Consider the following 115,343-nt stretch of genomic DNA (forward strand, 5'->3'; position numbering starts at 1 on the left):
CTCAGCATATCTTTAAATATCCCTCTCATTTCTTCCCATACATGCCCTCAGATGAGGAAAAGAAAAAGATCAGAGAACACATCGAGGAACAAAAGACAAACTTCATCGATGAATTTGATATTTCTGAGGAAGTAAATTTTACGCTAACACTGCATAAAGAAGGACGCTTAGCCGATGAGGTTTATGATGAAGCTGTTAGAAATCAGGCAGATCTTATTGTTGTTGGAGCCAAATCCACCAAAAAGATCACCAGTATACTGCGGGATGATTTCACCGATAAGATGACCTATTACTCATTCGGGATCCCATTACTCATAGTTAAGAATAAGGAACGCCATCAGAAATTCCTTAAGTCGTTGTTTGATTAAAAGAACAGATATTGACCGGTTAGGTTGAAGCAGGTGGGGCAGATAATTAGACTGAAGTTTAATAATCGTCATTATCCTTAGAATATCGTATCTTCACACCGGAAAATTCAAACATATAATAATTACGTTCTATGCAGTTTCTACCTTTATTTTTGATGGGTCAGCCCGGTGATGAAAGCGCCGGTATCATAAACCTGGTCTTCCTTGGTGCTATTTTTCTGGTTTTCTATTTCTTCATCATCCGTCCGCAAAGTAAGCGTCAAAAAGAGATCAAACAGATGGTCGAGGAAATGAAAAAGGGAGACAAAATTGTTACCTCTTCCGGGATCATTGGTATTCTCGATAAGATCGAGGAAAATGAAGTGTTGGTTGACGTTGACAGCGGTACCAAGATCCGCATGCTCAAGTCAGCGATCACCGATGTAAACCCAAATAAGAAGGATAAGTAAAATAGCTCTCAGCTTTTTACACTCCCTTTTAACATCGCCTTCATCAAGAAATAGATTTTATTCAGCATGAGTCAGGAGTTTACATTCAATACCATCCCGGAAGCCATAGAAGACATCAAAAATGGCAAGATCGTCATAGTGGTGGATGATGAGGACCGGGAAAATGAAGGCGATTTTCTCATGGCCGCTGAAATGGTGACCAACGACGCTATCAACCTGATGGTCACCCATGGCCGCGGATTAGTTTGCGCCCCTATAACCAAAGATAAAGCGGATAAGCTGAAGCTGAAGCACATGGTTCAGGAAGGCGCTGATCCTGATGAGGCCAACTTCACCATCTCAATCGACCATAAACGACTTACCACTACAGGTATCTCGGCCGCAGACCGGGCGAATACCATACGGGAGCTGGCCAGCGATGATTCTAAACCCGTCGATTTCAGACGTCCCGGCCACGTATTTCCCCTGCTTGCAGTAGAAGGCGGCGTACTCCGTCGTGCAGGACATACCGAAGCTGCCATTGACCTGGCACGACTTGCAGGGTTGAAACCTGTAGGAATCATCTGCGAGATCATGAAGGAAGATGGGGAAATGGCACGCGTGCCTGAACTCATCCAGATGGCTGAAGAATTTGAGATGAAGATCATTACCATCAAGGATCTCATTGCTTACCGAAATGAAAATGAGACCCTGGTCCATGAGGTAATGGATGTGAACCTGCCGACTATGTATGGCGATTTCAGCCTTAGGGCATTTAAAGAAAAACTGACCGGCGATATCCACCTTGCCCTTACCAAGGGGACATGGAGTAAGGAAGAACCGGTATTGACCCGTGTTCACTCTTCTGACCTTATCGGCGATATTTTCGGTGCACGAAATAAGGACACCAGCGAGCAACTTCACCAGGCCATGCTTCAAGTGGAGCGAGAAGGTCAGGGCGTGGTACTTTACATGAACCGCAATCAACGTGGTTCGGTATTGGTCAATCAGCTTAAAACCCTGAAAGCCCTTCAGAAAGGAAAGCTTGAGAGTAACGAGGAAGATATCTCGCCAAGAGGGGATGCAAGAGATTATGGGGTGGGGGCTCAGATCCTGCGCTCACTCGGTATTCGCAAACTGCGTCTCATGACCAACAATCCGGTTAAGCGAATCGGTATTAAAAGTTTTGGGTTGGAGATCGTGGATCAGGTACCGATAAGTCCTAATTTTGACTTTTCAGCACAAAAGTATCCTATAGAGGGTGAAGAGAATAGTTAGATCCTGACCCTCACTTTAACCCTCGATATGGCGCTCCGCTCTGGGAGGTTACTCCTCCAATTTTCAAACAATCACCTAAAAATTCCTGCTGTTAGGGGTACCACAATCTTAAAGTTTTGAAGCAGAGCTTCAGGGTTGCATAAATATCAGATCCTGCTTCGGTTTTCACAGAATTTCCATTTAACCCTCGTTGCGGCGCTCCGCTCCGCAATGCCCCTGGGAGGCTCCGCCTCCATATTTGCGGCAATTGATTTACAAATCTTTTTTTTTAATAATGCTGGGGGAGTAAGGTAAATACTGCTGTATGAGGCAGAGCCTCGAGATAGCGTTCCGCAGCAGAGCTACGGAACGAGTATTAAAGAGATCACCTATCCCTTATTCACTTTTCCCCGGAAATATCCTGAGATAACTGACCACCTTCCAATCCAGTATCAGTCTCGGATTCAACTCCTGTAGCCTCACCATCCCCCTCGTTATTTATAAGAAATCGCTTGTTAAACAGGATCAGCAGTATGATGGAGCAGGAGATTGCAATATCAGCCACATTGAAGATATAGGGAAAAACCGTCCAGTCATTTATTTGTAGGGAAAAGTAAATAAAATCGACTACGTGGCCATCCAGTACACCGCCATAATCCATGATGAGTGCCATAAATAAGCGGTCTGCAATATTACCGAAGGCTCCACCGATGATCAACCCCATACACACAAGATATCCAATGCCGGCTTGTTCTATATTTTTCAGGATATAGATCAGGATCCCGGTTACGGCAAGTATAGCCACAACACTGACAACAGGAGTCGATAGAAAATCGATACCCAAAGCCATTCCCGGGTTCTTGGTAAAGTAGAACTGCAACCAGCCATCGATCAGAACTTTATTCTGTAGTTCCGGTGTGGTCCGGACCAGCCACTTTGTAAACTGGTCGATACCCAGCACAAAAATGGCCGGTACAATAAGAGCGGTTAATTTTTGTCGGTTCAAACCGGTTTTCTTATCTGCGTTTCAATTTGGCATCAATACTCAGTTGAGTATGAGGAACCGCTTCAAGTCGCCCTTTGGAGATCTTTTTGCCGGTCACCTTACACACACCGTAAGTCTTGTTATCGATCCTTTTTAAAGCATCATCCAGGTACTTGATGAATTTCTTGGTCCGATTAAAAAGCATATAGGTCTTTTCACGTTCCTGTGCATCTGTACCGGCATCAGCCATATGATAAGAATATGCTGATTCGTCAGAAGCATTTTCCATACTTTCGCGAAGCGTACGCTGCAAAGCATTTACTTCTTCTTCTGCATCTTCCATCTTCTTAATGATGATACCGCGAAAATATTCCAGCTCTTCATCACTGTATGGAGATACTCTTTCGTCTTTCTTTGATTCGTTTGTAGCCATAGCCGCGTGGTTATGAATTAATATTTCTTCTGATGGAGATGGTGCACTCTTCCTCTCCAATGTCCCAGGTTTTTGTGAAATCTGAGACGTCCAGTTCTTTAATTTGAAGTTCTTCAGCCAATGTTTCCTTCTTAATATAATCACTCATGGAAACAACAGCTTCTTTAATCGTATCAGATCCCGTAAATCCAATGGCAATTCGGTCAGTTACCTCAAAATTTGCCTCTTTACGCATGTTTTGCACACGATTTACAAACTCTCTGGCAATACCTTCCTGAATTAGTTCTTCACTCAGGGCTGTATCTACAGCCACGCTGAGGCCTTTTTCCGTTTCAACGGTCCATCCTTCAAGACCTGTTCGTACGATCTCAAGCCCCTCAGAGTCGATACGAATGGTCTCATCATCGATCTCAAGATCGATCCAGCCATTTTTCTCAAATTCTGTGATCTCCTCTGTGGTCAACTGATTAACTTTGGCTGCCACAGCTTTCATCTTCGGACCTAAGCGCTTACCCAATACCGGATAATTTGGCTTGGCTGATTTCTCTACAATTCCCGAGTCATCATCCACAAACTGAATGTCTTTAACATTCACTTCTTCAAGGATGATATCCCGAACAGATTCTATGGCCTGTCGTTCACTTTCATCTTTGATAGGTAGAATAATACGTCCAAGTGGCTGTCGTACATTCATCTCGATCTGATTACGAACGCGTAACACAATATAGGAAATCAGGCGGGCCATCTCCATCTTATGTTCAAGAGCTTTATTGATGGCAGTCTCTTCCACTGTTGGAAAAAATGCCAGGTGCACCGATTCCTCATCATGCCCGGTCACTTCATTCAATTTTTGATACAACCACTCACCAACAAATGGAGCAATAGGACTGATCAGTTTACTTAGATTCAGTAAACATTCGTATAGGGTCTGATACGCCGCAGTTTTATCTAATGTACTGCCTTCTTTCCAGAAACGGCGCCGGTTTCTGCGCACATACCAGTTACTCAGTTCTTCCACGAAATTCTCAAGCTCACGAGCCGCTTTGGTAGGCTCATAATCCTCAAGATATTCTTCAACCAATTTAACTGTTGTGTTAAGCCGTGAAATAACCCACTTATCGATCTCAGGGCGATCAGCTATAGGAATAGCCGTACCTGAAAAAGTAAATCCGTCAATATTCGCATACATCGCAAAGAACGAATAGGTATTAACTATGGTGTTGAAGAACTTACGCTGTACTTCCTTAAGTCCATCATGACTGAATTTGAGGTTTTCCCACGGAGAGGAATTACTCATCATGTACCAGCGTACGGTATCTGCTCCAAATTCCTGAATGACCTCAAACGGATCTACAGAATTACCTTTGGACTTACTCATTTTCTCACCGTTCTCATCCAGCACCAGTCCGTTTGAGACCACATTTTTGTATGCCTCCTCATTGAATAGCATAGTGCCCAATGCATGCAGAGTATAGAACCATCCACGGGTTTGATCCACGCCTTCTGCAATAAAATCTGCCGGGTAGTTCACCTGAAAATCATGGTCATTATCAAACGGGTAGTGCCACTGTGCGAATGGCATAGCACCGGAATCGAACCAAACATCCAAAAGATCCGGAATTCTTCTCATGGTTCCGCCATCAGGGGCTTCCCAGGTGATATCATCAATGTAAGGGCGGTGCAGATCGATCTCAGCATCTTCGCCCAACCCTGCTTTTTCTCTCAATTTGGCGATACTACCAATGCATTCAAAGTATTCAGGATCCTTATCACTTACCCAGATCGGGATCGGTGTTCCCCAATATCTTTGACGAGAAACAGCCCAGTCAACGTTATTTTCAAGCCAGGTTCCGAACCGTCCTGTACCTGTACTTTCCGGCTTCCAGTTGATCTTTTTATTCAACTCTACCATACGGTCCTTGACCTTAGTGGTCTCTATGAACCAGGATTCTACCGGGTACGACATCAACGGGGTTCCCTTTCTCCAATCAAATGGATAATTGTGAACCATAGTCTCATGCTTATACATCAAACCTTTATCCTTGATGGCACGGGCAATATCCTTATCTGCTTCCTTGAACCATTGGCCCTTAAATTCAGGAGCCAGGTCTGTGAACTTTCCGTCCCGGTCAATAGGGTTGAACATCGGGATATTATTTTTCTGGCAGGAATCATAATCATCAGCACCAAAAGCAGGGGCCGTATGTACGATACCGGTACCGTCTTCAGTAGTCACATAATCGGCAGGTATCACTTTCCAGGCCTCATGCTTCTCAAACTGCTGGGAAGCAAAATCGAAAACGGGTTGATAAGTTTTACCGATCAGAGCTGTTCCCTTGAACTCTTCCTGAATGATATAATCTTCACCCAATACTTCTTCAACGCAGTCTTTGGCCATAATAAACGTCTCATCATAATGACCAACTTTTACGTAATCCAGGCTAGGATTAACCGCTAATGCCATATTTGAAACGATGGTCCAAGGCGTAGTGGTCCATGCCAGATAGTAAGTATCATCGGCATCATCAGACTTAAATTTCACAAAAATGGAAGGGTCCTGAGTTTCCTTATACCCTAGGCTTACCTCATGTGAAGATAAAACGGTTCCACTGCCCGGTGAATACCACTGGATCTTGTAACCTTTATATACAAGGCCTTTTTTATAAAGCTTATTGAAGGCCCACCAAACGGACTCAATATAATTATTCTCAAAAGTTACATAAGGGTCATCCTGATCAACCCAATACCCCATTCTGGAGGTCAGGTCATCCCACAGATCTTTATACTTCAATACACTCTTACGACACTCAGCATTGTATTTATCAATACCATATTCCTCAACCTGAGCTCTTCCCTCAAGTCCCAATGCCTTTTCAACTTCGATCTCTACCGGAAGGCCATGAGTATCCCACCCGGCTTTCCGCTCAACACGAAACCCCTTGAGGGTTTTATACCGGCAGAACATGTCTTTGACAGTCCTTGCCATAACGTGGTGGATACCCGGTTTTCCGTTTGCTGTGGGTGGACCTTCATAGAAGGTAAAAGGTATACCATCCTCACGGGTCTTCACACTTTTGTTAAAGATCTTGTGTTCCTTCCACCAATTCAGAATCTCTACTTCTGATTTAGGGAAGCTTAATTGTTTAACTTCTTTGAATTTTTTTGCCATAAAAAACTTTATTCCGGCGAATCATTTTAAGCCTCAAATATACAAAATATGATTGAAAAGCTTGTAGTTACTTCTATGAAAAATATCCGGAACTCATCCAGTGGCAGATACCCTTATTAAATATGACTGCTAATTTTATAACCCTTAACTTTTGAGCAGTTTTCATTTACTAACCTATTTTGATAAATAATGAGACCAATTACTCAAGATAATCCATTTAAAATTGTATTCGTCTGCCTTGGCAATATCTGCAGGAGCCCTACTGCTGAAGGCATTTTTCTTCATAAAGTGAAAGAAAAAAGCCTTGAAAACTATTTTTATATCGATTCAGCCGGAACAGCAGCCTACCATGTTGGAGAATCCGCAAACAGTAAAAGTCAGGCTACCGCTAACAAACGAGGCATCCACCTGCCTTCTAAAGCACGTAAATTTGACTATGCCGACCTTGAAGAGTTTGATCTGATCCTTGCCATGGATTCTGAGAATTATCGAAACATCCTGGACCTGGATACTAAGGATAAGTATGGGTCTAAAGTAAAAATGATGCGTCATTTTGACCCTGAAGGCAATATGAAGGATGTCCCTGATCCTTATTATGGTGGTATGGATGGCTTTGAAAATGTTTTCAATGTCCTTGAACGAAGCACCGAATATCTTTTGAATGAATTAGCCGAACATATAGAAGACTGATCATGTTTCCCGATCCCATTGCCATAAAAATTCAAGAACATTTTAAAACAGGCATTTCTGAGGTCAAAGCTGTTCATGGAGGAGACATCAATCAGGGTGGTCGGATCACCTTAGAAAATGGATCCAACTATTTTATTAAATGGAATATGAATTCTGATCCTTCCATGTTTGATAAAGAAGCCAAAGGTCTCAAAATACTTTCTGAGGCAGGTACAGATATTGTCATTCCCAATGTTCACCATTATGGGAATAACTTTTTGATTTTGGACTGGATCCAGGAAGGAACTGAAAACCACCGATCTTCCTATGATTTTGGCAGACAATTGGCCCTTTTACACAAGAATACAAACGATCATTTTGGTCTCGATCATGATAACTTCATAGGCAAACTTCACCAATCCAATCACAAGCATTCCAATTGGGCTGACTTTTTCGCTATTGAACGGTTGGAACCTCAAATTCAACTGGCTGTTGAAAATGATAAAATAGAACGTTCCTTATTCAGGTCGGTCCAAAAACTTTACGGCAAGCTAGGTCAGATCTTTCCACGTGAAAAGCCCGCTCTCTTACATGGCGACCTCTGGAGTGGCAATTATATGTACGTAAGAGAGGGGAAAACATCTATATATGACCCTGCGGTTTATTATGGACACAGGGAAATGGATATTAGCATGACCCGGCTTTTTGGCGGTTTTTCAGAAGAGTTCTATAAGGGCTATGAAGACACATACCCTTTAGAACATGGATATGAAGAGAGAATAAAACTATGCAACCTTTACCCCATACTTGTCCACGCCAACCTGTTTGGGGGTAGTTACTCCCGGCAGGCTGAACAGATCATCCGACATTATGCCTGACTTACCTTACAAAAAAATAATTTCCCTGGTACCTAGCCTTACGGAGCTTTTGGTAGACCTGGGACTTGAAAAGCAACTTGTTGGGCGCACCCGTTTTTGCGTTCATCCTGCAGATGCTGTTAATGATATCGAGATCATCGGTGGCACCAAAAACCCCAATATTGAAAAGATAATCGATATTGGACCAGACCTGGTAATTGCAAATAAGGAAGAGAACAGAAAAGAAGATGTTCAAATACTCAAATCCATAGCCGAAGTATTAGTCACTGATATTGGATCGGTTGAAGACGCTTTGGTTGAGATCAGTAGAATTGGAAAGACAACAGGTCGGACTGAATCCGCTGAAAACATCATTTCAGAAATAACCACTGCCATTAGTGAACGGCCAGGTACCCAACCTTTAAAAACTGCTTATTTTATATGGAAAGACCCCTGGATGTCAGTCGGCCAGGATACGTATATCCATGACGTAATGAATAAGTATGGTATGATTAATGTGTTTAGTGACCAAAAAAGGTACCCCACTACCGATCTGAAAAAACTCTCATTGCTATCACCTGAACTTATCTTACTGAGTAGTGAACCCTATCCTTTTAAGGAAAAACATATCAAAGAGATCAAAGACCATTGCCCTGATTCTACTGTCAAACTGGTGAATGGTGAATGGTTCAGCTGGTATGGATCCAGAATGCTTCCAGCTTTTAAAGCCCTGAATGAATGGGTGACCGACTCCTGATCTTACGAAGATCCATTTCATTTTCAATTTATTAATTACTGATAAATAACCACTTAAAAGTTACCTCAAAAAAGATATTCTATACCTGCATTGCTTTTATTAAAAAACTCTAATATATTAAGATTAGAAAATTTTAATACTAAAGGCTTGTTATGGGACTGTTAAAAAAAGTCATGATTGTTGAGGACGACCCGCTTCTTTCTGTTGTAGAGCAGAAGATGGTAGAACGTCTTGGGTATGACGTTATCGGTAAGGCAGCCAGCGGTGAAGAAACCCTGGAAAAAATCCAGGAACTTAATCCTGAGATCTTACTTATAGATGTACAGTTAGCCGGTCAACTGAATGGAATTCAAACCGTCAAAATGATCCGGGAAAAATTTATGGACATTCCGGTGATATTTTTATCCGGCGATCGATCTCCATCGGTTCTCAAAAATGCCCAAAGCACAGATTATATTGACTTTCTTTTGAAACCGATCACGGTGCAGGAATTATCAATCCCATTGAACAAAGCCTCTGAATCAGCAAACGTGGCTCAAAACGCCGCTTAAAAAGAACTTTCTTTATTAAATACCCATAACTCCCACAAATCAGTTTGACCGCTGTTTTGTGATTATCCGGGCCCGCTGTTAACGCAGCGGGCTTTTTTTTATTCATTCATGAGTAACCAATATTCTTCCAACCTGTCTTCCCTTCAAGGTTCTCTCCACTTCTTCCTGCACCTTTTCAAGAGGTGTCGTTTTTATGAATCGGTTTGGCAGCTTCGACACATCTATCTTTGAAATAGAATCCCAGATCTTTAGTCTCATTGGCATTTTACAGATCGCGGAATCGATGCCAAGCAAACTTACACCGCGTAAAATGAATGGATAGATATTTGTATTCAATTCATGGCCAAGAATATTTCCACAACAGGCAATAGCCCCATCATGATTGGCCTGCCGGATCACAGCATCCAACATAGAGCCTCCAACTGTTTCAATGGCTCCATTCCATTTTCTACTTAACATCAAACTATTTCCAACATTCGTCACCTGATCTCTGTTTATGACTTCCTTTGCGCCCAATTCTTTCAAAAATGATTCCTCATCCATTTTTCCGGTCGCGGCCACAACATCATAACCCAGTTCAGATAAGAATAAAACAGCCAGTGAACCGACCCCTCCGGTTGCGCCGGTCACCAATACTTTTCCGCCATCAGGTTCAACCAATTCGCGTTGTAATCTTTTAACGCCATACATAGCTGTAAAACCGGCCGTACCATAGTACATAGCTGTCACTAACCTGAGTCCTTTTGGTAACGATACAACCCAGTCAGGTGGGACTGAGATATACTCACCAAAACCACCTGATGTATTGGAGCCAAGATCTCTCCCCGTAACTATTACCTTGTCACCTGTACTAAAAGATCCAGAGCTATCTTCCACCACAACTCCCGATGCATCAATACCCGGAATATGAGGGTAGGTTCTGGTTACTCCTTTATTTCCACTGGCAGAAAGCGCATCCTTGTAATTCAAAGAGGAATATTTCACCTTTATTAAGACCTCGTGCTTCGGCAGAAACGAAAATGGAACCTGCCTGACCTCTGATCTGAATTTTCCTTCTTCTGTTTCCTTTACATAAAATGCTTTGAATGTATCAGTACTCATTTCAGGATCTTCCTTATCCATTTTAGTTTTCCTTTGTAGGGTGCATATCTGAATGGCACATCAAGCCATGTAGGCTTGCGCATAATACTCTTTGTATGAGAAAAAGTGTCAAAACTGGATTTACCATGATAAACACCCATACCACTTTTGCCTACTCCACCAAAAGGAAGGTGCCGGTTACCCAAATGTGCAACCACATCATTCACGGCTCCGCCTCCAAAAGAACACTCCTTTAATACCAGCCTTTCTGTGGTTTTGTTTTCGGTAAATAAATAAAGAGCTAGTGGTTTTGGGTTGGAATTCACCTTATGAATGGCATCAGAGACACTCTCGAATTCTAAGACCGGCAATATGGGCCCGAAGATCTCTTCCTCCATTACCGTTGCCTTCCTGTTGAGATTTGTCAGAACAGTTGGCTCAAGGTAGCACTCTTCTTCGTCATACCTGCCGCCTGAATAAATATCACCATCTTCCAGGTATGATAGTAATCTCCGGAAATGGTCTTTATTTATGATGCGCGCATAATCCGGGCTGAGTTTGGGATTCACACCATAAAATTCAGAAATCGTTTTTTTAATTTCCTGCAACAGCTCAGCTTTTACACTGCTGTGAACGAGCACATAATCGGGAGCCACACAGGTTTGGCCTGCATTAATAAATTTTCCCCATACAATTCGTTTGGCCGCTGTTTTGACCCTGGCCGTTCCATCCACAATACAAGGACTCTTACCGCCAAGCTCCAGAGTTAACGGAGTAAGGTGTTTCGAAGCGGCTTCCATTACGATCTTACCGACCCGAGTACTGCCGGTAAAGAAAATATAATCGAAATCCTGGGCCAGCAGGTCCTGATTGACTTCAACTCCGCCTTCGACCACCGCAACAAACTCTTCCTTAAACCAGGCTTCCGTAATTTTCTTTAGAACGGATGAGGTATTTGGCGATAATTCCGACGGCTTGATAATAACTGTATTTCCGGCAGCTATTGCCCCTACCATAGGTAACAAAGCCAGCTGAATCGGGTAATTCCATGGTGCTATGATCAGCACAGTACCATAGGGTTCTGCCAAAGTATAGTTAAATGAGGGAAAGTTGATCAATGTACCCGGCACTCTTTTCGGCTTAACCCACTTTCGTAATTTCTTAATGGTATATGAGATCTCGTCATGAAGGATACCGATCTCAGTGGCATAAGCCTCCAGTTCCGGTTTCTTGAAATCCTGATATAAGGCAGACATGAGTTCTTCCTCATGTTCGGTCAGGATCTTCTTCAATGTTTCCAGCTGGTGGACCCGAAAAGAAAGAGACCTGGTTGCCCCGGACCTGAAATAGGTTTGTTGTTTCTCAAGTAGATCTTTTGCACTCATTTCGAATCAGTTCCTCTGCCTTTGAATGTATCCATAGATCGGTAAACACCGATCAATTTCCCGGCCACAAAGTTATAAACCTTAGCAGGCAATATTCCTTTTATAAAGGGAGTCAACTTTACCATGAAAGGCTCTCTGAGCCTGTCTTTATCGCTTTCAACCGCCCTTAAGATCTTATCTGTGATCTTATCGGGATCAAGTAGTGGCATTAACAAAGGAGCTGTTACCCCTTCAAACATTCCGGTATTGATATAACTTGGCATCACTGTTAACACTTTTACAGGATGACCGTTTTTCACCATCTCCAGATTCAATGACTCCGACCACCCCACAGCAGCCCATTTACTACCTGCATAAACTGTCATCCCAGGATTAGGAGTTAACCCGGCGGCAGACGCTATGTTGATAATATGGCCAAAACCATTTTCGATCATAGAGGGTAAAAAAGCTTTTGCCATATACATCAGTCCCAAACTATTTACGTCCATGGTTTTTTTGATGCTTTCCACGGAATGTTCCGTGAATTTTTTACCGGCCACGATACCGGCATTATTGAACAAGACATCCACCCGACCGTGTTCGTTCAGAGATTTTTCAGCACCTTTCAGAACACTTTCATGATCACTAACATCTATTAGCTCGGTAGATACGGCATATCCCTCAGAGGTAAGCTCATCTGATACCCGGGCAAGACCCTCCGCGTTTACATCCCAAATAATTAATTTTTCAGCACCTCGGCTAAGCACCTTTCGTCCCATCATCAACCCAATTCCACTGGCACCGCCGGTTATTAAAACTATTTTATTTTCAAAAGAGGACATATAAAAATCTTATATTTAAAATTGGAAAATAAACAATTTCTGAACGCGAATTTTTCGGAACAATACGGTGTTCAGGGTAACCAAAAATCAGATAATAAGTCTAGTAATTATACAAATGAAAAAATTATTAACACTATTCACCCTAGCTATTTTGGCAGTTTCCTGCCAACAGGCACCTAAGCAAGTTTCCCTGGAATGGGAAGAAGTGGCAAATTTGCCCCTTGAGATCTCTAACAACGCCGTTGCCTCTGCAACCGTTGACGGTATTCCATATATCTATACTTTTTCAGGACTGGAAAAAGGAAAAACATTCAATGACGTAAGTGATTTCGCTGCCCGATATAATGCAGAGGAAAATATCTGGGAGGAGATCCCCGGTGTTCCTGACAAAATTGGCAGGCTGGGAAGTACTGCTGAAACCGTAAATGGTAAAATCTACCTCTTTGGTGGTTATACTGTAGCTGAAGATGGTTCAGAAACCTCCACCTCAGAAGTTTTCGAATACGATCCAGTTGCAAATACCTATGAGCGGGTAGCCGATATGTTGCTTCCTGTTGAGGATGCTGTATCCCTTGTTTATCAGGACCGTTACATTTACCTGGTGAGCGGATGGAATTACACCAATAACGTGTCCAACGTCCAGGTATACGATACCGAAACCAACTCGTGGGAACATGCCACACCTTATCCGGGGCCTCCGGTATTCGGCCACGCAGGCGGTCTGATCGGTAATACTATGGTATTAGCTGATGGTGTTCAGTCTATTGTAGATGATGGTGAACAGATTTTTAAAATGTCACCCGGCAGTATCAAAGGGGAGATCGATAGTGACGACCACACCACCATCAACTGGACTCGCATTAAAACCCATCCGGGTGAAGCCCGTTACAGAATGGCATCCATGGGTGTAAAGTCCCCGGTTGAAATGATCGTTTTTGTAGGGGGAACAACCAATCCATACAACTATAATGGTATTGGTTATAATTTACGTCCTGCCAACCCGGCAAGTGAGGTATTTGCATACCGACTTGACACTCAGGAATGGGTTGTATTGGGAAATCAGCCAACACCTACCATGGACCACCGTAGTATGGGGAAAGCTAATAATGAATATTACATTGTTGGCGGTATGACTAAGGATCAGGCTGTAACAAATAAGGTTCAAAAGTTTTCTGTTCAGCTTTCACCGGCAAACTAAGCCAAATATATTTTAGACATAAAAGCGAAAGGCCAAACCGCCTTTCGCTTTTTTTATTTTGTACATTATCTTCAAACAGATAATTTAAAATTCAACAAAAAATCCTTTCAGATGAAGTCCATTCCAATCACTGCAATACTGATCTCTATATTGGCATTTGGGTGCTCAAGTACCCCTGAACAAAATGCTGCAAACTCCATAAACAGGGATTCATTGCTTCGGCATATCGAAACCCTATCCAGCGATGAATATTTAGGAAGGGCTACCGGAACTGCCGGTGAACAAATGACCGTGGACTATCTGGTAAATCAATTTAAAGAAATGGGCGCTACTCCCGGCGCTGATGACGGCAGTTATGTACAGGAATTCCCTCTTTTGGGGCAAAAGACTTCCAATGCTGAAATGTCGGTTTCGACAAATGGACGAACCCCATTTAATGTAGAATATTTTAATGAATTCATGGCCTGGCCTGCAAATCAGGCAGAACAGATCGAAGTTCAAAATGCTGAATTGGTCTACGTGGGTTATGGCATTCAGGCTCCTGAGGAAGATTGGGATGACTTTAAGGGAACAGACGTTGAAGGCAAGATCATTGTAGTGAAAAATAATGACCCCGAATATGATCCTGATCTTTTTGCGGGTAAAACAAGACTTTATTACGGCCGGTACGATTACAAGTACGAAAAGGCTAAAGAACTTGGAGCATTAGGAGCCATCATCATTCATACTGATGAAACAGCCGGATATGGATGGAACGTTGTTTCCAATGGTTGGAGCCGTGAGCGATTTTATCTGAAGGGAGAAGAAGATGCATCAGCCTCAGCAACCAAATTCAATGGCTGGATGACCTATCAAGCGTCTCAGCTGTTGTTTGAAGAAGCCGGATTAAACCTAAATGAATTAATGGAAGCTGCAGACAGTCCGGATTTTGAACCGGTTCCTTTGAGTGGAATTCGCATGAATGTAAGCATGGATGCTGACTATCGTGAGATCATGGGAAAGAACGTGATTGCAGAAATTAAGGGCAGTGATGAACAACTGAATGATGAATATCTGGTGTTGACCGCTCACCATGATCACTTGGGTATCACAACACCGATAGAGGCTGATTCCATTAATAATGGTGCGTCAGACAACGCTGCGGGAGTCAGCGCTTTAGTTGAAATGATGGAGTCTTATAAATCCATCCAAAGTGAGATCAAAAGAAGTGTTTTAGCTGTTGTGGTTGGCGCTGAGGAAGTTGGCCTTTTAGGCTCACAATACTGGGCTGAACATCCAACCGTAGAACCCGGCAAAGTTACCGCCAACATCAACCTGGACGGAATGAATGTATATGGCCAAACAAAGGATATCGTTGTTGTCGGGTACGGACGTTCCTCTCTTAGTGACCTGTTGGTCGAAGAAGCGCAAAAACAAGGACGAACTGTAAAACCTGATCAGCATCCGGAACGCGGCTATTTTTACCGATCTGATCATTTTAATATGGCTAAAGTAGGAATACCGGCCATTTTTCCTAACCCTGGAAGGGAGTTCGTAGGTAAACCTGATAATTACATTACTACCATTGACAGTGTTTCTGATGCCAACTATCATACTGTAAATGATGAGATCAATGAATATTGGGACCTTGCCGGAGCCGAGGTTGATACCCGATTATTTTTCCTGACCGGCTTCAGAGCCCTGAATGCCGAAAATATGCAAAGCTGGAAATCCGGTGATGAGTTCGAGGCAACCAGGTTGAGAATGCTCGAGCGAATAGAGTGATCAAATTAAAACAATAATTTTCTAAAGGATGCTGAAATAAATTCAGCATCCTTTTTTTATTTGGCCTTATCTATACCATACCCAACTCATTGAACTTCACTGCGGCAGAATGAGTTATACATACACAACGAATTAATCAAACACCATGAATATTGAAATTTGGTCGGATGTAGCTTGCCCTTTTTGTTATATCGGTAAAGCACATCTTGAAAAAGCTCTAAAGCAATTACCGGAAACTACAGTAAATATCACGTGGAAAAGCTTTGAGCTCGACCCAAATGCACCTGTTGAGCCTAAATCTGATATTTATGATACATTAGCCACCAAATACGGCAAAAACCGGGATTGGGCTATACAAATGAATAAGAATATGACCCAAATGGCTGAAAAAGCCGGACTTAATTTCAATATGGACGAAGTCAAACCCACTAATACCTTCAATGCTCACAGGATGATCCATTTTGCAGAAAGCAAAGGTCTTCAGCATGAGATGAAAGAACGCCTTTTGAAAGCGTATTTCACTGAAGGAAGAAATGTAGGCGACCTTACAACTTTGGCTGAATTGGCGAGTGATATCGGTTTAGATAAGAATGAGACAATGAAAATTCTAAATCAAAAACAGTTTACTGATGAGGTGGTTGAGGATGTTGAACGCGCACACAAGATCGGAGTTCAGGGGGTTCCCTTTTTTCTGATCAACAATAAATATGGCCTATCCGGTGCACAGCCTGTTGAAGTATTTGTTGAGGCACTGGATAAGATTCAGAAAGAATCCTGATCACATTTACCAATTTTAAAGCCCATGTTTTTGGCAATAAGGTCTTTTTGAAATAGATTTTCAATCTAACTTTAACAACCAACTGACACATTATGCGAAATTTAATTTTTGCGTTACTGATCACAGCTCTTTTTTCAGCATGTAGTTCTCAAGGCAATAATGAGAGTTACTTTGTTACTAAATTGGGGGATGATACCCTTGCTGTGGAACAATTTTTAGAAACTGATTCAGGAATGGCTGCTACAGTGATCCTTCGGAGCCCTGAAACCAGGTTTTCAAAATATACTCTTGAACTGGATGAAACGGGAGGGATCACCCAAATGCAACGAACTGACTACCCGCCAAGCGTTGGATTTTCAGGTGAAGGAGCTTTAACCCAGTCTATTGTGAGGCAAGGTGACAGCCTGAATGTACAGTTCTATGGTGAGGATGAAGCCCGAGCTTATATGGCACCTTATGAACCCGGTGTATTGCCATTTATTGACATGGTCCACTGGCCCTTTGAACTGGCATTCAATTCAGCCGTAGCAACCGGACAGGATACGGTAAATCAACCCTTGCTAAGCGGTAATAGGATCTCAAATTTCATTATTGCTGACATCGAGGGTGATTCAATGACCATAAGACATCCATTCAGAGGTGTTATGGGAGTTAATGTGACTCCGGAAGGAAACATCAAGCATCTTGATGCCGGGTTGACCACGCGTAAGTTAAAAGTCGATCGTGTTAATTCTGTTGATATGAATGCTCTTGCAGATCGCTATGCCCAAAACCCGATCGGTGAACTTTCAGGTGCTGTAAGTGCCGAATATATCATTGGTGATTCCAACTTCCGTGTTGATTATGGATCTCCTCAAAAACGAGGGCGTGAATTGTTCGGTGGTATTGTACCCTATGGTGAACGCTGGAGAACCGGAGCAAACAGAGCAACTCATTTTTATACTTCCAGTGATATTCAGATCGGTGACCTTGATATACCTTCAGGTGAATACACGATATTTACCATACCGGAAAAAGATGGTGGCACTATGATCATTAACAGTGAGACCGGTCAAAACGGTAATTCCTATGATGAAAACCAGGATTTTGGCAGGGTACCGATGCAGGTTGAACAAACCGATCAGATGACGGAAGCCTTCACGATCACTGTTGAAGAAACAGATGAAGGAGGAAGGTTGAACCTGATCTGGGGCAATACCGTCTACTATGTTGATTTCAGCATCAACTGATCTACACAACAAATTAAATTAGATACAATAAAGGCGCTTTTCAGCGCCTTTTTTATTTACGGTTCATGAATTTCTCAACCCTAGAGATGTGCTTTTCATCAACCCACAGATCAGAGAACGGCTTTATCTCTGCTTTTAATGATTCTTCCCTGTGTGCAGAAAGGCGTCTTGAGCCTTCTTTTAAAACCCGTATGAAATCTCTGTCGTTTTTGGTGAGTCTCTCTACCCATTCCAGGGTCTCTTTTTCAAGTGTTTCTCCACCTAAGATATTTTCGATCAAACCGTGAGCTAATACTGTTTCTGCATCAGTGACCACAGATTTTCCCAGCCACTCAAGTGCTTTTGCACGACCCACCTTTTCAACAAGCCTGGTAAGTCCGCCCCATCCGGGCACCAGATAAAATCGTCCCTGAGTGAATCCGAACCTTGCCTCAGGTACTGAAACCCGGAAATCAAAAGCCAGCATTAACTCTATGCCACCACCATAGGCGTCCCCATTTACACAGGCAATGGTCCAACACGGCAGTTGCTCTATCCTAAACAATAAATTCTGCATCCGTTCGGATTTTGCAACAGCTTCTTCTTTCGATTTGATTGTATGAAATTTTTTAAGATCTCCACCGGACACGAAGGAATCCGAGCCTTCCCCACTAAGAATAAAGACCCGGACCTGCTTATCTTCTTCCAATTGCCCGACCAAAACCTCAAGTTCGTGCATGACATCAAAGTCAATGGCATTACGGGCTTTTGGGCGGTCGATCTTTGCCCACATTATATGATCAGTGACTCTTTTTTGAGTCAGAACTTTTCTATTCAATGAATTATAGCTTGAATGGTTGTTTGGAATTGACCTCAAGCCAGTCCAGGTAATCTTCGTTTCCTTCGTCTTCAGTGATAGTAAGAGATATCACACAGGGGACATCGAAGCTGTGCATTTCTTTTATACGTCGTGTGACCTTTCTGACCCTGGAGTAATGTGTCTTAACGATAAGAATGCATTCAGCATCTTCCTGAATCTCGTCTTTCCATTTATAAATGGAATTCATCCCATCAATTATATTAACACAAGCAGCGAGATTTTCCTCAATGAGATTACGCCCAATTTTTCGGGCTTCCTTTTTGTCGGTAGTAGTAACGTAAAGCAGGCGTAGGTTTCTATACATAGTGGTTCAAAATTCAAACATTCATTTCCCAATTTCCACTTCTTTTTTATACTGATATAAGGCAATTTATTTACAATTTGTTTGAATTCAGAATATGAAAGCCTTATCTTTGCAAGCTCTGAATTTTGCGAGAGTGGCGGAATTGGTAGACGCGCTAGATTTAGGATCTAGTATCTTAACCGATGTGGGGGTTCGAGTCCCCCCTCTCGTACTTCCTTCCTAATTTTAATTGAAATCCTGTTCATTTACTGAATAAAATAAATAAAGCGGAGATCACGTGGATATTTCTGTAGAAGAGCTCACATCTGTCGATAAAGAAGTAACCCTGAAAGCAAAAAGAGATGACCTTCAGGAAGATTTCGACAAAGCCTATAAAAAGTATAAAGACCAAATTCAGCTACCTGGCTTTCGTCCGGGAAAAGTTCCAATGGGGATGATCAAAAAGCGTTTTGGCAAAGAGATCGAACAAGAAGAGATCAGTAACATTGTTCAGAAGATCTTTGAGAAAGAGGTCGTGCCTGAGTATGAGCCGATCGGTGAAACTGAAATGATAGACTTCTCATGGGAAAATGATGAACTTGAAGTGAAGTTCAAGATCGGTTCCAAGCCTGAGATCGAAATTAAAGATCTTTTAAAGATCAAAGTGAACCGGATGGTCCATGACGTGACCGATGATGAAGTTGAGGAAGAAATTGAGCGTACGCTTGAGCGGGAAGGAAACTGGGAAGATGTTGATGAGGCCGCCACTGATGATTCCAAACTGATCGTTGATGTTGAAACACTTGATGAAGAAGGGAATCCTGTTGAAGGGGATGTTGATGAAGGACAAGAGATCGACCTTCGTAAGGATGGAGCCGCTGAATTCAGAAAAGAACTTTCCGGTAAAAAACCCGGGGATGTTGTTGATATGGAGCTGGGAGAGGGAGATGAGAAAGACCGGTTCCGCGTAACCATCAAGAAAGTACAAAAACTGACCAAAGCAGAGCTTAATGATGAGCTTATCGACAGCCAGAGCAATGGTGAAGCTGAAGGTGAGGAGCAGTTCAAAAGCTATATCAAGAGTCGTATGCAGGAGTATTATGACCAGACTGCAGATGACCTCTTCAAGAATGATGTTGCCGATGCCCTTGTTGAAGCACATGAGTTCGAAGTTCCGGAAACATTTGTTGCTCAGATACAAGGTTCCTATGTTGACCAATTGAAACAACAGCAAGGTGGTCAGTTACCTGAAAACTTTGATGCAGAACAATATAAAGCCGGAATGAAAGATCGCGCCGTTCGCGAGGCCAAGTGGTCATTCATCAGTCAAAAACTGCAAGAAACATTTGAAGATATCGAAATAAAACCCGAAGATATCGACGAACATCTGGCAGTGGAAGCAGCGCGTTACGGAATGCCTGCCGACCAGCTGAAGCAATATTATGCACAGCAGCCACAGATGCTTGAACAACTGCGAAGCAGTATTCGGGAAAACAAAGTCTTCGACATCTTGCAAGACAAGGTGAAGATCAACGAAATGGGCAAAGACGAATATCGCGAACAGCAGGAAAAGAAAGACAAAAAGAATAAATAACCTATACATCGGATAACATGATTACCAATCAACCGCTTTTCGAAGACCCGAATTTAGACTCTGTTCAACCTATTCAAAACAACCTGGTACCTATGGTTGTTGAGACCACAAGTCGTGGTGAAAGGGCCTACGATATCTATTCCAGGCTTCTCAAGGACCGCATTGTGATCCTTGGTACTCCTGTAAATGACGCGGTTGCAAGCTCCATCATGGCTCAGCTTCTCTTTTTGGAAAGTGAAGATCCTGAAAAAGATATTCAGTTTTATATAAACAGTCCGGGTGGTGTGGTTTCTGCCGGCCTGGCAATTTATGACACCATGCAACACATCAAATGTGATGTGGCAACTACCTGCATGGGAATGGCCGCCAGTATGGGAGCTGTACTGCTTACGGCAGGCACTAAGGGCAAACGCAGTGTGCTGCCGCATGCCCGGGTAATGATCCACCAGCCATTAGGTGGTACTCAGGGTCAGGCAAGTGACATTGAGATCGAAGCAAGGGAGATCATTCGCGTTAAGAAAGAACTTAGCCAGATCCTAGCAGACCACAGTGGGCAAACTGTTGAACAGATCATGAAAGATTCTGACAGAAATAACTGGATGACCGCTCAGGAAGCTGTTGACTACGGATTAGTCGACAACCTGATCGCCAAATCCAGCAAAAATTCCAAATAACCGGCATTTTCATTAATTTAAGCTTGTTATGAGCGATAAAGAGAAAAACAGCGATATAGTACACTGTTCATTTTGCAGTCGCTCCAGTCTGGAAGTGAACAGTATGGTTGCCGGTCCCGGTGTTTATATTTGTGACCGTTGCGTGGAAGATGCATCAAGCATCATTGAAAGTGACTTAGCATCATTGGCACGGCGAAGGGAGAAGAGTTATAAGCCGATGCTTAAACCTGTCGAGATAAAGAATAAACTCGATGATTATGTGATCGGTCAGGAAATGGCCAAAAAAACCCTTTCCGTTGCCGTTTATAATCACTATAAGAGAATTTCCGGTGAAAACTCTGAGATCGATGATACTCAGATAGAAAAATCCAATATCATGTTATTGGGTCCAACCGGGAGTGGTAAGACGCTGCTTGCGAGAACACTCGCAAGGATCATTGATGTCCCGTTCACCATAGCTGATGCTACCGTTCTCACTGAAGCCGGATATGTTGGTGAAGATGTTGAAAGTATTCTGAGCAATCTCCTTCAGGCAGCTGACTACGATGTAGAACGTGCCAAACGTGGCATCGTATATATTGATGAGGTGGACAAAGTGGCACGTAAGAGTGACAACCCTTCTATTACCCGTGATGTAAGTGGAGAAGGTGTACAGCAGGCCTTATTGAAGATCTTAGAGGGAACTGTTGCTAACATTCCGCCAAAAGGTGGACGTAAGCATCCCGAACAAAGTTTTATTCAACTGGATACTGCAAATATTCTTTTCATTTGTGGGGGAGCCTTTTCAGGTCTTGAAAGCATTATCGCTAAACGACTCTCCACCAGTGTAATGGGTTTCCATACCAGTGAGCAGGTCAAATTCGACAAAGATGATCCGGAAATTTTTACTCATGTTGAGCCGGAAGACCTGCAGCATTATGGTCTGATACCTGAACTGATTGGCCGGCTTCCTGTTATTGCAGGCCTTCATGAGCTGTCTGACGATGCCATGCTGGATATACTTACCATGCCTAAGAATGCCTTGGTCAAACAATACACCAAGCTATTTAAAATGGAAGATGTGGAGCTAGATTTTGAAGACGAAGCCCTTAAAGCTATCGTCAAGCGCGCTAAAGCGCGTAAGACGGGAGCACGCGGACTTAGGTCTATCATGGAGGCATCCATGCTGGATATTATGTTCACCTTGCCTTCAATGAACAATATCTCTAAATGTGTGATCACAAAAGAGACTATTGAAAAGCAGGCACCTCCTGTTTACGAAAAACAAAAAGCATCCGCTTAAAACCTATTCCTGAACAGCCTTCCTTTCACTAATAAGGAAGGCTTTTTCTTTCATACCTTTCTATTTTTCAACAATAGGTGTATTCTTTACCTATGAAACTGTTCGTTCCTGCCAATAAAATTAAACTGATCCTGGTCTTTTTACTCATTACACTGGGAATCGGATCAGTTATTTATAACCAGTATTTGGTCACTAAGATCATTGAGCAGGAACGTGCCAGTGTTGAATTATGGACCAAAGCGATCGAATTCACCAGTAAGCCGGTCAATGAGCAGCCCGGAGCCATTCTACTGGATGCCATTTCAATATTGAGGCAGATCGATGAGGTACCTGATAGTGTTATTGCCCTATTGGAAGACGCAGAATCAGCTGAAAGCTCGACGGATTTTGTCCGTGAAGAGATCATTATACAAGATCGTTTTAAGATCCCATCGCTTGTACTTGATGAAAGTGATTTCATTATGGCTTACAACAATATTGATACAGCCAGGATCGAAAATGAAAAACTTCGGGATGAACTCATTCGTGAGTTCAAAAGCCTGAATGAACCGTTTCAATTTTCTATTGGTGATGAATTTCGTCAATTGGATCAGTTTGTCTATTATGGGGAAAGTCCTACCGTTCAGATGCTTCGATACTTTCCTTATATACAGATCCTGTTACTGGGTCTTTTACTGGGTATCGGATATACGACCTACAGAAGTATTACACGGTCAGAACAATCAAATTTATGGGTTGGTATGGCCAAGGAAGCTGCTCACCAACTGGGCACGCCGATTTCAAGTTTATATGGTTGGCTTCAGCTTTTAAAGGATGAATATCGATATGAGGAATCGGCCGTCAATATTGCCAACGAGATCGAAAAGGACGTACAGCGACTAAGGGGAGTAGCTGAACGCTTTGGTAAGATCGGATCTGAACCGGAGCTGCGAAGAATGGAAATAGAACCTATTCTGGACCAGGTAGCAGCTTATATGGAGCGCCGGCTTCCCCGATTGAGCAAATCCATTGAAGTAAGAAAAGACCTCAAGGCTAAAGCTCTGGTCAAGATCAATCCCGAGTTATTTCAGTGGGCCATTGAAAATCTTGTGAAAAATGCGATGGATTCACTTAAGGAAAAAGAAACGGGAGGATATATATCGATATCATCCAAGGTTCAGGAGGGAGAGGTAATTATTGATATTGAGGACTCAGGAAGCGGTATTGAAATTCAGAATGTTAAAAATATCTTTAAACCCGGCTTCAGTACTAAAAAGAGAGGCTGGGGACTTGGCTTAAGCCTTACCAAACGCATTATAGAAGAATATCACAAGGGTAGCGTATTTGTTTTACGTTCTGAACTTGATGAAGGAACTACCATGCGGGTGACCATGAAGGTAAAGAAGCCTAAAAAACACGATTAATGACTAATCTCCGGTATACCCGCGTTTTTTAGCATACTCCAACAACTCCGTTTTCAGCAGGTTTCTGCCACGATGAAGCCTTGAACGTATCGTACCGATCGGCACATCCAGCATATTTGCGATCTCTTCATATGTGTAGCCTTCCACATCACATAAAAGTACCACGGTTCTAAAATCTTCCGGCAGGCGGGTCAGGGCAGTTGACAGATCATCATCCATCATTTCCCTGAACATCAGACTTTCAAGATCGGATGTTTCAGTACGCTCAGCTCTGATGGACTCATAGTAGGACGAGACCTCATCATAATCTACCTGAGAGGGTTTTTTGGAGGTCTTACGGTAATTATTGATGAATGAATTCTTTAATATCCGGAACATCCATGCCTTTGCATTGGTCCCTTTCTCATAACTGCTGAAGAAACGATACGCTTTCACAATAGTATCCTGCACGAGATCTTCTGCGTCATTTGGATCCGTGGTGAGCCGAAGGGCAAAATTATATAAAGCATCCATATGAGGTATTATTTCCTCATCGAAGTCCTTCTGCTTCTGCTTTTCATCTCTTGTTAACTGAGACATTTAACCATCCCTAATTTTTTCGAAATATATCTCTGAACTGTAACGCTACGCTAATTAAATAATATTACTGTAACCGAATACTACCCATAGATTAGTTTAATATTAAATAGATTGTATTGATTAACCCGTTAGTGATTTCTTTTATGATAGGAATGCAATCACCATTATATCATAAATTGCATGTGTCCACGCAGCCACTCCGAATCCTCTCCAAACATAAATCCCATTTAGAATTAATCCAAATAAAAAGCGATATAAAAAGGACCCTAAAGTAAAAGCATCTCCCATTGACCCAATGTAATGTACCGCAGAGAATAAGAGTGCAGAAAGCACTACAGCAGCTGTTACGGCAGCCCATTTTTTACCAAATACTTTAGTGAAAATGAGTATAAAGACCGTAACCAGTATGACTCTAAAAAATAATTCCTCATATAAACCCGCCCCAAGAGATAATGCCAGTTTTTGGGTGGTAGAAAGCGTCGCTATTGGATCACTTGCCGCCATGTTCAAAACAAACGAAACCAGGGACTGACTGATAAATGCAACTACGACAGCATAAACAGTAGCCTCCAGCAGGAGCATCGGAAAGTATGCAAATTTCAGGGTTTTGAGCCTTTCTCTTTCCTTATATAGAATGAATAACCCTACGATCGCAATGATCAAAAGTGAAAAAGATATTGCACTGACCCCAAGTGAGGTGAATAAGGATTTAACCCATACATCCACACTTATCCGAACGATGGCATCACCGGTCGGCTGTGAGATCAGGATCAGAATTTCATAAAGAAAAAACAGTGGAAGGCTAACCAGAAAACTATAAAGCAGGTTATTGGTACCCTCAAAATATTGCTTGACCTTATTAGTCATTTATTTCAGTATATATTTTTACTATCGGCTGATTTACCTTAGTCAGCTGAAGTATTTCAAAAGCTTTTTCTGATAATTTTAAACCTGAACCGGTGATCCTATCATTTACTCTTACGTAGATACCGTTTTCTGTTTCACTGTTTTCCACAAAAATTATACTGCCAAGAGCAATGTTTGAGTGAGCTGCGGTCAATCCATTTGGATCATATAGCTCGCCATTAGTTGTGGTTTCCTGTTTGCTTGCAGCATTGTATCTGGTTACAGAAACCTCACCCAGATCTTGTAAGTCAGCTTTTTGAAGATAAGGATTGTCATAATTTCTTGAGGGCGGCAATAATACAGTGACCTTCTGCCCTGCAACCAGCCGATTTGGGTCTACATCCGGATTCAGCTTCTGGAATTCTTCTTCCGCCATTTTAAAACGCCGGTTTATGGCACTCACTGTTTCACCGCTCTTGATACTGTATTCTGAAAAGACACCCTGTGGAGTCGACTCTTCTGAGAATTCTGCTACAGATGGCGGTGCTTCATTTTTTTTCTTTACAGCCAAAGTTTGACCAACACGGATGTTGTCTCCCGTAATATTATTCAGATCCCTAAGCTGACTGATGGTCATATTGTGCTCCCGTGCAATTCCATAAAGTGTATCACCACTTTTTACTGTGTAATAGACGTTCTGTGAACCGGTTGGTTGACTGATCAGTGGTTCAGAATCCTGCTCCGCGCTGCCTTCAGTGTTTTCATCCCGGATGTAATAAACCAATTCCTGCCCAAGCTCTATATCATTTCCGGAAATATTATTCCACTGCTGCAGCTCAGCAATGGTCACATTAAGGGATTTGGAAATACCGTATAAGGTATCACCTGATTTAACCTTATAGATAGCTTTTTCCTGCGCCAATAAATTTCCTGTCATAATCACCACTAAAAACAGAGAAAGCAGGATGGAGCGCAATTTTAGATTTATTGATATCATCATAGCCTAATAATCCATTTCAATTTCGAGATCTAACTTAGCAGACTTCAGTTCCATTTTGGAATGTTCGTCATTTTGCTGATCTGCAATTTCTATTCCTTTTGAATACGTTTTCAAGGCTTTTTCATTTTGCTGAAGTTCAACATATAATTTACCTAAATGATAGTAAACACCCACATATTCAGGATCCTTGTCAACGATACTTTCGAATAACACTTTAGCTTTGTCGTTTTCACTTATCTTCAGCATTTCCAACGCCAGCGAAAATTTATAAAAGGAATCTTCCGGATGATCCCTTACAGCTTTAGCTAATGATTGTATTCGGGTACTCATTTTTTGTTCGCTTCAAAATTCTTTTTTATTTCAGCCATGGAATCACTGCCAAATTTTTCCAGTATGGCATTTGCCAGAACCGGTGCGATCACGCTTTCAGCCACTACAATGGCCCTGGGTAATGCGCATACATCAGACCGCTCGTATCGAGTTTCCATGGCTTCCCTGGTATGCATATCGACGGTTCCAAGAGGATTTAGCATGGTGGGAATAGGTTTCATCACACCTCTCAATATGATCGGCATACCGGTTGTCATACCTCCTTCGAGCCCGCCCATACGATTCGTTTTTCTTGAAAAACGGCCGGCACTTTCATCATAGGTGATCTCATCATGCACTTCGTGACCGGGACGAGAGCCTGACTCAAAACCCAAACCAAACTCCACCCCTTTCATTGCCTGAGTTCCAAGAATGGCCTGGGCCAGCTGGCCATCCAATTTTTTATCCCAATGAACATAACTGCCCAAACCGGCAGGCAATCCTGTTACTATGATCTCATAGATCCCACCAAGCGATGACCCTTCTTTCCTTCGTATCTTTATCTCTTCTCTCATTTGAGCAGACAGTTCCTCGTCCAGGCAGCGCACATCAGAATCATCAGCCGCTTTATAAATTGACTCCGCTCCATCTTTCATCATAGGATCAACTTTTGCTCGAATAGTTTCCCAGCTATCATATCCTACTGAGCCTATTCGCAATACATGCCCACCGATTTCAATACCTAAGGATTTTAAAAACTGCCTGGCTACCGAACAACAGGCCACCCTCATTGCTGTTTCCCTGGCGCTGGAACGTTCAATAACAGGCCTAATATCATCAAAACTGAACTTTTGAGCACCTACGAGATCTGCATGCCCGGGTCTTGGCAGGGTTATCTTTTCAATGCCCTCAGCCTCTGTCTCTTTATTCATTACTGTTGGCCAACCGGCATCATCTTTCTTAAATGCACGATTCGGCATGGTCATAGCAATAGGACCTCCCATGGTTTTTCCAAATCTCAGCCCGGAAGTAATAGTTGCAAAATCTTTCTCAAAGGCCATTCTTCCCCCACGCCCATAACCTTGCTGCCTGCGGACCAGATGCGTAGCGATCTCATCTTCTGTTATCTCTAAGCCTGCGGGAACACCCTCAATTATACCTGTGAGTTCAGGCCCATGTGATTCACCCGCTGTTAAATATCTTATCATTGGTTTCTACTTCTCAATTAGTTATTAAATTTCTTCTGCACGTTCCGAAAGAGAGCGCACATCCTGGCAGACTGTTTTTCTGAAAACATCGATCTTCTCAAGATCACCTAACACGATCAGTGAATCCCCTTCCCTTAAGATTGTTTTACCACCGGGGTTAAAATCTATGCTTCCACTCCCTGAGATGATCGCAATTATCAAAACTGAATATTTATTTCGCACATTTATGTCTACCAGCGATTTACCGACCACATCAGATTTATCACTGATCCTTACTTCCTCAAAGGTATGATCCTGATGGTCACCACTTGTCATTTTCTCGAGAAACTTATCTACATTGGGCCTTAGGATCACATTCGCCATACGGTCGGCCCCGATCTCATAAGGAGATATAACTTTATCGGCACCGGCCTTCAGTACTTTTTTACGGTTTTTATTCTCATTTGTACGGACTAAAATAAATATATCCGGCCTGATCTCTCTTGCAACCAGTGTTGTAAAAACATTGTCCTGATCACTGGAAAGCGAACAGATCAATGCTTTGGCATCTTTTATCCCGGCATTGATCAAAGACTCTTCATCTTGTGCATTGCCTTCAACATAATCAAACTGATCTCTTTTGATCCGGTCGATACTTGATTCTCTGTTCTCAACAATAACAACAGGAAGATCTGCCTTTCTCAGATCCTGTGCTATTCTATGTCCAATTCTACCATATCCACAGATAATGTAATGATCTTTCATCTTCTGGATCCTTTTTTTCATAACTCTTTCAAAAAATAACTCACTTTCAAAAATTAACTGCGTTGTCTGAGATGCGATATAGGATATAACACCAATTCCCAAAACAAAAACAATAACAGTTAGGATTCTGCCTTCAAGACTTAAATTTATTACTTCTTTGAATCCAATGGTTGTTATAGTGATAAAAGTCATGTAAAAACCATCAAAGAGGGAAATCTCCTCGATCAAGTGGTATCCGACAGATCCAAGTAAAAAAACCATTCCAAGAAAAACCGTTGCCAAAACGATTCTTATGGTAGCAGCATTTTCAACTGAATAGTTTTGAAGTTTTTTAAGTGAACTCATCACAATTTAGTTTTCAAACTAAGTCTGGTTAATCCTCCCAGGTCACTATAGGAGTTCCGGCTGATATCAAACGAAAGGTCGCCAATATTGATTCCTACACCAAATGCCAATCCTGCCAGGTCAAAATTGTCATTGGACTTGGTCATTTCATGCAGGTAATGATCGTAGCCTACTCTTATAGTGATCGACTGCCCAAGATCGATTTCACCCCCTATAAGCGAATGCCTCATAAAATTTTCAAAAAATGATGGTTTGCCTTCATCTGAATATAATTCCCTGTTCCAGTCATTCAGTTCATTTAGAGTGAATGTGATAAGGAACGGAAACGACTCCGGTTTTTTTGAAAACCCGGCTGATACATTCAAAGGCAGGGGTTCACGGTTTTCCTCATATGTAGATATTTGTGATCCAAGATTTCTTATACTTAACCCGGCACTGAAATTTTTCTCCGGCACCCGATAAAGCAACCCTCCTGCTACTGAGACCCCAGTTGAGCGAACATCAGCATATGTTGAGTGAACCAGGCTCAGTTCGACTCCGGCTGTAAAATTGCTATGAATCTCCCGGCTGTAAGCACCTGAAAATGCCAGGTCACCGGCCCTGAAAGACCCGTAATCATTACCTTCGGTATCCAAAAAATCAAACTCCCCGTAACTCACATAACGGATCCCAAACGATAATGAACCCCAGTCCCTTTTATCAAGCTTAAGACTTGAAAACCCCATATTGGCCTCACCCAAAAAATTGATGTAGGAACCGGAAGCAGACATTTCTTCAATTGATCCCAGATAGGCAGGATTTAAGTGCATTAGTGAATAATCGCCTTTTAAATACCCTACATGGTTACCGCCCATTGCTGATATACCCGCCGTTGGAGTAACTTCTAAAAATCTATAAATACTTGATGAGTTGGACTGACCTGCAGTATTTTCAGTGGCCAGGAAAATCACAAGTAAAGCAATTAGGATTCGCACTAATAAATTATTTATAAATCACAATTGGTGAAAATGTTTTGTAATATAATCAAATGCTCCGGCAATACGTCAAGATTATTGATTAAGAAATGATATCCGATTTACGAATAGCGGCAGGCATAAGAGAGTTTGGTCGGTACGGTCAGCTTTTATATCAAGCCCTGAGGTCGTCCACAGAATTCAGTACTTACAGAAAGAACCTTTTCCATGAATTTGTAAAGGTGGGATACGAGTCTATACCTATCATTTTTCTGGTTGGTATATTTACGGGAGCGGTAATGACTCTCCAAACAGCTTACCAACTCGACACCGATATTTACCCAAGTACAATTATTGGGTCTATTGTAGTTCAATCCCTGATCATTGAGCTTGCCGCTGTGATAAGTGCCCTTGTGCTTGCAGGTAAAGTAGGTGCCAGAATGTCGACTGAACTCGGCACCATGAGGGTGAGTGAACAGATAGACGCCCTTGAAGCCATGGGATTCAATTCGGTTTCATTTTTAGTAGTTCCACGCATTGCAGCCGGTATATTGATGTTTCCTATACTTTATACCACAGCTGCCGTATTTGGTATTTTAGGTGGAATTACGGCCGGTGCCGTGGATGGCATTTTACCAGTCGCAGAGTTTATGGAGGGGGGGCGTTCTTTTTTCTTTGAGTCGGATATCATTTTTGGGATCATCAAATCATTTGTTTTCGGATTTGTGATCACTTCAATTGCCTGTTATAAAGGCTACTATGCTTTTGGTGGAGCAGAAGGTGTTGGTAATGCCACTACGCGTGCAACGGTTTTAAGTTGTATCTTTGTACTCTTGGCAGATTTCATTTTAGCAGCCCTATTGTTGTAGATCATGATCGAAATTAAAAACCTAACAAAAAGCTTTGGCGACCTTCTGGTATGGCAGGATGTGAGTCTTACCATCGAAGACGGGGAAACTACGGCCATTATCGGGCGTTCTGGCTGTGGAAAATCTGTCCTTTTAAAACACCTGAATGCCCTGATGTACCCGGATGAAGGGCAGATCCTGATCGACGGTCAATCCGTTTTTGACCTCAGTTATACCGAATTACGTAAGGTGAGGCAGCGTTTTGGGATCCTTTTTCAGGGAGGAGCACTTTTTGACTCTATCAGTACCTTTGAGAATGTAGCTTTTCCACTGAGATATTTTACTGATCAATCTGAAGACGAGATCACTCAAAACGTCAATGAAGCATTGGAGATGGTAAACCTCAAAGGATCCGGGGGCAAATCTACTGCAGAGCTTTCCGGCGGAATGAGAAAACGAGTCGGCCTGGCACGAGCCATCATACTTAAACCGGATTATTTACTTTATGATGAACCAACATCCGGACTGGATCCCAGAACTTCCGGAGAGATCAACGAACTCATCGTAAATCTTGCTGATTCCCTTGATATCACTTCTATCGTCATCACGCACGACATGCACAGCGTATTGTCTATTTCTGATAAGGTTGCTTTTTTGGATGAACAAAAGCTTAGCTGGTTTGGCAAAACAGATGACATGAAATATAGTGACAACCAAAACCTGCTGGATTTCATAACAGCAAGCGAATATCAAATTAATAAACAAACTGCATAGGAGACCACAACCTTGGCAAAAGTTTCCAACGAATTAAAAATAGGGCTGACTACCATCATTGCTATCATTGTAGGCTTTATTGGCTATAGCATTATGAAGGACCAGCCAATATTCAAGACATCGACCACCATATATACAAAGTTCAGTCAGGTGCACGGACTCATTTCCGGAAATCCTGTTAACATAAAGGGGTTCAAGATTGGTACCGTGAAAAATATGGATCTGCTCATATCAGATTCTACACTGGTAACTCTCAGTATTGAGGAAAATTATCAGATCCCGAAAGGCTCCATCGCCATATTGAAATCAAGTGGTGTACTTGGCGGAAAATTCATCGAGATCCAAAAATCGGATTCACGTGAAATGGTGGAGGATGGCGAAACTATTGATGGAGTATATGAGCAAGGCATTATGGACAGCTTTGCCGCTGAAGGAGAGAAACTGAGCAATGATATTTCTACTTCCATTAAAGGCATGGAAGAATTGATCGTGGGGCTCAATGAAACCTTGAATGATTCTACCCGACAGAATATTTCAGGCATACTTGGAAACCTGCGTTCTACCACCACTTCACTTGATCAGGTAATTTCCCAAAGGCAAAATGACCTTGACCAAATGATCATCCACGCCAAAGAAACCCTGGGAAATGTCAATGAACTCAGCTCTGAAAACAAGGAAAAGTTAACTTCTTTGATCACTAACCTGGAAAGTACCAGTAAAGAGATGGAAACCTTAAGCAAGGGTTTAAATAAGACCAATACTACCCTTGATGAGGTATTAACTAAAATAAATAATGGCACGGGCACACTCGGAAAATTAGCCAATGACCCTTCCCTGTACAATAATATTGACAGCTTATCCGTGAATCTTAATGAACTGATCAAAAATATAAATGAAGATCCCGGTAAGTATCTCAAGCACATGAGGCTTATCGAGGTATTTTAACTACCGTTTTATTTGAAATGGCTTTCAATTCCTACGGTATTGGCTTATATTTCCAAGCTTACTGCCAAGTGTGCCAAAATGGACCTGGTGGTAACCAAATCGCAAACTATTAAATGTTTTTTTAGAGGTAACCTTTTATGGGTGTAATGGAAAAAATGAGAAACAGCACCGGAATCATCCTGTGGGTGCTGATAGGATCTTTTGGTTTACTGTGGGTTTTGGCCGATGTAAACTTTTTTGATGCACTTCAAGCCGGACCGAATTCACTTGGAGCTGTTAATGGTGAAAAGATCTCAAACGAAGAATATCAAAGTAGAATTCAGTATTACTCCAACGCTTACAGTCAGCAGACAGGTAATTCTATGACACCTGAGATGCGGGCCTTCTATGAGAATCAAGCCTGGGATGAACTTGTTAATTCCCGCTTGCTCGATCAAAAAATGAAAGAACTTGGAATCACTGTTTCCGATCAGGAAATATTAGATATGGTGTACGGAGATAACCCTGCGCCTATCATACGCCAAAATTTTACCCGTGAAGATGGCACAATAGACCGAGCGGCCATTCAGCAGGTACTTTCATCAAGCGAATTCTCACAACAAGCAGTGGCACTTGAAGTTCAATTGCGTAATCAGCGCAGGCAACAAAAGCTTCAAAACTATATCGCAGCCGGTTTGCAGGTCACTGATCAGGAAGTTGAGAATGAATACATTCGAAATAATACCACCGCCGAAATTAATTACCTTCGCTTCCCATACAGTGAAGTTGCGGAACAGGAGCTCGAGATCTCAGATTCTGAACTCCGAAGCTATTATAACAATAACAAAGAGCGGTTCACCAGAGATGAAAGCTATCGCTTCCGTTATGTCACATTCAGTAAGCTGCCCACCTCTGCAGATACCGCTCAGATCATTGATGATGTTAGAGAACTGAAAGAACCATTTGCTGCAGCAGAAAATGATTCATTGTTTCTTGCTCGTCAGGGTTCCTCAACACCTTACAATTCTTCGTTTGTAAATGAGAGCGATATCCGGGAAGAATATCAGGCTGTATTGGAACTTAATGTTGGCGAAGTATCTGATGTGATCCAAACAGCTAATCAGGCTGCATTACTTAAGAAGGAAGCTGAACGTGGTGATGAGATCAAGTTCCAGATCATGAGCTATAACATTCAGGCGCTTCCGGCAACCATTGATGATGCCAATGAAAGAGCAGCTGATTTTGAATTCTTTGCTTCAGAAGAAACTGACTTTGAAGAAGAAGCAACATCAAGAGACCTCGAGATCAAAGAGGCTTTTGCAACCAAGGGAAATAACTTTATTTCGGGATTAGGTACCAGTCAGCAGATCATGAATTTCCTTGATGGGTCTGATGAAGGTGATATCTCTGATGTCTTGGAGCTGAATTCTGATTTCGTTGTACTTGAAGTACTTGAAGTCACACCCGAAGGTTACCGGCCATTTGATGAAGTTAGAACTCAGGTTGAGAATCTTGTTAAAATAGAGCGTCGCAAGGAATTAACAGAAGATCGTGTGAAGGGATTACTCGACCAATACCAAACCCTTGAAGCCATTGCTGAGCAAACAGATCAGGAAGTTCAGACACAGAATAACCTGAGAGCCAATGCAACAGTCATTCAGGGTGCCGGCCGTGAGCCCATGGTCATTGGCGCTGTATTAAGTCTTGAAGAAGGTCAGACTTCCGATGTATTGGTTGGTAACAGTGCTGCATTCATTGTGGAAGTGGTTAACAAAGAAACTGCAGACTTGGCTAACCTTGATCCACAAACAAGGAATGAGATACGTCAGAGGCTGGAGCAGCAAAAATTCCAGGAGTTCAACTCCATTTGGCTTGAACAGCTAAAGGCAGATGCCAAGATCGTAGACAACAGAGACCGTCTGCTGCAATAATTTTTTCAGATTTATAAATTGTTTGGGGTGAGGAGTTTCTTCTCACCCTTTTTTGTTTCCTTGATATCCTTAAGACTGAAATACCCTACATTATTCCAATATGCCCGAACTTCAACAACATAAAGAGGATGCCAAATGGATGGCTGAAGCTCTTGAGCTGGCCAAACAAGGGAAAGGCACAGTTTCACCTAACCCTTTGGTAGGATGTGTGATCGTTGCCAAGGATGGCAGCAAGATCGGTGAAGGATATCACAAGAAATTTGGAGAGGCTCATGCTGAAGTCAATGCTGTTGAATCCGTAAAAGACCCAAAGAAACTTAAAGGAGCTACGGTCTATGTAACGCTAGAGCCTTGTTCTCACCATGGTAAAACCCCGCCATGCGCCTTAATGCTGGGTAAGCTCCCAATTGATCGGGTTGTGGTTGCCATGAAGGACCCAAATCCTGAAGTTAACGGGCAAGGTATTCTCCACCTCAGGAATAAAGGCCTTGAGGTTGAAGTGGGTTTAATGAAAGAGGAAGCTGAAAAACTCAACGAATTCTTTATTCACCACCAAACATTTGGACGACCTTTTATAACCCTAAAGATCGCCCAAACCGCTGATGGCTACCTCGCTGCAGCAGATGGAGAATCCCAATGGATCACCGGAAAACAGTCCAGAAAACTGGTTCACAAATGGCGTTCAGAATATGATGCTGTTTTAGTGGGAAGAACAACAGCCATCACAGACAACCCAAGTCTTACGGTCAGGCATGTTGCAGGGCGGCAACCAAAACGGATCGTCATTGACGGACCTTATGAATTGCCAAAAGAATTGAATCTTTTTTCGGATAAATTCGAAGAAAAGACCACCATCATAACCTGGAATAAAGAAGCTTCCTCAACCGATGCGGACCCCATGCTTAAACTGATGAAGCAAAACTATTTCCGCGGCGATATACTTCAGGTTTCAAAAGTTGATGGACATGCCGACCTGAGACAGGCTTTCAAGATGCTGGGAGAGAAAGGTATTTCTTCTGTATTAGTAGAGGGAGGACAACAACTTTCCTCTGCACTCTTAAAATTAGGTTTGGTAGACAAGATCGAACTATTTATTGCCCCGAAATTGTTGGGTGCCGGAACTCGGTCACTCATTGGGATCGGGATCAATAAGATGAGAGATATTGCAGAGCTCAATGATGTCACCTGGACTCAGGTTGGCGATGATATGTTATTAACCGGATATTTTTAAATTCAGATCATGTTTACAGGAATTATACAGGAAGTCGGAAAAATCAAGACCATTAAATCTTTAAATGGTGGTGGACAGGAAATGAAAGTCTCTTGTTCGTTCTCCGGCTCATGTCACGAAGATGAAAGTATTTCCATTAATGGGGCCTGCCATACAGTTGTGGCTTTTGATGAAAATACCTTTACCGTACAAAGTGTTGAGGAAACGCTGCGCAAAACATCTATCGGATCATTGAAAGAAAATGACCCCGTTAACCTCGAAAGATCCCTGACGTTACAAAAAGGAATTGAAGGGCACCTGGTGCAAGGCCATGTAGACACTACCGGTACGATTACAGGAATTGAAAAAGAGGAGACCGGTTGGCTGCTAACCGTAGAATATCCCTCTCAGTTTGAGAACATGGTCGTAGGACGTGGCAGCATCACTATGGAAGGGATCAGCCTAACCGTGGCCAGAGAGTTTGAAAATTCCTTTGTGGTCGCGATCATTCCTTACACCTGGGAGCATACAAACCTGAAGGATAAAGGAATTGGTGATAAGGTGAATCTTGAGTTTGATGTTATCGGCAAGTACGTGGTCAAATACCTTGCAAATATCGGGCGGGACTCGCTCTAAAACCCACCATAGCCCCTGCCTCTTGCCCCAGAAGGACTTGAGCTTCTTTCCAGATTCTTAAGTACCGGTAATTTCTGAAACAGACTTTGAATCTGTGAACTGTTTACGCTGAGCCTGAAAAAATAGTACTTAAAATCACCGAACGGATTGATCTGAAATGACAAGTTCCAGCACTCCAGATCACGGCTTAATGAAAACTGTGAAGGAGTGAATTCTTTGGCAATAAAATCATACCCAACATCTGTGTTAAATCTCCATTTTGGAGTCAGGTTAAATGAAATACTTGATGCACGAAGTGTGGCACGTTTGGTAGGCTCGCTATTGAAACGATAATTCCAGCTGTAGCTGAAATTAAGGGATACACTCCAGGGCGAGCTCAAGGGAGGTACCGGTTCATACCCGAATCTTGTATCTATAGGGTGAAATGTGGATTGATCAAACGGATCGTATCTGCGCCGGTATACAGGAGTGTAAACCTGCACCCCATCTCCCCCCCGAAAAGAGGTACTGGCATTCACCGAGAATGATTGTAGCTGTGCCAGCTTCCTGCTGTCTTCAATAAAATATCTATTGATCTCACGTCCTGTTGAATCGAACTGATAAAATGAGAAATTTGCAGTAGCACTCAAATTCAAACCATTTATAGCACTTGAACTGATACGCGTTCTGAGATCACTTAGATTCAGGCTGTCGGCTGCAAAATTATAGGAGGTATTTAAAGACAGGTTGTCAATAAACCGTATATTTTTTTCACTCACCTCTCCGGTACTGTCTCGTTTAACTCGTTTGGTCTCAAATACATTTTGCAATGAAAAATTCAAAGACCTTGATTCGCCCCTGCCGGGACCTCCAAAAATCGCATCCTCAAAGATCGAATACTGTTGTGTGTTACCAAGTGTGTCGGTTTGAACCTTTTTATAATACCCCCACTGCTCTGCACTGAAATCAGGTCGGTAACTAAAACTAAGGCTTGGCCTAACCGTATGCCTCAAGCCCTGAAAATTGCCAACTTTAAGATTTGATACCCCATAAAATGTCGTTCCAAAATTAAGATTCGTACTAAATTCCCTTGAAGCAGCAAATCCATACCTTTTATCTGTTTCAACACGATTGGAATCTGCATTGAATGTTTTTCGTACGGTGGAGGGATACCAGTTTTCTGTATAATTGATCCCTGTTGAAATATTGAGAAACTGGCTTGGCACAACCTGCCCGACCTGAAGTCCGGCTTGTTGCTGAAACCCCGCCTGAATATACCGGTCGTTGCCGGTGGCTTCCTCATACTTATCCTTATCGGTCAATGCCTCAAAGAATGTGATCTCTGAACTATCGGCATCTATAGGGTCAAAGTTGAATTGGGACCTAAGATTGTTGCTATAGCTTAAACTTATAGTTTCATACCAGCTTTGATCTCCGGTACCGGCACTACCCTGAAACGGAGAGATATTCTTTAACCTGAAATTGGCAGAAGGGCCGCTTACCCTTGTTGAGTAGTTCGTAAAGTTCTGTACCAGCTGTGCATTCGTACTGAAACTATATAGGTTTTCAGGATGCCTGTAGTTATACGATACTTTTGAGTTTGAACTTACCTCAGCCCGGTCGTCAATGTCATAGGAGTTACGTCGGTTAAAATCAGCTGTTCTGAGGTTTACATTGGCCGACAAATTCGCATAAGGTGATATGGTTTGGCTGTGTTGAACCGATACGGATCTCTGTATGGTTTCGGAAAAATCCGGATCAGTTGGTTCCATACCGCGATCGTTTGAATAGCCCAACCTGATCGATCCATTATACCGGTCGGTATTCCTGTACTGTACGAGGCCGTTTAGGTAAAAAGACCCGGAGGTATAAATATCACCATCAATTTGTCCGGTCAGGTAGTCATTAAAATACTGGAACCACCCCACATTCTGAAGGCCAAGTCCACGATCGTTCTGATCCTGAAATGCGTATGTTGGGGTAAGCAACCCTGAACGCCTTTTTTCTATATCAGTGGGAACATAGCCAAATGGAAATATGATCGGATAAGGAATATCCAGGATATACAGCTGAGCATTGCTAAAAAATAATTCATCCTCATCAACCACTTTCATTTTCTTGGCTTTCAGATAGTAATACATATACTCAGGAGGACAGGTAGAATAAATACCATCCTCAATGAATACCTCACTTTCATTAACATTCTTGATCTTAGAACCTATAAGATGACCATCTGAAACCTTTACCTGGGCTGCTTCAAATTTTCCCTTCTGAGTTTTATAATTAAACAAGATACGAGTACTTTTGATCTCATCAGATTCACGGATCAGAACCGGACGCGAAAGTGTATCCTCCGGTGTTAAAGTGGTTGCTTCAACCGTGGTGTTATCAATATCCATATTTATCTCACCGGCTTTCAGTTCTCCGGCAGAGTGCTTCACATTGGCTGAACCAAATAAGAATGCTTTTTTTCCACCTTTGAAATTGATAACCAGTGAATCACTTGACTGAAACCTGACTGCATCATCCGGAACATTGCCGATCTCAGGCTTAGCAGTGGGGGCATTTTGAGATTGTTGTAGAGTGGTATCCGGCCTGACCGATACAGAATCGGTCTGCTGAGCCACTACCTTGACCGACATCAACACAAAAAGACAAAATAATGTTAAGCACTTGCCCATATGTGTGTTGGTGGCGAAGGTCATATACAGTTTTGGTTAAGAGAACGAATCAAAAGCTAATCCAGCTGCACCAAGTAAGGCACTGTCGTTTCCGAGATCTTCGTAAGTGAGCTCAAAACCTTCTCTGAATGGCTCCATCATATGCTTGTTGACGATCTCCTTTGCAGGTTCAAACAGAAAATCCCCGGCTTTGGAAACTCCACCGCTTACTACAAATTTTCTGATATCCATCATGTGAACATAATTAATGATCGCATAACCCAGCCGTTGCCCACTTTTGGCAAGGATCTCAATAGCCAGTTCATTGCCTTCTTTTGCAGCATTGGTTAGGTCAACGGGCTCCAGCTGGCTAAAGTCTTTATGAAATTTTTTATAGAGAGGATTGGTCGTGTTTTGTGATATCAGATCAGACGCATATCGGCTCAAAAAACGCTGACCCAGATAAGCCTCGACTGTTCCTCTTGTTACACTGTTTGAAAGAGGTCCATGATAATCTATGATAACGTGACCCAATTCACCGGCCATCCCCATCGTTCCCTTGAAAAGCTCGCGTTCGTATATGATGCCTCCTCCAACACCGGTACCAAGAGTGATCATAATAAAACTGTCGAACTTGTTGCCCACACCAAAATGAAGAGAGCCTAAAGCGGCAATATTGGCATCATTTTCGATCTTACATGGGATATCCAGCCTGTTTTCCATTTCCTTAGCCGCATTAACAGAACCCCAACCCGGCAGGTTAGGCGGGTTATTGATCGTGGTCTGATCCTTAGAGACCATACCGGGCATTCCCATCCCCATTCCAATGATCTCATTTTTTTTGATCAGATCCCTTACTGTGTCCGCGATCCTGTCTAGAAGGTGATCTCGGCCAAGATTTGCCTGTGTGGGAGTGGTTACCTGCTCAATTATACCATTTTCCTTATCTACGACGGCTGCTTTGATATTGGTACCGCCGAGGTCTACACCAATAGCTTTCATTTAGTATGATTTTATGATCGAAAATTGTTTCGGTGAAGATAAGAGGCAGGTCACCATGAACCAAACCGAAGCTCTATTTCTCTCGTTTAACTTTGTAGACAGTTTCACCGGGTTTACGCATCCCATATTCTTCACGGGCGATCTTCTCGAGTAAAGCAGGGTCTTCATTCAGCCTGTCGATCTTAACCTTAAGCTCTTCAGACCTGTTGTTTAACTCTTCGGTTCTTTCTCTTAAATCCTCTTTCTGAGAATAAAGATCCCAGCGTGTCTTCAGGCTGTAGGTATCAATAAAGGTGAACCACGCCACTACAAAGGTGGTAAGTAAAATTACCAGAAAGGACTTTTTCCACCTAAGTGGATTGAAAAAATGTAGGTTCATAAATAAGCCTGTAGATTATTCGATGAGGCTAAAATACACTAATTTGCCTATTAAGTACAATCAGCTGTTTTGGCATCTCTTTTCTTTTATGACATAAGCTAACAACTTATAGTACTGACCATTGAGAAGATGATAATAAAAAACCCCATCCGAGATCAATCGTATGGGGCTGGTCAAGAGAGAGTCATTATGAAAATCTTAAAAAAGTGTGAATCGGGAGGGGCTCGAACCCTCGACCCACGGCTTAAAAGGCCGTTGCTCTACCAACTGAGCTACCGATTCTCAATTCAGATTCCAAAGATAAGGCATTTCTAAATTAGAGTACAAGGAAAAATTGATTTTTTCTCAATTTTCCTGCCTTTCCAAAATCTGAACAAGCTCAGTTTCAATTGGTAATTGTGGCCTTTCAACAATTCTGCCTAATTCTTTGCTGTCTTTCAAGACCACAACGGTCGGAATATATTCGATATCAAACAATTTTAAAAATTCAGTTGGAATCTTTTTTTGTTCATCCACACCGATGTACATAATACTGATCTGATCGTTATCCACAAGCCTAAATGTCTTCACTAAACCGGGTATGTACTTGGTTGACTCTCTGCACCAACTTCCAAAGAACACCACTATTGAATAATTACCATTCAGGGACTTTATAAACTCAACAGCCTTTGGTTCAGGTTCATAGCGCTCAACGTATACTTTAAAGATCCGGTTACTCTCCAGTATTTGATCCGATGTGACCTCACCGATCAACTGCCCATCCTTATTTTGACTCACGGCCTCAAAACTCACCAAAGCCAATACAATGACATTCAAAATAAAAAAAGAGACTCTTGCAGAGTTCATAAGGATTTCTGTTTATTGGATAGTATCTTCTTTCAAATTAACAGCTTTGATTAATAATTATGGCAACAATTTTTAGTAAGATCATCGACCGGGAAATTCCAAGCTATAAGATCGCCGAAGATGACCGGCATTATGCATTTTTAGACATCAATCCAGCAGCTAAAGGGCATACGCTGTGTATCCCAAAAAAAGAGATCGACTATATCTTCGATATGGACCCGAATGACCTCACTGATCTCACCAGTTTCTCTCAAAAAGTAGCCCATGCCATCGATAAAACCCTTCAACCCATACGTACAGGGGTAATTGTAGAGGGAATGCTGGTACCACATGCCCATATTCACCTGATACCTATTTATAAGGAATCTCAGGATTTCAGCCTTGGAAAGAAAGTTGAATTGGGAGATACCGAAATGCTGAACCTTGCGAGAAGGATCAGTAAAAATGTAGAGCTATGAACATATTGATCATCAATGGCCCTAATTTGAACTTACTTGGTACACGTGACCCCGATGTTTACGGAAAGGATTCTCTCAAGGACATCCATTCTGAGCTACAAGAACGATATCCTGGACATTCCTTCAGCTTCTATCAAAGCAATGTTGAGGGGGAGCTTATCAATCGCATACAACAAGCTATGAATGACCATACAGACGCTTTGATCATCAATCCCGGGGGTTATTCACATACCTCAGTAGCTTTACGCGACGCTCTTGATGCGATCACAATACCAAAAGTGGAGGTCCATTTATCCAATATCCACGGCAGGGAAGAATTTCGGGATCGCTCAATAACCGGGGCTGTTATGAACGGTATCATAACCGGCTTTGGGAAACATAGCTATTTCCTGGGAGTTGAAGCGATCGAAGGACTAAGCTAAGGTTGGTCTACTTTTCTAAATAAATCCCGTTGAATTGACGAAATTAAAAGAGCTTTTTTCCGATACCCTTATCTATGGCATCAGCAGTGTGCTCGCCCGGTTCATCGGTTACCTTCTGGTCCCGCTTCATACGGGTGTTTTTTCAGAGGACCAATATGGCATAATTAGCCTGATATTTGCAGCTATAGCATTATTCAATGTTCTTTTTACTATGGGCATGGAATCTGCTTACATACGGTATGGCAAGGATCGAGAGGAAGCAAATAGCATTTTCAAGACCCTTCAACTCTTTCTTTTAGGTTCCTCCGGATTATTCGTCCTCATTATCTGGGTTGCACAACCCGTAATAACTCCTCTGATCGGGTTGGAAAGTGGTGACCCGATCCTGTGGATGATGCTGGGAATTTTATTCTTTGATACCATTGCTATTGTTCCTTTCGCAGAGTTGCGATTGGTCCGAAGATCTATCTCTTTTGCTGTTATTAAGACCGGTAATGTGATCATCAACCTTGGCCTTAACTTTTACCTGATCCTTGGGCTGGGATATGGCATCGAAGCGGTATTTATCAGTAATCTTGTAGCTTCTCTTTTAACTGCTTTAGCTACCTGGATCATCACACTCCCGATGTTGGCCGGTAAATGGAATACTCAATTACTTAAGAGAGCCTTGTTCTTTGGCCTGCCATTTGTGCCCGCAGGTTTTGGGCATGTGATCAACGAACTACTGGATCGTTTTTTCCTAAAATCGATGGATCCTGCAACTGTTGAGCAACTCTACGGAGCCGAGCAGACACCTGATGATATCGTCGGGATCTACAGTGCCTGTTACAAATTAGCCGTTTTTATGTTATTGCTTGTTCAGATGTTCAGAATGGCCTGGCAACCATTCTTTATGAGGCAATCGGGTGATGAATCAGCCCCTAAGACCTTTTCTCAAACCTTTGTTTTGTTTAATTCTGCCGCTGCTCTAATATTCCTTTTTGTGGCATTGTTTGCTGAACAGATCGTTTCCGTCAAGGTGCCCATATTAGATTTCTATCTGGTAGACGAAAAATTCTGGAGTGGCCTGAGCATTGTCCCGGTTTTACTCTTAGCCTATTGGTTTCAGGGTTGGTACGTTAATTTTTCAGCCGGTATTTTTATAAGTGAGACCACCAAACGCCTCCCACAGATCACTCTAATTGGAGCCGCAATCACTATAATCGCCAATATAATTCTTATCCCTTACTACGGAATGATGGGCTCAGCGGTAGCTACTCTGATCAGTTATTTTACCATGGCTATGGTTATCTATTACTACTCTACCAAGGCATTCAAAGTGCCTTATCAACTGATATATGGGTTTGGAGTAATATTGCTATCCGTTGCCCTTTATTATTCAAAACCTCAATTTCTGCAAATGGGGTTTACTGACTTCATTTCATCCATCCTCATTATGTCAGTCGGCATACTTTCTGTTGTTATACTGTCCTATGTTGCACTGGCCAAAAGGCAGAAAATATAAGTGCTTGACTCTCTCGATAAATTTTATGTTAATTGATTGGTGGCGTTGAGTTTATATTGCTCATCATACTTGATATTATTTTTAAAGTGAATTCCACAGGATTATTTGAATGAATACGAAAGAACGAGTTGGTATATATGTTGATGCTGTAAATGTTACGATGAATGGAGGATATGGTCTCCGTTACGATACTTTAAGAATGTTTGCCTGCCGAAATGGAGCAGTCGCCTCCAGGCTCAATGTCTACCTCTGCTACGACAGTGACCGGCTTAAAGAAGACCGTGATTACCGACTCAAAACCCAACGTTTCTGCGATGTACTAAGAGATTATGAGTACAAAGTGATCGAAAAACCGGTTCATACCTACACCAACCATGAGACCGGGGAAAAGATCACCAAATCTTCCATTGACATGGATATGGCTGTGGATATGCTGGTTCAGGCCGAACACCTGGATAAGATCGTGCTATTAAGCAGCAGTGGCAGCTATGTAAGTGTAGTAAATGCCTTACAGAATAAAGGATGCCGCGTTGAACTTGTGGGTTTTGATAATGTATCATCCTCCCTGAAAAAGTCAGTAGATTCCTCCGTATCAGGCTATCTGATCCCGGGCTTACTTCCTGTAGACTCACCTTACGACTGGGGTGAAAATGGCTCTAGGGTTCGCGGTGTTTGTTATGACTTCACTCAGGATGAAGGCTACGGATTCCTGCGTTTTCTGACGCGTAAAGAAGACTGCTTGTGGATCACCGATTCCCGGGATTCCAGCTCACCTTATAAAACGGTTTTTGCCCATATTTCACAATTTGAGGAAGATTTTGACACTTCCTATCTCCCCAGCCGGGAGCTTATCTTTGAATTTGATGTAACTGAAAATGACAAGGGTTTGATCGCAGAAAACATTGTTTTGGTCAGCGCACCATAATTCAGAAAGCTTTTTTCTGCTTTTGGGATAAAGCTAAACTGCCTTTTTTTCAGATTTAAGTTAAAACAGAATCCTGCACAGGAAAAACACAATTGTGTAAGATTACCTTTCCAACTCTTGATATTTTATTGTCTATCTTTGTGTGATAGCTGTCACTGGACAAATTTGCTCTATTATTGACCCTATATCCGGATAGCGAATATGACCAGAAAAAATCTCATTTGCACTATCAGTATAGCCTTTTCCTGAGGCTTGCTATATTTTAGTCCATGAATTTCATAAAAAAATATTACGAAGTAATTTGGTCAGCCGTTTTTTTAATGACGGCCTTAATTGTACAGCATTGGTTCAAATTTTCAGGTAATGAGTATGTCTTCCTGACTCTTTACCTTATTTCCTATTTGTTTGTTGGAGGACCGGTTTGGATAAAAGCTTATAGATCTATTCGCAATGGGACCATTTTCAGTGAGTTTCTACTCATGGGTATTGCTACGGTAGGTGCTTTTGCACTTGGCGAATATGCGGAAGGTGTGGCAGTGATGTTGTTCTATATGATCGGAGAATATGCCCAGGGAAATGCGGTACGTAAGGCTCGTCACTCTATTGAATCACTTATCAATCAACAGCCTGATGTTGCAACGGTAGAACGGAATGGCGAAACAATAGAAGTCCACCCTTCAGATGTTGAGGCAGGTGAGGTCATCCATGTAAAACCCGGAGCCAAAGTACCACTAGATGGAGAACTAATTACAGGTAGAGCCTCTTTTAATACTGCTGCTTTGACAGGAGAATCAAAACCAATGACTCGCACTTCCGGTGAAGAAATATGGGCAGGGTCGGTCAATGATCTAATACCGGTTCGTATCAGAGTAACTAAAGGATATGAAGACTCACGGCTTGCTGATATACTAAATATGGTTCAGGAGGCATCTCAGCGTAAAGCACCGACTCAACGCTTTATGACTCGCTTTGCTAAAGTGTATACTCCTATCGTTGTATGGTTAGCAGTAGCTCTAACCTTTCTTCCATGGCTGTTCACAGACCCTTATATATTTGAAGATTGGTTTTACAGGGCGCTGATCTTTCTTGTTGTATCCTGTCCTTGTGGGTTAGTGATCTCCATTCCTCTCGGATATTTTGGTGGAATAGGGGCGGCATCCCAAAATGGAATACTTCTAAAAGGGTCCGATTATCTTGACCAACTCAGGAAAATGAAAACTTTGTTCCTTGATAAAACCGGGACAATGACCGAAGGAGTTTTCGAGGTTCAGGATGTACACTCCACTAACGGATACGATACTTCACAAGTCTTAAAATTAGCTGCTTCACTGGAAAAACACTCCTCACATCCGATTGCAAAAGCGATCATCAATTTTACCAAAGAGCAAAAAATATCCACTGCCAGCGACGTTCAGGAAATACCCGGCAGAGGACTTAAAGGATATCTTGACCTGCAAGAAATCCTTGTAGGCAACAGAATATTACTGGAAGAAAACAATGTTTCCATATCGGAAATAGATAATGAAAATCCATCTGCATTTGTGTATGTAGCAGCTGACGGTGTTCAAGTCGGTACAATTTTGATTGCCGACAAGATCAAAACGGATGCCATTCAAGCCCTAAGTGAACTTCGGGAACTGGGAGTTGATAACCTGATCATGCTATCCGGTGATAATGAAGAGACTACGGAATCGATAGCAAACCAATTGGGTATAGATCAATTTTTCGGAGGGTTACTCCCGGATGATAAATATCACAAAGTTAAAGAGGCCTTGCACGCAGATCATGTGGTAGGATTTGTAGGTGATGGCTTGAATGATGCGCCGGTGATCACGTTGGCAGATGTGGGAATAGCTATGGGAGGTATTGGTTCTGATGCAGCGATCGAAACAGCGGATGTGGTCATTCAAACTGACCATCCTTCAAAAATACCACTGGCTATCCGTATTGGTAAATACACCCACAAGATCGTTTGGCAAAATATTGGCTTTGCATTGGGCATCAAGATCTTGGTGATGGCACTCGCTACTGTAGGCCTGGCATCTATGTGGGAAGCTATCTTTGCTGATGTTGGCGTTGCCCTCATTGCTATAGCCAATGCGATCAGAGTACAGAAAAAGTTCTCGAATGAATCATTTACGCTCTCATCTTTCTTTGGACATGGAAAAATAAACTCTGCTGCCGAAGACAAACCCGAAAGCTGCTGTGAAGTTTGTTGTTCTTAATTGAAAACATTATATCCAGCGCCGAACCTCTTTCTTATACTCTGAAAATTCATCACCAAATTTCTGTTCCATCACATCTTCCTCCGGCTTGATCTGAAATTCGTTCATATAAGTTACAAACACCGGTAATATGAGAAGGTTAAGTGTATACCCTAAATACACAGCTATGGCAAACAAACATATCAGCAGCCCAAGATACATTGGGTTTCGACTTATTGTATAGACCCCGCTTCTTACTAAATTATTTGTATTGTCCGGCTTGTGGGGATTCACGGTAGTTCTTTTTCGAATAAATTCAGCCACACCCATCAGACCTATCATGACTCCTACAGCAAAGCAACCAAAGGCGGCCCAATTCTGAACTGCGAAACTAAAAGTATCACCTGGTGCGTATTTCATTAAGAGCCACATCAAACCCACACATATACCAAAAACGACGGCCGGCGGGATCTTAAGTCTGAGTGTGCTTATATTCATAACCATTAGATTGCGGGCATTTTCCCATAAATGACCGTTCTAGATATTTCAAGGTCTCTGGAATTATTTATTACTTCAAATACTGTCAAGTGATTTACGACTCGTGTCCTGAAGCTTTTGATACTCACTCATACTCATTCCTGTGATCTGCTTGAACTGGCGGGAGAGGTGCTGTAGATTCTTATATCCCAACTGATATGCGACCTCACTGAAACTCAGATTTCCATAATCTACTAATTCCTTGGCTTTCTCAATCTTCAGTCTAATAAAGTATTTCTCAATGGTAATTTCTTCCTTACGGGAAAATACCCGTGATATGGTAGCATAACTTTTTGCCAGTTTTTTTGCCAGGTATTCAGAAAGTGAGGTATCATCGGTTTCGAGGTCGCCGGATTCGACCCAACGGATCAAGGTAGTCTTTACCTTCTCCACTAACACTGATTCTTCATCTTTGATCAGACCAAAATTAAAACGGTTTAGTTCTTTTTCGATCTCGTGCATTGTTGGCTTATCACCTGTTCTGGTTACTTCCGCTTTCCCCAGTTGTATATGATCTACTTGTAAACCAAGTGCTTTCAATGCCGTTTCAATGACCATCACACAGCGGTCACAGACCATGTTTTTAATATGTAGCGTCATTTTTTTCATAATCCAATATAATCAGAACTAGAAGGAACTACATTAACCGGAATTCTGCCTTACAGGATTTGGAGAAAGTCTTATCTAATTCTGAATAATTATTATTCTTTTTAATCTCTTGTAGCTTAACGAATTAGCCTCCGTTTATTTCATCTTTGTTAAAAAATTTATTGCGTTTTTTTAGTGGTAGAAATTATCAGTACGTTCAAAAATGATAAATCTCCTCTTTAAACTAGCTAAACCTTGAATTTTTAACTTCTCACCAATGAAAAAGCTTTCTCTCTTTGCACTGATATTTTGCCTGGGAATATACTCGCCTACAAATGCACAGGACAAAATATCGAATTATCCCGTTGATGAAACCCTCTATGAAACGTTAACATATCGAAATATTGGGCCTTTTCGTGGAGGCCGATCAACTACGGTTACAGGTATCCCGGGAGATATTTATACTTATTACATGGGTACAACCGGAGGTGGTGTTTGGAAAACAACTGACGGTGGAACAACCTGGCAAGTTATCTCTGACGGTTATTTTAATACCACAGGAATAGGTGACGTTACAGTAGCCCCTTCTGACAATAATATCATTTATGTAGGTACAGGTGAAGGACCTGTTCGAGGGGTTAAAACATCTCATGGTGATGGTGTTTATAAATCAACCGATGCCGGTGAAACATGGACACATATTGGGCTAGAAGCTACTCGCCATATTAGCCGGGTTTTTATCCATCCAAAAGATCCCGATGTAGTATACGTAGCTGCGCAAGGTAACCCCTGGGGACCAAATGAAGAGCGAGGTATTTACTTAACCAAAGATGGTGGTGAAAACTGGGAGAAGATTCTATACGTGAATGAAAACTCAGGTATTGCTGATCTAAGTGTAGATCCATCCAATCCGGACATTATGATGGCTACTTCCTGGGATTTTAATCGAAAGCCATGGTATGTTCAAAGTGGCGGGCCGGGCAGCAAAGTTTGGAAAACAACTGATGCCGGTAAAACCTGGAAAGAAATAACTAAAGGGCTCCCGGAACTGAAAGGGAAAATGGGGGTTTCAATATCACCTGCAAACCCAAAGATAGTTTATTTGGCTATTGAAGCATTAGGCAAAGAAGGAGGAGTTTATCGCTCTGATGATGGTGGTGAAAGCTTTGTGCAAACATCAAATGACCCAACAACTTATGCCCGAGCCTGGTACTACATGCATATTGTTGCGGATCCCTCAGATGAGGACGAATTATGGGTTTTAAACAGCTTCGCAATGAAGTCTATAGATGGTGGTAAAACATTTTCCGGGAGTATGTTTACTCATGTTGATCATCACGATATGTGGATCAATCCGGAAAATAGTGAGAATATGATCAATGCCAATGATGGCGGTGGAGCCGTCACTTACAACGGTGGAGATACATGGTCATCAATTAGGAATCAGCCTACCGGACAGTTTTATCGTGCTATAACCGATAATCAATATCCATACCGTGTTTATTCCGGACAGCAAGATAATAGCTCTATCGTAATTGATAGCAGAACATCTGATGGCGGAATTGGTGAGATGCATTGGAATATCATCCGTGCCGGTGAATCCTCAACTGTTGGATTTGATGCTGACAACCCTCGCTTTATTTATTCTACTTATTTTGCCAGCAACTTCATTGAGTGGGATAGCGAAATTGATAATGTTAGAATGGTTAGACCCTATCCAGAACGAGTAAGTGGCGAACAACCTAAGAATTTAAAATATAGAGCCAACTGGAATGGACCAGTACTTGTTTCTCCACACAATCCCTCTGTTATCTATTATGGTTCTCAGTATGTGATGAAATCATCTGATAGGGGGGTAACCTGGGATGTAATAAGTAAAGATCTCACTAGAAATAATAAAGATCATCAAGGTAAAGGCGGTGGCCCAATTTCTAACGAGCAAATTACTGCCGAAAGTTATAACAACCTTTTCAACATCGAAGAATCTACAGTTCAGGAAGGTGTTATTTGGGTAGGCTCTGATGACGGTTTAGTGCATGTTTCTAAAAATGCAGGCGAAACATGGACAAATGTTACCCCAAAGGGTTTACCGGAAGCCATTATTAATGTTGTTGAGCCTTCTCCTCATGACCCTGCCACTGCGTATATCGCTGTTTCGGGTTATAAAATGAATGATTTCACTCCTTACATTTTTAAAACCAATAATTATGGATCATCATGGGAAAAGATAGTAACTGGTATTCCGGGTAACACATTTGCTCGTACAGTAAGAGAAGATCCTGATAAAAAAGGGTTACTTTATGCGGGTACAGAAACCGGGGTTTTTGTTTCCTTTAACGATGGAAAGAACTGGCAACCTCTTCAGAATAACCTTCCGGAAGTGCCTATTACCGATCTTAGAGTTAAACGAAAAGATTTAGTAGTAGCCACTCAGGGACGTGCATTATGGATTTTAGATGATCTAACTCCACTACATCAGATTTCTGATGAGGTAGCAAAAGCAGATTACTATCTATATAAGCCCCGAGATTTCAACACTGGGATTTCCATTTCATATAGCGTAGATGTAGCTCCTGGCGAGAATGCCCCCTCTGACTTACAAATTACATATGTCCTTAATAAAGAAGTTGGGAAAGATGTTCCGATGTCATTGGAAATAATAGACAGTAAAGGAACCATTGTTCATTCCGAAGTTACTAATGAGCCACCAACGCAATGTGATTCTATGAAAAGACCACAACTAGAAAGAAGTTCAGGTGCTCATGTTTATAGTTGGAATATGCGAGTTGGCATGTTCGATTGCATTAAAGAGGTAACAACTACCAGCCGTAACTTGAGCGCTTATGATGCCACACCCGGCAAGTATAAGGTGAAATTGAGTATCGGTGATTTCAGTCAAACTCAAGATTTTGAACTTAAAATTCACCCGAATATTCTTAGCAGTATCCCAAACGCTGCCGCCTCATTCGCTGAACGCGATCAACTTTCTGCTTCATTATTTGCGGCTGCAACCGAAATGTCTAAAGGTGTTCGCGACCTTCGTCAAGTACAACGCCAAATTGATTTTGCTTTAGATGTTTCAGACAACAAAGAAGTTAAAGATAAAGGTGCTGCTTTAAACCAAACTATTGAAGATTGGATTGCGGAAATCTTACAGAAAGAGATGCGTACAGGACAACACAATTATCAGTTTGAAGCAAGATTACTACTTAGATACAAGGATTTCTTAAACCAAATGAGCAGAGGAAATATTCCTGTTACAGCTGGCTCAAGAGAGGTTACCAGAGATTACTTAAAAGAGTGGTCCGATCTGAAAAAGGAACTTAATACTATAAAAAATCAATCCGTAAAGAATTATAGTAATTTATTGGTAAGTAATGGTTTGCCTGAAATATACTGGCCTGAATAAACTTAAAATTTCTTTATTACGATTATTAAGGATTGGATCTCGTGAGGTCCAATCCTTTTTATTACAACAATTAAAGTGTTTTACCCCGCCTCTTCCGCAACAATAGTTACTTCAGGCAGAAGAGTTGTAAATGTTGACTTCAATCAGCTTTCTCCGACCACACTGCAAATTCATTTCCACCGGGTTCTATGAAATGAAATCGTTCTCCACCCGGAAAAGCATAGGTTTCCTTCACGATCCTGCCACCGGATTCCTTTATTTTATTTTGAGTGGTTTTTAGGTCTTTGCTATAAAAAATGACCAGCGCACCGCCCAATTCAGAATTGGATACGTTTTCAGACTTATAAAATCCGCCGTTGATTCCTTCATTTGTAAAATCACAGTACTCAGACCCGTAGTCATTGAACTTCCAGCCAAATGCTTTTTTAAAGAAATCCTTAGTTGACTCTAAATCCCTGGATGCGAATTCTACATAATCGATCTTTTCATGATGTGACATAACACCTCCATTAGTTACCTCCAATGTAGCTAACAGGTAATTATAGAACAATTAGACTGTAGAGCTATTTATTATCCAAATTTGTTATGTGTACCGATATACAGTACATTTACATCTATTACTTCCAACTATATGGTTTCAAATCATGAAAGAAGATAAAAAAGTCAAATCTATACACCCCGGAAAGATCCTTTTGAGTGAATACCTGGAACCCCAAAATATCAGTCAGCGCGAGTTTGCACGTTGCATATCGGTCTCACCTAATCGCGTGAATGAGATCATAAGGGGAAGGCGTTCTGTTACGGGAGACACGGCGATACGATTTTCTATTGCCCTGGGCACAAGTGCTGAAATGTGGCTGGGTCTGCAAGCTCATTACGATCTTGACCAGGCCCGAAATGAGATCTCAGATGAAGAGATCAACAGCATCGAAAAGATTTAGTTCGGATCAGATTCTTGTGTGGATGAAAGCTGTACGATCAAACTTCAGGACCCTGCAGATATCACCCGGTCTTTAGCCGCTCCCAATCCAAATAATAACTGAAGACCGGCAATGGCCAGCATGCTGTATAGTGGAATGGTCCAGCTGTTGGTCAGGTCGTGAACGAACCCAAACAGAACGGGACCAAATGCAGCAATAAAATAACCTACACTTTGTGCCATGCCTGACAAACCGGTTGTCAGTTCGGCTGAATCAGCTCGTAATACCATGAATAGCAGTGCCAGGCTAAAGTTTCCACCCAATCCAAAACCTAAGACTGCAGCCCAGGTTGATATCATAAAAGTATCCGATAGCAGGATCCCGGTCATTCCTATGATCTCCATAGCTCCGGTCACCCAAACTATCTTTCGCTGATCTGAAAACCGACCGGCAATGGAAGGAATGATCAGTGAACCTAAAATTCCGGCTCCCTGAGAAACAGATAGCACCAGCCCTGCCTTTGTTGGCGTCATGCCCCGGTCGATCAGGATCTCCGGTAACCAGGCCAAAACCGCGTAAAAAATCAGGGATTGCAACCCCATAAAAAGAGCTATTTGCCAGGCGATCGGTGAAGACCCAAGTTTCTTGATCGCCATTCCAATATGAATGGGATTTTTAGGCTTGGTTCTGTTCTTAAGCTGAGGTATCCAAAAAAGTAACCCGATCATCGAGAAAGCTGCCCAGCTACCCAGCGAAAATTGCCAGTTAGTAGCCTGTGCAAGAGGGACACTCAATCCGGCGCCCAGGGTAGCACCGATACCCATAATCCCGGAATATAAGCTCGTCATAAATCCGGTTCGTTGCGGAAAGTCTCTCTTCACGATAGAAGGCATAAGTACGTTCATCACTGCTATACCGATCCCCAAAAATAATGTACCGATATATAGCGCCGGTATATTGGCGAATGATCGACCCAATACTCCTACGGTTAGAATAAATAAAGCGGCTCCAAGGGTGACTTCCAGCCCAAACCTTTGGGTAAAATACAGCGTGAAGCCCGATAGTATGGCAAAACAGATGAGGGGCAAGGTGGTGATCAACCCGATCATGCTGTAGGATAACCCCAGTGCATTCTGAATGGATTCCGTTAGCGGTCCAACACCCGATAATGGGGAACGCATGGAAAGTGCAATAAAGACAATACCGAGAATCAGGATGTAGCGTTTTTTGACAGCTGGGCTAATGGAAGGACCTCTTGTTTGAGCGGATGATTTTTAAGAAACTTTACTGCGTTTAATATACGGAGTTCACATAGTTATTAGGAAATCACTTGCATTGATAGGCTTGTTCATATTATGCTATTCGATCTTTAATACTCCCTTATCAAATCCCAACAAACATTTATCAAATCCTGACTACCCACACTACTCGCTTTGATTTCACTGCTCCCTTGACTAATTTAAGTTTGTGAAAATTTCTGCTACATATCGTTTGATCGCTTCCGTGCTCAGTATGAGTATCCTGATCGGGGTTTCTATCCCTTCAGGCCTTCATGCCATGTCGGATGAGGTGTGTAATGATATGGAGGAAATGCATATTCCAATGAACGAGCATGCAGAAGACTGTCCTATGAACGACGGTACCCCTCATCAACAGGAAGCTGATGGGAAGCATCACGATCTTCATGACCTTGGTTTTGCCTGCGCTTGTTCGGTAGAGGAAGCCCCGGTCAAAACAGAAGCACAGACACAATTAAAGGTGAAAGTTCCAGCTTTACTGGTTGTTCAGATCCTGGCTGAATTTCACACAGACGAACCCGAAACCAATGCTTTTCAACTTCCGGTTTCGGACGCTTATTCACCACCTCCTATCTATCTCCTCAACGAGACTTTTCTGAAATAGGGATTGGTGTGTCTTTGAGTCGGTTGCTTTTTCTCTGACTCTCCTCCCTGTAAAATCAGAAAGCTGATTTTACGGTCCCTCCGGAGGGACACAGGTTCTTACCAATTTCTAAGTGTTAAAACGAACTTCATAATCTGAATTTGGCCAGAACCTATCTCTCTTGGGAGAGAGACCGATTTCAGCTTTGCTGGAAATCAGAGAGGACAGTAAGGACAACCAAGCTCATATCAACTTCTTTGGAACCAGAGCCTGCCTGTCCGGTAGGCAGGGTTCCTGCAAGCATTCCGAACCGGGAGGTTCAGAACTAGGCTCAAGTTTCTCTTTACGATCAACGAATCCACCAATAACGAAATCATGCTAAATAAAACCATTCGGTTTTTTCTGGAAAACAAACTCGTGGCCGTGCTACTATTACTGGTCATGGTAGGCTGGGGGCTTGCTGTTGCGCCATTTAACTGGAATTTAGATTTCCTGCCGCGCGATCGCGTTCCGGTGGATGCCATCCCAAATCTTGGTGAGAACCAGCAGATCGTGTATACCGATTGGGAAGGACAATCCCCTCAGGATATTGAAGACCAGGTCACCTATCCATTGACCACGCAGCTGTTAACTGTACCCGGCATCAAAACCGTGCGAAGTAATTCGATGACCGGTCTTTCCATCATATATATCATTTTCGAAGAGGATGTGGATTATTATTGGAGTCGCTCCCGCATCCTTGAAAAACTGAACTCACTTCCGGCAGGCACTATACCTGAAGCTGCCAAGCCGGCTCTTGGACCTGATGCCACCGGTTTAGGGCAAATATTTTGGTACACACTGGAAGGCAGGGATGCAAATGGTGAACCGGCAGGAGGATGGGACCCTCAGGAACTTCGTTCTATTCAGGATTTTTATGTGAAATACGGGTTATCCGGGGCTCAGGGAGTGGCAGAGGTTGCCTCTATTGGTGGTTATGTGAAAGAGTACCAGGTCGATATCGATCCAAATAAACTTAAATCCTATGAGGTCACGCTTTCACAGGTTATAGATGCCGTACGAAAAGCCAACGCGGAGACCGGCGCCCGCACCATCGAGATGAACAATGCAGAGTATCTGGTTCGGGGCATTGGCTATATCAATGACCTTAAAGATCTGGAATCGGCTGTAGTTAAAGTCGTGGACAATACACCGGTCCGCATTCAGGATGTGGGATTTGTGAGTATGGGACCCGCTCCACGCCGAGGTGCATTGGATAAGGCAGGAGCAGAAGCTGTGGGTGGAGTGGTCGTGGCCCGGCAGGGTGCTAACCCCCAACAGGTGATCGATAACGTAAAAGCACAGATCGCTGAGATCTCAGCCGGTTTACCTTCAAAGATCCTTGTTGACGGCAGGGAATCTAAGGTTACCATTGTGCCTTTTTATGATCGTTCTACTCTAATATCAGAAACATTAGGTACGCTGGAAGAAGCCCTGACCCTTCAGATCCTGATAACCATCATTGTGATCGTCATAATGGTCATGAATCTGCGAACTTCTGTTCTTATCTCAGCCATGCTGCCCATTGCCGTACTTATGACCTTCATTGCCATGAAGTACTTTGGCGTTGATGCCAATATCGTAGCCCTTTCGGGTATAGCCATTGCCATCGGCACCATTGTGGACATGGGTGTTATTCTATCTGAGAATATGCTCAGGCATATGGAGGAAATGGAGGATGATGAATCACTATTGGAGGTTATTTACAATGCCACTGTTGAGGTTGCCGGTGCTGTACTGACTGCGATCGCTACTACCATAGTGAGTTTTCTACCAGTTTTCACCATGTTCGCTGCAGAAGGAAAGCTCTTTAAACCACTGGCCTATACCAAAACCTTTGCACTGATCGCATCCATCATTATCACGATCACACTGATCCCTCCGTTTGCTCATTGGTTCTTCGGGTTGAAGATCAACAATAGAAAATTGAAGCTGAGCTGGAACGGATTATTGGTGATCGGTGGGCTTGTAACCATATTCACTATTTCGGGCTGGGGAGGATTTTTGATCCTGGGTTTTGGGCTGATAAATGGAGCCGGTTTCTTTTTAGGTGGAAATTATCAAAAACGAATATCACTACTGAACAACGTACTGGCTGTTGTAGTAGTAACCTGGCTACTGACCAAATACTGGATGCCGTTTGGACCATCGGTCTCATTTGCCGGGAATCTATTCTTTATTGTGATCGTGATCGCACTGATCCTCGCTGCCTTTTGGCTGATCATCAGATATTATCAACAGATCATAAGTTGGTGCCTGGATCATAGAAAAACGTTTCTTGCCATCCCTGCCACTTTCCTCATCTTTGGTGTTATGATATGGCTCGGCTTTGCCACCACATTCGGCTTTGTGGCCAGGAGCTTAGATGTGGTTGGGATCAATATCAGTGATACATCTGCCTGGACTTCAGCTTCTGAAACCTTCCCGGGATTGGGCGAGGAATTTATGCCTGCACTGGATGAAGGCGCCTTCCTTCTAATGCCAACCACCATGCCTCATGCCGGAGTGGAAGAGGCAGAAGACGTAATGCGCAAAATTGACCTTTCCGTTAATGCCATCCCGGAAGTTGAAATGGTCGTTGGCAAAATGGGTCGGGCAGAATCGGCACTGGATCCTGCTCCCATCTCCATGTTCGAGAACGTTATCCTCTACAAATCAGAATATAAAACCGATGAGAACGGGCGACGTATTCGTTTCAGAGTAGGTGAATCAGGAGAGTTTGAAAGAGATGATCAGGGAGACCTGATCCCGGATGAAAGTGGTGAGTATTTTCGCCAATGGCGTGATCACATCCAATCACCGGATGATATTTGGGAAGAAATTGTAGCCGCTGCACGTATACCCGGCACGACCTCAGCACCTAAGCTTCAGCCAATAGAAACACGGTTGGTCATGCTACAATCCGGCATGCGAGCACCTATGGGAGTGAAAGTAAAGGGAAGTGATCTGCAAGAGATCGAAGACTTTGGCTTACAGTTAGAAGAAGTGCTGAAGAAAGCTGAAGGCGTAAAAGCTTCATCCGTTTTTGCTGAACGTATTGTTGGTAAACCTTATCTGGAAGTACATTGGAACCGCGAGCAGCTGGCCCGCTATGGTTTATCTGTTCAGGATGTTCAGCAGTTCATGTCTATGGGTGTGGGAGGTATGGCCGTTTCAACCTCGGTTGAAGGGCGTGAGCGATACCCGATCCGTGTTCGTTTTGCGCGTGAACTGAGGGATAATCCGGAAGCCCTGGGTGATCTGCTGGTTCCAACTAAAACGAACGTGCAGGTTCCACTTTCACAGCTTGCTGAGATCAAGTACCGTCAGGGCCCACAGGCTATAAAAAGTGAAGATACTTTCCTAGTTGGCTATGTTATCTTCGATAAGATAGATGGCTATGCTGAAGTCGAAGTGGTTGAAAATGCTCGCCAAACCATTCAGGAGAGTGTAGATGCCGGTGATCTGGTCATTCCGGCCGGTATCAATTTTGAATTTGCCGGAAACTACGAGAATCAGGTACGGGCGGAAAGAAGATTAAGCGTCATTCTACCTATTGCCCTGATCATCATATTCCTGATCATGTATTTCCAGTTTCGTTCGGTAAGTACAACTGCCATGATCTTCAGCAGCATCTTTGTGGCCTGGGCAGGTGGTTTCCTGCTTATCTGGCTATATGGTCAGGGCTGGTTTCTGAACTTCGACCTATTTGGCCAGAACCTACGGGATCTCTTCCAGATGGGGACCGTGAACCTGAGTGTTGCCGTGTGGGTCGGCTTTATTGCACTGTTTGGCATTGCTGCAGATGGCGGTGTGGTGATGGCAACCTACCTGGATCAATTGTTTGACCGTAAGAAACCGAAAACACCTAAAGAATTACGGGAAGTGGTTATCGAGGCAAGTACAAGACGAATTCGCCCGACCCTGATGACAACAGCCACAACTATTCTGGCACTATTACCGGTACTAACCTCTACAGGCCGAGGTTCGGATATCATGGTGCCTATGGCCATCCCAAGTGTAGGCGGGATGCTTTTGCAGGTCATCACATTATTGGTGATCCCTGTGCTGTATTACATGTGGAAGGAATTTAAAATGAAACGGAGAATGTCATGAAAAATCAACAAATCAAAGGTAGGAAGGCTATTTTGACTAACCTCCCTGAAAAATCAAACAAGCTGATTTTTCTGTCCCTCCCGGAGGGACACAGGGTCTGGCCAGAATCAAAGAATTTAACTCGATTTCACAGTTCTGAATTTGGCAAGAACCCTATTTCTCTTTGGAGAGAGACAGGATTTAGCTCCGCTATAATCCAGAGAGAGGGCAACCAAGCTCGAATCAATCCAGTTGGAACCGGAGGTTCCGGCATGCATTCCGAACGAGACGTTCGGAACGAGCAGGAGTCCTACGTGAACTTTGCGAGATCTTTGCGCCCATTGCATTTAGTTACGATGGTATTACTACTCCTGCTGTCTTACACGGCACCCGCCCAAACGATCACCCAATATCAACAAGAAGCCGCTCAAAATAACCCGCAGTTAAAAGCGAAATACCAGCAGTACTTATCGGCACTGGAAGAAAGCCCTATTCTGGGAACTCTGCCTGATCCGGAAGTTTCGTTTTCCTATTTCATCAAACCCATTGAAACGAGAGTGGGACCGCAACAAGCACGTATTTCCATTTCACAGATGCTTCCATGGTTTGGATCTTTGAGAGATCAGCAGTCTGCATCCGACCTGCGTGCAAAAGCCGCTTTTGAGGCATTTCAGGAAAGCCGAAACCAATTGTTCTACAAGGTTGAGCAAACTTTGTTAGAGCTCTATGAGATGGAAGAAAGCATCCGTATCGCTGAAGAAAACCTATCAATCCTTAACTCTTTAGTAGAACTCAGCCTAGCCCGATACGAAACCGACCGTGCCACACAGGTAGATGTGCTTCGGGCGCAAATTGAAGAGGAGGACCTTAAAATTCAGATCCAGCTCTTAAAAGATAACCGGGAAGTGCTTTTTCAAAAAATGAATGAGTTACTGAACCGGAATAGTGTCTTCAAATTATCCATGCCTGATTCACTTGAAGAACCGACAATTAAGACCCGGACGGAATTATTAGCTGAAATTCAGCAACATAATCCAAAACTGAATCGGTTACGATATCAGGAAGCGTCGTCTGAGGAAATGATATCACTGGCTCAAAAACAGAATAAACCCGGGATCAAGCTTGGACTGGATTACATATTCACCGGTGAAACCAATATGCCCAATGTGTCCAATAGCGGTGAAGATGCCCTAATGGTCATGGCAGGATTTCGGGTTCCTATCTTTGGGAAAAAGAATAAAGCCAAAGTTCAGCAGGCAGAGCGGAATATTCAGGATATACAACATCAAATATCATCGGGCGAAAATACACTGAAGACCGAACTTGATGCTGCATTACGAGATTATCAGGATGCCCGCCGCCGCTACCAACTGTATGACACCAAACAGATCCAACGGATCACCCAGGCCATTAACATTATGATGGAGGCCTACTCATCAGATAGTTCTGAATTCGAGGAGATCCTCAGAATGCAGCGCAAACAACTTGAATACCAACTCAAACGCATTCAGTCAAAAACCGATCAACATAAAGCAGCAGCTTATATCAGTTATTTAACGGGTGAGCATAACATGAACATCGAACAAGGAATATCCAACACCGAAAATTGAACGGTGTTGAAACTAAGCGTTAAAAAAAATTCACAAATAAAACATCACGCATCATGAAAACGAAAAACATACTTATTTACTCCGGTCTTCTATTGGGCGGGCTTCTTCTGGGTTACCTCTTTTTTGGGGGAACTTCAGAACCACAAACCTTAAAAGAGCACATATCTGAAACTCATACTGATGAGGAAGGCAATGTGGTTTACACCTGCAGTATGCATCCTCAAATCAGGGAGAGTGAACCGGGAAACTGCCCTATTTGTGGAATGGATTTGATCCCGGCAGATGATCTAAACAGTGATAAGTCGGAATCACTGGGACCTAATGCCATTCAATTTTCAAAAGCTGCACTGGCGTTGGCTGAGATCGAAACCACACCGGTCAGAACAGGAACACCGGTACTAGAAACACGTTTGCCCGGTAAAGTTGCGGTAAATCAAAACCTGGTTTCTAATGTGACTGCTCATTTTCCGGGTCGCGTTCGGGAGCTGTATGTGGATTATACCGGTGATTACGTTCGCAAAGGGCAAAAACTGGCTTCTTTCTATTCTCCTGAATTGATCACCGCTCAGCGTGAGCTTCTTGAAACCGCACGCTTTAAAGAACAAAACCCCCGGTTATATGAGTCTGCCCGCCGCAAGCTCATGCTGTGGGAGTTTCCCGAAGCGACCATCGATCAGATCGAGCGGTCAGGAGAAGTGATGGAAGAACTTGATTTCTTTTCCCCCGTTTCTGGTTATGTATCCCAAATAGATATTTCACGGGAAGATCATATTAATGAAGGCTCCATGCTTTATCGTATTGCTGACCTTTCTCAAGTTTGGATCGAATTTGAAGCCTATGAATCATCAGTCAGTAACCTGAATAAAGGAGACAAGGTTGAATTTACCGTTAGTTCTGTACCCGGGCAGACTTACACCGGCACCGTGAATTTTATTCAGCCTTTTTTGAGTGAACGATCCAGAACGGTTGAAGTTCGTATCACCGCAGACAATCCACAGAACAGGATGAAACCGGGAATGTTTGCCGAAGGTGTGATCTCTTCACAAACTGATGATGGGCAACAGATACTCATACCCCGGAGTGCTGTATTATGGACAGGTTCTCGTTCTATAGTATTTGTGGATGTATCCATTGGTGAAACACCAGCCTTCGAGGCACGGGAGGTTATTTTGGGTAAAAAAGCCGGCAATGAATACATTATTGAATCCGGATTGGAATCCGGTGAGAGTGTAGTAACCAATGGCACTTTTAAAGTAGATGCGGCTGCTCAGCTTAGTGATAAACTCAGTATGATGAATCCTCACCCCGGATCCGGAGTCAATCTCGGGGCACATGATCATGGTGATATGGATATGGAAAGTGCTGAAAGGAAAGAGTCCTCTGTTGCAACAAAAGTGGATCACTCCGGCCATCAAATGCAGAATGATCTGGAGGAATTGATTCCTGAATACCTGAAACTTCGGGAAGCCTTGGCGAACGATGATTTTGGATCAGCCAAAGAACATATCAAGATGTTTTCAATGGATTCATTTAGTGGAATTGAAGAATTAAGAGCTGAATTTAAAGCAATTTCTGAGACACTCATCAGTCGGATCGAAGATGAAGGTTATGAAGGAACTCTTTTCAAACAATACTGCCCGATGTATGATGGCGGAAGTTCATGGATAAGCGATAAAAGAGATATTGAAAACCCCTTTTATGGAACTCAGATGCACAATTGCGGAGAAACCGTTGAGCAAATGAATTAATATATAACCAACAACGGAGGTATCATGAAATTAGTGAAAGCATACATTCGTCCCATATTGCTGGAAGAAGTTTACAAAGCGCTTCGTTCGGAAGGCCATTGTTGTATTACAGTTTTCAGGGGTGAAGGAGCCGGTCAATATACTGATCCGGGCAGTGCTCATGGATCTCTTCAGTTTCCTGCCTTGCATTCGGAAGTGGTAAAAATTGAAATAGCTGCTGTTGATGATCAAGTAGAATCAATTATTAATGTCATTCAACAGACTGCCTCCACGGGATCAAGAGGTGATGGGATCATATTTATTATGCCTATTGAAAACATGATCAGGATCAGGGATAGTAAACAGGGCCCTCAAGTCATAGAGTAATAAAATCTTACGATAATCGATAAGCATGAATCGATATAATGTAAGATTAGACAGTTAGTAAATGTTATTTTAGATACAGTTATAAAAATCAAAATAAATATATAGTCATGAGAAAAATAAAAACTACGTTACTGTTATTGTTAATCAGTTTAGGATTGTCAGTAACAGCGATAGCCCAACAACAAAATATGGAACAGAAAAAGCAACAGATGATGATCATGATGCAGGATTCATCTATGCAAGCCATGATGATGGATCACATGATGAATAACCCTGAAATGCGAGCCAAGATGATGCAGAGAATGATGAAGTCACAAAAAATGGATCATTCTAAAATGATGGAAAACATGAACTCCATGATGAACGATCCTGAAATGAAAGAACGCATGAAAAAGCATATGGAAATGATGCGATCTATGCTTGATGGAGACATGGATCATTCCATGATGATGGATGAAGATTCCTCCATGAGGAACATGCATATGATGTGTATGCAAATGATGCGTGGAGAAATGATGAATTCTGAAATGAAGATGAAATCGGATTCAACAAAAAGTAATGGAATGATGAATCATAACTAATGAACATTACTCTGCACACTAAAAGCATGTAGAAAACTTAAAGTGTGCTTATTTGATAAAACTAGATTTAAATAATTTTATCTAAGCCATGGAAAACTTCATTCAGTTATACGGGGAATCAGCTAAAACAGCCCTCGGCTTTTTCTGGAAAGCAGGTTGGGCTTTTGTTTTAGGCTATTTTGTATCGGGTATGATACAAGCCTTCGTTCCCAAGGGGAAATTGACCGAGTACATGGGAAATGCAGACCTCAAGAGCATCTCTCTTTCCACCTTTTTTGGCGCAGCTTCTTCTTCGTGTTCATTTGCGGCTCTCGCAGCTGCAAGGGCACTTATTAAAAAAGGAGCTCATTTTATTGCAGGTGTGGCATTTATGTTTGCCTCCACCAACCTGGTAATAGAACTGGGTATACTGATACTGATCTTTTTAGGATGGCAATATCTGGCAGCCGAGATCATTGGTGGTCTTATCCTGATTGCTATCAGCAGCTTCCTGATCAAGATCACATATCCAAAAAGATGGATGGAAGCAGCCCGGGAAAAAGTGGAATCTGAAGGCGGAGACCTTGAGGATGATTTTAACTGGAAAAAAAGGATCAAAAGTAAAGAGGGATGGCAGTTGGTTGGGCATAAATTTGTCAACGATTGGAAAATGGCCTGGGAAGATATTTTAATTGGGTTTACCATTGCTGGGTTTGTAGCAGTCCTAGTCCCGGAATCGTTTTGGTCTGCTCTGTTTTTAGCAGATGCTCAACACCTTCCGGGTTGGCTGGTGGCAGTTGAAAACGCTCTTATTGCTCCATTTGTGGCTGCTTCAACCTTTATCGGGTCGATGGGGAATATTCCACTGGCTACCGTATTGAATGAAAATGGCGTGCTGTTTGCAGGCATCATGGGCTTTATATATTCCGACCTGATGGTACCTCCGCTGGTTCACATCAATGCCAAGTACTATGGCTGGAAGGTAGCCTTATATATTGCAGGTGTTATGTATATCAGTATCGTGCTTACAGCTTTGATCCTGAATGGCCTGTTCACAGTATTTGGAATTGTTCCGGAAAGTGCCCGTGTCGTATCAGAAATTACACAGTTCAAGATCGATTATACCTTTTGGATGAATATCGTTTTCACATTCATTGCCGGCATTCTTATCTGGCTTAATAAAAGATTTCTACAAAACCATTCAATGAAGATGATGAAAATGGCAGGAGGAGGAAAAGTGAAAAAAATTGCCGTTAGCTTCTTTATCATTATAAACCTGATTGGCCTCTCGATATTTGCCTACACTCAAATACAATAAATCTTAAATAAATTAGCATGAACCTATTTATTACCCCTGATTGGGCCCCAAACATTCACCCGCTATTAGTGCATTTTCCCATTGCATTAATGATGGTTGCAGCACTAGCTAATTTTGTATCTCTTTTTATTAAAGAAAAATGGTGGGATGAGATAAAGAATACGGTTCTTTATGTAACAGGAGCTCTGTTTGCCGGAATTACTTATTACAGTGGAACCGTTGCGGCTGATACGGTTTTCCTTCCGGCTGAAGCTCAGTCTGTATTAAGCGAACATGCCGAATGGGCAGAGTATCTTCTATGGTTCTTTATTCTCTATTCCTTACTCAGAATAGCCTTCCATTGGCTTGACCTGTTTCAGAAAAAAGCCTTCAGGATCATAGCATTTATAACTGTTTTACCAGGGTTATTCATGGTATATGAAACCGCAGAATATGGAGGAAAAATGGTGTATGGCTATGGTGCCGGAACCGGGCAGCTTTTGCAGAAAGAAGAACAAAAGACTTTAGTACCAACGGATAGCGTTACAACCATGTATTCTTCATTCATCATCAAAGATAATGGAGACTGGTCCTGGAATATCAACCCAGGTTCCGTCAGTGATCTTATTACTAATTTTCAATGGATAGTGGGGTCTGTGCAGGATCTAAAGCCTATGATCACACAATCTGAACCTCCTCAGCTCCAGCTTGTAGCCTCAGAACAGTCAAACCTGTTTGTGACACATAAATCATATCAAAATGTCCAGATCGACTACTACCTGAATCTGAATGACTTTAATGGAGAAGTAGAACTCATACATCATTTTCAGAATGCCGAAAACTATGACTTTGTATCACTGAATGAAGAGGGGGTAATCCGTCAAGGAAGAGTTGAAAACGGTAACACTACTCTATTTGAACAAGGCTCTTTTGAGCCGAAAGGAGAACTCTTTGTCCGTGTTGTTGGGGATGGGTCACATTTCAGAGGGTATGTTGACAGGGAGATGAAAGTTCATGGGCACGGTGATGCTCCTGAAAACGGACCTGTGGGCCTAAAGATACAAGGCAGTGGTTCAATTCTTATTTCCCAAATTGAAATGTCGCAACTTTAAAAACCTGCACCTATGAAATCAATTATTAAATTATGCGGACTTCTAATGTTCTTATCAGGTACCGTGGTGGCTCAAACAAATCAAAAAGAAACAACGGTTTTAAAGACTTTGGACAACTTTAAAACCGCAATCATTGATAATGATTCTGAAGCTGCATCAAATTTATTAGCTGGTGATGCACTGATATTAGAAGGGACTGGAATGGAGACCAAGGAGGAATATCTATCGCACCATTTTCATTCTGACGGTAAATTCCTGAAGGCTATGAACCGCGAAACTCAAACTCAAAAAGTTAGCTTTGATGGGAATACAGCCTGGGTAAGCACCGTTAGCTCAATGAAAGGAACCTATTCCGAAAGAGAGATTGACCTTACCTCACTTGAATTAGCTGTACTGAGAAAAGAAGGATCTGATTGGAAAATCACGGCAATTCACTGGTCATCCCGATAAACTTAAAACGACTCAATTTGGTGGAAAAGAACATGAACCATAAAGACCATAATCAAAATTCGCACAAGCCTAGTGGACATGACCAAAAAAAGGAACAAAACCATGATCATAGTGGTCATGAAGACCACTCCCACCACGAGCATCACAAAAAGATGGTACAGGATTTTAAATTCCGATTTTGGTGGGTTCTAGGTCTGACCATACCCATTATGGCCTTATCGCCAATGATTCAGGACTTCCTGAGTGTGGATTGGCGGTTCATGGCTGATAAATGGATCCTCGCTGCTCTATCAACCGTTGTATATTTTTTCGGTGGATGGCCATTTCTCACGGGTCTGGTAGATGAACTCAAGAAAAAGCAGCCGGGTATGATGACGCTAATCGGTCTCGCTATTTCTATTGCTTACCTTTATAGCACGGCTGTGGTCTTTGGCTTTGATGGCGACCTGCTCTATTGGGAGCTTTCAACCCTGGTAGGCATTATGTTATTGGGCCACTGGATAGAAATGCGTTCCGTAATGAGTGCCTCTTCAGCTTTAGAAGAATTGGCTGCATTGATACCGGGTGAAGCACATCGTGTTAATGAGGATGGTTCAACTGAAGATGTACCGGTCGAAGAGCTTCAGCAGGGCGACAAAGTTCTTATCAAACCCGGTGAAAAAATTCCGGCTGATGGGGTGGTTGTGAAAGGTGAGTCAAGTGTCAATGAAGCCATGCTCACAGGGGAGTCCAAACCGGTAAGTAAACAAAAAGACGATGAAGTCATTGGTGGATCTGTCAATGAAAAAGGATCCATCACTATACAGATCTCTAAAACCGGGGATGATTCATTCTTATCACAGGTAATCAGCCTGGTAAGAGATGCCCAGGAAAGTAAATCACGAACCCAGGATCTGGCCAATCGGGCTGCTTTTTGGCTGACAATTGTTGCCATTACTGCCGGATTGATCACATTTGGCGCATGGCTCTTCTTCACGGGTCAAAGTTTTGATTTTGCGATGAACCGAACGGTTGCTGTTATGGTAATAACCTGCCCCCATGCACTTGGACTGGCCATACCGCTTGTTGTGTCAATGTCTACCAGTATAGCAGCTACTAATGGGTTTTTAATTCGTGACAGAGCAGCATTTGAGCAAGCCAGAAATTTAGATGCTGTCATTTTCGATAAAACCGGGACCCTGACTGAGGGTACTTTTACGGTTACTGATATTCTGAATTTTGGTAATGATCAAACTGATGAAGAGATCCTTAAATATGCGGCATCACTTGAGAAAAACTCAGAACACCCATTAGCCAAAGGTATTTTGGAAAAGGCCGGTGAAACCTGGGACCCTGATGAATTCAACTCCATTACAGGTAAAGGTATTGAAGGCAAGGTAAATGGAAGATCCATAAAAGTGGTGAGTCCCGGTTACATTCGGGAAAATGACTTAGAGTATCCTGAAGGAGATGTTCAAAACCTTTCATCCCAGGGAAAAACCGTAGTTTTTGTCATCCTAGAAAATGATTTGGTTGGGGCCATCGCATTAGGAGACGAAATTCGTGAATCTTCAAAAAATGCTATCAATGCGTTGCATAACATGGGTATTGAGTGCATAATGTTGACCGGAGACAATCAACAAACGGCAGACTATGTAGCCGGTGAATTGGGTATCGATCAGGTCTTTGCTGAAGTTCTTCCTGATGAAAAGGCCGACAAGGTTAAAGAAGTTCAGGGACAAGGCAAGCTGGTGGCCATGACCGGAGACGGGGTGAACGATGCACCTGCTTTGGCTCAGGCTGATGTAGGAATTGCTATCGGCGCCGGTTCGGATGTGGCCGTAGAAACCGGAGATATTATTCTAGTTAAAAACAATCCTGAAGACGTTTCATCATTGATAAAGCTGTCCAAAAGTACTTACCAAAAAATGGTTCAAAACCTTTGGTGGGCCTCCGGATATAACATTGGTGCCATACCACTCGCTGCTGGAGCTCTTTATGCCTGGGGTGTAATTTTAAGCCCCGCAGTTGGAGCCATTTTAATGTCACTTAGTACTGTGATCGTTGCCATAAATGCCCGTTTACTGAAAATGGAATAGGAAATTTACTATGGCTATAATTACCCAATCAACAATTACCTGTCCGGTTTGTGGAGTTCAAAAAACTTTGGAAATGCCTACAAATTCCTGCCAATATTTTTGGCAATGTCCTGATTGTAAAAACATGATCAAACCGCAAAAGGGTGATTGCTGTGTATTTTGTTCCTATGGTGATGTTGCCTGCCCTCCGGTTCAGGATCACAAATCTTGTTGTTAATTTAAATGACAGGCATTGCCTTATGTCATTTATTTACCTGTGCTCCTTCCATTTTGCAATTTCACTAACCACATAAATATATTTGTGTGAGAATCATTACCCTCACTCAATCTTTATAGTTCTATTGTATACTTTCAGTTAACCACAAACCGGAAGCATATACCATGAAGCCATTTGATGTTATAAAAGCTACAGGTGAAAGAGAGACTTTTGATCTTTCGAAGCTTAAAAGGTCACTGAATAATGCCGGAGCTCAACCGCCCATCATTAATTCAGTTATTAATGACCTGGAGGTGGGGGGCTATTTTAAAGATGGCATGTCTACTAAAAAGATATATCGTGAAGCCTACCGATTGTTAAAGCAAAAGTCTGCCCGAATTGCAGGACGTTATAAGTTAAAAGAGGCCCTCCTTGATCTTGGACCCTCCGGCTATCCCTTTGAAATTCTCATTTCAGAACTATTTCGCAAACTTGGATATAGAACACAGGTTGGTCAAGTGGTTAAAGGTAAATGCGTATCCCACGAGGTGGATGTTATCGCCATAAAAGGTGATGAACACCTAATAATGGAATGCAAATTTCATAACCGGCAGAATCACCGCAGTAATGTAACCATCCCATTGTATGTCAGATCGCGTTTTGTAGATATTAACAGTGCATGGATCAAGCAACCAGAACTAAAAAATAAAACCCATACCGGATGGGTGGTTACGAACACAAGATTCACTACCGATGCCGAAGAGTATGCACAGTGTGTGTACCTAAAGTTGCTAAGTTGGAGTTTTCCTAAGGATAATGGTCTAAAAGACCTGATAGGCAGAACGAGTCTCCATCCGGTAACTTGTCTTTCGGTTATTGATAAATCTGAGAAACAACTTTTATTGAAAAATGACATTGTACTTGCCAAACAAATATGTGAAGATGTTCAGACTCTGATCAGGCTTGGGTTTAGTAAAAAGCAGGCGGAGCGCATTCATAGGGAAGCAACCGAAATTTGTAACCATGATATGAGGTAAACATGAGCACACCCATCAAGATCCATTTTTTAGGCGCTTCAGGAACGGTCACCGGTTCAAAATACCTCATCCAAACTCCCGATAAGAACCTTATGATAGATTGCGGGATGTTTCAGGGGATTAAAAAGCTAAGAGAATTAAACTGGCAACAGCTTCCTTTGAAAGCTTCATCAATTGATCTTGTGTTATTAACGCATGGTCATCTTGATCACAGCGGGTATCTCCCAAGATTAGTTAAAATGGGATTCAAGGGATCGATCTTTGGAACAGCCCCAACTCTTGATATTGCAGAGATCATTTTGCGGGACAGTGCAAAGATCCAGGAAGAAGATGCTGAAAGGGCTAACAAAGACGGGTATACCAAGCACGACCCGGCTGAACCACTATACAATTCCGAGGATGCAGAAAAAGCTATAAGCCGGTTTCGTGATCAAGAATTGCAAAAATGGGTCGAGATAGACGACCATATCAGGTTTCGTTATCAATACAATGGTCATATTATCGGGGCGACTTTTATTGAACTTGATCTATATGGTAAACGATTTGTGTTTTCAGGAGATATTGGGCGGCCAAACGACCCATTATTGCGTGATCCGCAAAAGCCTGAAAAGGCTGATGTGTTGTTTATGGAATCTACTTATGGAGACCGCAAACATATTGACGAAGATACTCTGGAAAAAATGAAACAGCACATTGATGATACTATTCAAAAAGGCGGAACCCTGATAATTCCAAGCTTTGCGGTCGAACGAGCTCAATTGCTGATGTTTCTTATCTGGCAGCTTCACAAGAAAAATCAGATCCCCGCTTCACTCCCGGTCATTTTGGATAGCCCTATGGGAGCACGAGCCTTGTCAACCTTTATCAAACATCCTGAATGGCATAAATTATCCGAGCAAGATTACAAAGACATGACAGACCGCGTTCGGATCGTGGAATCATATGAGGAAACCTGGGAGATCATTGATGATGCTCAGCCAAAGGTTATTATCGCAGGAAGTGGAATGGTTACAGGTGGCCGGGTGCTTACCTATTTGCAGCAATATATCGATCGTAAAGAAACCACCGTCTTATTAGCCGGCTATCAGGCTGAGGGGACCCGTGGCCGGCAATTGCTTGATGGAGCTGAAGAGATCAAATTCTATGGGAAGTATTATCAGGTTAATGCCCACGTTGATATCCTTGACGGACTCTCAGCCCATGCGGATCAAACAGAATTATTGGATTGGGCGTCTGAAATCGTTGAGAAGCCTGAACATGTATTTCTGGTTCATGGAGAGCCCCAAAGTCTGGATATGATGAGGTTAAAACTCAAGGATACCTACGGCTGGGATACGTACATCCCAGAGCTCTATGAGATCATAGAAATATCTACCTGATATTAGACTCCAATACGGTTGTTTTTGGTTTGAACCGTTCACTTAAGTATAATCCTACAAATTCAAAACAAACCAGGACTGCCATGAAAGAAACTATTCTGAGCTACCAAACTGATGAAATTAAAGTTACATGGGACAAAGAACGTTGCATTCATGCAGCAGAATGCGTTCGTGGTTTACCTAAAGTTTTTGACACTGATCGCAAACCATGGATAAAACCGGACATGGCAGAAATAAATGAGCTAACTGAAGTCATTGAAAAATGCCCGTCCGGTGCACTTCATTATGAATTTATAAATTCTGATCGAACTGAACAGCCACCTGAACAAAATATTATCACGATTGAAGAGGATGGTCCGCTTTATATACACGGTGAAGTGGTGATCAAAGACCTGGATGGAAATGTGGTTTTGAAAGATACCAGGGTGGCTATGTGCCGTTGCGGAAGATCCAAAAACAAGCCACTGTGTGACAATACACATATCGAAGCCGGCTTTAAAGCAGATACATCGTACGATCCGGAAAGATTGCGAACCGAACCCGTTAAAGGCAAGGGAGGAGAGTTATCGGTCACCCTTTATGAGAATGCCCCATTCCTGGTTGAAGGTAATTATGTCCTGGCAGGTGAAAAAACCGGGCAAGAAACTTGTAGCAAAAAAATGAGCTTTTGTCGATGCGGTGCTTCCAATACCAAACCATTTTGCGATGGAACCCACAAGAAAATTGGATTCAAGTCTGACTGAACTTAAAATCGAAAGAATGTTTTTATGTCAAACCAATCATCTGTTTTGACAGCTATTGTTTCGATAAACTTCTCACCATATATACCCCCAAATATTATACAGGTGGCTATATAGGCCATGTAAAGTGGATGATCGTAAACCGACATGAAATGTAAGTATGGTATAAAAATCATAAGAACAAATGACAAGGCTAATCCCCATAAACCGGCCAGAATCCCGTGTTTTACCCTTTGTAAAACAGGCGGTCTTTCTTTCATTTTAGTTTCATCAATTTTCATAATTTTCTGATCTATGATTTTTCACTTCACCACACATTCGTAAATGTATCAGAATTAAAATATAATCCACATAATCTAATTGCCTAATTAAAGACCTCTCTAATGTCTAACCCAAAGATCATAATTGCCATTGCGGCCATTTTAATGGCTATAGCTGTAGCTGCAGGTGCTTTTGGAGCACATGCCCTTAAAAATGTGTTATCACCTGAACGACTTGAAACCTGGCAAACTGCTGTTCAATATCATGCCTGGCATGCCTTAGGCCTTTTTTTAATCGCCCTTGTAGGAATGCAGTTTGATGTGACCATAACCTGGCCGGCATCATTAATTTTAGCAGGAATTCTAATTTTCTCAGGAAGCTTATATACCCTCTGTCTTTCCGGTATCGGATGGATGGGAGCTATAACTCCGATCGGGGGTGTTGCCTTCATAGCAGGCTGGATCTGGTTTGGCATCAAAATGCTTAGGTAAGTATTCAATTACCATTAAACTATTATCGACATGAAACGCCGGCACTTATCTCTCACATTTTTGATCCTTTTAATATTCAGCAGTCAGTCACTGGCTCAAAATGAGGTGATCCGTGAACGAAACTCTCTCTATGGTATCAAGGAATTTGGGGTATCCGTTAATATTGAGCGCCCTCTAACTCTTCAATCAGTTCCATTTGATCTAGATAGCGTTCGCCAGCTGGTTATAGGCAAGCTGGACGAACTACCGGTCAACATAATTGACGAACAAACGCTTAAACGGTCTGATCAGCTTCCGTTATTACATCTCCACATAAATATTATGAGTGATGTGGGAGGCATACACCCTTTTGCAGCTGAACTAAAGTTTTTCCAGCCCGTTAAGTTACCGCTTAATAATGACATTCAAACCATGGGATCTACCTGGTCAGATAGCTTTATAGGCGTGGTCACGCCGGACCTTATGAATTATATAGCCGCAAAATCCGCCGGGTTAGCTGAAAACTTTCGTTCAGATTATGAGATCGTGAATTAACTCATGAACATTGAAGCTTTTTACAACTACTGTTCCTGCTTACCGGGCTCAGCAGAGGAGTTCCCATTTGATGAGAATACCCTTGTCTTCAAGGTCCTGGGAAAGATCTATGCCTTAACCGATGTGGATACCTTTGAAAGTATTAATCTTAAGTGTGATCCTGAGTGGGCCCTTGAGCTTCGTGACATTTATGAGGAGATCATTCCAGGGTATCATATGAATAAAAAGCACTGGAATACTGTTAAAACAACCGGCTCCTTACCTGATGAGATGATCCTGGCACTCATCAAACATTCTTATGACCTGGTTACAGAGAAACTGCCTTTTAAGCTGAAGCAAAGATCAAAGAAACTCTGAGTATGATATCGATGAACAGGCATTATTTGTGTGGTGCCATTCTTTCATACATTTTTTTCATCCTTCCCCAAAAGAAATCAAACTGACCAAACATTGCCCCATAGATCAAAATGAATATATTATACATTGGAAAGATGGTAACTGCCCATATCAATGTTTTAAACCAAAATGGATCTTCTGACTCAATACCTAGCAGAGGAAACAGAAACCGTCTCGAATATAGCGCACTGATGCCGGTCAGAGCAAAAACGATCAAAATTATAATTAACTGCCAGGTGCTCTGAATTCCCCAGCGATCTTTCATTTTTTTAAAAAACTTCATGTAAATATCCTGATTTCACTCAAAATATCCTTTTTCTAAACCTATGTGAAGTCAATTATTTATAAATCTTAAAAAGCTATTTACAAAAAACATCAACCTTTAGTTGCAATTTCTGTGCCTGGCAGGTAGTTTCAGAACCAAGGAAGGACATCGATAAACATTTATACATCACGAACATATAGGGTATGCAAGCATATGTAACCGAGGCGGTTGGCACATTTTTCCTTGTCATGGTTTTTGGGATTTCCGGAGACCCGCTTGCCGTTGGCTTAACATTAATGGCTTTGGTCTATATTGGGTATCCCAACTCAGGAGCTCATTTTAATCCAGCCATTTCACTCGCATTCTTCTTTAAAAAGAAACTTTCTTTTTCTGAACTTCTGGGTTATCTGTTCTGCCAAGTCGTTGGTGCTTTTTTCGCCTCATTCCTCATATTTGAATTTGCAAACAGTGTTTTTTACCTGGAACCACCTGTTGACACCGATTTATATGAACAGGTATTTTCGGAGGTATTCTTTACAGCAATTTTTGTAAGCGTGATGCTTTCCCTTACACTCTCCAATCTCCACAGGAAAAATCAGTTTATGGGACTGATCGTTGGCCTAACCTTTACCGGAATGCTAATGGCTGCATCTCCCTTCTCCGGTGGCGTATTGAATCCAGCATTTTCTGCAGGAACCGCATTATTCGACCTTGTTAAAGGCGGCGATTCATATATCTATTCAGTACTGTATATCATGAGTCCACTTACAGGAGGCGCTATAGCTGCTTTTACCTCCTCATATTTCACTTCAAGATGGGGAGACTAAAATAAAACCGGCTTCCTTTGCCAACTTTACTCTCCACTTTGATATCCGTTTGATGAGCATTCAATATGCCTTTCACAACTGACAAGCCCAAACCGGTACCCCCCTTATCCCTTGAACGGGCCTTATCTGTACGATAAAAGCGATCAAACAATCGATCAAGGTGCTCCTTTCCGATCCCTGTGCCAGTATCACTCACAGATATTTCAACTAAGTCATCTTTCTTCTTAAAACTAACCTCAACTTTACCTGACTGTGTGTATTTAATTCCGTTTGAAACAAGATTATCGAGCACCTGTTCTATTTTATCAGGATCCGCATTTACCATACAAGAGAATGTATTGGTTGTATCCAATTCAAGACCTTTTTTATGTGCTATCGGTTGATAGGCCTGCTCCACTTCATATACCAGGTCATTTAGATCAAAGTCTTTTCTGTTGATAAAGCTTTCATCAAAATCATACCTCTGAAGGGTTTTTATATCCTCAAAGAGCCTGGCTACACGTTTAATCTGTTTTTGGGCAGTAACCATATATTGTTTTTTCTTCTCGGGTGGAAGGTTTTCAAGCTCCAGCATTTCAAGTGCACCCGATATTGTATGCAGTGGGTTTCTCACCTCATGAGTTATATCTGCAAAAAACTGACTCTGCTTCATATTAAGCTTTTTAAGCTTCTCATTATCAGCTCTTAGCGTTTTGGCCATATGATTTAAGGAATCTGCCAGTGTTCCAAACTCATCATTTCTTTTCAGGTCGATCTTACGATCAAGGTTACCCCTTGCAATATCAAGAGCGGCTGCATTAAGGTGCAGTATTGGAGCAGCTATATAACGGGCAAATAGAAAACTTACCACAATTACAGCACCAATAGAAAAGAACATGCCTGCATAAATGATGTGCCGTATGCTTGCAACGGCCGCATAGTACTGGCTTTTATCCTGACTTATCCTCAGGTATTGAGCTGAGTTATCAGAATCCCCCAGATCAACATAAGCGACCAGTTTCTGAGAGGCCTCAGTATTTTCAACGATCGGTTCTCCGTCTCTTTTTTCAAGCTCTGCCAAAAGGGCGTTATCAAGCGAAGTTGCGACATTTGTGAAAGCTTCATCGGGAAAGGTCAGAAAACGGTTTCCACTTTTATCATACACCGCTACCTCATAATTCGATAGTTCAGCCAGATCTACGATCTTAGGGTCAAATTGATCATCCTGTTTAAAACTCCCGGCGGCCAAAGCCATGGATAGGGCATCCTTCTCAAATTGCTCAATCCCTTCCTCCAGTAAAAAGCTGCGAATTGTCAATATTGAATACGCACTAATTGTAATGATACCTATTACCAGAAGTATGACATAGGTCCAAGCTAGTTTAGAGCGTATTTTCATGCGTGAAGGTACTCCTTATTAAAACCGTACCCAACGCCTCTGTAAGTTTTGATCAACTTGCCTTCATCCCCCATTTTTAAACGCAGGTTTTTCACGTGAACGTCCACGGTCCGATCAAAAACGAATTTTTCCTCATCAGAGATCTTCTCAAGGATCTGCTGCCGGCTGTACACCAATTTTGGATTTTGGAAGATCATTTCGGCTATGGTATACTCAGTATGTGTCAGGTCTATCAACTCCTCATTGATATACATTTCTTTGGAATCGAGGTCCACATACACTTTACCATACTGAATCCAGTTGCTTTTTTCAGGTGATCGGCGGCGGAGCTGAGTCTCAACATGCGCTTTAACAAGATTTAGACTGGCCGGTTTTTTAATATAATCGTCGGCACCGAGTTCCAGTCCCTCGATCTCATCTTGCTCTTCATCACGAGCAGTCAAAAACAATACAGGTATATCATAGATGACCGGATGCTGACGGATATTACTGCAGATCTCTTTTCCGTCATGATGGGGAACCATGATGTCCAGTATCGCCAGGTGAATTTCATTCGCACTCTCTTCTATGTATTTGAGAGCTTGCTTCCCATCCTTGGCCCATAGTACTTTATAGTCATTCAGTTCCAGGAAGTTAGCCAGCATCTCGCCTGACTCTTCCTCATCTTCCATCAAAAGTATGGTATGTTTGTTGCTCATCGTGCAGGTTTATGTTAAGGTGTTTAAAGTATTACAGTGTAAAGATAATCAAGAAAATATTACCTTTAAGCCCTAATACTAATGGCCTGAAAAATCTTTCGCTCTAAAAATCAGAATTTACACATGAATTACCAAGGAAAAACCATATGGATCACAGGAGCCTCTTCTGGTATAGGTAAAGCTTTTGCACATAAACTATATAAACTTGGTGCCAACCTGATACTTTCTTCGCGTCGTGAGGATGCATTGATCAAGGTAAAAAACGAGCTTGATAAGGATTCATCAAAGATAAAAGTATTGCCACTTGACCTTACCAAGCCTGAAACATTTCCTGCAAAAACAAAGGAGGCTTTTGAAGCATTTGGACAGATCGATGTTTTAATGAACAATGGGGGGATCAGTCAGCGCTCTACCGTTCTGGAAACAGATATGGAAGTGTATAGAAGGCTGATGGAGATCAATTATTTTGGAGCCATCGCCCTTACTAAGCAAGTTTTACCACATATGGTTGAGCGAAATACAGGGCATGTTATTGTGACCAGCAGTGTTGCCGGAAAGATCGGAACCAAATTCAGGTCAGGATATTCAGGCAGCAAGCATGCAGTCCAGGGGTTTTTTAATTCACTTAGGCAAGAAATGTATGAACACAATATAGCTGTAACCTTGCTTTGTCCGGGATTTGTAAAAACAGATATTAGCAAAAACGCATTGACAGCTGATGGCTCTGAGTTCGGCAAGATGGGAGATGCCCATAAAAATGCTATGACAGCAGAACAGATGGTCGAAAAAGTAATGCCTAAGATCGCAGCTCAAAAAGAAGAGATATATGTTACCGGTTTTAAGGAAAGAATGGCTATTTGGGTACAGCGTATTTCACCAACTTTGTTAAACCGAATATTGAAAAATCAAAAGGTGACGTAGGTTCGTTATTTGAGTATTCGTTTATGGTTAATCGTGTAATCGTTTCACTTATAACCAATAACAAAACTACCCTAATCTTCGCCGCTTGGTCAGGTATGCCAGAAGAGACTGATCGAACTGAGCCTGCGTATCCATTTCTTCGAAATCGATCTCAAATTCGCTGCAGGCCATTCTGAATTGTTTTGTATAATCTTCTACTTTTTGCTGGTAGTCTTTGCGGACCTGAGCCGGTAGTACTTCGACTTCGTCACCCAACTCCATATCCTCAAATACAAAGCGCCGGTCGGGAAAATCGAGGTCCCTCTCACTCTTCTTCTCAAGAACATTGAACAATAAAACTTCATGTTTTCTATGTCGCAGATGTTTAAGGGCTGAGATCAATTCACTGTGCTCGCTGACGTTTTCAAATAGATCCGTGATAATAACCACTAGACTGCGGTGATTTAATCGTTCTGCTACTTCATGAATTGCCTGAGCAGAGGCTGTTACACGTTTTTCACCGTTTCCCTTTTCTTCCCTGATAAGTTCCCTTTCAAGCTCTGTATAAATTTGACGTAAATGAGCATAGGTAGATTTCGCGGGAATAAAGGCGTCAATTTTAGAATTGAAAGGAATGAGTCCACAGGCATCACGTTGACGATGCATAAGGTACATGAGCGAAGCCGCATAGTGAATACCATATCTTAGCTTACTCCATTCGGCAAAATATTTAAAGTTCATGGAGGTACTGGTATCAAGCATGATATACGACCTTAAATTGGTCTCCTCCTCATACTGTTTTACATAAAACCGCTCCTTCTTCGCATATACTTTCCAATCGATATGTTTAAAATCATCCCCCGGGTTATATGGCCGATGTTCTGCAAACTCCACACTGAAACCATGGAATGGGCTTTTATGCAAACCTGAAATAAAGCCCTCCACGATCTTCTTTGCCCGAAGTTCGAGGGAGGAAAGCTTGGATAATATACTTGGTTCAAGGATCATACCACATGGTAACAGTATAAATCAATATTTGAAAGTCATTACGTACCTGGTTCCTAATCTTCACAAACTTTTCGCAAAGAACGCCTATACTACATGCACTCACAAACTCATTAAGTATTCGTATTCAGGTTAACACCATGAAAATTATCTCAAAAGATCATGTCTCCATACTGATCGGGATCATTGGTTTCATCATTCCGTTTTTTTTAAGCATTCCCGGGCTTTCTGAAGCCGGCCATGTAGCATTAAGTATCTTCATCATTGCTGCCATTTTTTGGATGCTCGAACCGGTTCCCATTTACGCAACCTCCATAATGGTGATCCTGCTTCATGTCTTTTTTCTAAGTAAACAGGGACTGCTATTTCCCGAGGTAACGGCAGAGTATTCACCCAATACTTACACTGATTTTATCGGAACCCTTGCCAATCCCATCATTATCCTTTTTTTAGGCGGGTTCGTCCTGGCCGACTCTGCTGTTAAATACGATCTCGATAAAAATCTTACCCGGATCTTGTTAAAGCCTTTTGGGTCAAAGCCAAAATACATTGTACTCGGACTAATGGTTGTTACAGGTTTGCTTTCTGCGTTTATGAGTAATACCGCTACCACTGCAATGATGATGACAGTGATCCTACCGATCATTGCCAAAACAAAGGCCTCAGATCCTTTACGAATCGGACTTGCCCTAAGTATTCCATTTGCGGCTAACATAGGTGGTATCGCAACCCCCATCGGAACCCCTCCCAATGCCGTAGTCATTGGGGCTTTATCGAATCAGGGAATCGATATTGCTTTCACAGAGTGGATGATATTGGCAGGGCCTTTGGTACTTATTGTACTGTTCGTTACATGGCTGGTACTTTTATGGATGTTCAAGCCTGAAACAGAAACCATTCCAATGGACCTTAAAGGTACATTTCAAAAGAATTCATCTGCAATACTTGTTTACCTGGTGTTTGGCACTACCGTAATACTTTGGGTTACTGAAAGTTTGCACGGCATTGGAAGCAGTATCATCGCTTTGATACCGGTAACTGTTCTTGCACTCACAGGTATACTCGACAAAGATGGGATTCGTCAGCTACCATGGGAAGTTCTTTGGCTGGTTGCAGGGGGTATTTCACTTGGAATTTCAATGGAAAGCACGGGATTAGCTGAATGGATCATAACAAATATTGAATGGAGTATTTTCTCGCCGGTTTTCATGATCGTCATCTTCAGTCTCGTAGCCATAGTCATGTCCAACTTCTTATCGAATACCGTATCAGCCACCCTATTGATCCCATTGGCGGTGAGCTTGGCTACTTCAGGAGTGGCCGGAGAAGGTTTCAGCCTTGTTCTGATCAGTTTGGTAATAGGAGTAAGTGCCAGTCTGGCCATGATGCTTCCGATATCTACACCACCCAATGCTATTGCAATAAGCATGGGTACACTTAAAACAAAACATATGACACGCGCAGGATTCGTTGTAGGAATCTTTGGGCTATTAATGGTAACCCTTTACGCCTTGTTTTACTGGCCGTTAATCATAAATTAGAAAACCATGGATCACAAAATTTATATACTGATCGTTGAAGATGAGCTTGAAGTAATGGATGCACTTGTCAAAGATCTGGAGAACTTCGAATCGTTCTTCCCTGTTGAGACAGCAAACGATACAACTGAGGCCATGAAGGTTATTGAATATATACTGGATCATGGTCACAGGATCGGATTGATACTTTGCGATCACGTCTTACCCGGAAAAAATGGTGTTGACCTGCTCATTGAACTGCAGAAGAATAAGAATACGTCAGGAAGCCGTAAAGTATTGGTCACCGGTCAGGCAGGGCACGAAGATACAATTTTAGCGATCAATAAAGCTGATCTCGACCATTACATTTCCAAACCATGGACGGAGGAGGAGTTGCAGGAAGTGGTTAGAGATCAACTGACTGATTATGTGATCGAAAATGAAAAGAACTTACTTGCATATATGCAGATACTTGATGCAGAAAAGCTTTCAGAAGCTATGCGAAAACATAAAATGACTGACCATTGAGATGAATGACCATCAGGGCATATCCTGGCTAAATGATACACAAGCCATCCTTAATTTTATTCGGAGGTTGATCAATGAACTTCCTGAATTAAAAGATCGACTTATGGATCTTAATGAGGGTGATCTGCTTTTTTCTCAGGGTGACTCTCTTGAATTCATGTATCTGGTTCTTGAAGGTAACATTACTTTAACCCGCACTCAACCTGATGAATCAGAGGTAAAACTTATTACCCTTGGTCCCGGCAGCTTTGCCGGACTGATTGCATTCACCACCGGTGAGCCTACCCTAACCAGTGGTCGAATCTCACAAAAGGGTCAGGCTTTGAAAATGAGACCCCAACAGTTTGAACAATATTTGAATGATCATCCCAGGTTAAAGCACCCGCTACAACAGCTAATGCTGAATAATATGATCCAGCGGTATAAGAGTAACCTCAGGCTGCAAACCAGAACTCACCTTCTTAGCAAAGAACTCAATAAAGAGCGAAATGATCTCAAAAAAGCTTACGCTCAGTTAGAAGAAACCCACCAAATGCTGGTACATCAGGAAAAAATGGCTACACTTGGTGAATTGGTATCAGGCTTTGCTCATGAGGTCAACAATCCGGCTTCCGCTTTGATGAGAGCAGCTGAAAACCTGATAGATATCTATTCAAAATTTGAAAGCAGCCACTATTCTTACAAACTGTTCAAACTGGGTCTGCAATCTCAACCGGTTGATAGTAATACACAGCGTGAACGGATGTTAATGATCGAAAAGCGATACCCGTGGGTTCACGACCGTTCATCGGTTAGAAAACTGGCCCATATGTCAGATGAAGCCCTGAATTTAATTGATGAAAACCGGAAAAAGGGTGAGATGGATACCCTTATCAATCATTATGAAGCCGGCAAGATGATCCACAACATCCGAATTGCAAGTAACCGGATCGCAAACCTCGTAAAAAGTCTGAAAAGCTATAGTAGGCAGGATCAAAATAAAGAGGAGTATGCTGATATTCGCGACGGTATACAGGATACGATATTGGTGCTGAGCAACCGTCTTAAATTTATAGACCTGGAACTGAAACTCAATGATATTCCTAAAACCTGCGCTAATATAGGTGACCTTAATCAGGTGTGGACTAATATCATCGTGAATGCCTGCGATGCGATGAAGGACCAGGGTGCTCTGAGAATATCCACTGAAGCCAAAAATGAAACTATTATTGTCAGGATCTCAGATTCAGGCCCGGGGATTCCTGAAAACATCATACCCAAGATCTTTGAACCAAATTTCACCACTAAAAATCAGGGTGCAGAATTTGGGCTTGGTCTGGGCCTCGCGATCTCGAGTGAGATCATAGGTCAGGCCGGTGGTGATATCGATGTTACCAATAGGACTGAAGGGGGTGCCGAATTTTCAGTTTCAATTCCAATTAGAGACGATTGTTAACGGCTGATACCTGATCAAACAACCTTTAAGAATTCTTTTCCGCTGCTTCGTTTGCCATATAATATAACTGCATGATACGTATCTGATCATACCCGATCTTCTTATTCATTCTATCATACACCACTTTAAGCATATGTGACCCTTTTTCATCAAAGATCTTGATGATCTCATCTTGCTGGCGCAGCGATAGACTGGTTGCATCCGTAATACCGTCCAGTCGCAGGTCATTGCCTTCCTTTAAATAATCTTTGAGGTGATTCAGAATAGTGACTTCCTTTACACCATGCTCTTCGGCAAGGTGAGCGATCGATTGCCCATCATTAAATGCTTTACCGATCTGCTGATGAAGTTCTACACTTTCAAGCTCTTCAACTTTTTCCTCAAGAGAATCTTTTTTGGATTCGATATCGTGCTCAGCTGTATATTTTTTGATAATGCCAATAAATGCGGCTCCATATTTTTTCAATTTTACATCACCAACACCATATAATGGCAATAGGTGCTCCTTGTCTTTTGGATAGTAGTACGCCATTTCCATAAGTGTTGTGTCTGGAAAGATGGTATAAGGTGGTATTCCCTTTTCATCTGCCATATTCTTACGCTCTTTCCTCAGAATCTCAAAAAGATCTTCATCGTATTCAGCTTCCACTTCACTTGCAACGCGTGAAGCCTCTTCTGTGCTCATGGCTGTAGCTGTTCTGTCCAGTGTTCCGAAGACGTTTTCATCACCTTTCAGTACAGAGTGCCCTTTATCCTCTATGATCAACTCCGCATGTTCCCCTTTTGAGAGGTAATCCTGGCGGATCAGCATTCTCGAGAGCTGCTCCCACTGATTCTTTGACCACTCTTTTCCTGAGCCATGTGAAGACAGTTTATCATGCTCTAATTCCAGTACTTTTTGCGCTTTTGAACCTCTTAAGACATTTATGACCTGTGTTTTCCCAAAACTCTCTTCCAACTCTGAAATACACTTTAGTAACTTTTGTGCCTGCAGTGTAAAGTCTTCCACATTCTCATCTTTTGAGAGACAATTGTCGCACATACCGCACTCATCCTTGGGGTATTCTTCCCCAAAATACTTCATCAAAGGTACGCGCCGGCATTTTTTGGTTTCAATGAATTTAACAAGATCATCCAGGTGTTTTTCAGCGACCTCTTTTTCTTGTCCCTCTTTTTTGTTGATGAAGTATTTGATCTTATGTCTGTCGTTGTAGCTAAATAGCATCACACAATCAGAACGAAGCCCATCACGCCCGGCACGACCAATTTGTTGATAATATTGCTCGATGTTCTGTGGCATATCGTAGTGCATCACAAAACGAACATTCGGTTTGTTGATACCCATACCAAACGCGATGGTAGCCACAATGATCTGCACATCATCCCGAATGAATTGCCGCTGATTGATAGCCCGGTCCCGGTCAGATAATCCCGCGTGATAAGGTTTCACTGAATAACCCTCATCATCCAATGCCTGATATAGTTCATCAACCTGACGGCGTGATATACAGTAGATAATGCCGGATTGGTTTTTACGTGTATATAAGAAATCAAGTACCTGATTGGTGGCATCCTCTTTATCCGCTATTTTCAGGAACAGGTTCGGACGGTCAAAACTGGCTATGAATTCTTCAGATTCACCGAACTCTAACGTTTTTTTGATGTCCTCCCGAACCCTTGGCGTAGCGGTTGCAGTCAAAGCCATGCAGGTTGCATCCGGAAATATCTCTTTTCTAACTCGAGCTAGTTCCCGATAATCAGGGCGGAAATCATGACCCCACTCAGAAATACAATGTGCTTCATCTACAGCAAAAAGGTCAACTTTAATATCCTTTAAGAGCTCTCTGGTCTTATCCATAAGAAGCGTTTCGGGGGCAATGTAAAGTAGTTTCGCTTTCCCATTCAGTACCTGACGGCGATTGTAACCGTAAGCTTCCGGTGAAAGCGAGCTGTTTAGGTGAACTGCATTGATATCATATTCACGAAGTTGCTCAACCTGATCCTTCATTAAAGAGATCAGTGGTGAAACCACAACAGCCAAGCCGTCAAAAATGAGAGCAGGAATCTGATAACAAAGGGATTTACCTCCTCCGGTTGGCATAATTACAAGTGCGTCTTTTCTCTTGAGTGCCTGACTGATAACATCTTCCTGAAGGGGGCGAAAAGTGTCGTAGCCAAAGGTTTCTTTTAGGGTCTTCTTAGCTTCTTGGATCACAGATAATTTTAATTTTGAGGTTTACACATAGTTGACTCGCTGATTCATTTTGACATGCTACACTCAGCGTAGAACCTCACTTCCTTGGATTTTTATTTATACGTGCTAAGATAAGGGTGTTTTCATCAAAATTTAAGGACTCTTTGAAATTAGATTTAAAGAGAAATCAATGAAGTGAACAACAAAAAGGGGAAAGGAGCTTAAAACTTAACTGACCAGCCTAATCCAATAGCCGCATCAGAAGAAGATTCTGTCAATCCCATTGTAAATGTGCTATTCAATGCCACTTTTGAGGAAACGAAATATCCAATACCGATGCCGGCATTTAGGGGAGGCTCATAATCGTTGATGATCTCAGTAAATCCACTTAGTGTAGTATTTAAAAGCCATTTTCCCTGAGCTAAGGACCGGCTTAAACCTATACTAAATGAAATAGGATCCTGCAATTCAAGATCTGGCATGTCTCCAAACCACCATTTCGTTATATCTAAGTAAAGATAATTGTTGCCTAAAAACCGTTGTGATATGGATGTACCCACTCCAAAATCCCACTCACCGGTTCCATATCCGTTGGCAGGATCTGTGATCGGAATTTTTAGATTTGAATTCAGTTGAAGGCTCGTATACCCTGAGCTTGATCTGAATAAGTTTATATTGGCATAGATCGTTGGGTCACCAAAACTGGAGCTCTGATATGAAGCGGTATCGGGCAAAGTTATGATACTATCTGAAGCAGAGGTAACTCTTGAAGTAAATGACGAGGCTTTCCCCATTCCGCTTCCTCCACCCCCTTTTCCCGGTCTCCGACCGGTTGAGTCTGTCAGTGACCCGTGCTGTGACCCCCCTGTTGGAATATATCCTGTAGCACCATACGAGATCCATGGAGAGTTTTGATATATAAATGGAACAGAGAATGAGATGGTGGTTTTATCGCCTGATATCATCATACCATTTACAAAAGAAAAGCTTTCTGTGTTTTCGCTAAAAAAATATGAGCCGGTTGCATATTGCATACTTCCGGTGTAGGAAAGTTTTTGTGCATGAACGCAACCAGCTCCTAAGAATACTCCAAATAAGATGCCCAACAATGTACCCTGGATATGTGACCTGAATATCATAGACCCTCCCATTCTGATCTTGACCGATTAATTGAAACTGCTCCGTTATTTCAATTTTGTGTTTGCTGAGTATTATCTTTCTCGCGTAGTCTATCGCGTATTCTTTCCATTGCTTTTACTGCTTCTTCAGCTTGACCGGTCATGTCATTAAGTCTTTGGCGAAGTTGTTCCATCTCACCCTGCATAACGCGATCTTGAGCCATTTCACGATCTTGTAACATAAGCGTGCATCGTTCTGCTGCATTTTTAAGGTTACCTATCGTTAAACCCAATTGTTCACTAAATCGATACATGTTTTGATATTGATTTCGGAACTCTTCGTTTTTTGTTTGCTGCATCTGGCGGGTCATTTCCTGATTTAATGCATGTGTTCGTTCCTGAAGTTGGTTGATCTTCTGAACCATTTGCTGCATTTGCTGTTGCTGTTGTTGCATTTGTTGCTGAACCGTTTGTTGGCCAAATACACTAACAGACGCAAATAAAACCATCATGATCACAGATGTGGATCTTATAAAAGTTTTCATATTCATCTCCTGTTAAATTGATTAGTTCTTAGAAACTAATACCTGCAACAGTTTATGAAACCCTGATATTTAACTTGAAATACGCCCCCTTTTATACTTGTAATTATATTTCCATAACCTCCGTAGGGTAATCTATTACAAAGCAAAAGTGCTGGCTTAAGAAGGTATTTTTAATGTAAAACGTATGGGGGGGGCAAAAAGATGAATTGCCTTATCTTGAATACAGTTATAGAAATGCCTTAGAATGATTTTGGCAATACAGTTTTAAGACCTGCTTTTTTAAAAAAGGACCGCTAAACCCGGAAAATATCAGGTCTAGCGGTATTTTTAAATTTACTTGGAAAGATACAAGCTCTTGAACTCATAAGGCTTTTTGAAGTGCTCATCGTTAAAATCTTTGGCGAAATAAATACTCTCACCGGTTGATTTCATCTCTGGACCAAGCTCCTTTTTCACTTCCGGGAATTTATCAAATGGGAAGACAGGTTCTTTGATCGCCCAGTTTTCCAGTTTTGAGGTTAGGTCAAACTCTTTGAGTTTGGCCCCAAGCATTACTTTCACACCTATGGCGGCTTCCGGTCGTTGTGTTGCTTTGGCCAGGAATGGAATTGTACGGGTAGTTCTTGGATTGGCCTCCAATACATACACTGTTTCATCCTTCACCGCATACTGCACGTTAAGAAATCCAAGGATCTCCATATTTTCTGCGATCTTCAGTTGGTATTCCTCAATGGTTTTGATGACCTCGTCACTTAGAGAATATGGGGGCAGTACAGCCGTGGAATCACCTGAATGAACACCCGCCGGCTCAATATGCTGCATGATCCCGGCAATGTGAAGCTGATCACCATCAAAGACTGAATCTACATCCACTTCTATCGCATGCTCCAAATATTTATCGATCAGGAAGGCATTTTCAGGATGGGTTTTCAGGATATTGGCCACATACTTTCGAAGCTCTTCCTCTTTTACCGCGATCCGCATGCCCTGCCCACCAAGTACATAACTTGGCCGGATCAGAACCGGATACCCAATTCTACCTGCAATTTTAACGGCCTCTTCCACTTCTCTTGCGGTGCCATACTCAGGGAATGGAATATCCAGTTTCTTCAGAAACTTGGAAAACTCACCGCGATCTTCTGCAAAATCGATCATTTCAAAATCGGTCCCGAATATCCTGATGCCTTCTTCCACAAATCGTTTTCCGAGCTTGAGCGCCGTTTGTCCACCTACCTGAAGGATCACACCTTCCGGTTTTTCATGATCGATGATATCCAGTACTCGTTCCCAGTACACCGGCTCAAAATAAAGTTTGTCGGCAAAATCGAAATCAGTTGAAACCGTCTCCGGATTACAATTTACCATAATGGCTTCGTAACCCATTTCTTTGGCGGCCAGAACCGCATGAGTACAAGAGTAATCAAATTCGATACCCTGACCAATTCGGTTAGGACCGCTACCAAGGATCAGTACTTTTTTCTTATCGGTTACCTCACTTTCGTTCTCGCCCTCATAGGCTGAGTAGTAGTAAGGTGTTTGCGCCGGAAACTCAGCCGCGCAGGTGTCCACCATTTTAAATGATGGAGTAAGACCTAATTCTTTTCGGCGATCCCGAACCTTTTTGTCATCTACTTTCTCACCACTTTTACTGAGCAAATAAGCGATCTGCGAATCTGAAAAACCGGCTTGCTTCAATTCAAAGAAATCTTCTTTTGAGATCTCTTTCAGAGCCTGACCTTCAGTTCTGTTTTCCAGTGATACCATATACCTGATCTGCTGCAGAAACCAGGGATCAACCTTGGTGATATCCGCGATCTCTTCAACTGATGCCCCAAGCTTAAAGGCGTTGCGTATCTGCATTGAACGATCCCAGTATGGCTTATGCAATCTTTCTCGAACGGTTTTACGATCGAACTCTTCATAACCATCAGCTCCCAATCCATCACGTCCAACTTCAAGTGATTGCCATGCTTTGTTTAGCGCTTCCGGAAAGTTTCTCCCTATCGACATCACTTCACCCACGGCTTTCATCTGGGTTGAAAGTTCTTCATCCACACCGGGAAATTTATCGAAGTTGAACCGCGGGATCTTACAAACAACATAATCGATACTTGGCTCGAAACACGCAGATGTGGTCCCAGTGATCTGATTCTTGAGTTCATCCAACGTGTAGCCGACCGCCAGTTTCGTTGCTACTTTTGCGATCGGATATCCCGTTGCTTTAGAGGCCAGAGCAGAGGAACGACTCACGCGAGGGTTTATCTCGATGGCCACCAATCGGTCACTTCCCGGCTCCATCGCAAACTGTACATTACAACCGCCGGCAAAGGTTCCAATGCTTCGCATCATCTTGATGGCAGCATCCCTCATATGCTGAAGCTGCTTGTCGCTGAGCGTTTGGGTAGGAGCTACTGTCACCGAATCACCGGTATGAACCCCCATCGGATCCATGTTCTCGATCGAGCAAATAATGATAACATTATCATTGGCATCACGCAGAAGCTCAAGTTCGTATTCTTTCCATCCAAAAATTGATTCCTCAATCAGAACCTGATGTACGGGGCTCATCTCCAATCCACGCAGCACCTTTCGTTCAAATTCATCCTCATTCCATACGATTCCACCACCGGCACCACCCATGGTAAACGATGGGCGGATCACAATAGGCAGGCCTCCCAATTCCTCCTTGATCTCTTTTGCATCCAGCAACGATTGGGCCGTTCTGCTTTTACACTGTTCGATCCCGATCTCTTCCATCTTGTCACGGAATAACTGACGGTCCTCTGTCAGCTCCACAGCATCGATATCCACACCGATGATCTTGATATTGTTTTCTTTCCAGAAATTCTCTTTTTCCAAATCCCGGCAAAGGTTTAATCCCGTTTGCCCGCCCATAGTTGGCAGAACAGCATCGGGGTTTTCCTTAGATACAATTTCCCGTATGGAGTCCGTGGTCATGGGCAGCATATATACCGCATCGGCCATGATCGGATCTGTCATAATAGTTGCCGGATTTGAGTTAATGAGCACTATCTCATATCCCTCTTCCTGAAGAGAGCGGCAGGCCTGAGAACCGGAGTAGTCAAATTCACAAGCTTGGCCAATTACAATAGGTCCTGAACCAATGATCAAAATTTTATGGATATCGTCGCGTCTGGGCATGGGTTTTGTGAGTGGTTATTTGATGTTGGTGTTGTAGTGTGCGGGTGTTTGAGTGTTACGGTGTTATGGTTTTTTTGCGAACCATAACACCGTAACACCATAGCACCGTCAAATTGGTTTTTAGTTTACTTTTGTGCTTTCATTGCATCGATGAACTGATCGAACAGGTACGCTGAATCATGCGGGCCGGGTGAGGCTTCGGGGTGATACTGTACCGAGAAACCCTCGAAGTTCTTGAACTTCAATCCCTCAATAGTTCCGTCATTCAGATTGATATGCGTCACTTCCGCGATCTTCTCGTCTAATGAATCCTCATCTACGGCAAATCCGTGATTTTGTGTTGATATTTCAACGAGCCCGGTTTCCAGATTTTTAACGGGTTGATTAGCCCCGCGGTGACCTACAAACATCTTGGTTGTTTTGAGTCCTTCGCTGAGTGCCATTAGCTGGTGGCCAAGACAGATCCCAAATAATGGTTTTCCTGTTTCCTTGGCATAATTAACAGCTTCAAGGGCATACTCTGCTGTTGCGGTTGGATCACCCGGACCGTTACTGAAAAAATATCCATCAGCCTTCCAGGCTTTGATTTCTTCTATGGGTGTCTTTGCCGGAAAGATGCGAAGGGTACAGCCTCGTTTATTCAAATTATTAATGATATTCTGCTTGATGCCATAATCGAAGGCGGCCACGCGGTAATCGTCTGCACCATTAACCGTCTGAGCTTCGGGTCGCGTGACTTTGGTGGCAAGTTCAAGACCTTCCATATCGTCCCAATCTTTAGCCATTTGGACGAGCTTATCTTCATCCATCTCAGTGCTTGATATCACAGCATTCATCACACCTTTTTCCCTCACGTGACGAACTAACTTCCTGGTATCCACTCCGGAGATGCCGGTTATTTCATTATCCTCGAGATATTCCTGAAGGCTCCGATCAGCCATGGTATTACTGTATTCATGAGAAAAGGCCCGGCAGATCACTCCTGCCACCATCACTTTTCTGGCTTCATCATCTCGTGGTTGTGTACCGTAATTTCCAATATGCGGATAGGTCATCATCATAAGCTGACCGTAGTAACTTGGGTCCGTGAAGATCTCTTGATAACCGGTCATACTGGTGTTAAAACACAGTTCGCCACCGGTGATACCATCATGGCCGATGGCCTGTCCGTGAACCACGGTTCCGTCGCTTAGTGCAAGTATGGCTTTTTTTCTTTCGTGTAATGACATGAGTTAGATGTAGTTCTGGTTTGGTGAAATTGTTTGTTGATGAGAATCTGGATTGTAAAATAACGGTTTGCTCCCGGTTACTTTGACGCACTTCTTGATCCGCGCCCAAGCGGGGTAATTTCCTGTACCACTGTCGAAATTAATTAAGGAGTCTTCCGCTATCTGGAGAGTGAACAAAGGAGAGAACCGATGTTGCCAAGGGCTTAATTGGTCACGACGCAGAGCGTCATAACCAGTCTGTAAGATACTATGCACAACCTCGCACCGTACGCTAAGCGTCGGAGCGAATGGAAATTGATTGCGACCTAGAGCATCGTAAACAAACAGGAATAGAAATTTTAGCTCAAAAAAAATCCGACTACGGAAACCGTGTCGGATTTGAAAAATGATATGGGCAAGTAATAATGCCATCAATTGCACGACCTCCATTTATGGGCGTACGTTGGCAGTGCTTCAAAGCTATGGATTGCTAACTTGTTAATTTTGGTAAGAGCTTTTTTGAAGTTTGCCTAAGATAAGGAGCAGATAAATTGGATTCAATTTTATCTCAATTAAATAAATGCCCAAATTATCTCATTTACCCAACAAAACTTATTTACTAACATTAGCCATGCGGTATACTCGCATTAATATGTTATATAATTATTCTAACTTAGAACTAAATTATTAAAAATTTCTTGATAGCACCGGGTACAATTCAAAATTTTAATAAGTCACATATTATGAGGGCATTATTTATTACAGTCATAGGTACATTATTATTTACAACTTCAGTTTCTGCACAGGATTACAGTAGTGCTGTAAATTTTGTTCAGAAATTCAAAAAGGTGAATGAAGAGGCACCAAGAGAGAGTGTTTACTTACATACTGATAGGGATTGGTATTTTCATGGAGAACGAATTTGGTTCTCTGCCTACTCTAAAGTTGGTGGGTATAATGTCGCAAACCTAAGTAATGTACTCTATGTTGAGTTGGTTCAACCCGATGGCAAAGTTTTTGAACGAAGTTTAGTTAAACTTGTAAATGGAAGAGCCTATGGAAGCCTGTCTCTTGAAAATGCAAAACCTGTGGTCGGTAATTTTGAGATCAGAGCTTACACCAAGTGGGGTTTGAATTTTGGCTCATCTTATGAGTTTATAAAAAGATTTAAACTCAAAGTGAAGGATGACGAGATTCAGGATTCAACGACTGATGAGTTCGATGTTCAGTTTTTTCCTGAAGGTGGTTATTTGATTGAAGGTATTCCCACGCGCCTTGCTTTTAAAGCAATTGACGGAAATGGGCTTGGAATACCGGTAGCAGGCAGTATTTATGATCATGAAAATGAAAAGGTCACTGATTTTGAGTCCTCTCACCTCGGCATGGGAGCTGTTAATTTCAGCCCAGACAGAGGACATACTTATTACGCTTTAGTGAATGGCAATCGATTTGACATACCATCTCCTAAACCTGAAGGGGTTGTTTTACGCGCTGATAAAACTGATGGCTTTATTGGTCTAACTATTCAAGCCTCTGAAGCAGCAAAAAACATCCCCTACCTGCTATTTGCTCATGTTAGAGGTACAATATTTCATGCCGTTCCCGTTGATCTTTCCGGAGGCTCAAACTCCGTAATGATACCATCATCTAAATTTGCATCCGGTATTGTTAACTTCACTTTGCTCGATGGCAATTCGGGTAGAGCAATTGCTGAAAGGCAGGTTTTTAACAATAATAGGATCGATGATGTTACTGTAAACCTATCGGCAACCAGGCAGGCATATGATAGCAGAGACCCCGTCGACCTGAAAGTTAATGTCATAAATTCAAGTGGTGAAAATGTTAATGCTACAGCCAGTATTTCTGTTTTTGATGATCTGATAGAACCTTATGACCCCGAACAAACAAATATTAAAACTCACTTTCTGCTGGAAACTGAACTCAAAGGTTATGTCGAGAATCCGGGGTTTTATTTTTCTGATCATGATTCTTCACAGGCATTCCTCGATTATCTCTTGATGACGCAAGGATGGAAAGCATATAACATGGACAGCTTAATTCCCTCTGAAGAAAACCTGATGGTTGATATTCCTGAAGAGGGCATAACCATTTCCGGAACCATAAACACTTTGTGGCGAGACCGCCCGATCGAAGACGCAGCTGTGATCGCAACGATCAGGAATAATGAGGAATTATCTCAAATAACAACCACTGACAGTACGGGAAAATATTCTATTACAGATCTTGAGTTTTATGGACGGGAAGCCATCATCGTAAAAGGAAATAGAGAAGGCAGTGATCGGGTATGGGTTGAGATCGATGACCAGTTCAGTGATCTATCTATAAATAAAGAACCGATCCCTCAATACCCACTTTTACCTGACCAGTCTGAATACCAGGGCTTATCACCTGTTCAAGATTATGTTGCACTGCAGGAGAGGTCGGATGAAGCAGTAGAACAATCTGAAGATCTTTTAAATGTTCAAATGAAAGGAGATCTTGGTGAAATATCAGTTGAAGCTAAAAGAGAAGAAAATGAAACTTTTGTTGACAGACTATTAGGTGATCTTTCAGGTAGGGGAGCTAAGATCAACCTCCAGGAAAGAGATTATTTAAAGAACCTCACTATTGATATGATTCTAAATCAGATCCCGGGTGTATCTGCCAATTTAGGCACCAGAAGCATTTCTGTTCGAACGGGTTTTTCAAGCATCAATGCGGGTAATCCTGGTGCTTTGATCTACGTCGATGGCATGATAACTGACCCTTCATTCGTATTTTCATTAAGTTCATCTGATGTGGAGACCATCACTGTAGCTCGCAGTGCTGTTGACCTGGCTCTTTTTGGAGCCAATGGTGCCGGTGGAGTGATCAGTATAAAGACTTTAGGAGGAATTGGGGCTGTTGGAAATGAACGGGGCCTGAAACGCATGAGTGTTCTTGGCTATCAGGAACCTACAGGTTTTTATACTCCTAAATATGGAGTTACGGTACCCACTGATTACGAACAAAAAGATTCCCGCATAACCCTCTACTGGAATCCAAAACTGGAAATCAATGACAGCAGTAATAATGTACGTTTTTGGATGAATGATATTCCCTCAGCCTATCGAATTGTAGTACAGGGACTTACTGAAGCAGGCGATCCTTTTACTCACAGCGTGGTTTTAGATCAAAACGAATAACTTACCCCTGGAAAAGCTTAACATTTAAGCGGTTAATTCTGTCGCAGCGGTAGAATCACGGATTAAACGGATTGATAGATGAACACAGATTTTCTAACTAATCTGTGACATCCCTTAATCCCTGTAATCCGCGATTCATGGCAGTTTCTTTATTATCTTTTACCAAAATTCGGGTAAACGGGGAAAGGAATGAAATCAAATTTAAAGTATCATGATCTTACTGAGAAAATAATTGGGGCCTCCTTTGAGGTACATAAATTTTTGGGGAATGGATTTCAGGAAATTATTTACCAAAGAGCATTAGCTTATGAATTTGAAAAAGCCGAATTAACCTTCGAAAGGGAAATTGACCAACAAATTTATTACCGTGACCTGGAATTCCCTATCGGAACGCGTAGAGCAGATTTTGTAGTAGACGGAAAGGTGCTTGTTGAGATAAAAGCCGTTTCTGATCTGAAAGATGTCCACATGGCACAGGCTCTTAATTATCTGAAAGCCTATAAATTGGATGTAGGTTTGTTAATTAACTTTGGTTCGAAAAGTATGGAGTTTAAACGGTTAATTTTTTCCAAGCGGTAGAATCGCTGATTAATCGGATTTATGGATGAACGCAGATTTCTTAACTAATCAGTGAAATCCTGTAATCAGTCTAATCAGCGATTCAAACCCTCAACTAAACTTTCTGGAATTCGGAGTCTCTTTCACCAAAGAACCAGTCAGTGTTGCCAGACCACTTACCAATCCGCCAAGAATTGCAGTTATAAGTATTACTAAAATTGGAGAACCTACCGAAAACATCTCAGCAATACGTGTGGAGAGAATAGCATCATTGGTAAAGTGAGTATAGAGTGCTTGTCCGCCCCAAAGCAGGAAAAGAGCTAAAAACCCCCAACCAAAAGAGGGAAAAGCTTTTTTATTGAATATGTACCCAATAATGAGACCCGGAAAGGCAATACTCCACCAGGGTAAAAACAGGTTCAGCAGAAAAGCGGTAATAAGGATCAAAATTGTAAGTATCATCAAAATTAACTTTGGTTAAATGATGGACTGAGTGTAGCAAATATTTTAGAAAACTATTACCTATTACTATGGTGAATGTTAATTTGATGCAAACAGAGAACCTAATTTTATACACCCATTGCATTCCTCTTAAGAGAATAATTATTCTTCGACCAATTTATACCGAACTACATATTCAACTTGATCTTCATCGGTTAATACAACCCAAACCTTGTCGCCCTTTGCTTCTAAAAATACTGCTCCCATTGGCAAGGATACGTTTCCGTAAAAAGAACCGTCAGGGTTGAAAACATCAAATACAGGCGGCTCCCATATTTTAACTTTATCAGGAAATATTCCTCCATCCACCGGTTGCGATTTGGTATATCTCCAAACCCAGATCCTTCCTTGTGAATCTGTCAGTATTTCTTTGAACGGTGGTTTTACATTCGGAATGGAAGACCCAACACTATATCCAGCAGAAGTAAAACCTCGTTTAAAATCCATCCATTGTTCCTCTTCATCAGCAGTCACTTTTAAAGGTGAATATTCGTGCTCTATTGTTAAGCTGCATTCTTTTTTGTGTAAGTAAATTTCATACCGGTTGTTAATAGCTGTGATAACATGCCCGCTTGGGCTAAAATTTTCAATTATTCTTGTATTAAAAGGATAACCACCTCCGGCAGGAGTAAAGATCACAAACCCTTCTGGAAAATTGCCCTCACTCTTGGTGACATGTACTGTATCTACAAGTTGCCCTTCAGGCGAATATTTAAACCACGCACTTGGTGGATTGGTATTATTTTTTGGGTTATCGCGATCAAAAAACATGGTTTTTACATAAAAATTTCCGTCATGATCTACTTCAAAAGTTTTGTAGGATGAATGTAAACCTGAGCCTGCGAAAAAACTTTCAATGTATTCTCCATTTGGTTCATACAGGTTAATTCGTTGATTGCCTATATCCCAAATTGCCAACCTCCCATCCGGGAATGAGCCAATCCCTCCAATCCTTTCATATTCTCCGGGACCTCTTCCTTCTCTGCCTACATACTTTACAAATGATCCTTTACTGTCAAACATCCTTACCACCGGGTTCCCTGCTGGGGAGTCGGCTACAAAAATAGTCCCATTCGCACCTGCTGCCAGATCTGAGATGTTAGCAAATAAGTATTCAAAGTCGCCTTCCAACGTTCCAATACGAATTTCTTCCCGGGCTTCAAACGTATTTTGGGCTTCTGATTGGATAGGATACATCAACCCCGAAAAAGCAATGAGTAAAGTAAATAATATATAAACCTTGCGTTGTTTTATACCTGTCATATCTGCCCCATTTCATTTATAAAAACCCATTATGATCTTTAAAAGATCACATGCTTGAGTCTAATAAAATTTTCTGACACCTGTCAAAGCTTTATGCCTTTGAATTCACAAGTCTTTTTGGTTCTTTCAGTTATGCTTCGATATTTACTTTTATCTATACTGCTTGTTTCCGGATGTTCAGAAAAACCTGTCCCCAATAATGTTCCATCCACTAATCAGCTCATGACCATTTTAGGAATAGCTCAGGATGCAGGCTTCCCTCAAGCCGATTGCAACAAGGAGCAATGCCAACAATATTGGAATGGCCGTGTTGAAAAACGGTATGTAGTCAGCTTGGGTTTAACCGATAAAGCCACCGGACAAAACTGGCTGTTTGAAGCCACACCCGATTTCACGACTCAGCTTCAGGAACTTAAAACCACTTCTGCGATCAATGATCTTTCCGGGATTTTCTTGACCCACGCTCATATCGGCCATTACACCGGGCTTATGTATCTTGGTCATGAAGTGATGGGCGCATCTGATGTTCCAGTTTATGCCATGCCACGAATGAGATCCTACCTGGAAAATAACGGCCCCTGGAGTCAACTGACAAACATGAACAACATTTCGCTTCAAGAATTACAAGCTGATTCCACGATTCGGCTCACCCCTAATCTATCTGTTACTCCTTTCCTGGTTCCCCACCGGGATGAATATTCGGAAACCGTCGGGTATCGGATCGAATCTGAGAAAAAAAAGGTGCTATTCATTCCCGATATTAACAAATGGCATGTTTGGGAAAGAGATATCATAGAAGAAATTTCCAAAGTTGACGTTGCCCTCCTGGACGGTACTTTCTATGATGCCGAAGAACTCCCCGGCCGGGATATGAGTGAGATCCCTCATCCCTATGTAGAGGAAAGCATAAAGCTTTTTAACAATCTCCCTCCTTCAGAAAAGTCAAAAATTACGTTTATTCATTTCAACCATACCAATCCACTGATCCTGGATAGCCCGGAAAGAAAGCTTGTTGAAGATCTAGGTTTTCAAGTGGCTTATGAAGGGCAGGTCATCCCACTTAATTAATTTACTATGCTAAGATTACACCGCCTGTTACTATCTGTTGTTTTTACATTTTTACTAAGCTCAACCCTTTTTGCTCAGTCATATTATCCCGGTGAATGGGGAGACTGGGAAAAACGGTCGCCTGAATCACTCGGGTTCAATGCCGATAAGATCCAGGAAGCCATTGAGTACGCTCAGGCAAATGAGACAAGTAATCCCCGCAGTATGGAGGAGAATCATTATGGCACCTTTGGTCGTGAACCCTTTGGGGATGGTATAGGCCCGTTCAAGGACCGGGGACCACAAACCGGGGTCATTATCAAAGACGGATATATTGTGGCTGAATGGGGGGAGCCGTTTCGTGTGGACATGACTCACAGTGTGACCAAAAGTTTCCTTACAACTACCATTGGGATTGCCTATGATCGCGGGCTGATCCGGGATGTGAATGATAAAGTGGATCCATATATGGCTCCTATCTATTTTATGGAATGGGATAACAATCAAAATAAGGCAGATGCTTATAAAGAGCCTAAAGTTTTTGAGCCCTTCAAGGGAGACCACAATTCCAGGATCACCTGGAATCACCTGCTTCGGCAGACTTCTGATTGGGAAGGAACCTTGTGGGGAAAACCGGACTGGGCAGACCGACCATCCGGTGACCGTTCTGAATGGATGACCCGCGAACGGCACGAACCGGGTACCGAATGGGAATACAATGATGTCAGAGTCAATGTTCTGGCCCTGGCTGCCATGAATGTTTTACGAGAACCGCTTCCCAAGGTACTGCGTGAGGAGGTTATGGATAAGATCGGTGCCTCCCCAACCTGGCGCTGGATGGGGTATGAGAATTCATGGGTGATCATAGATGGTCAGCAAATGCAAGCCGTGAGCGGTGGGGGTCACTGGGGCGGCGGCATGTTCATCAGTGCCCGCGACCAGGCTCGTTTTGGATTGCTGACTTTAAGAAATGGGAAATGGAAAGACGATCAGATCATCTCCGAAGAATGGAATAAAATGGCTCAAACTCCTACAGAAGCCAACACCAATTATGGTTTCATGAACTGGTTTTTAAACGTAAATAAAGACCGCTTGCTCAATGCCCCTACCTCGGCCTTTTTTCATCTTGGCTCCGGAGTTAATATGGTGTACGTAGATCAGGAAAATGACCTGGTCATTGTTGCTCGCTGGATCGAAAGTGATGCTATGGATGGGGTTGTTAAAAGAGTACTGGAGGCTTTGGATTAAACTTATTTCAATTAGTTTTTTTAAATATTTCTGAGTTTATTGGTGTTATAAATCATTAATTAAACTGTTTTTCTGTGGGTACGATCAATAAACTATTATCAACATCATTCTTAATAATCCTTCTTTCGACCTCTGGTTTTGCACAACGCGCCACCATGGATGTCACAATTTCTGTTGAGCGTAATAAGGATGGAGAACCAACCTTCTACGCTGATAATAAAGGCTACACACCATATGTAGTCAGCGTTGAGTTTTACAATATCAGAAATAGTTTACCACCATCTCCAAATCCTGTACTCAAAACTGTAAAACCCGGAAGGGCACGCATTGTTAGGCTTGAAAAAACCGGATTAAGTGATGGAGGTATTGGCTACGGATACCATTACAGTATAAATCGAGGGTGCCTGGATACTGAACCAAGCAATGACATCGAATATCTTTTACCGGTTGCTGAAGGAAAGCAAACTGAGGTCCGAAATCTCTATTACATTGGTGAATTAGTAGATAAAGAGTCACCTGAAGATTTTTATTCCCTAACCTTTTCTGCAGAGAATGGTGATAATGTTTATGCTACTCGCAAAGGTACCGTAGTCAAGGTTGTTGATATTCACGATGACAGTAATCTGGATAAATACTTCACCAGTGACTACAATTACGTACAAGTCGTTCATGACGACTGTACTTTTGCAAGTTATCGGCATTTGAAAAAAGGAACTATTACGGTGACTGAGGGTGATGAAGTATACGCCGGTGAACCGATAGCTAAAGTAGTTCCACGTGAGGGTACTGATAAACCTCAGTTTCGTTTGATGATCAACTACAGAAATCCGGATTATGAAAAAGGCAATGATGAAGTCGAATACTGGAGCTATGTTACCCCTTTATTCAGGACAGGAAGTGAAAAGTTTGTTGAACTACAAAATGATAAACCATATCTGGCCATCCACCCAAATGATGTTATAACCCAGGAAATGGGATGGTTTGAACGCCGTAGATGGAAACGCAGGAATTGAATAAAAGTGCAGTACTCATAGGAGCCACAGGGCTTGTCGGCTCAGAAGTTTTAAACCTCCTTTTAGAAGATGGTCGTTATCGTAAGGTTAAGGTCTTCCATAGACGCAGTACCGGTATTCAGCATCCCAAATTGGAAGAACACATTATCGATTTTGACTACATTCATGAATGGCGACACTTGATCACCGGTGATGAACTTTATTCAGCTTTGGGAACCACCATCAAAAAAGCCGGTAGCGAAGAATCACAGTATGCAGTTGATTATACCTATCAATACGAAGTTGCAAAGGCCGCCGCTGATAATGGAGTGAAAAGGTATTCGCTGGTTTCTTCGGCAGGTGCTAATCACCGATCACGGGTTTTCTATTCACGCCTTAAGGGTGAACTGGATTATGACGTAAAGGAACTACCATTTGAAGTGATCACGATCATGAGGCCGTCCATTCTTGCCGGTGACCGAAATGAAAACAGACCGGGAGAATCCGTTGGCCTTTTTTTCATGTCATTTATTACCAAACTTCCTGGCTTAAAGAAATATCGTCCTATCCCTGGAATAACAGTGGCTCAGGGAATGATACATTCTCTACAAAAATGTCCCCCGGGTTATCACATCTTTGAACTGGACGAGATCTTTCATTTATAGCAGACCTATTTCATTTCCACAGGCAGCAGAGACGCGATGCATTGCATCTCTACTGCCTGTGGAAAGGCTATTTTTAATTTATAGACTGAATACTTACTATCCCTAAACTGCAACTCATCCTTCTCCTATGAAAAGATCCTTACTGCTATTCTTAATTTCAGTTATTTCAATATCTGCCAATGCCCAGGACCTTAAACAGATCATCGACCAAAAAGCTGATGAAATTGAAGAGCAGGTTATAGAATGGCGGCGGCATTTTCATAAGAATCCGGAACTATCTAACCGTGAATTTGAAACAGCTGCTTATATCGCTGACTATTTAAATGAACTTGGCTTGGAGGTAGAAACTGAAGTTGCTCATACCGGTGTGGTAGCAATATTAGAAGGTGGCAAACCGGGCCCTGTAATGGGTCTTCGAGCTGATATTGATGGTCTTCCAGTTACAGAGAGGAACGACCTCCCTTTTAAATCCATAGCCACCGGAATGTATCAGGGGAAAGAGATTGGGGTGATGCATGCCTGTGGCCACGACACCCATATTGCCATCTTAATGGGTGTGGCTAAGATCTTAACAGATATGAAAGATGAGATCAAAGGAACGGTCAAATTCATCTTTCAACCCGCTGAGGAAGGCGCACCACTAGGGGAAGAAGGAGGGGCTGAACTTATGGTTAAAGAAGGAGTACTTAAAGATCCGGATGTCGATGTGATCTTCGGACTTCATATTAACGATGCTACTCCTGTTGGCGTGATCACTTACCGGCCTGAGGGAATTATGGCCAGTGTTAACAGTTACACCATCGAGATCAAAGGGAAACAAGCACACGGCTCTGCTCCATGGAATGGGGTTGACCCGATCGTTACTGCTGCACAGATGATCAATAATATTCAAACGATCGTCAGCCGCAGCATGGAACTCACCAAACAGGCGGCCGTGGTAACCGTGGGTGTTATAGAGGGCGGTGTTCGTCACAATATCATTCCTGAATCAGTAAAGATGGAAGGAACCATCAGGGCTTTGGATGAGGACATGCGTCAGCTCATCTTCAAACGACTTGAAACCATTGTTCAAAATACAGCTGAAAGTAATGGCGCTGAAGCTACTCTGACTATCCATAAAGGGTACCCCATCACATACAACGATCCGGATCTTACAGCTATGATGGCACCAACCCTGGATGAGGTAACCAATGGTAATGCCATTGTCATGGATGCCATAACCGGAGCTGAAGATTTCTCCTTTTTCCAGAAGGAGATACCGGGACTCTATTTCTTTGTTGGAGCTAAGGTTCCGGACCGTGAACCCGCGGGTCATCACACCCCGGACTTTATGCTGGATGAAAAGGGAATGAAAACCGGAGTAAGAGCTCTGAGTAATCTTGTTATTGATTATATGAACACAGTTGGAAATTAATTTATAGAGCCCCCTGATCAAGTCATGAAGAAATTTACAATTCTATCAATCTTACTTCTTTTAAGCCTTAACCTTTCAGCTCAAAACCTGTCAGAAACTGAACAAAAGATCCTTGACCGTATCGATGCCAATCATGCCGAAGCGTTAGAATTCCTGGAAACGAATGTTAACATCAATAGCGGAACCCTTAATCTTGAAGGTATTCGTAAAGTTGGGGAGAATTACATCGAAGCCTATAATGAGCTCGGTTTTGAAACCCGCTGGATCCCGCAGGATGAAGTTAACCGTGCCGGCCATTTTTTTGCTGAGCAAAGGGGAGACTCTGGAAAAAAACTGCTCCTAATTGGCCACCTCGATACCGTTTTTGAGCCGGACAGCCCATTTCAGAAGTTCGAAATGCTGAATGATTCTATGGCTACAGGGCCCGGGGTAAACGACATGAAGGCAGGAAACGTCATGATCTTCTATGCCCTCAAAGCCTTGAAAGAAGCCAACGCAATTCCTGATGCACAGATCATTGTAGCCTACACCGGAGATGAAGAAAAGGCCGGGAGTCCAACTTCCATTAGCCGCAAGGATCTGGTTGATGCGGCCAAACGAAGTGATATCGCACTCGGCTTTGAAACCGCATCCGGTTTCAGCTATGCCACGGTTGCACGAAGAGCATCCTATTCATGGAAAATTGAAGTTGAGGGCCGGCAAGCCCACTCTTCGGGTATTTTCAGCGACGATACGGGAGCAGGATCTGTGTATGAAGCTTCCAGAATTCTGAATCGTTTTTATGAAGAGCTTAGAGAAGACAACCTTACCTACAATGTAGGTGTTATTCTGGGTGGAAATGAGGTTGATTATAATGAGGAACAAATTCGAGGATCAGTGAGCGGTAAAACCAATATTGTTCCCAAGAAAACCATTGCACATGGAGGAATTCGATTTTTAACAACAGAGCAAGGCGATCAGACCTTCGCCAAAATGAAAGAGATTGTATCTGATCACCTTCCCAGAACTTCCGCAGAACTCACCATCTATGAAGGGTATCCGCCTATGGAGCCAACTGAAGGAAATATGAAATTACTAAGTGTTTTAAGTGATATAAGCCAGGACCTGGGATTGGGTGAAGTTGAAGCCTATGACCCCGGCAAGCGCGGTGCAGCTGATATCTCCTTCGTGGCAAGTTACGTAGATGGGCTGGATGGACTGGGGGCGATGGGAAGTGGGGCACACGGACCTAATGAAACCATCAACCTTACCACATATAAAGAACTTACAAAACGTGCTGCCTTATTGATCTATCGGTTAACACAATAAAACTGAGAAAGCCTTTAACGCAGTCTACTTTCTTTAGGTCTCGCTATTTTATTTGAGACACGATTATTGCGACAAATGTGTAATATCGAAATTGATTACACGATTTAAGCTGAATTATTTAATTATCTGTTCATCCAATATGTGGAATAGTATAGTAAACACAGTATCACCCTAATTACCTGAATTAATGTACAACAGGGCCACTTTCAATTACTTTGTCAAGTACAGGCGGTGCAATACAAGATGCATTAAAGGGGCAATCAAAGAATAACGTTACAGTCGTATTACTGTTCGAGAATTCGGTCCGGTACTCTTCTTTATCTAAACCCTGTTCTTCCACACCGGCTGCTTTAAGTTCTTCTATAGTTGGATATAGAACCGCGTTTTCTGAACGAAAGGCTTGATCATCTTTCATAACTAAATTATTCTCTTTCAAACTATAGCTCCCGCCTCTAAATAACCTATAACCGAGAAAGTTATCCTGCAGGTCATAATGCTCCTCAATGATCTCATAGGTATTAATATCCAGGAAATGATAATTACGGATCACTTTTATTGCCTGCTCCGTATTCACCGCTACTTCATATTCCCATGTTCCTACCAGCTTGTCGCTAATTTCCTCATCTGAATTGAAAAGGCTACAACCCGTTGTGAAAAATATTAACGTGAAAAGAAGAATTCCCGATACCCTCATAAGTCTATAGTTTGTTGATCTTTATATTAACTGATTGATAACATATTTTTGGAACAAATATTATGCAAATATTTATCAGCTCATTTACATTAAACGTAAAAACTAAAAAAATCAATCTTGGCGATTACAGAAAACTGATTTGTTGATCTATCGGTTAACACAAGAAGATTGATCGGGAAATATCAAATTATGATGTAAGCATTTACATAAGAAAAAGTCTTGAGTGATCTTTATTATTCGATACTCAATAAGAACAAAATCACTCATGAAAAAACTATTCTCACTCGTCCTCACACTTTTTCTCTTCGCATCAATTGTACACGCTCAGGTACCTGAACAGATTCAGGTGATCGATCCCCCGTTTTGGTGGGCCGAAATGCCGGTCAATGAGTTGCAAATACAATTGTACGGAGATAATCTCGGGTTATACAGAGCCTCAACCGACTACCCTGGCGTTAAGATCACCAAACAGCTGGCTGTTGATTCCCCTAATTATCTTTTCCTCTATTTTGTTATTTCGGATGAGGCTGAAGCAGGCATGATGGAGATCAAACTTACCCATCACAATAAAGAGATCGAATTTGAATATGAGTTAAAAACACGGGAATCAACCCCAGGCAGAAATCAGGGATTTGACCCTTCTGATGTGATCTATCTCATGATGCCCGATCGTTTTGCCAATGGAGACCCCTCCAATGATTCTGTGGAAGGCATGCTCGAATCAGCTGACCGGTCCAACCCACAGCGCCGGCAGGGTGGTGATATTCAGGGGGTGATGGATAACCTGGACTATATTCAGGATCTGGGCATGACCGCCATCTGGTTTACTCCCATGTTCGAAAATGACATGAGTCCTGAGTACGGTGCTTATCATGGATATGCGGCCACTGATCTATATAAAGTTGACCGCCGCTACGGAACCAATGAACTGTATAAAGAATTGGTGTCGAAAGTTCAGGATAGAGGTATGAAAGTGATCATGGATATGATCCACAATCATATCGGAGATAAACACTGGTGGATGAAGGATCTGCCAACTAATGATTGGGTATTTGATTACCAGGAGGTTGGTCAAACCAATTATAGAGGAGTTGTGGCTTCTGATCCCTATGCTTCCAATTACGACTCCACCAAACTTACGGATGGCTGGTTCGTTCCTGAAATGCCTGACTTGAATCAAGACAATGATCTGTTAGCTGATTACCTCATTCAAAATACTTTGTGGTGGATCGAATACTCGGGGATCGACGGCATCCGCATGGATACCTATGTTTATCCTGACAAAAATTACATGGCAAGATGGTCAAAAGAAGTCATGAGTGCCTATCCGGATTTCAACATCGTAGGTGAAGCCTGGGTGGAAAATGTGCCCGCCGAAGCCTACTGGCAGTACGATAAACAGGGTGTGGATGATGGATATCAGTCTCACCTCCCAAGTCTGACCGATTTTCAATTCGCTTTTGCAGTGCGTGATGCCTTTAACGAAGATTTTGGCTGGACGACCGGATTAAGTCAGCTCTATTATGTCCTGTCTCAGGATTTTCTCTACTCTGACCCGATGGGCAACGTGATCTTTCTGGATAATCATGATATGAGTCGCTACTTCGAGCATATCGGTAAAAATGAAGAGCACTTTAAAATGGCTTATGCGTTTTTGATGACCACCCGAGGCATCCCTCAAGTGTATTATGGAACCGAGTTGATGATGGCCCACGAAAACCGTGGGGGTGATGACGAAGCCTGGCGCCAAACCATGCCCGGTGGCTGGCCCGATGACGACCGTAGTGTATTCACCGAAGAAGGCCGCACCGACAAGGAAAATGAGATCATCGAATACATCACCAAGCTAACCCAATGGAGAAAAGATGCCATTGCAACTCACGAAGGCAAGTTGGTACATTTTATTCCTGAAAATAATACTTATGTCTACTTCCGAACTCACCAAGATCAGACTATCATGGTCGCCATGAATGCCAAAGATGAGATGGTGAGCTTAGACCGCGATCGTTTTGCGGAGATCCTGGATGAATTTGAGGTTGGTATCAATGTGATGTCAGGTAATGAGATCGATGTTTCAGAAGATATCGAGATAGGTGGTAAAACAGCCCTGATCTGGGAGTTGGAATAAGACACCATTCCGTAGGGGCAATTCATGAATTGCCCCTACGGAATACATCTTGCTCTTTTGGAGACCATCACATTATGTGCCGACGCAGAGCGTCAGGCACGAGGCCAAACTGATGTTGAATCTACTCACTTCATCACTTTTTTGATCAACACTCTCCACTACAAACTTCAACCAAAAGGCCGTATCTTTAAGGCTTCAATCAAGCTGAACGAGACACTATGAGCACGGCCACTGCCGAAACAGACATTATTAAAGAAGCGAAAAAGCGACGCACTTTCGCCATTATATCACACCCTGATGCGGGTAAGACCACCCTCACTGAAAAGCTATTACTGTATGGTGGAGCCCTTCATGAGGCGGGATCTATCAGGGCCCGTAAAGCAAGCCGCCATGCCGCATCCGACTGGATGTCGATCGAGCAGGAGCGCGGGATCTCGGTAACCTCCTCAGTTCTTCGTTTTGAGAAGGACGGTATCAAGTACAATCTCCTGGACACCCCGGGTCACAAGGATTTTTCTGAAGACACACTTCGAACCCTGGTAGCTGCCGATAGCGGACTCATGGTTATTGACGTTGCCAAAGGTGTTGAGGAACAAACAGAAAAATTATTTGAAGTTTGTAAGCTTCGTGAAGTTCCGGTTATCACTTTTGTAAATAAGTGTGATCGCCCCGGTATGGAGCCTTTGGAAGTGTTGAGTAATATTGAGAACAAACTGGGAATTGAAGCTGTACCCGCAAGCTGGCCAATGGGTTATGGTCAAAAATTTCAGGGTATATATGACGTGATCGAAAAGAAAGTTCACATGTATGAAAAGACCGATCATGGTGCCAAGAAAGCTGTAACAGAGGTGCTTGACCTTGAAGATGCACTTAAAAGGTCATCCATGTCTGATACCGAAAAGGAAGCCTTTGAAGAAGAGGTCATGCTGATCGATGATATGTATGAGAACATGGATCGTACAGCCTATGCTACCGGTAAAGTAACTCCTGTATTTTTTGGTTCAGCCTTACACAACTTTGGCCTGGATGTATTTCTAAACTACTTCCACCAGCTGGCTCCCCATCCCCAACAATACAAAACACCGGACGGTGTGGCCCGTGACCTGAATGATGGGTTCTCCGGCTTTATCTTTAAGATGCAGGCTAATATGAATCCTGATCACCGGGATTGTGCCGCATTCATACGTGTAGCCTCCGGTAAATTCGAACGGGGCCAACAGGTCACCATTGCAGGAATTGACAAAAAAGTGAAAATGTCGACTCCTCATACCCTTATGGGCGATGACCGACAACTCATGGAAGAAGCTTATCCCGGAGATATCGTATCGATCTTCAATCCCGGTTCATTCCGTATTGGCAGTACCATTTATGAAAAAAATGAAATTAAGTTCGATGTGATACCGCTTTTCACTCCCGAGCATTTTCAGAAAGTGGCCACTAAAGACCCATTTAAAAGAAAGCAGCTGCGTGAAGGTTTGAAACAGCTATCTGAGGAAGGGGTTGTTCATGTATTTGAGGTACCTAACGGGGTTGGTAATGAACTTTTATTAGGAACCGTGGGGGTACTTCAGTTTGAAGTTGTGGAACACCGAATGCTTACAGAATATGGTGTTGAGTTAATTAAAACCCCCGTTTCTTATTTCTGTGCCCGTTGGCTTCCGAATGATCGCGATGATGTGATCGAAAAACTGGAAGCAAGCTACTCAACTCACGTAACCAAAGACATGGAAGAGAATCCAATTGTTCTGTTTGATTCACAATATGCCTTAAGTCAGGGCGAGGAAAAGGTTGGCAAAGAAAACCTTTTCAAATTCAAGCAGGGTTGATCCTCGCACAGAATTCTATAACGAGACTCAAAAAAATTATCTAAACCTCTCATTTGAAAATAATATGAGAGGTTTTTTTGCGCCATTATTGAATCAAAGTTTCTCGACTATCTCTTCAGAAAACCGCTTCCATTTAAAATTATTCAGGAAACAAATAACCTCATGATTTTATAACGCATAAAATTTTATTTAGGGTACAAAGACGCTGTATAGTTGCGTAATTTTTGAGTGTATAAATAACACGAAAGATCCTGGCCATTTTTCTTTTCCCCTAAAGCTCACCTACAACAGGATCTGTTTCAACAATAAATTCGCAACATTACTATCACTACATCTACATGAAAAAATATTTAGACCTATTTGGTCTCAATGATAAGATCGACTATAAAATCGAAATTTTAGCCGGTGTTACGGTTTCCCTTGCTTTGATCCCTGAAGCCGTAGCCTTTGCCATGATCGCCGGGCTTTCTCCTTTAACCGGGCTTTACGCTGCTTTCATGGTTGGGCTTGTGACATCTATAATCGGCGGTCGTCCGGGTATGATCTCAGGAGCCACAGGAGCTGTAGCAGTAGTATTGGTAGCTTTAGCTGTTTCTCATGGCCCTGAGTATATCTTTGCCACCGTCGTTTTAGCCGGGTTGATTCAGGTCGCTGCCGGCATGCTGAAACTTGGTAAGCTTATGCGCCTTGTTCCTCACCCTGTGATCTTCGGTTTTGTGAACGGATTGGCAGTGATCATCTTCATGTCTCAGCTGGATCAATTCAAAACTCCATCCGGAGAATGGATGACCGGACAATCATTGTACATCTTGCTAGGGCTGGTCATTCTAACCATGGCGATCATTTGGGGCTTACCTAAGTTCAGCAAAAAGACCCCGGCTTCACTTGTAGCTATTTTGACCATTTTTGCCATTGTGGTTGTCTTTGGGATCGAAACTAAGACCGTGGGAGATATCGCCTCCATTCAGGGAGGATTTCCCCCATTTCACATTCCACAGATTCCCTTTACCTGGGAGGCCTTTATGGTCATCCTGCCGTACTCTGTGATCATGGCTGGAGTGGGTCTTATCGAGAGCCTTCTGACATTGAATATTATTGACGAGATCACCGAAACCCGTGGAAATGGAAATCAGGAAGCAATGGCACAGGGAGCCGCCAACATCTTTTCAGGATTCTTTTCCGGAATGGGCGGTTGTGCTATGATCGGGCAAAGTCTAATTAATGTATCATCAGGTGCAAGAACCCGGATATCCGGTATTGTAGCCGCAGTAATGCTCCTGGTTTTCATCATGTTCGGTTCAGGCTTAATAGAATTATTACCCATGGCAGCTCTCACCGGCTTGATGATCATGGTTGCTATTGGAACTTTTGAATGGGCTAGTTTAAAGACCTTCAACCGTATGCCGATCTCAGATATATTTGTGATGATCAAGGTGACATTGGTCACCGCTGTATTACACAACCTGGCACTTGCGGTACTCATCGGCGTGATCATTGCTGCTTTGGTTTTTGCGTGGGACAATGCCAAACGCATCCGTGCCAGAAAGCATATTGATGAGCAGGGCATAAAACATTACGAGATCTATGGCCCTCTTTTCTTCGGGTCGATCTCAGTATTCAATTCCAAGTTTGATGTATTGAATGATCCGGATGAGATCATCATTGATTTTGAGGAAAGCAGGGTAGTGGATATGTCAGCCATAGAAGCCTTAAACAAAATTACTGAACGTTACAGTAAAGTTGGAAAAATGGTTCACCTGAAACATCTCAGTAAAGACTGCCGGGATCTTCTACAAAATGCCGATGCGATCATTGACGTAAATGTAATGGAAGATCCAACTTATAAACTAGCTTTGGATAAGATCTAATTAAAGTAAAAATACAGAGGCTCTAATTGAGCCTCTGTTTTAATAATTACTTACCGCCGTTGGCCTGAAGATCTGCAATACAATTGGCATCAAGTGCTGGTATAGTTTCTTCGTTGAATAATTGTTCGATCAGATCGGATCGCTCCATAGCATAGTACATAAGGCAGTTGTCATTATCACAATGATGGCCATTTTGTTCGTCCTGATGGTCGGTCTGCATATCTGTGCCAGACCCTTCTATGTTTACCAACCCAAACAGGTGACCAAATTCATGTCTAAATGAAATAGCTTCCACCTGATAACGTGTTAGTGACCCAAATCCGGTAGATGCATCATCATAAGCCGGTCCGAAAAACGCATTTGAAGTATTGAAGTAGGCAATTCCTAATACATTTTGCTGGGTATAATACCCATCCACTATAACCATATAGGTTGACAGTACATTTTCTTCCGAAAAGTTATCTCTTTCTTGAGACTCTATCTCCCGAACATCATTTGCTGAGTATGAATTCTGATCACCGGAAGGTATCTGAGTCGGTTCTAAAATAGTTACCGATGACTTATTCAATCTTTGTTCCAAAAATGCTTTTAAACTATCAAGAGCTCTTGAGTTTGGCTCGTAACCTGGCATATAATCTATCTCAACAATTAATTCCGGGAAGTTTTCACCAGAAAGTAATTCGTTGGCAGAAGAACCAGCATTTTGTTGGTGATTAAACTCAAATCCATTGTTACCTCCTCCGCTTTGAGGATCATTTACACATCCATAGGAGGCTGATATTAGAAACATGAGGACAAGTATTCCAAAAAAATTAGATCGTGTCAGGTATTTCATATTTATCTTTTTGTTGGTTGTTTTATCAATTTAATGATATGCTAGTCATAATTGTTCCAAATTTACACATCAAACCATTTTTATACCATAAACTATATGTGTAATTTATGTTATGGAACAGAAATTTCCCATACGTAAGATCATACACGTTGATATGGATGCTTTCTATGCATCTGTTGAGCAAAGGGATGACCCCTCCCTCAGAGGGAAACCCGTGGTGGTTGGCGGATCACCAAGCGGGCGTGGCGTGGTGGCCACCTGTAGTTACGAAGCACGTAAATATGGAGTTCATTCTGCAATGCCTGCCTCACAGGCAATACGACTTTGCCCTCATGCCATTTTCGTTAAAACACGATTTGATGCTTACCGGGAAGTTTCCAAACAAATTCGGGAGATCTTCTTTGAGTATACCGACCTTGTAGAACCACTATCGTTGGATGAGGCTTTTCTGGATGTCACCCAAAATCACAAAGAAATACCCTCTGCTACTTTGATCGCCAAACAGATCAAAGATAAAATTTATGAGCAAACCGAATTGACGGCATCGGCAGGGGTGGCTCACAACAAGTTTCTGGCAAAGGTAGCATCAGACATTAACAAACCTAATGGCCTTACTCTTATCACTCCTGATAAAGCCGAAGCTTTCCTGGAGGAACTTGATATCAAGCAATTTTTTGGTGTGGGAAAAGCCACCCAAAAGAAAATGCACGCTATTGGAATTAAAACCGGTGCTGACCTCAAGCTATGGTCTGAGATCGATCTGGTCAAAGCTTTTGGAAAGTCAGGCAGATTCTATTACCGAATCGTTCGAGGGATAGACCACCGTGAAGTTAAACCACATCGTATTCGGAAATCCTACGGGAAGGAACGCACGTTTTCAGAGGATATAGAAAGCCTGGAATGGATACATAATTTTCTGGATGAGTTGACCCAGACTATTGCAGAGGGTATGAAAAAGATCAATGCGGCCGGCAAAACCATTACGCTCAAAGTTCGATATAAAGATTTTGAGACCATTACCCGAAGTTACTCGCTGACACATTACACAAACAGATACCAGGATATCACGGATGTGATCCGTAGGCTTTTGAATGAAACTGAAGTCGGTAAGCGCCCTGTCAGGCTTCTGGGAATCACACTATCCAATTTAAATTTGAATGAAAAAAAGGTTTGGGAGCAGTTGGAGCTTTCATTATAGTGTTAAAGGGCGATGGTTTTACGGTGTGACAGTGGGTAGGCATCAACCACTGTCACACCGTAACACAAAAACACCATCACACCGAATACAGACTATCATTTTACCTAGATTATCGTGAATTTACAAAGATACCATTCAACAATAAGAAATTGACAAAAAATGAGTGACGGTTACGGATTATTAAAAGGAAAAAAAGGAATTATTTTTGGTGCTTTGGATGAGCGTAGCATTGCCTGGAGAATAGCTCTGGCATGTAAGCGCGAGGGCGCTGATTTCGTCTTATCAAATGCACCGGTTGCGCTTCGCCTTGGAGCTTTGGATGCACTTGGAGAAGCAACAGGAGCCCCGATCATTCCTTGTGATGTAACTAAAGATGATGAGATCGAAGACCTTATGAATCAGACCAAGGAACATTTGGGTGGGGTCGACTTTATACTTCATGCGATCGGAATGTCTCCTAATGTGCGAAAGAAAAAAGAATATACTGACCTGAATTATAACTGGCTGCAACAAACATTGGACATTTCTGCGATCTCACTTCACCGGGTTCTGCACCATGCTGAAAAGATGGATGTACTGAATGATGGAGGCAGTATCGTTGCCTTATCTTATATCGGAGCCCAACGCATTTTCTCCAAATATTCGGATATGAATGACGCAAAAGCTCTTCTTGAAAGCATCGCAAGAAATTATGGAAGCCGACTGGCTAAGCGGGGAATTCGTGTGAATACGGTTTCTCAGGCTCCAACAAAAACCTCAGCCGGAACAGGTATCAAAGGCTTTGACGGCATGTATACATTTGCGGATATGATCGCCCCAATGGGCAACCCAACTGCTGATGAATGTGCCGACTATTGTGTGACATTATTCTCAGACCTGACCAGAAAGGTAACCATGCAGAACCTATTCCATGATGGTGGCTTTGTGAACTCAGGTATCTCTGAACAAATGATAAACGATCTGGCAAAGGTTTACGCTGATAAAGACGAAGAATAATAAATGTCTGATATAATCCTCGGCATCGATCCCGGCTCCCGAAATACAGGTTATGCCCTGTTGACCGAAGCAAACGGAAAACTGATCGCTTTAAGGTGTGATGTTATTCGCATGGCCGATATTGAAGATCATGCCGAGCGGTTACAAGTCATTTTTGACAAGATCTCGGGTATTATCAGATCAAATCAACCTACAGCTTGTGCTGTTGAAACCCCGGTTTACGGCGTTGATCCAATGGCCATGTTAAAATTAGGCAGAGCTCAGGCAGCTGCCATGCTGGCCATCACCAATAATGGGCTGCCTGCGGTCGAGTACTTTCCTAAAGTGGTTAAGAAATCTATTACCGGAAACGGGAATGCCAGTAAGGAACAGGTAGCCTTCATGCTTAACAAGATGGTGAAATTGCCCGATGAAAAATTATCCAATGACGCAACTGATGCCCTGGCAGTCGCCTGGTGCCATTTGATGAAAGGCAAGGGAATCCCCGGCTCCACCAAAAAGAAAACGCATCAGAATAATGCCAAAGGCGACTGGGCTAGTTTTGTAGCTGACAATCCTGACCGGGTGATTAAGTGAGCGTTGAAAGTTGATAAGCTGATTATTGATGGATGTAGTTTGGGAATATTAAATCTGTGCTTAGTTTTGAATTTAATTTATACCCTAGGGGTTAATCGCATTCGCCCTGATCTTTGAATATATAACACCATTTGGCGTATGCGATACGCCGGTACAAATAATCACTAAAACATGATCGCATTTTTAAAAGGATACATCGAAGAAAAAAGGGAAGGTGAAGTCATTCTTGATGTTTCCGGAGTAGGCTATGAAGTTGAGATCTCATCCATTACTCAGGAGCAACTTGAAAGCGCCGGCTCTGAGGTCAAGTTACTCATATATCATCATATCACTGATAGTGATCAGCGTTTATTCGGTTTCTTTTCAACCGATGAAAAAGCTCTTTTTGAAAAACTGATCACTGTTAAAGGAGTTGGACCAAAACTGGGACTGACCATCCTCTCCGGTTTACCGGCCGACCAACTGATTGGTGCTATCACTAATGCTGAAGCAGCCACACTCTCCAAAGTACCCGGTATAGGTAAGAAAACAGCAGAACGTATTATCGTGGAGCTGAAGGATAAACTGGCTGAATATGCCGCATCAGCCGGGGTCACACCAACAACATCTGCTGAATCTGGCGTTATGGGAGAAGCCATCTCAGCTCTTGAAGCACTTGGTTTCAAGAAAAAGGAATCGGAACAGGCTGTTATGAAAGCACTAAAAAATGTAGGTAGTGAAGATGCTTCAGTTATCATTAAAAAAGCTTTGGCTAGCCTGAATAAGTAACATTCCCCTTTCAAAGTTTAATATGATTAGAAACAGTATTTAGTATTTAATTATCTATTCAGATACCAAAGCCTGACTATCAGGGCTAAAATTTTTAGTGAATGCTTCAATCACATCTTCAAGGATCATATATAAGCAGGGGACAATCACTAAAATTATGGCTGTTGCAAACACGATGCCGAATCCTAATGATATAGCCATTGGGATCAGCTGAGTTGCCTGAATGGATGTTTCCATGATGATCGGCGTTAACCCACCGAATGTGGTCAAGGTGGTCAGGATGATCGGTCGGAACCTGCGGAGCCCGGCTTCATTAATGGCATCAAAAACCGACTCCCCCTTCTTCCGTTTTTTATTTGCCAGATCGATCATGATCAAAGAATCATTTAAAACAACCCCGGAAAGCGCGATAACTCCCATCAAACTGACCAATGACAGATCATATCCCAATAAGATATGTCCAATAACAGCTCCTACGATCCCAAAAGGGATTGCCCCCATAACGATCAGTGGTTGTAAATAACTATTAAAAGCCACCGCAAGTAAGGCATAGATTATAAGTAAAGCTAAGAAGAAACTGCCCCATAAAGCCTGAGTTGACTCCCTCATCTCAGCCTCACTTCCCTCAAAAGTCCAGGTTATCCCAGGGAAGGCCTCCTGTAAACGTGGCAGTTCTTTCGTTCTTATAGACTCTAATACCTGATTGATAGCTGCTGCAGGCTCTACATCCATACTTACACCAACCACACGCCGGCCATCCCTGCGATTAATACTCGTAAATGCTTCACCGGTCTCAACCTCAGCAATATCATAAAGTGGGACTTCCACTCCATTTTGGGTTCTGATCAGATATTCTTCCAGATTATAGAGGTCTTTACGTTCCTCTTTCGGAAGTTTGACCCGAACCTCTACTTCATTGGTTCCACGTAGCTGCCGCATTGCCAAGGCTCCAAAAAATCCGTCACGCACTTGCTGTCCCACTTCATCTGAGGTCAGACCAAGCTTTCTCGCCTCCGGCAAGAGTCTGAAATCAAACTGCTGCTTTCCGCGATTGTAATTATCACTTACATCGGCCGTATTTTCATAACCTTCCATACGCTGAAAGAATGCCTGACTAGCTTCTTCCAATACGTTGATATCGGAATGACTGAGATCCACACTGATATCAGGCAAATATCCGGCTGGACCTGCTTCTACTTCAAAGGTTATTTGATCGATACCCTCAATATCACCAATGCTATCCCGCCATAATACCATCAATTCCCGGGTGGTCATGGTTCTTTCAGCGGGTGGCTTCATTACAACTTCTACATCAATGAATTCCTGACCCCGTACATTGGTCTTTATACCTTCTGCCTGTTCAAAAAGGTCATTTTCTTCAAACATTCGATAAGACGCAGCTGTGATCTCATCAGCTACACGAGCCGCCTGATCGTTAGTAGTACCTACAGGCAATGAAGCCCCCGCTTCTATTTCATCGGCGGGTTGTTCAGGCATTAGAACCAGCCCCATATGATCGCTGTATCCATACCCCCCTACTATTAACAATAAAGCCACCGCTGCACTCAAAGTTACGTACCGGTTTCGAATACATAATTCCAGAAATTTTCGGTACCGAGTATTGATAAAATTTTTGAATTTATCAGCGAATGATCTCTGAAACGACTCAATCTTTGCCATAAATCCTGACGATCGTTTCTCTCTGATATGGGCAAGGTGAGCCGGAAGTATGAAAAGTGCTTCAAAAAGTGAAAGTGCCAATACGATGATGACCACTGCCGGAAGTGGCCACCAATATTTTCCGGTAGTCCCTGGGATCAGAAGCAAGGGAACGAAAGCGATGATATTGGTAAGAATACTAAAGGTAACCGGCTTACTCATATCTTTGGCTCCGGCAATTGCTGCTTCGAGTTTTCCCATTCCTTGTTGACGGAATTCAAAGACATTCTCTCCCACTACGATGGCATCATCCACAACAATTCCCAGTACCACAAGAAAACCGAACATAGAGATCATGTTTATGCTCAAATTGGCCAGAGGCATAAAAAGAACGGCCCCCACAAATGAGATCGTCATTCCCATCATGACCCAAAAGGCGAGGCGGTACTCAAGAAACAAGGTCAGGATCATTAATACGATCAAAATAGCTAAGAAGCCGTTTTCAGTTAATAATGCAAGACGCTCACGGTAATCTTCAGCTGTATTACCATCAACACGGTACTGCACACCCGGTGGAAAACTTTGAGCTGCCTGCTCCATAACTTCAGTCACGGTCTCTTCAATTTCGAGTGGTGACTGATCTCCAATTCTTGAAACCTGTATCTCAACGGATGGCTGGCGGTTAAACTGAGAATGAAATCCCTCTTCTGCAAAACCATCTCTTATCTCTGCGATATCACCAAGCAAAACAGTTCCCCCAGAATCTGAGGAGATAACTTCTATTTCAGCAAATTCACCGGCCCATTGTTTCCTTTCCTTCATTCGGAGTAAGATCTCTCCGGAGCTGGTTTCCACTGCCCCGGCCGGTACATCTTCACTCGATACATTGATAAGGGTTGCAACTTCTCCAAGGGTTAGATCATACTCTCTGAGGGTTTGACGTGGAATCTCTACATGCGTCACGTAATCCGGGACATTCCCCAATTGCACCTGAGTGATAGTTTCAGTGCTTAGCATTTGATCCCGCACTTGTTCAGCCAATAGTCTGAGTGTCCAGATATCAATATCTCCGTAAAGGCCGATCTCCATCACTTCTCTTTGGTTCGTCTGAAGGCGTACTTCCGGTTGTTCTATGTCGTCCGGGAAAGTGGTAATTCGATTCACAGCCTGATCGATATCCTGAAAAACCTGCATGCGATCGGCTCCTACCACTAACTCTATGGAAACTGAACCTGATCCTTCACTTGCCTCAGAGGTGATCTCCTCAATTCCCTGAACGCCACGGATAGCCTCTTCAACAGGGCGTAAGATGCCCTGTTCAACCTCTTCAGGTGATGACCCGGGATAGGTCACGCTAACTTCAACAATATCCAACTCATATTCAGGGAATACCTCTTTTTGGATGGTAAACATAGACCATATTCCACCTCCCAAAAGGATGATCATCAGTAAATTGGCTGCAATAGGATTCCTTGCCATATAGGCTATCGGATCCGAAAAAAAACCTTGTTTATTATCTTGCCCGTTCATTCACCTGCCCCATTTGTATCCGGCGCACTTGTCTCTCCTTCAAGACGAAGGGTGGCTCCCTGCGTTACATTAGCGAGATTTGTTGTGACCA

105 protein-coding genes and 2 tRNA genes (2 of these 107 cut by a window edge) are annotated in these 115,343 nt (G+C 42.4%); 67 read left to right on the forward strand and 40 right to left on the reverse strand.

Annotated features, from left to right (window positions below; genetic code table 11):
- The 3 genes from AC13FX_RS03505 to ribB all read left to right on the forward strand — a co-directional run.
- A protein-coding gene (locus AC13FX_RS03505) for a universal stress protein (RefSeq protein ID WP_482879076.1) crosses the window boundary here: on the forward strand, nucleotides 1–368 show its 3' end. 544 nt of this gene lie to the left of the window's left edge; only the last 368 of its 912 coding nucleotides appear in the window; its start codon lies beyond the left edge, outside the window; the stop codon is at nucleotides 366–368.
- A gap of 131 nt (nucleotides 369–499) precedes the next feature.
- Nucleotides 500–817 carry a preprotein translocase subunit YajC gene (yajC, locus tag AC13FX_RS03510; RefSeq protein WP_482879077.1) on the forward strand — a complete coding sequence of 106 codons (318 nt, stop codon included), beginning with the start codon at nucleotides 500–502 and terminating at the stop codon, nucleotides 815–817.
- A 66-nt stretch (nucleotides 818–883) separates the two neighbouring features.
- The gene (ribB, locus tag AC13FX_RS03515; RefSeq protein ID WP_482879078.1) at nucleotides 884–2,074 is read left to right on the forward strand and encodes a 3,4-dihydroxy-2-butanone-4-phosphate synthase; all 1,191 of its coding nucleotides are present in this window, start codon (nucleotides 884–886) and stop codon (nucleotides 2,072–2,074) included.
- Nucleotides 2,075–2,453: 379 nt separating this feature from the next.
- On the opposite strand, the gene AC13FX_RS03520 is transcribed toward ribB, so the two are convergent.
- The 3 genes from AC13FX_RS03520 to ileS are packed head-to-tail and all read right to left on the reverse strand — an operon-like array spanning nucleotide 2,454 to nucleotide 6,640.
- Entirely contained in the window at nucleotides 2,454–3,059 is a 606-nt protein-coding gene (locus AC13FX_RS03520) for a signal peptidase II (RefSeq protein WP_482879079.1), read from the reverse strand.
- 10 nt (nucleotides 3,060–3,069) lie between these two features.
- Entirely contained in the window at nucleotides 3,070–3,471 is a 402-nt protein-coding gene (locus AC13FX_RS03525; RefSeq protein WP_482879080.1) for a TraR/DksA family transcriptional regulator, read from the reverse strand.
- A gap of 10 nt (nucleotides 3,472–3,481) precedes the next feature.
- On the reverse strand, nucleotides 3,482–6,640 hold the full coding sequence (ileS, locus tag AC13FX_RS03530; RefSeq protein WP_482879081.1) for an isoleucine--tRNA ligase: 3,159 nt from the start codon (nucleotides 6,638–6,640) through the stop codon (nucleotides 3,482–3,484).
- Between the two features lie 189 nt (nucleotides 6,641–6,829).
- Here ileS and AC13FX_RS03535 point away from each other — a divergent pair, with 189 nt between their 5' ends.
- The 4 genes from AC13FX_RS03535 to AC13FX_RS03550 all read left to right on the forward strand — a co-directional run bounded on the left by AC13FX_RS03535 (nucleotide 6,830) and on the right by AC13FX_RS03550 (nucleotide 9,474).
- A complete protein-coding gene (locus tag AC13FX_RS03535) occupies nucleotides 6,830–7,330 on the forward strand; it encodes a low molecular weight protein-tyrosine-phosphatase (RefSeq protein WP_482879082.1) in 501 nt (166 codons plus the stop codon).
- A gap of 2 nt (nucleotides 7,331–7,332) precedes the next feature.
- A complete protein-coding gene (locus AC13FX_RS03540) occupies nucleotides 7,333–8,187 on the forward strand; it encodes a fructosamine kinase family protein (RefSeq protein WP_482879083.1) in 855 nt (284 codons plus the stop codon).
- Nucleotides 8,180–8,923: a helical backbone metal receptor gene (locus tag AC13FX_RS03545; RefSeq protein ID WP_482879084.1), complete on the forward strand. Its 744-nt coding sequence runs from the start codon at nucleotides 8,180–8,182 to the stop codon at nucleotides 8,921–8,923. Before AC13FX_RS03540 ends, AC13FX_RS03545 begins: the two co-directional genes overlap by 8 nt.
- Before the next feature lie 152 nt (nucleotides 8,924–9,075).
- Nucleotides 9,076–9,474 (forward strand): response regulator, encoded by a 399-nt coding sequence (locus tag AC13FX_RS03550; RefSeq protein WP_482879085.1) that lies wholly within the window; start codon nucleotides 9,076–9,078, stop codon nucleotides 9,472–9,474.
- 102 nt (nucleotides 9,475–9,576) lie between these two features.
- Here the strand turns inward: AC13FX_RS03550 and AC13FX_RS03555 are convergent, their stop codons facing one another.
- Genes AC13FX_RS03555 through AC13FX_RS03565 form a run of 3 tightly spaced genes read right to left on the reverse strand, consistent with a single transcriptional unit; the run spans nucleotide 9,577 to nucleotide 12,760 of the window.
- The gene (locus tag AC13FX_RS03555) at nucleotides 9,577–10,575 is read right to left on the reverse strand and encodes a YhdH/YhfP family quinone oxidoreductase (RefSeq protein WP_482879369.1); all 999 of its coding nucleotides are present in this window, start codon (nucleotides 10,573–10,575) and stop codon (nucleotides 9,577–9,579) included.
- The gene (locus AC13FX_RS03560) at nucleotides 10,572–11,939 is read right to left on the reverse strand and encodes an aldehyde dehydrogenase (protein WP_482879086.1); all 1,368 of its coding nucleotides are present in this window, start codon (nucleotides 11,937–11,939) and stop codon (nucleotides 10,572–10,574) included. The genes AC13FX_RS03555 and AC13FX_RS03560 overlap by 4 nt, the downstream gene beginning before the upstream one ends.
- Nucleotides 11,936–12,760, reverse strand: coding sequence for an SDR family oxidoreductase (locus tag AC13FX_RS03565; protein WP_482879087.1), 825 nt, complete (start codon nucleotides 12,758–12,760; stop codon nucleotides 11,936–11,938). The genes AC13FX_RS03560 and AC13FX_RS03565 overlap by 4 nt, the downstream gene beginning before the upstream one ends.
- Nucleotides 12,761–12,875: 115 nt before the next feature.
- Between AC13FX_RS03565 and AC13FX_RS03570 the strand changes: the two genes are divergently transcribed.
- The 4 genes from AC13FX_RS03570 to AC13FX_RS03585 all read left to right on the forward strand — a co-directional run bounded on the left by AC13FX_RS03570 (nucleotide 12,876) and on the right by AC13FX_RS03585 (nucleotide 17,729).
- Entirely contained in the window at nucleotides 12,876–13,958 is a 1,083-nt protein-coding gene (locus AC13FX_RS03570; protein ID WP_482879088.1) for a Kelch repeat-containing protein, read from the forward strand.
- Nucleotides 13,959–14,069: 111 nt separating this feature from the next.
- Nucleotides 14,070–15,722 (forward strand): M28 family peptidase, encoded by a 1,653-nt coding sequence (locus tag AC13FX_RS03575; RefSeq protein WP_482879089.1) that lies wholly within the window; start codon nucleotides 14,070–14,072, stop codon nucleotides 15,720–15,722.
- Between the two features lie 145 nt (nucleotides 15,723–15,867).
- Entirely contained in the window at nucleotides 15,868–16,500 is a 633-nt protein-coding gene (locus tag AC13FX_RS03580) for a DsbA family oxidoreductase (protein WP_482879090.1), read from the forward strand.
- 92 nt (nucleotides 16,501–16,592) lie between these two features.
- Nucleotides 16,593–17,729, forward strand: coding sequence for a DUF2911 domain-containing protein (locus AC13FX_RS03585; protein ID WP_482879091.1), 1,137 nt, complete (start codon nucleotides 16,593–16,595; stop codon nucleotides 17,727–17,729).
- Nucleotides 17,730–17,781: 52 nt separating this feature from the next.
- Here AC13FX_RS03585 and AC13FX_RS03590 read toward each other — a convergent pair whose 3' ends face one another.
- Nucleotides 17,782–18,546, reverse strand: coding sequence for an enoyl-CoA hydratase/isomerase family protein (locus tag AC13FX_RS03590; protein ID WP_482879092.1), 765 nt, complete (start codon nucleotides 18,544–18,546; stop codon nucleotides 17,782–17,784).
- Between the two features lie 4 nt (nucleotides 18,547–18,550).
- Complete coding sequence (gene cutA / locus AC13FX_RS03595; RefSeq protein WP_482879093.1) at nucleotides 18,551–18,892, reverse strand: divalent-cation tolerance protein CutA; 342 nt, start codon at nucleotides 18,890–18,892, stop codon at nucleotides 18,551–18,553.
- Nucleotides 18,893–19,019: 127 nt separating this feature from the next.
- Here cutA and AC13FX_RS03600 point away from each other — a divergent pair.
- The 5 genes from AC13FX_RS03600 (at nucleotide 19,020) to AC13FX_RS03620 (ending at nucleotide 23,824) form a co-directional block, all read left to right on the forward strand.
- Nucleotides 19,020–19,103 (forward strand) — tRNA-Leu (locus AC13FX_RS03600).
- 66 nt (nucleotides 19,104–19,169) lie between these two features.
- Nucleotides 19,170–20,465, forward strand: coding sequence for a trigger factor (gene tig, locus AC13FX_RS03605; RefSeq protein ID WP_482879094.1), 1,296 nt, complete (start codon nucleotides 19,170–19,172; stop codon nucleotides 20,463–20,465).
- 17 nt (nucleotides 20,466–20,482) lie between these two features.
- Complete coding sequence (clpP, locus tag AC13FX_RS03610) at nucleotides 20,483–21,139, forward strand: ATP-dependent Clp endopeptidase proteolytic subunit ClpP (protein WP_482879095.1); 657 nt, start codon at nucleotides 20,483–20,485, stop codon at nucleotides 21,137–21,139.
- Nucleotides 21,140–21,167: 28 nt separating this feature from the next.
- Nucleotides 21,168–22,421, forward strand: coding sequence for an ATP-dependent Clp protease ATP-binding subunit ClpX (gene clpX, locus AC13FX_RS03615; protein WP_482879096.1), 1,254 nt, complete (start codon nucleotides 21,168–21,170; stop codon nucleotides 22,419–22,421).
- Between the two features lie 92 nt (nucleotides 22,422–22,513).
- Nucleotides 22,514–23,824 carry an ATP-binding protein gene (locus AC13FX_RS03620; protein ID WP_482879097.1) on the forward strand — a complete coding sequence of 437 codons (1,311 nt, stop codon included), beginning with the start codon at nucleotides 22,514–22,516 and terminating at the stop codon, nucleotides 23,822–23,824.
- 3 nt (nucleotides 23,825–23,827) lie between these two features.
- Here AC13FX_RS03620 and AC13FX_RS03625 read toward each other — a convergent pair whose 3' ends face one another.
- From AC13FX_RS03625 to porQ, 7 genes are all read right to left on the reverse strand, one after another.
- Nucleotides 23,828–24,403 (reverse strand): sigma-70 family RNA polymerase sigma factor, encoded by a 576-nt coding sequence (locus AC13FX_RS03625; RefSeq protein ID WP_482879098.1) that lies wholly within the window; start codon nucleotides 24,401–24,403, stop codon nucleotides 23,828–23,830.
- Between the two features lie 141 nt (nucleotides 24,404–24,544).
- Complete coding sequence (locus AC13FX_RS03630) at nucleotides 24,545–25,270, reverse strand: CPBP family intramembrane glutamic endopeptidase (RefSeq protein ID WP_482879099.1); 726 nt, start codon at nucleotides 25,268–25,270, stop codon at nucleotides 24,545–24,547.
- Nucleotides 25,263–26,249 carry a LysM peptidoglycan-binding domain-containing protein gene (locus AC13FX_RS03635; RefSeq protein WP_482879100.1) on the reverse strand — a complete coding sequence of 329 codons (987 nt, stop codon included), beginning with the start codon at nucleotides 26,247–26,249 and terminating at the stop codon, nucleotides 25,263–25,265. Before AC13FX_RS03635 ends, AC13FX_RS03630 begins: the two co-directional genes overlap by 8 nt.
- A gap of 3 nt (nucleotides 26,250–26,252) precedes the next feature.
- Entirely contained in the window at nucleotides 26,253–26,579 is a 327-nt protein-coding gene (locus AC13FX_RS03640) for a tetratricopeptide repeat protein (RefSeq protein ID WP_482879101.1), read from the reverse strand.
- A complete protein-coding gene (gene aroC / locus AC13FX_RS03645) occupies nucleotides 26,576–27,763 on the reverse strand; it encodes a chorismate synthase (protein WP_482879371.1) in 1,188 nt (395 codons plus the stop codon). Before aroC ends, AC13FX_RS03640 begins: the two co-directional genes overlap by 4 nt.
- A 27-nt stretch (nucleotides 27,764–27,790) precedes the next feature.
- Nucleotides 27,791–28,855 carry a potassium channel family protein gene (locus AC13FX_RS03650; RefSeq protein WP_482879102.1) on the reverse strand — a complete coding sequence of 355 codons (1,065 nt, stop codon included), beginning with the start codon at nucleotides 28,853–28,855 and terminating at the stop codon, nucleotides 27,791–27,793.
- Nucleotides 28,855–29,829 carry a type IX secretion system protein PorQ gene (gene porQ, locus AC13FX_RS03655; protein WP_482879104.1) on the reverse strand — a complete coding sequence of 325 codons (975 nt, stop codon included), beginning with the start codon at nucleotides 29,827–29,829 and terminating at the stop codon, nucleotides 28,855–28,857. Before porQ ends, AC13FX_RS03650 begins: the two co-directional genes overlap by 1 nt.
- A gap of 89 nt (nucleotides 29,830–29,918) precedes the next feature.
- Between porQ and AC13FX_RS03660 the strand changes: the two genes are divergently transcribed.
- The 6 genes from AC13FX_RS03660 to AC13FX_RS03685 all read left to right on the forward strand — a co-directional run bounded on the left by AC13FX_RS03660 (nucleotide 29,919) and on the right by AC13FX_RS03685 (nucleotide 36,131).
- A complete protein-coding gene (locus AC13FX_RS03660; protein WP_482879105.1) occupies nucleotides 29,919–30,677 on the forward strand; it encodes an MlaE family ABC transporter permease in 759 nt (252 codons plus the stop codon).
- Nucleotides 30,678–30,680: 3 nt separating this feature from the next.
- The gene (locus AC13FX_RS03665; RefSeq protein ID WP_482879106.1) at nucleotides 30,681–31,430 is read left to right on the forward strand and encodes an ABC transporter ATP-binding protein; all 750 of its coding nucleotides are present in this window, start codon (nucleotides 30,681–30,683) and stop codon (nucleotides 31,428–31,430) included.
- 12 nt (nucleotides 31,431–31,442) lie between these two features.
- Nucleotides 31,443–32,375, forward strand: coding sequence for an MlaD family protein (locus AC13FX_RS03670; protein WP_482879107.1), 933 nt, complete (start codon nucleotides 31,443–31,445; stop codon nucleotides 32,373–32,375).
- Nucleotides 32,376–32,530: 155 nt separating this feature from the next.
- Nucleotides 32,531–34,285, forward strand: a complete 1,755-nt coding sequence (locus tag AC13FX_RS03675; RefSeq protein WP_482879108.1) for a SurA N-terminal domain-containing protein — start codon at nucleotides 32,531–32,533, stop codon at nucleotides 34,283–34,285.
- Between the two features lie 100 nt (nucleotides 34,286–34,385).
- Entirely contained in the window at nucleotides 34,386–35,516 is a 1,131-nt protein-coding gene (ribD, locus tag AC13FX_RS03680) for a bifunctional diaminohydroxyphosphoribosylaminopyrimidine deaminase/5-amino-6-(5-phosphoribosylamino)uracil reductase RibD (protein WP_482879109.1), read from the forward strand.
- Nucleotides 35,517–35,525: 9 nt separating this feature from the next.
- A complete protein-coding gene (locus tag AC13FX_RS03685) occupies nucleotides 35,526–36,131 on the forward strand; it encodes a riboflavin synthase (protein WP_482879110.1) in 606 nt (201 codons plus the stop codon).
- Here the strand turns inward: AC13FX_RS03685 and AC13FX_RS03690 are convergent.
- The 5 genes from AC13FX_RS03690 to AC13FX_RS03710 all read right to left on the reverse strand — a co-directional run bounded on the left by AC13FX_RS03690 (nucleotide 36,128) and on the right by AC13FX_RS03710 (nucleotide 40,997).
- On the reverse strand, nucleotides 36,128–38,791 hold the full coding sequence (locus tag AC13FX_RS03690; protein WP_482879111.1) for a putative LPS assembly protein LptD: 2,664 nt from the start codon (nucleotides 38,789–38,791) through the stop codon (nucleotides 36,128–36,130). The two genes, AC13FX_RS03685 and AC13FX_RS03690, sit on opposite strands and share 4 nt — an antisense overlap.
- Before the next feature lie 36 nt (nucleotides 38,792–38,827).
- Complete coding sequence (locus AC13FX_RS03695) at nucleotides 38,828–39,772, reverse strand: ROK family protein (protein ID WP_482879112.1); 945 nt, start codon at nucleotides 39,770–39,772, stop codon at nucleotides 38,828–38,830.
- 73 nt (nucleotides 39,773–39,845) lie between these two features.
- The gene (locus AC13FX_RS03700; protein WP_482879113.1) at nucleotides 39,846–40,151 is read right to left on the reverse strand and encodes an FtsB family cell division protein; all 306 of its coding nucleotides are present in this window, start codon (nucleotides 40,149–40,151) and stop codon (nucleotides 39,846–39,848) included.
- Nucleotides 40,152–40,360: 209 nt separating this feature from the next.
- Nucleotides 40,361–40,433: transfer RNA gene (locus AC13FX_RS03705), tRNA-Lys, on the reverse strand.
- A 63-nt stretch (nucleotides 40,434–40,496) separates the two neighbouring features.
- Complete coding sequence (locus AC13FX_RS03710) at nucleotides 40,497–40,997, reverse strand: TlpA family protein disulfide reductase (protein ID WP_482879114.1); 501 nt, start codon at nucleotides 40,995–40,997, stop codon at nucleotides 40,497–40,499.
- A 59-nt stretch (nucleotides 40,998–41,056) separates the two neighbouring features.
- Between AC13FX_RS03710 and AC13FX_RS03715 the strand changes: the two genes are divergently transcribed.
- From AC13FX_RS03715 to AC13FX_RS03735, 5 genes are all read left to right on the forward strand, one after another.
- Nucleotides 41,057–41,455, forward strand: a complete 399-nt coding sequence (locus AC13FX_RS03715) for an HIT family protein (protein WP_482879115.1) — start codon at nucleotides 41,057–41,059, stop codon at nucleotides 41,453–41,455.
- Entirely contained in the window at nucleotides 41,452–41,877 is a 426-nt protein-coding gene (locus tag AC13FX_RS03720) for a type II 3-dehydroquinate dehydratase (protein WP_482879116.1), read from the forward strand. Before AC13FX_RS03715 ends, AC13FX_RS03720 begins: the two co-directional genes overlap by 4 nt.
- Nucleotides 41,878–41,911: 34 nt before the next feature.
- Complete coding sequence (locus AC13FX_RS03725) at nucleotides 41,912–43,381, forward strand: lipopolysaccharide biosynthesis protein (RefSeq protein ID WP_482879117.1); 1,470 nt, start codon at nucleotides 41,912–41,914, stop codon at nucleotides 43,379–43,381.
- A 109-nt stretch (nucleotides 43,382–43,490) separates the two neighbouring features.
- Nucleotides 43,491–44,306, forward strand: a complete 816-nt coding sequence (locus tag AC13FX_RS03730; RefSeq protein WP_482879118.1) for an NYN domain-containing protein — start codon at nucleotides 43,491–43,493, stop codon at nucleotides 44,304–44,306.
- A 269-nt stretch (nucleotides 44,307–44,575) separates the two neighbouring features.
- Nucleotides 44,576–46,531, forward strand: a complete 1,956-nt coding sequence (locus tag AC13FX_RS03735; protein WP_482879120.1) for a heavy metal translocating P-type ATPase — start codon at nucleotides 44,576–44,578, stop codon at nucleotides 46,529–46,531.
- 9 nt (nucleotides 46,532–46,540) lie between these two features.
- Here AC13FX_RS03735 and AC13FX_RS03740 read toward each other — a convergent pair whose 3' ends face one another.
- Together AC13FX_RS03740 and AC13FX_RS03745 are read right to left on the reverse strand one after the other, a co-directional pair.
- Nucleotides 46,541–46,930 (reverse strand): methyltransferase family protein, encoded by a 390-nt coding sequence (locus AC13FX_RS03740; protein ID WP_482879121.1) that lies wholly within the window; start codon nucleotides 46,928–46,930, stop codon nucleotides 46,541–46,543.
- A 153-nt stretch (nucleotides 46,931–47,083) separates the two neighbouring features.
- Nucleotides 47,084–47,647, reverse strand: coding sequence for a helix-turn-helix domain-containing protein (locus AC13FX_RS03745; RefSeq protein ID WP_482879122.1), 564 nt, complete (start codon nucleotides 47,645–47,647; stop codon nucleotides 47,084–47,086).
- Between the two features lie 265 nt (nucleotides 47,648–47,912).
- Here AC13FX_RS03745 and AC13FX_RS03750 point away from each other — a divergent pair, with 265 nt between their 5' ends.
- The gene (locus tag AC13FX_RS03750; protein WP_482879123.1) at nucleotides 47,913–51,044 is read left to right on the forward strand and encodes a WD40/YVTN/BNR-like repeat-containing protein; all 3,132 of its coding nucleotides are present in this window, start codon (nucleotides 47,913–47,915) and stop codon (nucleotides 51,042–51,044) included.
- Nucleotides 51,045–51,183: 139 nt separating this feature from the next.
- Here the strand turns inward: AC13FX_RS03750 and AC13FX_RS03755 are convergent, their stop codons facing one another.
- Complete coding sequence (locus tag AC13FX_RS03755) at nucleotides 51,184–51,543, reverse strand: VOC family protein (RefSeq protein WP_482879124.1); 360 nt, start codon at nucleotides 51,541–51,543, stop codon at nucleotides 51,184–51,186.
- Between the two features lie 145 nt (nucleotides 51,544–51,688).
- On the opposite strand from AC13FX_RS03755, the gene AC13FX_RS03760 reads away from it, so the two are divergent.
- A complete protein-coding gene (locus tag AC13FX_RS03760) occupies nucleotides 51,689–51,985 on the forward strand; it encodes a HigA family addiction module antitoxin (RefSeq protein ID WP_482879125.1) in 297 nt (98 codons plus the stop codon).
- 44 nt (nucleotides 51,986–52,029) lie between these two features.
- On the opposite strand, the gene AC13FX_RS03765 is transcribed toward AC13FX_RS03760, so the two are convergent.
- On the reverse strand, nucleotides 52,030–53,145 hold the full coding sequence (locus AC13FX_RS03765) for a CynX/NimT family MFS transporter (RefSeq protein ID WP_482879127.1): 1,116 nt from the start codon (nucleotides 53,143–53,145) through the stop codon (nucleotides 52,030–52,032).
- 286 nt (nucleotides 53,146–53,431) lie between these two features.
- Between AC13FX_RS03765 and AC13FX_RS03770 the strand changes: the two genes are divergently transcribed.
- The 14 genes from AC13FX_RS03770 to AC13FX_RS03835 all read left to right on the forward strand — a co-directional run bounded on the left by AC13FX_RS03770 (nucleotide 53,432) and on the right by AC13FX_RS03835 (nucleotide 70,534).
- Nucleotides 53,432–53,866 carry a hypothetical protein gene (locus tag AC13FX_RS03770; protein WP_482879128.1) on the forward strand — a complete coding sequence of 145 codons (435 nt, stop codon included), beginning with the start codon at nucleotides 53,432–53,434 and terminating at the stop codon, nucleotides 53,864–53,866.
- 354 nt (nucleotides 53,867–54,220) lie between these two features.
- The gene (locus AC13FX_RS03775; RefSeq protein ID WP_482879130.1) at nucleotides 54,221–57,979 is read left to right on the forward strand and encodes an efflux RND transporter permease subunit; all 3,759 of its coding nucleotides are present in this window, start codon (nucleotides 54,221–54,223) and stop codon (nucleotides 57,977–57,979) included.
- Nucleotides 57,976–59,568 carry a TolC family protein gene (locus AC13FX_RS03780; protein ID WP_482879131.1) on the forward strand — a complete coding sequence of 531 codons (1,593 nt, stop codon included), beginning with the start codon at nucleotides 57,976–57,978 and terminating at the stop codon, nucleotides 59,566–59,568. The genes AC13FX_RS03775 and AC13FX_RS03780 overlap by 4 nt, the downstream gene beginning before the upstream one ends.
- Before the next feature lie 53 nt (nucleotides 59,569–59,621).
- A complete protein-coding gene (locus AC13FX_RS03785; RefSeq protein ID WP_482879132.1) occupies nucleotides 59,622–61,316 on the forward strand; it encodes an efflux RND transporter periplasmic adaptor subunit in 1,695 nt (564 codons plus the stop codon).
- A 24-nt stretch (nucleotides 61,317–61,340) separates the two neighbouring features.
- Nucleotides 61,341–61,682, forward strand: coding sequence for a P-II family nitrogen regulator (locus AC13FX_RS03790; RefSeq protein ID WP_482879133.1), 342 nt, complete (start codon nucleotides 61,341–61,343; stop codon nucleotides 61,680–61,682).
- A gap of 107 nt (nucleotides 61,683–61,789) precedes the next feature.
- Entirely contained in the window at nucleotides 61,790–62,263 is a 474-nt protein-coding gene (locus AC13FX_RS03795; protein ID WP_482879135.1) for a hypothetical protein, read from the forward strand.
- A gap of 88 nt (nucleotides 62,264–62,351) precedes the next feature.
- Nucleotides 62,352–63,560, forward strand: coding sequence for a permease (locus AC13FX_RS03800; protein ID WP_482879136.1), 1,209 nt, complete (start codon nucleotides 62,352–62,354; stop codon nucleotides 63,558–63,560).
- A gap of 17 nt (nucleotides 63,561–63,577) precedes the next feature.
- The gene (locus AC13FX_RS03805; RefSeq protein ID WP_482879137.1) at nucleotides 63,578–64,651 is read left to right on the forward strand and encodes a DUF2231 domain-containing protein; all 1,074 of its coding nucleotides are present in this window, start codon (nucleotides 63,578–63,580) and stop codon (nucleotides 64,649–64,651) included.
- A 12-nt stretch (nucleotides 64,652–64,663) separates the two neighbouring features.
- Nucleotides 64,664–65,101, forward strand: coding sequence for a YybH family protein (locus tag AC13FX_RS03810; RefSeq protein WP_482879138.1), 438 nt, complete (start codon nucleotides 64,664–64,666; stop codon nucleotides 65,099–65,101).
- A 32-nt stretch (nucleotides 65,102–65,133) separates the two neighbouring features.
- Nucleotides 65,134–67,179 (forward strand): copper-translocating P-type ATPase, encoded by a 2,046-nt coding sequence (locus AC13FX_RS03815; RefSeq protein ID WP_482879139.1) that lies wholly within the window; start codon nucleotides 65,134–65,136, stop codon nucleotides 67,177–67,179.
- Between the two features lie 10 nt (nucleotides 67,180–67,189).
- Entirely contained in the window at nucleotides 67,190–67,396 is a 207-nt protein-coding gene (locus AC13FX_RS03820; RefSeq protein WP_482879140.1) for a GDCCVxC domain-containing (seleno)protein, read from the forward strand.
- A gap of 164 nt (nucleotides 67,397–67,560) precedes the next feature.
- A complete protein-coding gene (locus tag AC13FX_RS03825; protein ID WP_482879142.1) occupies nucleotides 67,561–68,412 on the forward strand; it encodes a restriction endonuclease in 852 nt (283 codons plus the stop codon).
- A gap of 2 nt (nucleotides 68,413–68,414) precedes the next feature.
- Nucleotides 68,415–69,791, forward strand: a complete 1,377-nt coding sequence (locus tag AC13FX_RS03830; protein WP_482879143.1) for an MBL fold metallo-hydrolase RNA specificity domain-containing protein — start codon at nucleotides 68,415–68,417, stop codon at nucleotides 69,789–69,791.
- An 83-nt stretch (nucleotides 69,792–69,874) separates the two neighbouring features.
- Entirely contained in the window at nucleotides 69,875–70,534 is a 660-nt protein-coding gene (locus AC13FX_RS03835) for a CDGSH iron-sulfur domain-containing protein (protein ID WP_482879145.1), read from the forward strand.
- 2 nt (nucleotides 70,535–70,536) lie between these two features.
- Here AC13FX_RS03835 and AC13FX_RS03840 read toward each other — a convergent pair whose 3' ends face one another.
- Nucleotides 70,537–70,812 carry a hypothetical protein gene (locus AC13FX_RS03840; RefSeq protein ID WP_482879146.1) on the reverse strand — a complete coding sequence of 92 codons (276 nt, stop codon included), beginning with the start codon at nucleotides 70,810–70,812 and terminating at the stop codon, nucleotides 70,537–70,539.
- Between the two features lie 102 nt (nucleotides 70,813–70,914).
- Between AC13FX_RS03840 and AC13FX_RS03845 the strand changes: the two genes are divergently transcribed.
- The 3 genes from AC13FX_RS03845 to AC13FX_RS03855 are packed head-to-tail and all read left to right on the forward strand — an operon-like array spanning nucleotide 70,915 to nucleotide 72,174.
- The gene (locus tag AC13FX_RS03845; RefSeq protein ID WP_482879147.1) at nucleotides 70,915–71,283 is read left to right on the forward strand and encodes a DUF423 domain-containing protein; all 369 of its coding nucleotides are present in this window, start codon (nucleotides 70,915–70,917) and stop codon (nucleotides 71,281–71,283) included.
- A 30-nt stretch (nucleotides 71,284–71,313) separates the two neighbouring features.
- Nucleotides 71,314–71,817 carry a hypothetical protein gene (locus AC13FX_RS03850; protein ID WP_482879149.1) on the forward strand — a complete coding sequence of 168 codons (504 nt, stop codon included), beginning with the start codon at nucleotides 71,314–71,316 and terminating at the stop codon, nucleotides 71,815–71,817.
- A 3-nt stretch (nucleotides 71,818–71,820) separates the two neighbouring features.
- Nucleotides 71,821–72,174, forward strand: a complete 354-nt coding sequence (locus AC13FX_RS03855) for an MmcQ/YjbR family DNA-binding protein (RefSeq protein ID WP_482879150.1) — start codon at nucleotides 71,821–71,823, stop codon at nucleotides 72,172–72,174.
- Nucleotides 72,175–72,196: 22 nt separating this feature from the next.
- Here AC13FX_RS03855 and AC13FX_RS03860 read toward each other — a convergent pair whose 3' ends face one another.
- Nucleotides 72,197–72,496, reverse strand: coding sequence for a DUF6787 family protein (locus tag AC13FX_RS03860; protein WP_482879151.1), 300 nt, complete (start codon nucleotides 72,494–72,496; stop codon nucleotides 72,197–72,199).
- A gap of 185 nt (nucleotides 72,497–72,681) precedes the next feature.
- Between AC13FX_RS03860 and AC13FX_RS03865 the strand changes: the two genes are divergently transcribed.
- Complete coding sequence (locus tag AC13FX_RS03865; protein ID WP_482879152.1) at nucleotides 72,682–73,305, forward strand: MIP/aquaporin family protein; 624 nt, start codon at nucleotides 72,682–72,684, stop codon at nucleotides 73,303–73,305.
- Here AC13FX_RS03865 and AC13FX_RS03870 read toward each other — a convergent pair.
- Both AC13FX_RS03870 and AC13FX_RS03875 read right to left on the reverse strand, forming a co-directional pair.
- Complete coding sequence (locus AC13FX_RS03870; protein ID WP_482879153.1) at nucleotides 73,283–74,683, reverse strand: sensor histidine kinase; 1,401 nt, start codon at nucleotides 74,681–74,683, stop codon at nucleotides 73,283–73,285. The genes AC13FX_RS03865 and AC13FX_RS03870 overlap by 23 nt on opposite strands.
- Nucleotides 74,680–75,381, reverse strand: a complete 702-nt coding sequence (locus AC13FX_RS03875) for a response regulator transcription factor (protein ID WP_482879155.1) — start codon at nucleotides 75,379–75,381, stop codon at nucleotides 74,680–74,682. The genes AC13FX_RS03870 and AC13FX_RS03875 overlap by 4 nt, the downstream gene beginning before the upstream one ends.
- Before the next feature lie 123 nt (nucleotides 75,382–75,504).
- Between AC13FX_RS03875 and AC13FX_RS03880 the strand changes: the two genes are divergently transcribed.
- Nucleotides 75,505–76,302 (forward strand): SDR family oxidoreductase, encoded by a 798-nt coding sequence (locus tag AC13FX_RS03880; RefSeq protein ID WP_482879156.1) that lies wholly within the window; start codon nucleotides 75,505–75,507, stop codon nucleotides 76,300–76,302.
- 66 nt (nucleotides 76,303–76,368) lie between these two features.
- Here AC13FX_RS03880 and AC13FX_RS03885 read toward each other — a convergent pair whose 3' ends face one another.
- The gene (locus tag AC13FX_RS03885) at nucleotides 76,369–77,289 is read right to left on the reverse strand and encodes a DUF58 domain-containing protein (RefSeq protein ID WP_482879157.1); all 921 of its coding nucleotides are present in this window, start codon (nucleotides 77,287–77,289) and stop codon (nucleotides 76,369–76,371) included.
- A 137-nt stretch (nucleotides 77,290–77,426) separates the two neighbouring features.
- On the opposite strand from AC13FX_RS03885, the gene AC13FX_RS03890 reads away from it, so the two are divergent.
- From AC13FX_RS03890 to AC13FX_RS03900, 3 genes are read left to right on the forward strand one after another with little or no spacing between them, the layout of a single operon-like run.
- Nucleotides 77,427–78,827, forward strand: a complete 1,401-nt coding sequence (locus tag AC13FX_RS03890; RefSeq protein WP_482879158.1) for an SLC13 family permease — start codon at nucleotides 77,427–77,429, stop codon at nucleotides 78,825–78,827.
- Between the two features lie 6 nt (nucleotides 78,828–78,833).
- Nucleotides 78,834–79,331 (forward strand): response regulator, encoded by a 498-nt coding sequence (locus tag AC13FX_RS03895; RefSeq protein WP_482879159.1) that lies wholly within the window; start codon nucleotides 78,834–78,836, stop codon nucleotides 79,329–79,331.
- Between the two features lies 1 nt (nucleotide 79,332).
- Nucleotides 79,333–80,766 (forward strand): ATP-binding protein, encoded by a 1,434-nt coding sequence (locus tag AC13FX_RS03900; RefSeq protein ID WP_482879161.1) that lies wholly within the window; start codon nucleotides 79,333–79,335, stop codon nucleotides 80,764–80,766.
- A 25-nt stretch (nucleotides 80,767–80,791) separates the two neighbouring features.
- Here the strand turns inward: AC13FX_RS03900 and recQ are convergent, their stop codons facing one another.
- From recQ to carA, 5 genes are all read right to left on the reverse strand, one after another.
- Complete coding sequence (recQ, locus tag AC13FX_RS03905; protein ID WP_482879162.1) at nucleotides 80,792–82,981, reverse strand: DNA helicase RecQ; 2,190 nt, start codon at nucleotides 82,979–82,981, stop codon at nucleotides 80,792–80,794.
- 200 nt (nucleotides 82,982–83,181) lie between these two features.
- Nucleotides 83,182–84,099 carry a hypothetical protein gene (locus AC13FX_RS03910; RefSeq protein ID WP_482879164.1) on the reverse strand — a complete coding sequence of 306 codons (918 nt, stop codon included), beginning with the start codon at nucleotides 84,097–84,099 and terminating at the stop codon, nucleotides 83,182–83,184.
- Nucleotides 84,100–84,149: 50 nt separating this feature from the next.
- Nucleotides 84,150–84,623 (reverse strand): hypothetical protein, encoded by a 474-nt coding sequence (locus AC13FX_RS03915; protein WP_482879165.1) that lies wholly within the window; start codon nucleotides 84,621–84,623, stop codon nucleotides 84,150–84,152.
- 333 nt (nucleotides 84,624–84,956) lie between these two features.
- Nucleotides 84,957–87,785: a carbamoyl-phosphate synthase large subunit gene (gene carB, locus AC13FX_RS03920; RefSeq protein ID WP_482879166.1), complete on the reverse strand. Its 2,829-nt coding sequence runs from the start codon at nucleotides 87,783–87,785 to the stop codon at nucleotides 84,957–84,959.
- A gap of 125 nt (nucleotides 87,786–87,910) precedes the next feature.
- A complete protein-coding gene (carA, locus tag AC13FX_RS03925; protein WP_482879167.1) occupies nucleotides 87,911–89,014 on the reverse strand; it encodes a glutamine-hydrolyzing carbamoyl-phosphate synthase small subunit in 1,104 nt (367 codons plus the stop codon).
- 722 nt (nucleotides 89,015–89,736) lie between these two features.
- On the opposite strand from carA, the gene AC13FX_RS03930 reads away from it, so the two are divergent.
- Together AC13FX_RS03930 and AC13FX_RS03935 are read left to right on the forward strand one after the other, a co-directional pair.
- Nucleotides 89,737–92,178: a hypothetical protein gene (locus AC13FX_RS03930; RefSeq protein WP_482879168.1), complete on the forward strand. Its 2,442-nt coding sequence runs from the start codon at nucleotides 89,737–89,739 to the stop codon at nucleotides 92,176–92,178.
- Nucleotides 92,179–92,367: 189 nt separating this feature from the next.
- A complete protein-coding gene (locus AC13FX_RS03935; protein WP_482879169.1) occupies nucleotides 92,368–92,757 on the forward strand; it encodes a GxxExxY protein in 390 nt (129 codons plus the stop codon).
- Between the two features lie 90 nt (nucleotides 92,758–92,847).
- Here AC13FX_RS03935 and AC13FX_RS03940 read toward each other — a convergent pair whose 3' ends face one another.
- Together AC13FX_RS03940 and AC13FX_RS03945 are read right to left on the reverse strand one after the other, a co-directional pair.
- Nucleotides 92,848–93,198, reverse strand: coding sequence for a hypothetical protein (locus tag AC13FX_RS03940; protein WP_482879171.1), 351 nt, complete (start codon nucleotides 93,196–93,198; stop codon nucleotides 92,848–92,850).
- A 141-nt stretch (nucleotides 93,199–93,339) separates the two neighbouring features.
- A complete protein-coding gene (locus AC13FX_RS03945) occupies nucleotides 93,340–94,500 on the reverse strand; it encodes a 6-bladed beta-propeller (protein WP_482879172.1) in 1,161 nt (386 codons plus the stop codon).
- 54 nt (nucleotides 94,501–94,554) lie between these two features.
- Between AC13FX_RS03945 and AC13FX_RS03950 the strand changes: the two genes are divergently transcribed.
- The 6 genes from AC13FX_RS03950 (at nucleotide 94,555) to AC13FX_RS03975 (ending at nucleotide 101,174) form a co-directional block, all read left to right on the forward strand.
- Nucleotides 94,555–95,568, forward strand: coding sequence for an MBL fold metallo-hydrolase (locus tag AC13FX_RS03950; protein WP_482879174.1), 1,014 nt, complete (start codon nucleotides 94,555–94,557; stop codon nucleotides 95,566–95,568).
- 6 nt (nucleotides 95,569–95,574) lie between these two features.
- Nucleotides 95,575–96,795 carry a serine hydrolase domain-containing protein gene (locus tag AC13FX_RS03955; RefSeq protein WP_482879175.1) on the forward strand — a complete coding sequence of 407 codons (1,221 nt, stop codon included), beginning with the start codon at nucleotides 95,575–95,577 and terminating at the stop codon, nucleotides 96,793–96,795.
- 155 nt (nucleotides 96,796–96,950) lie between these two features.
- A complete protein-coding gene (locus tag AC13FX_RS03960; RefSeq protein ID WP_482879177.1) occupies nucleotides 96,951–97,808 on the forward strand; it encodes a M23 family metallopeptidase in 858 nt (285 codons plus the stop codon).
- Nucleotides 97,790–98,452 carry an NAD(P)H-binding protein gene (locus tag AC13FX_RS03965; protein WP_482879178.1) on the forward strand — a complete coding sequence of 221 codons (663 nt, stop codon included), beginning with the start codon at nucleotides 97,790–97,792 and terminating at the stop codon, nucleotides 98,450–98,452. The genes AC13FX_RS03960 and AC13FX_RS03965 overlap by 19 nt, the downstream gene beginning before the upstream one ends.
- Nucleotides 98,453–98,579: 127 nt before the next feature.
- Entirely contained in the window at nucleotides 98,580–99,866 is a 1,287-nt protein-coding gene (locus AC13FX_RS03970) for an amidohydrolase (protein WP_482879179.1), read from the forward strand.
- Between the two features lie 24 nt (nucleotides 99,867–99,890).
- Entirely contained in the window at nucleotides 99,891–101,174 is a 1,284-nt protein-coding gene (locus AC13FX_RS03975) for a M20/M25/M40 family metallo-hydrolase (RefSeq protein ID WP_482879180.1), read from the forward strand.
- Between the two features lie 184 nt (nucleotides 101,175–101,358).
- On the opposite strand, the gene AC13FX_RS03980 is transcribed toward AC13FX_RS03975, so the two are convergent.
- Nucleotides 101,359–101,868 (reverse strand): hypothetical protein, encoded by a 510-nt coding sequence (locus AC13FX_RS03980; protein WP_482879181.1) that lies wholly within the window; start codon nucleotides 101,866–101,868, stop codon nucleotides 101,359–101,361.
- 265 nt (nucleotides 101,869–102,133) lie between these two features.
- Here AC13FX_RS03980 and AC13FX_RS03985 point away from each other — a divergent pair, with 265 nt between their 5' ends.
- The 4 genes from AC13FX_RS03985 (at nucleotide 102,134) to AC13FX_RS04000 (ending at nucleotide 107,690) form a co-directional block, all read left to right on the forward strand.
- A complete protein-coding gene (locus AC13FX_RS03985) occupies nucleotides 102,134–103,996 on the forward strand; it encodes a glycoside hydrolase family 13 protein (RefSeq protein WP_482879182.1) in 1,863 nt (620 codons plus the stop codon).
- A gap of 24 nt (nucleotides 103,997–104,020) precedes the next feature.
- Complete coding sequence (locus tag AC13FX_RS03990) at nucleotides 104,021–104,218, forward strand: hypothetical protein (protein WP_482879184.1); 198 nt, start codon at nucleotides 104,021–104,023, stop codon at nucleotides 104,216–104,218.
- Complete coding sequence (locus tag AC13FX_RS03995) at nucleotides 104,215–105,822, forward strand: peptide chain release factor 3 (RefSeq protein ID WP_482879185.1); 1,608 nt, start codon at nucleotides 104,215–104,217, stop codon at nucleotides 105,820–105,822. The genes AC13FX_RS03990 and AC13FX_RS03995 overlap by 4 nt, the downstream gene beginning before the upstream one ends.
- A gap of 338 nt (nucleotides 105,823–106,160) precedes the next feature.
- Nucleotides 106,161–107,690, forward strand: a complete 1,530-nt coding sequence (locus tag AC13FX_RS04000) for a SulP family inorganic anion transporter (RefSeq protein WP_482879186.1) — start codon at nucleotides 106,161–106,163, stop codon at nucleotides 107,688–107,690.
- A 46-nt stretch (nucleotides 107,691–107,736) separates the two neighbouring features.
- Here the strand turns inward: AC13FX_RS04000 and AC13FX_RS04005 are convergent, their stop codons facing one another.
- A complete protein-coding gene (locus AC13FX_RS04005) occupies nucleotides 107,737–108,525 on the reverse strand; it encodes a hypothetical protein (protein ID WP_482879187.1) in 789 nt (262 codons plus the stop codon).
- Nucleotides 108,526–108,637: 112 nt separating this feature from the next.
- Between AC13FX_RS04005 and dinB the strand changes: the two genes are divergently transcribed.
- The 4 genes from dinB (at nucleotide 108,638) to ruvA (ending at nucleotide 112,063) form a co-directional block, all read left to right on the forward strand.
- Nucleotides 108,638–109,723 (forward strand): DNA polymerase IV, encoded by a 1,086-nt coding sequence (dinB, locus tag AC13FX_RS04010; protein ID WP_482879188.1) that lies wholly within the window; start codon nucleotides 108,638–108,640, stop codon nucleotides 109,721–109,723.
- A 159-nt stretch (nucleotides 109,724–109,882) separates the two neighbouring features.
- A complete protein-coding gene (locus tag AC13FX_RS04015) occupies nucleotides 109,883–110,719 on the forward strand; it encodes an enoyl-ACP reductase FabI (RefSeq protein ID WP_482879189.1) in 837 nt (278 codons plus the stop codon).
- Between the two features lie 3 nt (nucleotides 110,720–110,722).
- Nucleotides 110,723–111,295: a crossover junction endodeoxyribonuclease RuvC gene (ruvC, locus tag AC13FX_RS04020; protein WP_482879190.1), complete on the forward strand. Its 573-nt coding sequence runs from the start codon at nucleotides 110,723–110,725 to the stop codon at nucleotides 111,293–111,295.
- 171 nt (nucleotides 111,296–111,466) lie between these two features.
- Entirely contained in the window at nucleotides 111,467–112,063 is a 597-nt protein-coding gene (gene ruvA, locus AC13FX_RS04025) for a Holliday junction branch migration protein RuvA (protein WP_482879191.1), read from the forward strand.
- 54 nt (nucleotides 112,064–112,117) lie between these two features.
- On the opposite strand, the gene AC13FX_RS04030 is transcribed toward ruvA, so the two are convergent.
- Nucleotides 112,118–115,252, reverse strand: a complete 3,135-nt coding sequence (locus tag AC13FX_RS04030; RefSeq protein WP_482879193.1) for an efflux RND transporter permease subunit — start codon at nucleotides 115,250–115,252, stop codon at nucleotides 112,118–112,120.
- Nucleotides 115,249–115,343, reverse strand: partial view of an efflux RND transporter periplasmic adaptor subunit gene (locus AC13FX_RS04035; RefSeq protein WP_482879194.1) — the final stretch only. Its footprint extends 1,096 nt past the window's final position; only the last 95 of its 1,191 coding nucleotides appear in the window; its start codon lies off the right edge, out of view; its stop codon occupies nucleotides 115,249–115,251. The genes AC13FX_RS04030 and AC13FX_RS04035 overlap by 4 nt, the downstream gene beginning before the upstream one ends.

Source organism: Gracilimonas sp. B-17 (assembly GCF_056857935.1).

What these genes read in the sequence shown, in the direction of transcription:
- AC13FX_RS03890 (WP_482879158.1), top strand. Translation starts at nt 77,427, where the DNA reads ATGAAAATTATCTCAAAAGATCATGTCTCCATACTGATCGGGATCATT.
- AC13FX_RS03845 (WP_482879147.1), top strand. Translation starts at nt 70,915, where the DNA reads ATGTCTAACCCAAAGATCATAATTGCCATTGCGGCCATTTTAATGGCT.
- ruvA (WP_482879191.1), top strand. Translation starts at nt 111,467, where the DNA reads ATGATCGCATTTTTAAAAGGATACATCGAAGAAAAAAGGGAAGGTGAA.
- AC13FX_RS03860 (WP_482879151.1), bottom strand. Translation starts at nt 72,496, where the DNA reads ATGAAGTTTTTTAAAAAAATGAAAGATCGCTGGGGAATTCAGAGCACC.
- AC13FX_RS03815 (WP_482879139.1), top strand. Translation starts at nt 65,134, where the DNA reads ATGAACCATAAAGACCATAATCAAAATTCGCACAAGCCTAGTGGACAT.
- AC13FX_RS03940 (WP_482879171.1), bottom strand. Translation starts at nt 93,198, where the DNA reads ATGATACTTACAATTTTGATCCTTATTACCGCTTTTCTGCTGAACCTG.
- AC13FX_RS03945 (WP_482879172.1), bottom strand. Translation starts at nt 94,500, where the DNA reads ATGACAGGTATAAAACAACGCAAGGTTTATATATTATTTACTTTACTC.
- clpP (WP_482879095.1), top strand. Translation starts at nt 20,483, where the DNA reads ATGATTACCAATCAACCGCTTTTCGAAGACCCGAATTTAGACTCTGTT.
- AC13FX_RS03630 (WP_482879099.1), bottom strand. Translation starts at nt 25,270, where the DNA reads ATGACTAATAAGGTCAAGCAATATTTTGAGGGTACCAATAACCTGCTT.
- AC13FX_RS03880 (WP_482879156.1), top strand. Translation starts at nt 75,505, where the DNA reads ATGAATTACCAAGGAAAAACCATATGGATCACAGGAGCCTCTTCTGGT.
- AC13FX_RS03560 (WP_482879086.1), bottom strand. Translation starts at nt 11,939, where the DNA reads ATGAGTGCAAAAGATCTACTTGAGAAACAACAAACCTATTTCAGGTCC.
- AC13FX_RS03760 (WP_482879125.1), top strand. Translation starts at nt 51,689, where the DNA reads ATGAAAGAAGATAAAAAAGTCAAATCTATACACCCCGGAAAGATCCTT.
- AC13FX_RS03765 (WP_482879127.1), bottom strand. Translation starts at nt 53,145, where the DNA reads ATGCGTTCCCCATTATCGGGTGTTGGACCGCTAACGGAATCCATTCAG.
- carA (WP_482879167.1), bottom strand. Translation starts at nt 89,014, where the DNA reads ATGTCATTACACGAAAGAAAAAAAGCCATACTTGCACTAAGCGACGGA.
- AC13FX_RS03535 (WP_482879082.1), top strand. Translation starts at nt 6,830, where the DNA reads ATGAGACCAATTACTCAAGATAATCCATTTAAAATTGTATTCGTCTGC.
- AC13FX_RS03585 (WP_482879091.1), top strand. Translation starts at nt 16,593, where the DNA reads ATGCGAAATTTAATTTTTGCGTTACTGATCACAGCTCTTTTTTCAGCA.
- AC13FX_RS03720 (WP_482879116.1), top strand. Translation starts at nt 41,452, where the DNA reads ATGAACATATTGATCATCAATGGCCCTAATTTGAACTTACTTGGTACA.
- AC13FX_RS03995 (WP_482879185.1), top strand. Translation starts at nt 104,215, where the DNA reads ATGAGCACGGCCACTGCCGAAACAGACATTATTAAAGAAGCGAAAAAG.
- AC13FX_RS03910 (WP_482879164.1), bottom strand. Translation starts at nt 84,099, where the DNA reads ATGATATTCAGGTCACATATCCAGGGTACATTGTTGGGCATCTTATTT.
- AC13FX_RS03955 (WP_482879175.1), top strand. Translation starts at nt 95,575, where the DNA reads ATGCTAAGATTACACCGCCTGTTACTATCTGTTGTTTTTACATTTTTA.
- AC13FX_RS03640 (WP_482879101.1), bottom strand. Translation starts at nt 26,579, where the DNA reads ATGAGTACCCGAATACAATCATTAGCTAAAGCTGTAAGGGATCATCCG.
- AC13FX_RS03800 (WP_482879136.1), top strand. Translation starts at nt 62,352, where the DNA reads ATGGAAAACTTCATTCAGTTATACGGGGAATCAGCTAAAACAGCCCTC.
- AC13FX_RS03960 (WP_482879177.1), top strand. Translation starts at nt 96,951, where the DNA reads ATGGATGTCACAATTTCTGTTGAGCGTAATAAGGATGGAGAACCAACC.
- AC13FX_RS03990 (WP_482879184.1), top strand. Translation starts at nt 104,021, where the DNA reads ATGAATTGCCCCTACGGAATACATCTTGCTCTTTTGGAGACCATCACA.
- AC13FX_RS03780 (WP_482879131.1), top strand. Translation starts at nt 57,976, where the DNA reads ATGAAAAATCAACAAATCAAAGGTAGGAAGGCTATTTTGACTAACCTC.
- AC13FX_RS03540 (WP_482879083.1), top strand. Translation starts at nt 7,333, where the DNA reads ATGTTTCCCGATCCCATTGCCATAAAAATTCAAGAACATTTTAAAACA.
- AC13FX_RS03865 (WP_482879152.1), top strand. Translation starts at nt 72,682, where the DNA reads ATGCAAGCATATGTAACCGAGGCGGTTGGCACATTTTTCCTTGTCATG.
- clpX (WP_482879096.1), top strand. Translation starts at nt 21,168, where the DNA reads ATGAGCGATAAAGAGAAAAACAGCGATATAGTACACTGTTCATTTTGC.
- ruvC (WP_482879190.1), top strand. Translation starts at nt 110,723, where the DNA reads ATGTCTGATATAATCCTCGGCATCGATCCCGGCTCCCGAAATACAGGT.
- AC13FX_RS03555 (WP_482879369.1), bottom strand. Translation starts at nt 10,575, where the DNA reads ATGAGTACTGATACATTCAAAGCATTTTATGTAAAGGAAACAGAAGAA.
- ribB (WP_482879078.1), top strand. Translation starts at nt 884, where the DNA reads ATGAGTCAGGAGTTTACATTCAATACCATCCCGGAAGCCATAGAAGAC.
- AC13FX_RS03620 (WP_482879097.1), top strand. Translation starts at nt 22,514, where the DNA reads ATGAAACTGTTCGTTCCTGCCAATAAAATTAAACTGATCCTGGTCTTT.
- AC13FX_RS03985 (WP_482879182.1), top strand. Translation starts at nt 102,134, where the DNA reads ATGAAAAAACTATTCTCACTCGTCCTCACACTTTTTCTCTTCGCATCA.
- AC13FX_RS03565 (WP_482879087.1), bottom strand. Translation starts at nt 12,760, where the DNA reads ATGTCCTCTTTTGAAAATAAAATAGTTTTAATAACCGGCGGTGCCAGT.
- AC13FX_RS03745 (WP_482879122.1), bottom strand. Translation starts at nt 47,647, where the DNA reads ATGACGCTACATATTAAAAACATGGTCTGTGACCGCTGTGTGATGGTC.
- ribD (WP_482879109.1), top strand. Translation starts at nt 34,386, where the DNA reads ATGCCCGAACTTCAACAACATAAAGAGGATGCCAAATGGATGGCTGAA.
- AC13FX_RS03685 (WP_482879110.1), top strand. Translation starts at nt 35,526, where the DNA reads ATGTTTACAGGAATTATACAGGAAGTCGGAAAAATCAAGACCATTAAA.
- AC13FX_RS03665 (WP_482879106.1), top strand. Translation starts at nt 30,681, where the DNA reads ATGATCGAAATTAAAAACCTAACAAAAAGCTTTGGCGACCTTCTGGTA.
- AC13FX_RS03935 (WP_482879169.1), top strand. Translation starts at nt 92,368, where the DNA reads ATGAAATCAAATTTAAAGTATCATGATCTTACTGAGAAAATAATTGGG.
- AC13FX_RS03795 (WP_482879135.1), top strand. Translation starts at nt 61,790, where the DNA reads ATGAGAAAAATAAAAACTACGTTACTGTTATTGTTAATCAGTTTAGGA.
- AC13FX_RS03550 (WP_482879085.1), top strand. Translation starts at nt 9,076, where the DNA reads ATGGGACTGTTAAAAAAAGTCATGATTGTTGAGGACGACCCGCTTCTT.
- AC13FX_RS03835 (WP_482879145.1), top strand. Translation starts at nt 69,875, where the DNA reads ATGAAAGAAACTATTCTGAGCTACCAAACTGATGAAATTAAAGTTACA.
- AC13FX_RS03900 (WP_482879161.1), top strand. Translation starts at nt 79,333, where the DNA reads ATGAATGACCATCAGGGCATATCCTGGCTAAATGATACACAAGCCATC.
- AC13FX_RS03970 (WP_482879179.1), top strand. Translation starts at nt 98,580, where the DNA reads ATGAAAAGATCCTTACTGCTATTCTTAATTTCAGTTATTTCAATATCT.
- AC13FX_RS04015 (WP_482879189.1), top strand. Translation starts at nt 109,883, where the DNA reads ATGAGTGACGGTTACGGATTATTAAAAGGAAAAAAAGGAATTATTTTT.
- AC13FX_RS03830 (WP_482879143.1), top strand. Translation starts at nt 68,415, where the DNA reads ATGAGCACACCCATCAAGATCCATTTTTTAGGCGCTTCAGGAACGGTC.
- AC13FX_RS03895 (WP_482879159.1), top strand. Translation starts at nt 78,834, where the DNA reads ATGGATCACAAAATTTATATACTGATCGTTGAAGATGAGCTTGAAGTA.
- AC13FX_RS03790 (WP_482879133.1), top strand. Translation starts at nt 61,341, where the DNA reads ATGAAATTAGTGAAAGCATACATTCGTCCCATATTGCTGGAAGAAGTT.
- AC13FX_RS03855 (WP_482879150.1), top strand. Translation starts at nt 71,821, where the DNA reads ATGAACATTGAAGCTTTTTACAACTACTGTTCCTGCTTACCGGGCTCA.
- dinB (WP_482879188.1), top strand. Translation starts at nt 108,638, where the DNA reads ATGGAACAGAAATTTCCCATACGTAAGATCATACACGTTGATATGGAT.
- AC13FX_RS03730 (WP_482879118.1), top strand. Translation starts at nt 43,491, where the DNA reads ATGAATACGAAAGAACGAGTTGGTATATATGTTGATGCTGTAAATGTT.
- cutA (WP_482879093.1), bottom strand. Translation starts at nt 18,892, where the DNA reads ATGTATAGAAACCTACGCCTGCTTTACGTTACTACTACCGACAAAAAG.
- AC13FX_RS03915 (WP_482879165.1), bottom strand. Translation starts at nt 84,623, where the DNA reads ATGAAAACTTTTATAAGATCCACATCTGTGATCATGATGGTTTTATTT.
- AC13FX_RS03660 (WP_482879105.1), top strand. Translation starts at nt 29,919, where the DNA reads ATGATATCCGATTTACGAATAGCGGCAGGCATAAGAGAGTTTGGTCGG.
- yajC (WP_482879077.1), top strand. Translation starts at nt 500, where the DNA reads ATGCAGTTTCTACCTTTATTTTTGATGGGTCAGCCCGGTGATGAAAGC.
- AC13FX_RS04030 (WP_482879193.1), bottom strand. Translation starts at nt 115,252, where the DNA reads ATGAACGGGCAAGATAATAAACAAGGTTTTTTTTCGGATCCGATAGCC.
- AC13FX_RS03580 (WP_482879090.1), top strand. Translation starts at nt 15,868, where the DNA reads ATGAATATTGAAATTTGGTCGGATGTAGCTTGCCCTTTTTGTTATATC.
- AC13FX_RS03870 (WP_482879153.1), bottom strand. Translation starts at nt 74,683, where the DNA reads ATGAAAATACGCTCTAAACTAGCTTGGACCTATGTCATACTTCTGGTA.
- ileS (WP_482879081.1), bottom strand. Translation starts at nt 6,640, where the DNA reads ATGGCAAAAAAATTCAAAGAAGTTAAACAATTAAGCTTCCCTAAATCA.
- AC13FX_RS04005 (WP_482879187.1), bottom strand. Translation starts at nt 108,525, where the DNA reads ATGAAATACCTGACACGATCTAATTTTTTTGGAATACTTGTCCTCATG.
- AC13FX_RS03635 (WP_482879100.1), bottom strand. Translation starts at nt 26,249, where the DNA reads ATGATGATATCAATAAATCTAAAATTGCGCTCCATCCTGCTTTCTCTG.
- carB (WP_482879166.1), bottom strand. Translation starts at nt 87,785, where the DNA reads ATGCCCAGACGCGACGATATCCATAAAATTTTGATCATTGGTTCAGGA.
- AC13FX_RS03675 (WP_482879108.1), top strand. Translation starts at nt 32,531, where the DNA reads ATGAGAAACAGCACCGGAATCATCCTGTGGGTGCTGATAGGATCTTTT.
- AC13FX_RS03840 (WP_482879146.1), bottom strand. Translation starts at nt 70,812, where the DNA reads ATGAAAATTGATGAAACTAAAATGAAAGAAAGACCGCCTGTTTTACAA.
- AC13FX_RS03570 (WP_482879088.1), top strand. Translation starts at nt 12,876, where the DNA reads ATGAAAAAATTATTAACACTATTCACCCTAGCTATTTTGGCAGTTTCC.
- AC13FX_RS03740 (WP_482879121.1), bottom strand. Translation starts at nt 46,930, where the DNA reads ATGAAATACGCACCAGGTGATACTTTTAGTTTCGCAGTTCAGAATTGG.
- AC13FX_RS03525 (WP_482879080.1), bottom strand. Translation starts at nt 3,471, where the DNA reads ATGGCTACAAACGAATCAAAGAAAGACGAAAGAGTATCTCCATACAGT.
- AC13FX_RS03825 (WP_482879142.1), top strand. Translation starts at nt 67,561, where the DNA reads ATGAAGCCATTTGATGTTATAAAAGCTACAGGTGAAAGAGAGACTTTT.
- AC13FX_RS03875 (WP_482879155.1), bottom strand. Translation starts at nt 75,381, where the DNA reads ATGAGCAACAAACATACCATACTTTTGATGGAAGATGAGGAAGAGTCA.
- AC13FX_RS03695 (WP_482879112.1), bottom strand. Translation starts at nt 39,772, where the DNA reads ATGAAAGCTATTGGTGTAGACCTCGGCGGTACCAATATCAAAGCAGCC.
- AC13FX_RS03810 (WP_482879138.1), top strand. Translation starts at nt 64,664, where the DNA reads ATGAAATCAATTATTAAATTATGCGGACTTCTAATGTTCTTATCAGGT.
- AC13FX_RS03980 (WP_482879181.1), bottom strand. Translation starts at nt 101,868, where the DNA reads ATGAGGGTATCGGGAATTCTTCTTTTCACGTTAATATTTTTCACAACG.
- AC13FX_RS03975 (WP_482879180.1), top strand. Translation starts at nt 99,891, where the DNA reads ATGAAGAAATTTACAATTCTATCAATCTTACTTCTTTTAAGCCTTAAC.
- AC13FX_RS03710 (WP_482879114.1), bottom strand. Translation starts at nt 40,997, where the DNA reads ATGAACTCTGCAAGAGTCTCTTTTTTTATTTTGAATGTCATTGTATTG.
- AC13FX_RS03930 (WP_482879168.1), top strand. Translation starts at nt 89,737, where the DNA reads ATGAGGGCATTATTTATTACAGTCATAGGTACATTATTATTTACAACT.
- AC13FX_RS03750 (WP_482879123.1), top strand. Translation starts at nt 47,913, where the DNA reads ATGAAAAAGCTTTCTCTCTTTGCACTGATATTTTGCCTGGGAATATAC.
- AC13FX_RS03575 (WP_482879089.1), top strand. Translation starts at nt 14,070, where the DNA reads ATGAAGTCCATTCCAATCACTGCAATACTGATCTCTATATTGGCATTT.
- AC13FX_RS03625 (WP_482879098.1), bottom strand. Translation starts at nt 24,403, where the DNA reads ATGTCTCAGTTAACAAGAGATGAAAAGCAGAAGCAGAAGGACTTCGAT.
- AC13FX_RS03650 (WP_482879102.1), bottom strand. Translation starts at nt 28,855, where the DNA reads ATGAGTTCACTTAAAAAACTTCAAAACTATTCAGTTGAAAATGCTGCT.
- AC13FX_RS03545 (WP_482879084.1), top strand. Translation starts at nt 8,180, where the DNA reads ATGCCTGACTTACCTTACAAAAAAATAATTTCCCTGGTACCTAGCCTT.
- AC13FX_RS03965 (WP_482879178.1), top strand. Translation starts at nt 97,790, where the DNA reads ATGGAAACGCAGGAATTGAATAAAAGTGCAGTACTCATAGGAGCCACA.
- AC13FX_RS03775 (WP_482879130.1), top strand. Translation starts at nt 54,221, where the DNA reads ATGCTAAATAAAACCATTCGGTTTTTTCTGGAAAACAAACTCGTGGCC.
- AC13FX_RS03885 (WP_482879157.1), bottom strand. Translation starts at nt 77,289, where the DNA reads ATGATCCTTGAACCAAGTATATTATCCAAGCTTTCCTCCCTCGAACTT.
- AC13FX_RS03690 (WP_482879111.1), bottom strand. Translation starts at nt 38,791, where the DNA reads ATGGGCAAGTGCTTAACATTATTTTGTCTTTTTGTGTTGATGTCGGTC.
- AC13FX_RS03735 (WP_482879120.1), top strand. Translation starts at nt 44,576, where the DNA reads ATGAATTTCATAAAAAAATATTACGAAGTAATTTGGTCAGCCGTTTTT.
- AC13FX_RS03785 (WP_482879132.1), top strand. Translation starts at nt 59,622, where the DNA reads ATGAAAACGAAAAACATACTTATTTACTCCGGTCTTCTATTGGGCGGG.
- AC13FX_RS03805 (WP_482879137.1), top strand. Translation starts at nt 63,578, where the DNA reads ATGAACCTATTTATTACCCCTGATTGGGCCCCAAACATTCACCCGCTA.
- AC13FX_RS03820 (WP_482879140.1), top strand. Translation starts at nt 67,190, where the DNA reads ATGGCTATAATTACCCAATCAACAATTACCTGTCCGGTTTGTGGAGTT.
- AC13FX_RS03715 (WP_482879115.1), top strand. Translation starts at nt 41,057, where the DNA reads ATGGCAACAATTTTTAGTAAGATCATCGACCGGGAAATTCCAAGCTAT.
- AC13FX_RS04000 (WP_482879186.1), top strand. Translation starts at nt 106,161, where the DNA reads ATGAAAAAATATTTAGACCTATTTGGTCTCAATGATAAGATCGACTAT.
- AC13FX_RS03700 (WP_482879113.1), bottom strand. Translation starts at nt 40,151, where the DNA reads ATGAACCTACATTTTTTCAATCCACTTAGGTGGAAAAAGTCCTTTCTG.
- AC13FX_RS03755 (WP_482879124.1), bottom strand. Translation starts at nt 51,543, where the DNA reads ATGTCACATCATGAAAAGATCGATTATGTAGAATTCGCATCCAGGGAT.
- AC13FX_RS03850 (WP_482879149.1), top strand. Translation starts at nt 71,314, where the DNA reads ATGAAACGCCGGCACTTATCTCTCACATTTTTGATCCTTTTAATATTC.